Source organism: Rossellomorea vietnamensis, assembly GCF_001305855.1.
Lineage (GTDB): Bacteria > Bacillota > Bacilli > Bacillales > Bacillaceae_B > Rossellomorea > Rossellomorea vietnamensis_A.
Window position 1 is genome coordinate 1 of the sequence record NZ_LIXZ01000002.1, and the last position, 115,343, is coordinate 115,343.

A 115,343-nucleotide genomic window follows, 5' to 3' on the forward strand; every position below is an offset into this window, starting at 1 on the left:
ACGGAAAGCTACATGCGCAGACAACGCTGTAATGGAAAACTTTTTTGGTGTTTTGAAGCAGGAAATGTACTATGGAGAAAAATTAGTTACCTTTGAGGATTTAAGAAGCCGGATTGAAGAATATATCCACTGGTACAATCATGAACGTTCAAAAGAAAAATTGGATGGACTAAGTCCAGTCGAATACCGAACTCAGTCCATCCAATCAGCTGCATAACAAAACTCTAACTTTTGGGGTTAGCCACCGTTCCACGTGAACAGGGCCTCTTTTATGCCTTCATGCAGTAAGGGCTAACAGTTATTGCAGTACCACCAGCCACCAAATAGGAAAAGCAAGATTAGTAATACAACGACTAAAGCAAAGTAGAAACCCCCGCCGCCATAGCAACCTGGATAGACTGGTCCGTAACAAGGATATCCATAAGGCATGACCATACCTCCTCACTCACTTTTACTATCAGTATATGTACATAGGGAAGGAGCGTATAGGCATTTTGCATCTTTATTATAGAATTCAATTCTGAAAAAAGTGTTCCATTTCCCGATTACTTTTACCGGACATGCAAGGACATTCCCCTCTTATCATATGAATGAGTATAGGCTTAAGTCCTCATGGAGGTGTAAATATGTCTGGAGTTCTAACAGCACTGGGGTATTTCTTTAAGGAGTTAATTTTCCTCGTTTCTTACGTTAAGAATAATGCCTTTCCGCAACCACTGTCCGCCGCAGATGAACGAAAATATTTAAAGCTGATGGCAGAAGGGGACGAACACGCCCGCAACATGCTCATCGAACATAATCTCAGGTTGGTTGCCCACATCGTCAAGAAATTCGAAAACACAGGCGAAGATCCAGAAGATTTGATTTCCATCGGGACCATCGGATTGATCAAAGCGATTGAAAGTTACTCAGAAGGAAAAGGCACGAAGCTTGCCACCTATGCGGCTCGATGTATCGAGAATGAAATCCTCATGCACCTCCGCGCCCTTAAGAAAACCAAAAAAGATGTCTCACTCCACGATCCCATCGGCCAGGATAAAGAAGGAAATGAAATCAGCTTGATCGATATTTTGAAATCGGAAAGCGATGATGTCATCGATACGATCCAATTAAGCATGGAACTCGAAAAGGTCAGAAAATATATTTGCGTACTGGACGAAAGGGAAAAGGAAGTCATTGTCGGGAGGTTCGGGCTGGATTTGAAAGAAGAGAAGACTCAAAGGGAAATTGCAAAAGAACTGGGGATTTCGAGGAGCTACGTCTCACGTATTGAAAAAAGGGCCCTCATGAAAATGTTTCATGAATTTTATCGTGAGGAAAAAGAAAAAAGAAATAAATCCTAAAAAAGAAAAGCGGTCCAGGAACCGCTTTTCTTTTTTTCTACTCTACACTGACTTCAGCGGATATGATCAAGCCAATAACAGACGTCAGGATAAGACCCATGATCATTGAAAACATCGTCATCCCTCTCCCTCATTAAACTGCATTTCTTACTATTAATGTATCACGAAAAAACGGATATTCTCCTCCCATCCGTGAACAATTCTTTACTAAGTATTGACAGATATGTGACCGGAAGAACAAAAGGAGGGCCCCATAGATCGGGGACCCTCCTTTTCCTCTGTTAGTTCATTTCTCGCTTCTTCTTTCTATGGAAGAAAGCCGACCAAATGACAATATTTAAAAACATCTCTCCACCACCTTCTTGATTCGTTAGGCAGTATCCTTCTCTACCCATAGCGCATTCAGCATTTTCTCCTGTACATAAATCATTTTTCATTCTCCTCTCCATTTGTTGTTTTTCAGATTAAAATATTTGAGACATGTAGTGTTGCTTAATTTTCGTTTCTTCATAGCTTTTTGAAACCATCTCGTTGTGAGAAGCTTCTTCAAACGTTTCCTGTTTCTTATTGAAGGTTACCGTTATAAATAAAAGATTCAGTGTCATACAATATCACCCCTTTCAAAGTTCCTGCAGACTTGCAGGGCATACTAAAAAGCCACAAAGCGACCGACCCTTGTGGCACAAAAAAGCCACAGGGATCTACATTCTCCCTGTGGCTATTATTGAATGAAATTCAAATTAAGCAGAAAACATCCCACAAGCGGTCGAATGATAAAAACGATATGAAGTTGTGTCTTTTTTTTCAATAAGCACGAACATTTCCTTCGACCTCCCTCTTGTGATTTTTTTCTTACATTGGTTAGTATATCCAATTCCTGCAATAAAGTAAACTCTTTTCTTCACTATTTTTTCTACAAATTTCCACATAAAAAAACGGGTCCTCCATGAGAGCCCGCTTTTCTTTGTCCAGCTGCAAGGCTTAGAGGCTCGAGGTCATAAGTCAAACCATCCATAAAGGCAAAGTACGCCTTTCCGGATGATTCACCTTATTCTTGTCGCCTCTGGACAAAGCCCTTCCGCTTTTCTTTGTCCAGCTGCAGGGGCTAGCCCCTCGAGGTCACAACAGAAAAATCCCATAAGGCAAAAAACGCCTTTTGGGATTTTCCTGTTGTGGTCGGGGCTGATCGAGCCGCTTCCGCTTTTCTTATTTATTCATCCGCTGATTGCAGATCTTTTTTATATTTTATTGCTTTTGTGAAAAAGTATAGTGACAGCCCGAGTAAAACAACGGTCCCTGTCATGAGTGGCATCATTTTGCCAGGTGTGACCGTAACGGTCGGAATGATGACACCTAAATACATAAAGACACTCAGTGCAAGTAATGTAAAACCAAATCGTTTGAAATCGACGACCTTATGTTGAATGGTCTTTTTGCTTGTGTTCTTCATTAGATTCACCTACTTTAGAACTAGTAAACTCTCATTCTATGGTAACATATGATTCCATACAGCTTACCATGTAATTGATACCAGTTCTGCCAAGGGTTACTTGGAAAGAGCGTTGTCAATATCTTCAATCAGATCTTCCACATCTTCAAGGCCGACTGAGATCCTGACAAGTCCGTCCGTGATCCCAAGTTCGTTCCGACGCTCTGCAGGAATGGACGCATGCGTCATTCGGGCCGGAACGGAAATAAGGCTTTCTACAGCGCCAAGACTTTCAGCCAACGTGAAGTATTTCGTATTGGTTAGCAGACGGTCTGCATTTTCTTCGCTGCCTACATCAAAGGAGACCATCCCACCGAAGCCTGATGCCTGTTTCTTGGCGATGGCGTGATTCGGATGAGTTTCAAGTCCCGGATAGAAAACCTTCGATACTTTCGGATGAGCCGTCAGGAACTCAACGATTTTCCTTGTATTTTCTTCATGCTCTTCCATACGCAGTCCCAAAGTTTTGATCCCGCGAATCAATAACCATGAATCCTGCGGTCCAAGGACCCCGCCTGTGGAATTCTGAACGAAGAATAATTCTTCAGCCAGTTCTTCTGAATTCACTACCACGAGTCCTGCGACCACGTCGCTGTGTCCACCGATGTATTTCGTTGCACTGTGGAGGACAATGTCTGCACCCAGGCTAATCGGGTTTTGCCAGTATGGTGTACTGAACGTATTATCAACGATGGTCAGCAGATTGTGTTTACCCGCTAATGAAGCGGCTGCCTCGATATCCGTGATTTTCAATAATGGATTGGTAGGCGTTTCAATGTACACAGCCTTCGTATTCGGTTGTATCGCTTTTTCAATATTAGCGATATCGCTTGAATCAACGAATGTGGATTCGATACCGATACGATTCAATACCTTGGTCATGACACGGTACGTGCCGCCATACACATCATCTGTCATCACGATATGATCCCCGCTGTTGAACATCATCATGACTGCTGTGATCGCCGCCATTCCCGATCCGAATGCAAATCCTTTTTCCCCGCCTTCAAGATCTTTGATCAGCTCTTCAAGGGCATGTCGGGTAGGGTTTCCCGACCGTGAATATTCGAATCCCTTGTGCTTTCCTACTTCATCCTGCTTATACGTACTCACTTGATAAATAGGAGTGGAAACTGCACCTGTTTGAGGATCTGTCGGGATACCACCGTGGATTAATTGCGTCTTCTTTTTCATGATTAGATTCCTCCTTGATAAATTTTTTTACTTAAGTACCGCTCGCTTGAGTCCGGGAAAATGGTTACGATATGGCTTCCCGGGTCAGCCTGTTCCGCTTCAAGCAGTGCTGCATGGAGGGCTGCACCGGAGGAACTTCCCACCAGTAACCCTTCCATTGCTGCCAGTTCTTTTACTCTTCTGAATGCATCCTCGTCCGTGACGGTGTGGATGCTGTCAAAATACGCAGGATCCATATAATCCGGGAGAAATTCCATGCCGATTCCTTCTGTTTTATGCGGCCCGGATTCTCCCCCATTCAGGATGGATCCTTCAGGTTCAACGATCACCGTTTTAATGGTACCCTTCATTTCTTTGAGATAGCGGGCAGTCCCCATGAAGGTTCCCCCGGTGCCGGCACCGGCGATGAAGGTATGAATCTCTCCATCCATCTGCTTCCACAATTCAGGTCCCAATGTTTTGTAATACGTATCAGGGTTCGCCTCGTTCCCAAATTGCTGCGGGGAATACGAGTTAGGAATTTCGTTAACTAATTCCGCTGCTTTTGCGATCGCGCCCATCATTCCCTCTTCAGTGGGGGTATGGACGATTTCTGCTCCAAGTGCTTTCATCAGTTCCTGTTTCTCCATGCTGAATTTTTCAGGAATGCAGAATGTCACTTTATATCCTGAGTTCACAGCGGCTAAAGCCAGGCCGATTCCCGTATTGCCTGCAGTCGGTTCGATGAAGGTCCCCCCGGGCATGATCTTACCGTTCACAACTGCATCCTTTAACAGTTCAAGTCCCAATCGATCCTTCACACTGCCTCCGGGGTTAAAGAATTCAAGCTTCGCAAAGAGGCGGACGCCTTTCTTCAACGGGAAGTGTGTAAGTTCAACAATCGGTGTATTCCCTATCAGGTCATGTACACTCTTATACACGTCCATGTATTCAATCCCCTTTCAAACAAAAAAACTGACCCTTACACCAATCCGTCTTCAATACCGATGAATGGCCTGTTCGACCGAACAAGACTCGTTCACGTGATTTAGAGGGTGTGATGCCTGGGTCAGCTATACCTTTTTATATTAAACAGATTTCACGATACTCATGACCATTTTGGCCGAATGAAGTGCAGCCTTCTCCAGATATTGATCAAAGGAGACATCCGATTCCTTGCCGGCGATATCAGAAAGGGAGCGGATGATGACAAATGGTACGTTGAACTGATGTGCCACTTGGGCGATGGCGGCCGCTTCCATTTCCACTGCCTGCAAATCCGTGAATTTGTCACGGATCGCATCCACTCGCACTGGATCATTCATGAATGAGTCTCCAGTGGCAATCAATCCGGATACCACCTGTGCATCCCCAAGCTCCTTAACGCTTTCAATGGCGGTTTGCTTCAATTTCTCATCTGCAGTGAAGGCTGCCGGAAGCTGCGGGACCTGGCCGTATTCATATCCAAAAGCCGTTACATCTACATCGTGATGTCTTACTTCAGTGGAAATGACGACATCCCCAACGTTTAGAGAAGGATCGAATCCTCCTGCTGACCCTGTGTTGATGATGCAATCCGGTTTGAAATGCTGCAATAGAACCGCTGTTGACATCGCTGCATTCACTTTCCCGATTCCAGAACGAAGTAATATCACTTCTTTATCACTCATGGTACCGCTTGTATATTCACACCCTGCAATCGTTTCCACTGTCGGGTTTGATATATTTTCTCTCAGTAGGGCTACTTCTTCTTCCATTGCTCCGATGATGGCGATTTTCATTGCTAAAACCTCTTTCTACTGTTTAGTCGCCTCCATGATCCACACAAACGTATTCACTTGCTGAAACTGAACCGAAAACCCATTATCACGTAAAAGCTCTTTTAACACATCAAGAGTCGTGTAATATTCCCGTTTTAAATCTTCAGCCAGATTGAAATACTCTTTTTTTATTGCTTGGGATATGGCGGCTTGATAATGCTGACAAGTTTCAAACATCGTATCAGCAAATACTATTTTACCACCTTGTACTAGGAGCTTTCCATAGATGCCGAAAGCTTTTCCCTTTTCTTCATCGGTTAAATGGTGAAACGCATAGGAACTTACAATAGAATCGGCCTTTCCTTCTAAAGAAAAATCCAGAAAGTCACCGTCCCGGAATGTGACACGATCGCCAAGCTTCTGCATTCCAATCGCCCTCATTTCAGGAGAAGGTTCAAAAGGAATGACTTCGAGTCCTGCATCCAATAGCTTTTTTGTTAGATTCCCTGTACCGGGTCCAAACTCGACCACCCTCCCCTTTGATCGGAAAACCACTCCGTCAAGAATCGAATCATAGTGTTCGAATACCGCTTGATACTCCGCATCTTTTCCTGTCACTGTATCATCATAAGAATCTGCCCAGTCCTGGAACAAATCCAAAAATTCTCTACCCATGTTTCAGCACCTCAGCTGTATTAAGTTTATAATTCCTATAAACATACTATGAATTAATTTTAAAACTGTTATTAAATTATCATATTCTCCTGATGAATTCAACAATTATTCATTGTCAAAAGGGTGGGGGGACTCTAAAATAGAGGGAGAAAGCCTATCCAGATCATGCGTAATTAGGAGGTTCACCATGAATATTTCATTCGATTTAATAGAAGATAAAGTGGAATTTTTTGAAGCTGATAATCTCAGGACATTGGAGAAAAAGGTAGACGAACAAATCCAGCATAATAAAGCCATCATGCTCTCCGTCCATCACGTGGATCATTCCGTTTCCATCGATGAGAACGGCAGAAGATTGTACAGTGCCATGGTTCATTTTAAGGTGAAGAAGTAAACTATGTAAAAAGGCTCTTCCAAAGAATTGGAAGAGCCTTTTTTAAGTCAGTCTTTATCATTTTCCTTTAATTCCTGCACTTTGGTCGGCTGCCATCCTTTGCCGTCGACCCATTGGAGATATACCCTGTAAGGTGTCTTGGTATCCTTAGTCGTCACGGTCGCCATGGACTTCTGAGGACCGCCATTCCCTTCCATCCACCAGATGGTCATGTTCTCTTCAGGGATGCCTGTGGCATAAGAAGTCGCCTTGATTTTCTCCTGCCAGTCGACCGTTCCTTCGTCATAGACAGATACGTGTTCACCTGTCTGCTCGGTGCCGATCGGCTTCCAGTCGGGATGCACCATCGTTTTTACCACATTGGGTTCGGTACTTTCCTCGACTTTCATCTTACTTTGGTCTTCCCCGTCTAATGCGACAGAATCTTGATTCTCATCAGAGGACTCGTCTTTCTTTTTTTCATCCTCTTTTTTCTTATCTTCTTTTTTCTTATCTTCGTCTTTTTGTTCATCGTCCGCTTTGTCCTTGGAATCATCTTTCTCATCCATCGAAACGGAGTTTTCTTTTTCTTTCCCCTTATCGCTGTTGTTGGCATCCTTGGTTTCTGAATTTTTCGGAGCGTCTGTTGTTGCCTTTTCACCGCCGCCCCCTCCAAGTACGATGGTGCCTCCTACTACGACAATTAATAAAAGTACGATTGCAATCATTATGTTTAACAGTTTATTTGTATTCTTTTTAGATCGTTTGTCTAATCGAGATTGATATTTCGCCATTTTGTTCCCTCCCTATTATCCTAAACAGTTTAACATGATAAGAGGAAAAGAATAAAGCGAAACATTATCCATACCGGGATGATTCAGCTATAAAGGGAAAAAGGTCACAGAACTCACGGGACTTCCCTGCTACTCATGATCAAGCCGGTAGACAGCATCGACGCTGTCCTTGAAGATCGGGTAAATCCCACCTTCGCCTATGGTCACGTCCATGTTTACAGCTACGAGGGCGTATTTGGGGTCTTCGAAGGGAAAGTACCCTGCGAACCATTTATTATATAATTCGTTTGGCTTTACCCTTTCTCCCCGGTAATTCCCTGTTTGTGCCGTCCCGGTCTTTCCGGCGATGGTGTAGGCTGCGTTTTGCAAATATGGTGCCGTACCTTGGGGTGAGTTCACCACACCTCTCAAGTACTGCTGAAGCTTCATGGCCGTGAAAGGGGTGATCGTCTCCCCCTCTAACTTGTGTTTATGAAAGGAAAACATATTGGTCCCATTTTGATACTGCACGGAAGAGACGGCACTCACCTGAAATTTCTCTCCCCCCCTGGCAATCGTGGCCATCATATTGGCGATGCCGAGAGGGGTGACGCGGACTTCTCTTTGTCCAATTCCTGTTTGGGAAACGAAATTTGGATCTTTTCTTTCATCATCGGACGCGAAGATCCTCCCTTCACTCACTTGAAGCTGTGGAAAGCTTTCGTAATGAAAGACATTCCCCTTCCAGGCAATGTCACCAAGCAGTCCGATCTTCTCGGCGTACTCATCCAGGAGGTGTTCATCCTTCTCAGTCAGCTCTTTCGCAAGGTCCGCAAACGTACGGTTACAGCTGACGGCTATGCTCGTCTTTATATTAATGTTCCCGTGAGGCTTTTCGGCAGCCTCACCGCGGATGTTTTCATCACAAGGGAAAAGCCTTCGTTCATCCACGATCCCTTCATCCATGGCTGCAGCGGCGACGACGGTCTTAAATACAGAACCCGGGATCAGCGCTTTCAGCATGTAATTCGTCGCCCCTCCACTGAATGGGTCACGGCTCTTCATGGCTGGTCTTGAAACACTGGCGAGTATTTCACTACTTTCGATATCAAGTAGCAGCAGACCCCCTTTTTGAATGTTATACGTATCTGCCACTTCTTCGAGTGCTTGCTGCATCCTTCTATCGATGGTCGTTTTCATATTCAGCGGGTAAAAAGGGTTGGCCGGTGCCAGATACTTTACATCTACCCCGAATAATGGACCTCCCCTCGCATCGACATGATAAATCAATTTCGCTTCCTCTTCTGCGACCAGCCATTCATCAAAGCTTTCCTGAAGTCCCGACACCCCGATTTTCTGATTGGCTCCCTTTACTTTGTCAGGGTATCGTTCGTGGAATATGTTTGTATTTTCCCCCGTCACTCCGATCAGCTGGGATGCAGGCACCTCGTCGCTTTTGAACTTTTTCGTAAGGGCAAAGACTCCTTGAATTTCAAGAGAATTTATTTCCTTCATCTGTTTCTCTGAAAGCCTTAAGGGCTCTTTTCCCCCGAAAACGATCGGTCCATGTGCTTCCTCCACTTTTGTTCGGATCGTTTCTGGAGGAACATGAAGGATGTCCGCCAATTTTCCCACCGGCCAATCCAGTTGTTTAAGAAACGGAAAAAGGACGAGGACATTTTTCTCTGTAAACGTAAGGGGTTCACCGTTCCGATCGAGAAACTCCCCCCTGCCTTCATCGATCACCAATGCTTGAGTCCGCTGTGCGACGCTTTCTTCGAGAAGGTTTATTTTATGTTTGGAATAGGATTCAGTCTGAAATAATTGCAATTGCATCAATCTCCCTGAAAGTCCAGCGAGAGCAAGTAATAAGACGATACTGAACAACCTGATTCGTTTCCTTTTCATTTTGTCACCTCGTCCCCATTGTTGACGAGTTTTATGCGAATTAATCATAAAAAAAGAAGAGGCTCTAAATTGGAGCCCCTTCACGGGTGATCAGCTTACTTCTACAATCTTGACGCTCATTTCCCCACCTGGAGTCTGAACATTCACTTCCGCACCTACTTTATGTCCAAGAAGGCTTTTCGCAATCGGTGAATCATTTGAAATCTTCCCTTCAAATGGATCCGCTTCCGCACTACCAACGATTGTGTATGTTTCTTTGTCTCCGTCCGGAAGTTCAACGAACGTCACTTTTTTACCTAATTGAACTGTATCTGAATTCATATCATTTTCTTGAATGATCTTCGCATTGCGAATCATATTCTCTAAAGTGGAAATACGACCTTCAACGAATGCTTGTTCATCTTTCGCTGCATCGTACTCAGAGTTCTCGGATAAATCCCCGAAACTGCGGGCGATCTTGATGCGCTCAACGACTTCTTTACGTTTAACCGTTTTCAAATTCTCCAGTTCTTTTTCTAACTTCTCTTTACCTTCTGCTGTCATCGGAAATACTTTATCTGTACTCATGACCCTCTTCACTCCTTTTCTATCTCAGAGCTTCCCGAGCTCTATATGTAAATGTGCTGCGTATGTAAAGGGAGGGAATGAAGGGAGAATTTCTTCTCACTCCATTCCCTGCTTCTTTACATTTTGGGAAAATGCTAAATCTCGCCTATATGTCTTTATCTATGCTATCGTATTACAAAAATGACTTTTGTTCAAGAATTGTTTGAATTTTTGTTACCATTAAATCGATTGCCACATGGTTATGACCGCCTTCAGGGATGATGACGTCGGCATATCGCTTCGTCGGTTCGATGAATTGGTTATGCATCGGGCGAACGACCGTAATGTATTGATCGATGACGGAATCAATGGAACGTCCGCGCTCTTTAATGTCGCGAAGCATCCTTCTGATGATCCGAAGATCCGCATCTGTATCTACATAAAGCTTGATATCCATTAAGTTACGCAATCTTTCATCTTCTAATACTAAAATTCCCTCTAAAATAATCACATCTTTCGGTTCAACGAGGATCGTATCATCCGAACGGGTGTGCATTTTATAATCATACACCGGCTTATTCACGGGCTGATGATCCAATAATCCGTGCAAATGTTGAATTAACAAATCATTATCAAAGGCTAATGGGTGATCATAATTGGTTTTCAAACGTTCCTCAAAAGGTAGATTCGATTGATCTTTATAATAATAATCCTGTTGCAGCATTAAAATCGAATGACCTTGGAATTGCTCATAAATGGCTTTGGTGACACTCGTCTTACCTGAGCCGGATCCTCCTGCTACACCAATCACAACGGGTTTCTGCTTCATAAGTATTAGATGTTCTCCTTTCGCATCATGTTATCAGGATATACTCTCTGATGAACTTTGAATTTCACAATTTGTAATGGGTGGCGGGCTACTTCAAGTACATTTCCCCGTTCATCCCACATTTTTTCTATAACCTGCGTAAAATTGAAGATTTCAGGACCGAAAAACTCTACTTCCTGACCGGTCTTAAAATGGTTCCGTTGCTGCAAGGTGACGATTTGCGTTTCTTCGTCGTAGTCCAATACTAGTCCGACAAATTCATAATTTGTATTCTTTTTGTTGTGGACTCCGAACATCTGCTCCTTGAATCCGGGCACCCCTTCAAAAAATGCCGGGGCAGTTTCACGATTCGCGCATTTCTCAAGCTCCTCGAGCCATTCCTTTTGAATCTTGAAGTTATCCGGATCTTTACAGTATTCATCGATCACTTTGCGGTACACACTCACGACAGTGGCCACATAGTGAATGGACTTCATCCGCCCTTCGATTTTCAAACTGTCGATTCCTAATTCAATCATTCCAGGAATGGATTCGACAAGCTTCAAGTCTTTCGGACTCATGGCAAAAGGAGCATCTTCTTTATCATAAAGGGGATTTTCCCCGTCTTCATTCATTTCATATAAATCATAGTCCCAGCGGCATGACTGACAGCAGCCGCCGCGATTTGAATCTCTCGCCGTCATATGGTTACTTAATGTACAACGTCCGGAGTAGGCTATGCACATCGCTCCGTGAATGAAGGTCTCAATCTCTATATCCACTTTCTCTTTCATTTCCTCAATTTCTTTGCCGCTTGCTTCACGCGCAAGCACAACCCGGTCCAGTCCTTCTTCTTTCCAGAATTGGACGGCTTTCCAGTTTGTAAGGGACTGCTGTGTACTTAAGTGCACCTCTACATTCGGCGCCACCCTTCTGCATGTTTCAATGATAAGGGGGTCTGCGACAATGATCCCCGCTACTCCGGCTTCCTCCAGCCCTCGAAGATAATCTTCAAGACCATCCATGTTCTCATTATGGGCATAGATATTCGTGGTAACATAGATCTTTGCACCATATTTCCGAGCGAACTCCACGCCTTCTTTCATATCTTCAAAGGTGAAATTACCGGCATTTGAACGCAGTCCATATTCCTGCCCGCCGATATAGACGGCATCTGCACCATAATGGACAGCAATCTTCAATTTTTCCAGATTACCGGCAGGAGCCAGTAATTCAGGTTTCTTCACAATGACACGCTTCCCGTCCACAACCTTCGATATCGGTTTTTTCAAAACCGTGGTCATCATAACTCCTCCGTTCTGATCTGTCTGTTCTTAATATACGGTTTCTTTAAAGAAGAATCCTGTATCCAAAGGGCGATTATCCGGCTGGAGGCTTTTCGCTTCTTCCAGAAATTCGTCTTTCTGATCTTCATACCGCTCTTCGTCTTCTGCACATAGATCGATGGCTTTGCGATACAGTTTCGTCACTTCCAGGATGTAAGCCGAAGACTTCATCACTCCATCGATCTTGAAAGAATCGACCCCCGCTTCCATCATTTCACCAAGCTCATCGATGATGCACATATCATTCGGGCTCATGATGTGTGTGCCGTTCCAGTCCTCAAAGATAGGATACTTATTATGACGCTCCTCATCGTGAAGAAACATATTGCGCTGTTCCTTCCGGTTTTCAATTTCCATCACTTTGCCTTGATATTCAAAATAATTCCCGAGCAATGAGCGTTTGGATTGAAACATGCAGGTCATACCATGCACTTGGACCTCGATTTCCACCTCTGCATGTTCTTTCATTTCGACAATGCTATCCATGCTTAATTCGCGGGCGAGTACGGCGCGCTTTGCACCTTTTCTGCCCCAATAATTACAGGTGTACCAGTTGGTGGCTGTCGTTTCCGTATTCCAGTGAAGTTTCATCTCCGGTGCCACGTCACGTGCAGCCATCAATACTGCGGGATCACCGAAGACAATGGCATCCGCACCTCGATCTTTAAGAAATGCAATATAGTCATCAAGTTCGGCAATTTTATCGTTGTGAAAGAGGGCATTCATCGCCACATATACTTTCTTATTGTGTTTGTGGGCCACTTTGATGGCTTCCCCCACATCTTCCCTGGTGAACTCCCCGGCAAGCCTCAGGCCGTAACGCTCTTCACCGATCATGAAGGCATCGGCACCTGCAGATGCCAACGGTTCAATGTCTGCTACACAGGCAGGGGTTACAAGAAGTTCCGGCTTTTTCATCGTTGTTCACCTCTTTTTTTACTGATGGCGATTCCGTCACCGACAGGTAGAATACTCGTGTCGAACTCTTCATGATTCATTAGCCATGCGTTATAATTCTGCAGTTTCTTGACCATGTTCCGGATTCTTTTCTGTTCGACCTGTTCTTCTGCAACGAGTCCTTTGAATAAGACATTATCCGAGTAAACGACGCCATTTTCTGCTAGCATTCCGGAGTATAGTTCAAAGAATTTAAGGTACTGCCCTTTGGCAGCGTCTATGAAGATTGCATCGTATGGTCCGTGCTTTCCCACTTCTTCGGCAAGCTCCAGGGCATCACCGAACAGGGTGACGACCCTTTTGCCATCTTCAGAACGGGAGAGGAACCCCTGTGCTGCTTCGAATCTTTCTTCATCCCGCTCAAGGGTGACGACCGTCGCCTCAGGAAGTGCCCCAGCCATGCGGAGGGCCGAATATCCGATGGCCGTCCCGATTTCAAGGATCACTTTCGGCTGTTGGATCCGTAACATCCCGAGGAGTGCTTCGATTCCGACCAGTTCCATGATGGGAACGTTATGAACTACTGCATATTGCTCCATCTCAGAAATTAAGGCCGGACGTTCTTTCACGATTGATTCTATATAGCCAATCACTTGTTCGTTCATATATAAGCCTCACGATCATGATCATAAATGGTATCGGGTAACGCTTCTTTCTAAACATGAAAAGAAGAAAGCCACAATGAGCTTTCTACTTCACACGTTCATCAAGATAACGCCCGTATATAAAAATAACTTGTACTATTTTACCACACAGAGAAGAGGAAAGCGAATATTTCTTTCCTCTTCTCACGGGGCTATTCTTCTTTGTTCGTAATATATTTTGCTTTTTTCTCGTTATGTTCGTCCAGTGTTTCAGAATAATAAACCGAGCCGTTGGAAGCAGCCAGGAAATAATAATACTCTGTATCCTCAGGCTGAAGGGCAGCTTCAATCGAAGACAAGCCTGCATTCGCAATCGGACCAGGTGGCAATCCTTGCACTTTGTAAGTGTTATAAGGAGAATCCACTTCAAGATCTTTGTATACGGTTTTATCTTTATGCTTTCCTAATGCATATAGGACCGTCGGATCTGTCTGAAGGGGCATTCCTTCTTCCATACGATTATAGAACACACTTGAAATTTTCCCTCTGTCGGCTTTTTCCGTCGCTTCTTCCTCAATGAGGGAAGAAAGGGTGAGTAGCTCATGAGGCGTATAATCGTTTGCCGCCATGGCTTCCTGATATTGGACCAACACTTCATTCGTTTGCGCGATCATCTTTTTTAGGATTGTGTCTAAAGATGGCTTCTTTTCATAGAAAGGGTAAGTCGCAGGATAAAGATATCCTTCCAGCGGTCGTTTGATTTCTTTCTTGAAGATTTCATCTGTAATCAATTCCGGATATTCCTGTTTTAATTGCCCGAGCCATTTCTTATCGTTTAATTTCTTTTCAATCTCATCTTTTTTATATGGGGACTTTTCAGCGATGATTTCTGCGATCTGATCTAATTGAAGTCCCTCTGGAATGGTAATCTTAAATTCTGCTTTTCTCATGACCTTACCCGTCTTCAAGCTATTGACGATTTCATTCAGTGTCATGGAAGGCGTCAAATCATAGGAACCTGCCTGGAACCCTGCTTCGTTATTGAATTTAACATAATATTTAAAGACTGTTGAATTCTTAACGATCCCTTTGTCCTCGAGGATCTTTCCAATACTCGATACCCCGGAGCCAATAGGAATGTCCACTTTCACCGGCTTCGTATTATCGGGATCGACCGGTTTCAGGGCGGAATTCACATAAAGGTAGCCGCCAATGGCCGTTCCCCCTATGACAATGACAAGACAAAGAATGGCTAGTCCTACTATTTTTCTAATGACTTTGGCCTCCTCTTGCCTTTCAAGCAATTTCTTCATTAGTGTCTCTTTTATTTTTTTCTTTTCTTCCAACGCTTTCATTTCCCCCTTTCGAGCAAAAAAGCGGGCTATCCGTCATGCGTAATTCGACATCATCTCCACTATTATACAATATTTTGCACAAAGTGAAACAGGGACCTGCAAAAAGGGGGGATTTTTTGTCCCTTTTTGCGGTCCCTGTTTCATATAGTCCTATGACGACTGCTTATTCAGCGTCTTCTTCTTCATCAAGGAAAGTGTTTAACATTTCTTCAATCATGTCCCACTCTTCTTCTGTTTCAATCGGCTTCAATTCGCCTTCCTGTCCTTCATCCCCAGGGCTGAATGCAGATGCATGAATTTCGATTTCTTCTTCGTCGTTCTCATCTGCTCCAAGTGGATAATACAGGACATAAGATTTATTGAATTTATCTGATTCAAATGTGAAAAGGACCTCGCATAATTGCTCATTTCCTTGTTCGTCAACTACTGTAATTTGTTTTTCTCCGTGTTCCATGAACATTCACCTCATTATTTTTGGCTGTCAAGATATCCTTGAAGGATCATCATCGCAGCCATTTTGTCGATCACTTTCTTACGTTTCTTCCTGCTTACGTCGGCTTCTAAAAGCACTCGTTCAGCAGCCATTGTGGTCAGTCTTTCATCCCAGTATTTAATGGGAAGGGATAACTCCTGGTGAATCAATTCTCCATAAGCTTTAGACGCTTCCCCACGTGGACCAATTGTGTTATTCATGTTTTTAGGCATTCCAACCACAACGGTATCCACCTGGTATTCCTCAGCAAGTTCCTTTATTCGATCCATCCGGAACACACCTTGATCTTCGTCGATCTTAATCGTTTCAATTCCCTGAGCTGTCCAGCCAAGCTCATCGCTGATTGCGACTCCGACTGTTTTAGAGCCAACGTCTAAACCCATTACACGCATCTATTATCCCTCTTTGTGTTGTTTCAAATACGATTTGACTAATTCTTCGATGATTTCATCTCGTTCTAAACGGCGGATGATATTTCTGGCATCTTGATGTCTGGGAATGTAAGCCGGGTCTCCAGATAATAAGTATCCTACGATTTGATTGATCGGGTTATACCCTTTTTCCTGCAGAGCATCGTGAACCTGTAAGAGCACTTCCTTCACGTCATGTTCGAACGGCTCCTCTGAAAAATCAAACCGCATCGTTTTGTCAAAAGAACTCATTTTTAGCACCTCTCTTCAGGCTTGTCTTTTTGACAACCGAATTGTTAATCGTTACCTACATTGTACACCACTTTCACAAGGAGTTAAATGGATTTGACCCATTCTTCTACAAATTGAAGGGCTTCTTCGACTTTTTCCGGGTTTTTACCGCCGGCCTGGGCCATGTCCGGACGGCCGCCGCCGCCCCCGCCACAGCGTGAAGCGACTTCTTTCACCAATTTGCCGGCATGATATCCTTTTTCGACTAAGTCATCGGTAACTCCTGCAATAATGGTCACTTTGTCGTCACCAGTTGTTGCCAGTACGATCACCCCGGATGAAAGCTTCTGCTTAAGATCATCCATCATCGTGCGCAGTCCGTTGCTGTCACTGGCTGCCACTTTTGCCGACAGGACATTCACACCATCAATGACCTTCACTCGATCCGTTAAGCTGCCTGCTTCTATGTTAGACAACTTTGCAGATAATGATTCATTTTCCCTTTGAAGCTCTTTCATCTCACCTAATAATGAGTCTACTCGATTGACTACTTCTTTCGGATTCGATTTCAGTTTAGCTGCAACCTCTTTCAGTTGAGATACCTGATCATTCAATACTTTATACGCATTTTCTGCCGTAACGGCTTCGATCCTTCTAGTACCGGCACCGATCCCGCTTTCAGAGAGGATCTTGAATAGGCCGATCTCGGATGTATTGGATACGTGACACCCTCCGCAAAGCTCCAGGCTGTAGTCCCCAATTGATACAACACGTACTTCTGAACCATATTTCTCACCAAATAACGCCATGGCACCCATCTCTTTAGCCTCGGATAAAGATTTCAGGGCCGTGTTCACCGACATCGCCTTCCAAACTTTCTCATTGACGATGGTTTCAATCCGCTCCATTTCTTCTGGTGACACAGATCCGAAATGAGAGAAATCAAATCGCAGACGATCAGGTTCAACAAGGGAACCTGCCTGATTCACGTGATCTCCAAGGACATCTTTCAATGCTTGATGAAGAATGTGGGTCGCTGTATGGTTTTTCTCCACTTTTGTCCGGGATTCCCTGGAAACCTTCGCAAGGACCTCGGCACCCTTCTCCAATGTCCCTTCTTCTACAACTGCTGTGTGAAGGTTCTGTCCATTCGGTGCTTTTTTGACCGTTTTGACGAATACTTTTACGCCTTCTGCTTCGATATATCCCTTATCCCCGATCTGGCCACCGCTCTCTGCATAGAAAGGAGTCGCGTTTAGGATGAATTGGCATTCCTGACCTTTACCGACTTTAGGCTGACGTTCATTGTCCACCAATAATTCAAGGACCGTAGCTGTACTTTCGAGCGTGTCATATCCAACAAAGCGGCTTTCCACTGTTATATCACTCAGGATTCCACCTTGCACCTGCATGCTTCCTACATCTTGGCGGGCAGCTCTCGCTCTTTCACGCTGACCTTCCATCTCTCTTTCAAAACCTTCATGATCAACCGTCAATCCTTCTTCCTCAGCGTACTCTTCCGTCAGTTCGACAGGGAAACCATACGTGTCATAAAGGCGGAAGACATCTTCACCAGGGATCACGTTACTTCCAGAAGATTTTTGTACCTTGACGATGGATGAAAGGATAGCCAGGCCATCATTCAATGTCTCATGGAAACGATCCTCTTCATTTTTCACCACTTTTTGGATGAATTCAGCTTTTTGCTTCACTTCAGGATAGAAATCAACCATGATTTCAGAAACCACAGGAACCAGCTCATACATGAATGGGCGGTTGATTTCAATCTGTTTGGCAAAGCGGACAGCGCGGCGAAGAAGTCTTCTTAAGACATACCCGCGGCCTTCATTGGAAGGAAGTGCCCCGTCACCGATTGCAAAGGAAACCGTTCTGATATGATCGGCGATCACTTTGAATGCAACATCAATATCATCATTCTTGCCGTAAGGTTGGCTTGAGATTTTTTCCGTCTCCTTGATGATCGGCATAAATAAATCTGTGTCAAAGTTCGTTGGGACTTCCTGAACGACACATGCCATCCGCTCAAGGCCCATACCTGTATCAATGTTCTTCTTAGGAAGCGGTGTATACGTTCCGTCAGGATTGTGATTGAATTGTGAGAACACTAGATTCCACACTTCAAGGTAACGATCATTTTCCCCGCCTGGATATAATTCGGGATCTTCCGGATTGTCTCCATATTGAGGTCCGCGATCATAGAAGATTTCTGTATTCGGACCACTCGGGCCTTCCCCGATATCCCAGAAGTTCCCTTCGATACGGATGATACGCTCAGCAGGGACGCCCACTTTTTGGTTCCAGATGTCAAATGCTTCGTGATCTTCCGGGTGAATCGTGACAGATAGCTTTTCCGGATCGAATCCAACCCATTTGGCATCCGTCAGGAACTCCCAAGCCCATTCGATCGCTTCGACTTTGAAATAATCCCCGATGGAGAAGTTTCCGAGCATTTCGAAAAACGTATGATGACGGGCTGTTTTTCCTACATTCTCGATATCGTTCGTACGAATCGATTTCTGTGCATTCACGATTCTCGGATTTTGAGGGATCACACGCCCATCAAAATATTTCTTTAATGTAGCTACCCCACTATTGATCCATAATAGGGACGGATCTTCATGGGGAACCAATGATGCACTCGGTTCTACTCCGTGTCCTTTTTCCTGAAAGAAATCTAAAAACTTCTGACGAATCTCTGCGCCTGTTAATTTGTTCATATCAAGCTTCCTCCTTTATATGTATGGTTAAAAAAGAATACAAAAAAGCCCTCATCCCTAAAACAGGGACGAGAGCTGTGTCTCGCGGTACCACCCTGGTTATGAATAAACGCGATGGCGTTCATTCATCCCTCAATACACCTTAACGCGGCAGGACGGCAGGCTTTACCTGCACTCAGGATTAGCATTCGGTTATCCTTCATCTGAAACCCCTTGCAGCCTGGGAGATTTCTCTCTGGTAGATGGACTATAACGTACTCGGTCCTTCATAGCTTTTATTATTAGAATACTTGTATATGTTGGATTATAGAAATATTCACGGTATTTGTCAATGATCATTCCCATTTTTCAGTGTTATCATTCTTCATACTATGAAGAAAATGGGTCCGTCCGTGTAAAATCGCGACCTTAATGACGGCAACAAAGGGCACCGCCACGATCATTCCGATCACTCCTCCCACTTCGCCTCCGAGGATCAATGCCCCCATGATGAAGAGAGGATGCATATGCAGGCTTTTCCCGACGATGAGGGGTGATAGGATGTTCCCTTCCAGGAACTGCAGGATCACGACAAGGATGATTACATAGATCACCATATTCGTGGAAATGGTACTTGCCACGATGGCAGCGGGGACAGCCCCGATGATCGGGCCGAAATATGGGATCACATTCGTGACACCGATGATCAAGCCGAGAATGAGTGGGTATTTCATACCGATCATCCAAAGGGTGACGGCTGAAATACCACCGATGATCAAACAAACCAAGAGCTGTCCCCTGATGTATCCTCCAAGGGATTCATCCACATCATGTGAAAATGATATCGCACTCTGCCTCCATTTTTTCGGGGTGAGCTGCCACATGAACGCTTTGACTTTTGTAATATCCTTCAATAAATAAAAGGATACGAAGGGAATAATGGCAACGATCAGCAGACTGTTCATGAACTTCATGACCGTTGCGAGGACCAAAGCCACAAGCCCTGTCACCCACGCTTCGAGTCCGTCTATTCTCTTTTCCAGCTGTGACTGGATCCCGTCCGGCCATGTGGACGTCTCGCTTTGCACAACCTTCAGCCAGCCCTGGTACTGCTTTGTGAAAATCGGCGCGTTCTCCGATAAATCCTTCAGCTGATGAATGACGGCCGGGGTCCCTTTATAGATGGCATAGCCCAACCCTCCAAAGAAAAGGAAGTAGATGAGCAGGATGGCGATCCCCCTGTGAATGCCGGCTTCGTGCAGCTTCTCTACAACCGGATGTAGCAGGTAGGCAATGAAACCGCCTATGAAGAATGGAAGCAGGGAAAAGAATAAGACCTCTATTACAGGACCCCATACAGGCTTCAACAAATAGAGAACATATAGAAACAATGCAAGTATGAGTGCCATCGAAAGCCTGTATAACCATCTTGTATAGGATCTCCTTTCCATCATGCATACCTCCCTCTTTTCTCCTCTAGTGTTTGAAGATAAGAGGTGGTTTTATTCATTGGGGGTCCTGCAAACTTCATTCTTTCATACATAGAAGAAAAAAAGAGACTGACCCACAATGAGCCAGTCTCTTTCAGCTGTTAAAAAAGTTTCTTCACTTGTTTACGGATTCGTTTCATTTGTCTCTGACTCATCATATTGGATCTTTGAGAATAGATGGAAGCCGCGACTCCAGCTCCAAAACCAACGATGGATGCAAATGTTTTATTCAAGAAAGACACCTCTTCCTAGCTTAGTCGGCGTTCTTCCTCATCAAACAAGTCATCTAAGGAGCTGAGTGATCCATCCTCTTCCACTTGGTGAGTATGAATGACTCCCTTAGATAAGGAAAGTTCAATATAGCAGCCCCAACAATAGTATTGGTTGATGCCGATCTTTCCGATATCTTTGCTCTGACAATTTGGACACTTCATCGGTACGTTCACCTCAGGGCTTCACCGGTTAATGGTGATTATTCCCTACCATCATGTCCAATCAGTGCATGTTTTATACTTGTTTAATGAGTTTCAACGCACGAACATTGATGAAACATCAACGTTCTTATATAGTGTGGGATATTTTCCTGAATTCATAAGGAGTAACCTTTTCCATAGCACCCATCGAATTTTTATTGAGTGGTGACGGACTGCCCGGTTTCTTCTTTCACATAATCAACTTCAAATCCGAGATCTTCAAGCATTCGATGGTCCGCTGTCCCGTCCTGCCCGGCTGTCGTCAAGTAATCCCCGACAAAGATCGAGTTTGCAGGATATAGGCCTAATGGCTGCAGGCTTCTCAGATTCACTTCACGCCCACCGGATATCCTGATCTCTTTCGTCGGATTGATGAAGCGCATCAGGCAAAGGACCTTTAAGCAATACCTCGGGTTCAGTTCATCCGTTCCTTCAAGAGGTGTTCCGTCAATGGCATGGAGGAAATTGACCGGTATCGAATCCGCGTCGAGAATCTTCAGGCTGTGTGCCATATCCACAACATCCTGAAGCGTTTCTTTCATTCCGACGATGATACCCGAGCAAGGAGAGATGCCTTCTGCCTTTGCCTGCTCCACGGTATTCACCCTGTCTTCATATGTATGGGAAGTGGTGATATTTTCATGATGGTTAACGGATGTATTGATGTTATGGTTGTAGCGATCCACCCCTGCTTCCTTTAAACGTTTCGCCTGGTCACCCTTTAATAATCCGAGGCACGCGCATACCTTCAAATTATATTGTTCCTTGATTTCTTTAACCGCTGATACAACATGATCCACTTCCCGATTACTTGGGCCCCGGCCACTTGCCACGATGCAGTAAGTGCCGACATTTAGTTGATGAGCATTTTCTGCTCCCTTCATGATTGTTTCTTTATCCACCATGCGGTACTTCTCGATCGGTGCATCAGAGACGCTCGACTGGGAACAGTATCCGCAATTCTCAGGACACAGTCCCGATTTTGTATTGATGATCATATTTAATTTGACCTTATTCCCATAATAATGTTTCCGGATCAAATACGCGCTGTGCAATAATTCCAGAAGCTCATCATCAGGACTTTGCAGGAGAGATAACGCTTCTTCATTCGTTAGTTCTCTTCCCTCTATGACCTGTTCGGCAAGTTCTTTCCACGTTTTCATCTGTCTTCCTCCCCGTTAAGCTGCCCGCTTCAGATTTCTGAATGTACTTTTTGATAGTACCGATTTCTCTAAACGATGTGCCATGACACCTGCACAGACGGCTAAAATGATGTCTTTCGGCAATGGAACCACCATCCATGCCCATGCGAGCTTATAGGTGAATCCTTCCGGAGCTTGTGCCCAGAACTTGTAGGCAGCGTACATCCAGTTCGTTCCGACCACGTAATTGACCACCATCCCGACGAGTGCAGCGAAGATATAGACTTTGATTCCTTTATGTTTTTCAACGATTTTACCTGTGATGTAAGCTGTGAAAATAAACGAAACGACAAATCCGAATGTCGGACTGACAATCGAAGATAACCCTGCTCCAAATCGTGCAAAAACAGGGACACCCACGAGTCCAACCAGTGCATAAACGGTCATGGAAATCGCCCCGACCCTGCTTCCCAGGATCGCTCCTGCTAAAATGGCAAAGAACGTTTGTAACGTAATGGGGACTCCGCCCACTACCATAAAAGGTACAAATGTCGTGATGTTGGCACCGATCGCCATAAGTGCAACAAACATTCCTGCCAGTGTAAGATCGATCGTCCTTAATTTTCTGTTCATCTGTCTTCCCCCATCTGTCTATTTTTTCTACAAGATAAGGATATCGCTTACATTAAATATTTGTCAACTTAATTTTATAATAAGTTGACAATAAACTTAAAAAAAAGGTGATGAATGAGATCGTCATTCATCACCTTTATGCCTTCATGAAATCGTAAGGACTGATCCCTTCCATTCCAATCATCGGGTCTTCATTCAGGAGGACTTCTTCAATGGGTAAGTCCCCCTCTGATAAATCCTCTTTCAACCCACTATCATCATGAGCAAGTAAGCCCCTCAACTTCTCACTCAGTGTCGTTTTTCTAAGGAAATCATCTTCCCTCTCCACTCCAAGTTTGAAAGCATCGAGCTCCCCGCAGAGAATGAGGAACTGCTTGCTCCTTGTAATGGCTGTGTATAAGAGATTCCTTCGCAACATCCGGTAATAACTCTTCACGACAGGCAGTATGACAATGGGAAACTCGCTTCCCTGGGATTTATGGATCGAGCAGCAATATGCATGGGTGATTTGCATGAGGTCCTGCCGTGTATACGTGACCTCATTGCCTTCATATGAAACGATGATCATGTCTTGTTTCTCGGTGTTTTCCTTTGCATAAAAGATCGAGACGATTTCACCGATATCCCCGTTGAAAACATTGTTTTCGGGCTGATTGACAAGCTGTAGAACTTTATCCCCGATCCGGTATTTCACATCCCCGAAGGCGATTTCTTTCCGGGTCCCATCATTACTGTTGAATATCTCTTGAAGAAGTTCATTCAAGCGGTCAATTCCAGCAGGACCCCTGTACATAGGGGCAAGGACCTGTATATCTTTTGGTGAGTAGCCCTTCTTCTTGGCATTTTCCACCACTTTTTGAACGACCTCGGAAATCTGATTCGTCCTGCAGGGAAAGAACGAACGATCTTTTTGCTGTTTTGTCAAATCTGCGGGAACCTGGCCCCTTTTCATATAGTGAGCGAGTTCGATGATCGAGGAACCTTCTTCCTGCCTGTAAATATCCGTCAACCTGACAGTCGGCACGGCTTCCGAATTCAATAAATCCTTCAGTACCTGTCCCGGACCGACAGACGGCAATTGATCTTCATCCCCGACAAATATCACTTGAATATCCTCAGGCAGAGCCTTAAGCAATTGATGGGCAAGCCAAGTATCGACCATGGACACTTCGTCCACAATCAACAGCTTGCCCTCGATGGCCCGCTCTTCATCGCTCTGAAATCCTTCCTGACCATTCCATCCGAGGAGTCTGTGGATCGTCATGGCCGGCAGTCCCGTCGATTCAGTCATCCGCTTCGCTGCCCGTCCTGTAGGGGCCGTCAGCAATACGGGGAACGGTTCATCTTTGTAATCCTTGGGATCCAGCGAACACCCGTGAAGATCGGCGAACAGTTCGACGATCCCCTGGATGACGGTGGTCTTCCCTGTACCCGGTCCACCCGTCAACAGGAGCATGGGAGACATCAATGCCGTCTCGATGGCTTCCTTTTGAGATGGCGCATACTGCACCCCGAGTCTGTCCTCCAGGGCCCCAAGAGACAGAAGGAATTCCGACTGGGGGAATTGATCTTCATACTGTGTTTGGGACAGTATCTTTTCAATATTGGTCACAATCCCTTTTTCAGAAAAATAGAGGGAGGGAACATACACCTTCGTCCCTTCACCGATTACCTTACTTTCTTCTTCCAACGAAACCAATTGAGCGGAAATGTCGGTGAATTCGATTCTTTCAGGCTGACTTTTCTCAAGGAGCTCTTTCACCGTTACAATGAGTTCTTCCGCTTCAAGATACACATGACCCTGCTTGACGCACGTTTGTTCCAGGGTATATAAACAGCCGGCTTTGATCCGATCCGGATGACTGCCTGTCAAACCGACCTTGGACCCCAATTCATCCGCCCGGGTAAATCCGATTCCTTCAATATCTTCCACAAGCTTATAAGGATTCTTTTGAATGATTTCAAGTGCCTGTTCTTTATAAGCCTGATAGACCTTCATGGAAATCTGGGGACCAAATCCCAGCTCATTCAGCATGATCATGACCCGCTCGAGGCCCTGATGCTCCGATAGCGTATCATAGATACTCTTCGCCTTTTCTTTTGGAAGCTTCGGAATTTCATCTAAGAGACCCGGATTTTCGAGGATTTTGCTTATCGCATTTTCCCCGATATGCTCCACTATCTTCTCAGCTGTTTTTTTTCCGATTCCTTTGAATAGGTCACTTGATAAATAATGGACGACGCCCTGTGTGGTTTGGGGGATTTCTTTCTTGAAATGCTTGGCATGAAATTGCATGCCGAATCTCGGATGCTCTTGAAACCTTCCGTAAAATACATACGTCTCATCTTCATGTATCTTGGGGAAATTCCCGGTTACAACCGCTTCTTTATCCTCGTAAGAATCATTCGTTTCGTCCACTCGGATTCTCACAACACTATAGAGATTTTCCTCATTATGAAAAATGGTGACAAGATGCCTACCTTTTATGTAAATTTCTTCCTCACCAAACAGTTCTAAAGAGTCTTGCTGGCTCAAGGCAGTGAACCCCCTAACTATTCACTTTGTTCATTTTTAAGCTTTTCGATCATCTTGATGCCATAACCCGCCAGCATATGATCAGGTTGGACTTCAATCGCTTTGTTGAAATACTTTAGTGCCGTATCCGCATCATCCTTGTGTCCTGCATACGCCACCCCCAGGTTATAATAGGCATCCGCATGCTCGGGGTCCGCTTCCACGACTTGGGATAATTGAGTGATCGCTTCTTCATATGCTTCCACTTTAGCAAGACACAACCCTAATTGGAAACGGGCTTCGATGTCTTCTTCATTCAATTCGACACTTCGCTGAAAGTACGGTAGGGCAAATCTTGGCTGATCTAACTGGAACAGACTCATTCCAAGCATGAAGAATACGTCGCTATTCTCCATTCCTTTTGAAACTGCCTTTTCAAATTGATCTTTTGCTTCGTCAAACTTATTCTCATTGAAGAACAAATTACCAAGAGAGTAATACGCTGCTCCCGCGTTTTCATCGACGGAGATCGCCCGTTCAAAAAATTTCTTCGCTTTATCATTGTCACCAACCGACATCAATACATTTCCAAAATTGATATAGCCAACCGGTTCCTTTGGATTTTCTTCGATGGCTTCTGTAAAGAGTTTCACCGCTTCTTCTACTTTTCCTTCTTGCAATAACTCTATTCCTTTTAAATTCTTATCCAATGTAAACACCTCTATATGGTCTATTATTTATGTATGTACTTCCTTTTATCGTTACTAGTATAACATAAGGGACATCGGGAAATGGAATCCTTCTTTGATGAAAAAAAGGACTGAGAGAAAAGAGATTTCATCTCTCCTTTTCTCAGTCCTTTTGCTTTAACCGACATACGTCAGTTTTTTCTCATCTTTGAAGATGGTATCGATCGTTCCTCCACCAAGACACTCATCTCCGTTGTAGAAGACAACGGCCTGTCCCGGCGTCACCGCTCGAATGGGTTCATCAAAGATCACTTTCACCTTGCCGTTTTCCAAAGGAATGACCGTCACCTTATTATCATCCTGACGGTAACGGAATTTTGCCGTGCATGCGAATTCATACGTTTTCTCTTCATTCGATGTCCAGTGAACATCCGTCGCAAAGATGGAATCGGAATAAAGGGCAGGGTGCTCAAAGCTTTGGCCGACGTAAAGGACGTTTCTTTCCAGGTCCTTCCCGATGGCAAACCAAGGCTCACCTGCTCCACCGATGCCAAGGCCATGACGCTGACCGATCGTATAGTACATCAATCCATCATGTTTTCCCATCACTTTGCCATCCAGGGTCTCCATCTTTCCAGGCTGTGCCGGAAGATAGTTACTAAGAAACTCTTTGAAGTTGCGTTCACCGATGAAACAGATCCCGGTACTGTCTTTCTTTGTCGCAGTGGCAAGGCCCGCTTCCTTCGCAATTTCCCTTACCTCTTTCTTATCGATTCCTCCAAGGGGGAACATCACTTTCTCTAGCTGCTCCTGCCCCAGCTGATTGAGGAAATACGTTTGATCTTTATTGTTATCAACACCCCGGAGCATCTTATATTCTCCGTCACGATATTCGACCTGGGCATAATGACCGGTTGCGAGATAATCCGCGCCTAATTTCAGTGCATGATCAAGGAACGCCTTGAACTTGATTTCTTTATTGCACATCACATCCGGATTCGGCGTCCTGCCGGCTTTATATTCATCCAGGAAGTACGTAAACACTTTATCCCAGTATTGTTTCTCAAAATTCACAGCGTAGTAAGGAATCCCAATCTGGTTACATACCCGAATGACATCGTTGTAATCTTCGGTTGCTGTACATACTCCGTTTTCATCGGTATCGTCCCAGTTCTTCATGAAAATCCCGATCACTTCATAGCCTTGCTGTTTCAATAATAATGCGGCTACAGAAGAGTCCACTCCCCCGGACATCCCAACGACCACTCTCGTATCCTTTGGTTCTTTTTTCACTAACGCCACCTCCTTGTTTCCGTTCGATCGGCCTATTAAAGACGACCCTCTTATGTTGTTAATCTCTTCACGATGTTTGCGACTTCATGGGCCGTCCTCTTAATCTCTTCCTCCGTATTTCCAAGACCGAAGCTGAAACGGATGGAGTTCCTTGATTGCTCAGACTGTTTCCCATACATCGCCACGAGTACATGTGATGGTTCTATCGATCCAGCCGTACAAGCGGAACCGCTTGAAACGGCGATACCTGACATATCCAAATTCATCAACATGGATTCTACATCCGTGCCGGGAAAGCTTAAGTTTAGCACATGGGGTAATCCGTGCTCAAGGGATCCGTTCTCTTCGAATTTAATCCCCTCATCACCCAATGTTTGTCTAAGTAAATTCTTGAGACCTGAGAGCGACGCACGCTTCTCTTCAAGAGAATGCTGGGCCAGTTCCACTGCCTTGCCGAGACCCACGATTGCAGGGACATTTTCTGTTCCGGCACGACGTTTCCGTTCCTGCTCGCCGCCGTGTGATCCCGGCTGCAGGTCCACATCTTTATGGGAATAAAGAAAACCAATTCCCTTGGGACCGTTGATTTTATGACCTGAAACGGAAAGCAAATCGACCCCCAACTCCCGGACATCGATGGCGGTCAATCCGAAGGCCTGTACAGCATCCGTATGAAAAATGGCCTGATGATCCATTAATAATTCACCGATTTCTTTAATCGGCTGCAGGGTCCCCACTTCATTATTCCCGAACATGATCGTCACGAGGATGGTTTCTTCACGCAGTTCCTTTTCAAGGTCATGAAGCGATATTCTTCCTGAACGATCCACAGGCAGGTACGTGACCTCGAACCCTTTTGATTCGAGAAATTCACATGCATGCAACACTGCATGATGCTCGGCCTGTGTCGTAATGATGTGGTTACCCTTTTCCTTATTAGCTTCGGCCGTTCCGATGATCGCTAAATTATCCGCCTCTGTTCCACCACTGGTGAAAATGATTTCATTGTAATCGGCATGGATGCTTTCTGCAATGATGGTCCGTGCACGATCCACAAGATGACGTGATGCACGGCCAAATGAATGAATGCTCGATGGATTACCAAAGGTCTCCTTCATCACCGCTGTCATTTCATCAATCACTTCAGGATGCATGGGCGACGTTGCAGCATGATCCAAGTACACTCTTTCCATTGATTGTTACCTCCTAGATATAGAACATGTACGCATCTGATTCACCGTCATCAGAGTGGCTGGCCAAATCTTCTATTGTTGTATTATCGAGTACTTCTTTGACTGCATCACGGATCCTGATCCACAGTTCACGCTTTGCCGGTTCCTCGTCCTCGATTCCTTCTACAGGACTGATTGGACCTTCAAGGATCCGGATAATATCCCCCGCAGTAATCTCAGATGGCTCATGGCCCAATACATAACCACCGTACGCACCCCTGATACTTCTGACAAGACCGCCGTTCCGCAGTGGAGCGACAAGCTGTTCAAGATAATGTTCAGACAGTTCATGCTGCTGTGCGATCGTTTTCAGTGAAGTAGGCCCTTCACCATGGCGTTTTGCAAGTTCTATCATAATGGTTAAACCGTAGCGGCCTTTAGTTGATATCTTCATGTCAAGCACCTCTATTATATTTGATAACGTCACATTTTGAGCTGGGACGTTTTTCTCTTATTGACTTTTGTTATTATAGCATATTCGCACTCTCACTGTGAAAGGGGCGGTTTCATTCTCTCCATGCAACCACAATATTTCCTTAATGATACCTCCTGTGATAAAGTGAATGTTACTAGAACGTCAGTTTGGAGAGATGTTTCATGTCGATAAAACCACTTGCCTTTAAGATGAGACCAAGGACCATCGAGGAAATCATCGGGCAGCAGCATTTAGTCGGGGACGGAAAAATCATCGACCGGATGGTGAAGGCGAAGCAGCTATCATCCATGATCCTGTACGGCCCTCCCGGCATTGGAAAAACATCCATCGCAAGTGCCATAGCCGGAAGTACAAAGTACCGTTTCAAAACCCTGAACGCTGTGACGAATAATAAAAAAGATATCCAAATCGTAGCAGAAGAAGCGAAAATGTCAGGTAGTGTGATCCTCCTGTTGGATGAGGTCCACCGGCTGGATAAAGGAAAGCAGGATTTCCTCCTTCCCTATTTAGAGAACGGGATGATCACATTGATCGGGGCGACAACGAGCAATCCCTATCATGCCATCAATCCGGCCATTCGAAGCAGATGCCAGATTTTCGAATTAAAGCCTCTTTCAATAGAAGAAATGAAAATCGCACTGACCCGTGCCATTGAAGATGAAGAACGCGGCTTGGGCGGATATTCACTCGATGTAACAGACGAAGCGATTGAACATTTTGCAAGCTCCAGTTTCGGTGATGTAAGAAGTTCCCTGAATGCATTGGAATTGGCAGTACTGTCCACTTCACCAGGTGAGGACGGGGTCATTCATATTGATGTCTCCATTGCAGAAGAGTGCCTTCAAAAGAAAAGCTTTTCTCACGATAAAGATGGCGACGCTCATTATGATGTCGTCAGCGCATTTCAGAAATCGATTCGCGGAAGTGATGTGAATGCGGCCCTCCACTATCTCGGAAGGCTCGTTGAAGCAGGAGATCTGCCGAGCATTGCACGGAGGCTGCTCGTGATTGCCTATGAAGATATCGGCCTTGCCAATCCCCAGGCGGGACCCCGGACACTCGCGGCTGTGGAAACAGCTGAGAAAATCGGGTTTCCAGAAGCCAGGATTCCATTAGCTAACGCAATCATCGAGCTTTGTCTATCGCCTAAATCGAATTCGGCGATCACTGCCATCGACCTTGCCCTTGCAGACATCCGGAAAGGGAAAAGCGGCGTAGTGCCCGATCACCTGAAAGATGCACACTATCAAGGGGCGAAAGAATTGGGCAGAGGTGTGGAATATAAATATCCACACAGCTACGAATCGGGTTGGGTACCGCAAACCTACCTGCCCGATAAACTGAAAAAGGCTCAATACTACACCCCGAAATCCACAGGCAAATTTGAACAGGCCATCGCACAGGTGTATGAGAAGATAAATAAGCAGATGAAAACCTAAAGCGGAGGCGGCTCGTTCAGAGGCGACAAGCATAAGGCGAACCTGCCGGAAAGGCGTTCTTTGCCTTTTTGGCAGGTTTTACTTATGACCTCGAGCCTCTAGCCGCCGGAGCTGGATGATACAAAAGCGGAGGCGGCTCGTTCAGCCCCGACAAGCATAAGATGAATTGGTCGAGAAGGTGTTCTTTGCCTTCTTGGCCAATTTAGCTTATGACCTCGAGGGGCTAGTCGCCGGAGCTGGATGATACAAAAGCGGAGGCGGCTTGTCGCCTCTTTTTTTAATCCCATATCTCCACGCCCAATCATACATTAGTAAAAAGGCCTGGAGGTGTATGGCTTGATCATCATCGAAAATGAATCCACCCCTAAGGATTTACCGAACCTGAGCGCTGTTGAAGAAAACATATTTACTACCTTAAAAGAAAGTCCAACCGACTATCGGTATCGGAATCTTCCGGAGCTCAAATATGAGCTGAAAGTAAGGGAAAGAATCATTAGCAATGCGAAAAAAATGAATGAAAGTGACGCCACTTTTTCAGCCTTCGAACACTCAAAGTTCAACCCGGCATTTTGGACCAAGACCCCCTACGGATACCAGCTGAAGGAATCCAAGCTTCCATCGGACGCCATTGATGATATCTTCACCAACAGTTCTGCATACAGCTTTGAATGTGTCACAAGCATTGTCCTGATTTACTATAAATCCATCCTTGATACGATCCAACCTTCCTATTTCAATGAACTTTACGCACATCTCCTTGTATGGGGCCACAACTATGATGATGATCTTCCGATGGTCACATATAAAGGGCTGGATTATATCCCAGGGGATGTCTATTACTTCTTTAATCCCGATTTCGAAGATCCGATCTGGATGGGCGAAAACTCGGTCTTTATAAAAGAAGACCAGTATTTCGGCCACGGGGTGGGTCTCATGACACACGACGAAATGATTGAAGCACTGAATACACTTCGCAAAAAGGATGCAACGAAGTCCGCCTATCTCCTTGAACAAGTTACACGCCTGAAATTTTCCGATTTATATCGATACACATAAAAAGTGACGAACTCTTTTGAGTCCGTCACTTTTCCCTACCTTTATTTATGCCGCTACGTCCCTCTTGTTGAATACCAGGAAGGCAAGCAGCTGGAAGATGATGAAGTAAATGATCAGCATGGTGATAGAGAAGCCCATGGTCATGCCGTCGACCAGTGGCGGTGTAAAGCCTGTGTACTGAGTCAGGTCGGTGTTAGCGAACAGACTGTACTTTGCCCAGTCGAATTTAAGGGCAAGCAGGCTTGTGGCATTGCCCCCGACAAATAGGAGGAATAAAGAAATTCCGATTGCCAGCGAGCTGCTTCTAAACACAGCTGAAATCATAAAGGCCATGGTAGCCATCATCACGATATTGACGGTTTGTAATAAGTACGTCTTGATCAAATATCCGACGATACTCTGTTCAACCACTTTCCCATCAACAAAGGCCAGGTGAGTGGACTGATCTGTCCCTCCGAACAATATAAGCCCAAGAAGGAGTGATACGACGAATAATAATAACAACATACTCATGCCGTACAAGATAACGGTAAAGTATTTAGAAAGAAGGATCTTGGTACGTGAAATAGGGCGGATGAGCAATAGCTTGATGGTCCCCCAGCTAAATTCACTTGCGACGATACCTGCTGCCACAATGATGGTAAATAATCCGACAACCAGCACGATATTGGCATTCATTTCTACGAACGTCCAAGTCGTTTCTTTTACTTTTGGTTCGATATCGTTCTCAATGCGGTATTCGTTAATTGCCACTCTTCGTTCAGTGTCTTTTTTAATGAATTTATTCAAATTAGGAGTTTCAGACAACATTTGTTTATCCGATTCCACCTGGGCGGAAAGTTCCTGTTTCCAGTTATTCATTTCTTTCGCTTTCGAATCACTATACTTGGTGAAAGCACCTGTCACTCCAATTATGAGAATCAACAGCCCAAGCATCACAAACGTTCCGACCCGCTTGAAGATTTTGATCCATTCATTTCTAATAAGACTAAGCATGTATGACCTCTCCTTTATCATTTGTAATTTCCAGGAACCTGTCTTCCAATGTTTTGGCTACAGGCATGACGCTGAATATTTGAACATCGGCTTCTACAAGCGATCGAATGACTCCTGGTACTTGTTCTTTTGTCAGGGCCACCTGCACTTGAGACCCTTGGGATTCAAACTTGATTCCGGGATCGAAACTGTTAAGAACGGCTTTGATTTTTTCCACATCGTTGATTTCGAAGTGGTAGACCTGTTCAGACCCTTCTACAAAGTCCCTTACTTGTTGCACATCGACAAGCTTACCGGACTGGATGATCCCGATCCGGTCACACATCATCTCCATTTCAGATAATAAGTGACTCGATACGATGACCGCCATGCCCTCTTCCTCGGCAAGCTTTCTGATATACGCACGGATTTCGCGGATTCCCGCCGGATCAAGGCCATTTGTCGGCTCATCGAGAATGAGAAGTTTCGGTTTATGAAGCAGGCACTGGGCAAGTCCCAGGCGCTGTCTCATTCCAAGGGAGTACGTTTTCACCTTATCATTGATACGGTCCGTTAAACCGACCAGTTCGATGACTTCTTTCATTCGTTCATCGGAAATCCCTTTTTGCATGCGCGCAAAGTGCTGTAAGTTCTGATATCCCGACATGAACTTATAAAGCTCAGGATTTTCAACGATGGCCCCCACATCCTTAATGGCGCCTTCAAAGTCTTTCTTGATGCTTTTCCCTGAGATAAGGACATCTCCTTTTGTTATATTCATCAATCCAACGATCATACGGATCGTCGTCGTTTTCCCCGCTCCATTCGGTCCAAGGAAACCGAATACTTCCCCTTCATACACGTCGAACGTTAAATTATCAATGATGGTCTTCCCTTTAATGACTTTGGAAACACTTTGTAATTGCACAACCGTCTTCATCATTTCATCTTCCCTTCTGATTTTGTTGTCTTCTTCAACCACTGCAGGACAGATAAACCTTCTGATTCTCTCAATTCCTCCACCTGACAATGGCCTTTTATTTCTCCATCCGAGATGATATAGGCTTCATCGAGGATCGCTTCAATCTCATCGATTTCATGGGTCGCTATGATCACGGTCTGCTGTCCGAAATCAATATAGGATAGGAGGCCTTTCACGATCGTATCCCTCACCATGGGATCCAGCCCTGAGAATGGTTCATCGAGTAGCAGCACTTCCGTGTTGCGGGACAATGCCAATACTAGCTTCAGCCTGCCCCGATTCCCTTTCGATAAGTGCTTGATCTTCTTCCCGCTATCAAGCTCCATGAATTCGACGAGTTCATTCGCTCTCCCTGTATCAAAATCCGGGAATTGAGAGGCGTAAAACCGGATCATTCCCGCAACCGTGAATGCTTCATAAAACATATCCAATTCCGTCAAATAGGCGACTTCACTAGCACTTTTCCTGGTGACTGTTTTTCCGTTCATGGTGACCGTCCCTGCGTTTGGGAGTACCAGGCCGGCAATCATTTTTAATGTGGTGGATTTCCCGCTTCCGTTCGGACCGAGGAGACCATATATCTTCCCCTTTTGAAAATGAAAGGATGTCTGGTTCAGCGCTAGTTCGTTCCCGTACTTCTTGGTGACACCTTCAAATTTTACAACCATCTCTATTCCTCCCCTCTTCGATCCAGATATTTTTCAACACCCTGGATCATTTGATTCTTCGTCAGACCCAGTTCTTTCATGCTCCGGATGAAGGACTCGATCACTTCCCGCTGGACCTTTTCATTCAGCTCTGTCAGAACCTCTTCCTTTTCCGTCACAAATGTTCCCTGCCCTCTCCTCGTCTCCACGATGTCCATCCTTTCTAATTCACTGTACGTACGCTGAATGGTATTCGGATTCACTCCTGATTGAACGGCCATTTCCCGGACGGAAGGCAGTTTGTCACCAAGTGCTAACTCTTTCCGCACGATTTCACGGATGATGCGATCAGCTATCTGCAGGTAGATGGGTTTGGAAGCTGTATATTCCTCTGTCATAACCTACACCTCAACCTTGCGATCCAATAATCGGCAGGCAATGATAAAGACGATGATCATGATCATTCCTTCAAACAGGAAAGGCATGACCGGGAATGGGATCATTTCAGCATCGAAGCCTGCATTCGCCTCATTGGCACCAACAGAGAAGAAGAAGCCGGAACTCACCTTTACGGTAAAGGTTTCAAAGAAGAATCTTTCCACCCTGTCAATGCTCATCAGAAAAGCCACTGCACTTTGATAAACAATGATGAATCCCGCTATGACGATCCAGCGGATATTCTTGAGTGACGGATACTTTGAAAGTGAATGGTAGAGCGTCCACAGGAAAATCGTCCATCCTGAAAAGTAGAGTCCGACAATCGTCACACCAAGATTAAAGAGAATGCCTTCTTTGATTGGCCAGTAAGAGAAGAGAGAATCCTCCTGAAAAATGACCATGGTCAGAATACCCAATATATCTACTACTAACAGTGATAGAGTGGAATAAATAAAGGCAATGATAATTTTGGATGATAGGAGCTTAAGTCCGCTATGGGGACTATGAAGCCACAACTGGGTTTTCCCTTCCACCCTCAGCATGGAGCAGACAATTCCCGGAAGAAAGGCGAAATGGAATACTCCGATCATGATGAGGAATATTTGTGTCACGCTTGGCTCATGGACATAATGACCAATCACCAACCCAATGACAAAAATGAGAAAAATAATGGCTATCCAGCCATAAAACCAAATACTGGAGGTTTTGAAGTCTTTCCAGAGAAGACCTTTAAACGCATTCATTCTTACACTCCTCCGTAACGTGTTTTAGTGTTCTAGTTAGATAGTACACTATGACAGAATAGAACGTCAACCCTTTTTTTACCTATTTACTGGAATTTTTCCCAAACTAAAAAGGACTGAATCCACCTTGGGAATTCAGTCCTTTTGAAGAATTTTTATTTGTCTTTTACTCTTTTGATTTCGATATCCTTCAACAACTGGTTCATCACATGACTCGCTGCAATCAGCCCGGCCACGGAAGGAACGAAAGCGTTGGAAGACGGAGGAAGCTGTGCTTTACGGATCTTCGCATCATCCTTCCCGACTTCCTTTCTGATATCTTCACGGATGACGATTGGGCTCTCATCAGAGAAAACCACCGTCACGCCTTTTTTGATTCCTTCTTTTTTCAGGCGGGTACGGATCACCTTGGCGATTGGATCAGTATGCGTCTTGCTGATATCAGCAATTTTGAAGCGGGTCGGATCAGTTTTATTCGCCGCTCCCATGCTCGCGATCAATGGAATATTTCGTTTCAGACATTCTTTCATTAAATGGATTTTATAGGAGATCGTATCAGAGGCGTCAATGACATAATCGAGTCCCTGAGCAAAGAATTCCTCGTATGTTTCTTCCGTGTAGAACATTTTTAAAGCGATGACTTCACAGTCCGGATTGATGTCCATAATGCGGTCCCTCATCAGATCAACCTTTGGCTGACCAACAGTAGAGAGCAATGCATGGACTTGACGATTTACGTTGGTGATGTCCACATCATCTTTATCCACTAACACTAAACGGCCTACACCGGAACGGGCTAACGCCTCAGCTGCAAAGGATCCCACTCCCCCGATTCCGAGTACGGCCACCGTACTATTTTTAAGGGTTTCAAGTCCTTCTTTGCCGATCGCTAGTTCATTTCGAGAAAACTGGTGTAGCAAAATAATCAACTCCATTATAAGTATTCAACTAGGTTTATACTGAATTAGAATAAAGGATAGGGGACCGAAAATCAACATGAAATGTTGTCCTTCTCTTTCGTTTACCCTATTAAGAGAAGATTTAGTCCCGACAAAAAAGCCAGGCTGCTGTCAGCCTGGCTTTTTATTCTGTGACATCTTCATTATTATATTAGTTTGGACGAGTCCCAATCGTGCCGCCGCCATCATTTCCTTCGTTTTGAACCCGCTCTCGGCAGGTGGGTGCTTTATTCCACTATTTGTTAGTCCCCGGCACGGGGCATGAACGCCTAGCGGAAACATCAAGCTCCCGAAGTTTGAATTGTTCGGTCAAAACTGTTAGGTAAAAACGTCGTACACATCAGGACTCGTTTGTGATTGTCTAAATAATATCATACCGCCAGGATGATTTCAACGAGTGACCCCCGGTATTTACTTACATTATTCTACATCAAGTGACAAAGACAGCTCTTTTAATTGAGCTTCACTTACTCCACCCGGTGCGTCAGTCAATACACAGCTTGCACTTGCCGTTTTCGGGAACGCAATCGTATCCCGGAGGTTTGTGCGACCTGCAAGGAGCATGACTAAACGGTCCAGTCCAAGGGCGATCCCGCCATGTGGAGGAGTTCCGTATTCGAAGGCTTCCAATAAGAATCCGAACTGCTCTTCCGCTTCTTCTTTCGAGAATCCAAGCACCTTGAACATTTTTTCCTGGATGTCACGCTCGTATATGCGGAGTGATCCGCCTCCAAGTTCGTATCCGTTCAAGACAAGGTCGTACGCTTCCGCACGGACAGCTGCAGGATCCGTTTCGAACAGTTCAAGATCTTCTTTCACCGGCATCGTGAATGGATGATGGGCTGCATAGTAACGGTTCTCGCCTTCATCAAACTCAAGGAGCGGCCAGTCTGTCACCCACAGGAAGTTGAATACTGCTTCATCAATCAGCTTCAATTCCTTCCCTAATTTCAAACGAAGGGCACCAAGTGCATCTGCCACGACTGATTTTTTATCTGCTACAAATAGTAGAAGGTCTCCTGCTTCTGCATTGGCTGAAGTCGAAATCGCCGACGCATCATCTTCACTCACAAATTTGGAGATCGGCCCTTTTAAGCCTTCTTCTTCTACCTTCAACCAGGCCAACCCTTTTGCTCCGTATCGGGAAACAAACTCAGTCAACCCATCAATGTCTTTACGAGAATACTGGGATGCCCCGCCTTTTACATTGATCAGCTTCACTTGTCCGCCATTCGCGACTGCGCCGGCAAATACTTTGAAGCCTGAATCCTTGACGATTTCGGATACATCGATCAGTTCCATGCCGAAGCGTGTGTCCGGTTTGTCAGAACCATAACGGCTCATGGCATCGTCATATGTCATTCGCGGAATAGGTAATGAAACGTTTACGCCTTTCACATCATTCATGAGCTTCTTCATCATATCTTCGACAAGTGAAATGATTTGTTCTTTATCCATGAAGCTCATTTCCATATCGATCTGCGTGAATTCAGGTTGACGGTCTGCACGAAGATCTTCATCACGGAAGCAGCGGGCGATTTGATAATAACGATCGAATCCGGAAACCATCAACAGCTGTTTAAAGATTTGTGGTGACTGTGGCAAAGCATAGAATTCACCTTTATGAACACGGCTCGGAACGAGATAATCCCGTGCCCCCTCTGGCGTACTCTTCGTTAAAATCGGCGTTTCCACGTCCAGGAACCCGTTATCGTTCAAGAAATTGCGGAATGATGTCGTTACATTATGACGCATTTTGAAGGTTTCAATCATCGCGGGACGACGAAGGTCCACATAGCGATATTTCAAGCGCACATCTTCTGACACTTCCATCTGATCGTCTATCATAAAAGGCGGTGTCTTGGCTTCATTGATGATTTGAACCTCTTCGACGTGAATCTCGACTTTTCCGGTCTTCAGGTTGGGGTTCACCGTTCCTTCTCCCCTTGCAACAACCGTACCTGTCACGCTTAAAACGTACTCATTACGTATTTTCTCCGCAAGGGCAAGAGCCTCTTCAGATAAATCCGGGTTAAATACGACCTGCACGATTCCCTCTCTGTCACGAAGGTCGATGAAAATCAGTCCTCCCAGGTCCCTTCTCTTTTGCACCCAGCCTTTGATCGTGATTTTCTCACCGATGTATGTTTCCGTTATGTCTCCACAATATGCGGTTCTTTTTGTCATCATGTTCTCCTCCTTATCAAATCAAGCGCGTCCTATTTGCCAAGCTTGCTCTTCACATTTTCCACAAAGTCATCCAGGCTCACTTCTTCCTGTTCCCCAGTGGACATATCCTTTAGATTGATTTTATTATCCTGTAATTCATTATCACCGATAACCGCCACATATTTCGCTTCATACCGGTCGGCCGCTTTAAACTGGCCTTTCACCTTGCGATCAAGATAATCTTTCTCTGAAGAAATCCCTGCCGCTCTCAATTTGTGAAGAAGCTTTACAGCATAATCTTTCGCATCTTCACCCAATGATACGATGAAGCATTCGACCCCCTGATCGATCGGAAGTTCAACCCCTTCTGCTTCCAACGCCGAAAGCAGCCTTTCAATACTGAAGGCAAATCCGATCCCAGGCGTTTCTGGCCCACCGATCATTTCAACCAGTCCGTTGTAGCGTCCACCTCCGCAAAGAGTCGTAATGGCACCGAAGCCTTCTGCATCACTCATGATTTCAAAGGCCGTGTGGTTATAATAATCCAGGCCGCGTACGAGGGTGGGGTCGACGACGAATTCCACATCCATGTCTGAAAGGTGAGTTTGAACTTTTTCAAAATACTGCTTCGATTCGTCATTTAAATAGTCAAGAATCGATGGTGCAGTTGACATCAATTCATGATCGCGGTCTTTCTTACAATCAAGGATCCGCAGTGGATTCTTCTCCAGGCGATTCTGACAATCGCCGCAGAATTCATCGATCCTCGGTTTAAAGTGATTGATCAATGCCTCTCTGTGTGCATTCCTGCTTCCGGCATCACCAAGACTATTAATGACAAGCTTCAATTGAGTCAATCCTAATTTCTTATAAATTCCCATTGCGAGGGAAATCACTTCTGCATCAATGGCAGGATCTTCACTTCCGAGAGCTTCGACGCCAAATTGGACAAATTGACGGTACCGGCCTGCCTGTGGTCTCTCGTAACGGAACATCGGGCCCGAGTAGAAGAGCTTTGTCGGCTGATTCGGGTGACCGAACATTTTATTTCCTACAAAGGAGCGGACAACAGAAGCGGTCCCTTCAGGTCTGAGCGCCAGGCTTCTGCCTCCCCTGTCTTCGAACATATACATTTCTTTCTGGACGATATCCGTCGTATCCCCCACTCCACGGGTGAACAGTTCACTCGCCTCGAAAACCGGGGTGCGGATTTCTTTATACTGATAGTTGTGACAAAGGGTCTTAGCCACTTCCTCCACATACTGCCATTTTTCCACTTCACCTGGCAGGATGTCCTGTGTACCTCTTGGAATCTGAATGGACAAGTTGATTTCCTCCTTTTATCGTGCACGTTGATCTTTATGTAAATAAAAAAAGCCCTCAATCCCTTGTATATCATACAAGGGACGAGAGCTGTTATTCCCGTGGTGCCACCCTAATTGAAGTCTATGAAAGACCTCCACTTAGCCAGTTAACGCCTGGTACGTTCATCTCCTAGTAACAAATCGTTTTCAGAGAGAAACCTCCTGAGTGTTCATTCACTAAGTCACATTGTAGAAATGCTCTCAGCCAAGGCATTTCCTCTCTTTACACGGGGGGTTAGCTACTATGCTCGATCAACGGTTTTTGTAAATGTTATTTTATTTGTATAATGATACGGTTGCCGCAGGTCCATGTCAAGAGGTTAAAGAAAATTTCGTCACGATCTTTCCATTTTCTTTTTTAACAATTTCACTTCCCTTAACGACAATCCGAATTCGGAAGCAAGCTCTACGTTCAACGCATCTTTTTCACGTTCCAAAAACTGATGGAAATTCACTCCAAATAACTGGTTATCACCATTTGCGTTCATGAATTCTTTGTCACTCGACCTCAAGTCCACTCATCCTTTCAAAACATTCCTATTCTTATCATTTCCAATTACCTATTTTTCTTTCGTTTTAGAGGGATTTTATTTTTTTTATCGTATTAAAACCATAAGGATTTCTTAAGGAAGAACCCTGCTTCTAAAAAAATTCACAGTGGTGTTCAACACTTGAGCAGGAAAATCCGATATTACTATGGGTGTTTGTATTTCCAACAGGAGGTGACGAAGATTAAGAAAGTAATCGCATCAATATTGATGGTGCTCTTGATGTTACCGGTGCAGCCTTTCATGGATCAGGCACATGCTGAAACCGGAAAGGTCACAATCAGTGTTTCGACCCTTAATGTCCGTACAGGACCGGGACTAAGCTTCGCCGTTCTGACAAAGGTACACAGAGGGGAAGAGTACAAAATAGTAGAGACACAAAAGGATTGGTATAAAGTCGAAACAAGCAGTGGGGACGGCTGGGTGGCCGATTGGCTCGTCACAGTGGAAGAGTCTGTTTCCAGTGATTCACCCCTGCATGAGGGCCAGGTGAACACAGACGGTCTACGAGTCAGAAAAGGACCAAGCACTTCAGACGTGGTCGTGACGGTATTACAAAATGGAGATACGGTGACGGTTACAGAAGAAGATGGGGACTGGCTGCAGATTGAATCAGGAAGCACCACGGGCTGGGTTCACCGTGAATACATAACCGGCTCAAAATCCTCCCAAGGCAAACAAAGTTTGCACAAGCAGGGAATCATCACTGATGATGCTTTGAACGTCCGATCATCCCCCTCTCTGCAAAGTTCCGTCCTTGGGGTCCTGAATAAAGGAGACGAGGTGGAGGTGACCGGGAGTGTTTCCGGTTGGTACGAGATCATGTTCGGCGATGAGATCGCCTGGGTCAGTGATTCTTACGTAGAGTTCTCTACCGGTTCTCTTCAAAGGGAAACAAACCGATCAGAGGAAGAATCATCCTCCACGGGAGAGATGATCGGGATCATTTCAGTACATGGTCTCAATGTCCGTGATGAAACCTCACTGAACGGCCGAATTGTCGGTAAAGTATCAAAGGGCGAAAAATACACCTTGTTGAAAGAGAAAAATAACTGGTATCAAATCAAGCTTTCCAATGGGGAAAAAGGGTGGATCGCCGGGTGGTATGTTCAAAAAACGGTGACAGCCGCCGCCCATGAAAAGAACAGCCCGAATGAAAACGTCACGATTCTATACAACGGCACAAATATTCGCAGTGAAGCAAACACCCAGGCGAGTGTCGTCAAACGAGCCGCAAGTGGTGAGACCTATCAAGTAATGAGTAAGGACGGGGACTGGTATGAGGTGGAATTAGCCGATGGCAGTGCTGGTTTCGTAGCCGGCTGGGTCGTCTCGGTCCGTTCTGCAGCAGGTGAAAACACAACGCCCTCCCGCAAAAAAACCGGTGGTCTCGAAGACAAGGTGATCGTAATCGATCCCGGACATGGCGGAAGGGACAGTGGTACTACGGGAGCAAGTGGTACACTTGAGAAGCTCCTTACCATGAAAACCGGAGAACTCCTTGCGGAAAAATTGAAAAGCGCTGGGGCAAAGGTCAAATTAACAAGAAAAACTGATGAATATTTATCGTTACCGTCAAGGGTATCATTATCTCATTATAATCAGGCAGACGCCTTTATCAGCATTCACTTTGACAGCATTATGGATTCTTCCATAACAGGTCATACGACTTACTACTATCAAAACCAGCAAAAAGAGCTGGCAGAGGAGATCCACGGCAGCCTCTCGGATCGATTACCCACATCAGACCGTGGTGTCCGTATCGGGGATTATCATGTGATCCGTGAAAACAACCGGCTAGCCGTCCTTTTGGAATTAGGATTCCTCAGCAATCCGTCAGAAGAAGCCAATGTAAATACTCAGTATTTTCAAGATTTGGCTGCGACGGCCATCTATCATGGTTTAAGTGACTATTTCTCAGAGTGATGTCCATTCAAATAAAGAAGGCTGATTCCCGTAGTTGAATCAGCCTTCTTTATTAGGTTTTACTCTCGATTAAGAGTGTAACAGGACCATCATTCGTCAGATTGACATCCATCATTGCACCGAATACACCTGTTGCCACCCTCACTCCTTTTCCCTCGAGAATCTCATTGAAATAATCATAGATCACTTCGGCATGATCGGGTTTGGCCGCATTCATGAAATTCGGCCTTCTTCCCTTTCGGACATCTCCATACAGGGTGAATTGGGAAATGGAAAGAATCTCCCCTCCCAAATCAAGGAGGGAATGATTCATCTTTCCTTCATCATCTTCAAAAATGCGAAGGTTTACAACCTTTTCTGCTACGTAACGAGCATCTTCTTCTGTATCTTCATGGGTGATCCCCACAAGCAGTACAGCGCCTGACCGGATTTCTCCCTTTACTTCTCCATCAACAGTGACGGAGGCTTCTTTACTTCTCTGCAGAACAACCCTCATAAAGAAATCTCCTTTAGTTCATGATTCGTCTTACAGCATATACATCTGGTATCTGTTTGATTCTCTCTACCACTTTGTGCAAATGGGAAATGTTTTGAATCGAAATGGACATATTGATGGTGGCCACTTTGTTCCGGTCCGATTTTCCACTCACTGCCGATATATTCGTCTTTGTTTCATTTACCGCCTGAAGAACTTCATTCAGGAGTCCTCTGCGATCATAACCGGAGATTTCAATATCGACATTGTATTCTTTCCGGTCATTCCCGTCGCTTTCCCATGATACGGGAATGAGGCGCTGTTCCACTTCGTCTGCCATGACATTCGTACAATCCGCACGATGGACCGAAACGCCGCGCCCCTTTGTAATGAAGCCGACGATTTCATCCCCCGGAACCGGACTGCAGCAGCGTGAAAGTCGGATAAGGAGATTATCGATCCCCTCAACCTGTACACCTGCATCTTTTTTCCGCTTGACGGGTTGAGCATTCAGTTCCTTCATCGTTTCTTCCAGATTGTCTTCCTGTTCCCGCATCTTTCTGTGTTTTTCCGTTAAACGGTTGGCGATTTGAGCCGCTGTGATCCCGTTATATCCGACGGCTGCATACATATCCTCTTCGTTTGAGAAATTGAATTTCTCCGACACTCGCTTGATATTTTCGGGATTGAGGATTTCCTTCACATCGAAATCCTGATTTTTGATTTCTTTTTCGACCAGCTCACGGCCCTTTTCAATATTTTCTTCCCTGCGCTGTTTCTTGAAGAACTGTTTGATTTTATTCTTCGCCTGGGACGTCTGGGCGAGCTTCAGCCAATCCTGACTCGGACCATACGAATGTTTGGACGTAAGGATCTCGATGATATCCCCCGTTTTCAGCTTGTAATCAAGAGTGACCATTTTCCCGTTGACCTTTGCACCGATCGTTTTGTTGCCGATTTCCGAGTGGATCCGATAGGAAAAGTCGATGGGCACGGAGCCTGACGGCAATTCCAAGACGTCTCCTTTAGGCGTGAATACAAAGACCATATCGGAAAACAGGTCGATTTTAAGAGATTCCATGAATTCTTCAGCATTGGCCGATTCATTCTGGAACTCGAGTATTTCCCTGAACCAGGAAAGCTTCTTCTCAAATGAAACAGGTTCATTCGCTTCTTTTCCTTCTTTATACGCCCAGTGTGCCGCTACCCCGTATTCAGCAATCTGGTGCATCTCAAGGGTTCTGATCTGCACTTCCAGCGGGTCGCCTTTAGGACCGATCACCGTCGTATGAAGAGATTGGTACATATTCGGTTTCGGCATGGCAATATAATCCTTGAACCTTCCGGGCATCGGTTTCCAGCATGTATGAACGATTCCGAGTACAGCATAGCAATCCTTGATGCTGTCTACTACAACCCGAACCGCAAGCAAGTCGTAAATTTCATTGAACTGTTTGTTTTGCAGGGCCATCTTACGATAAATGCTGTAAATATGCTTAGGTCGCCCGGAAATTTCAGCCACGATTTTCACATCGCCCAGCTTATCTTTCACTTCATTGACGACTTCATCTAAGTACTGTTCACGCTCGGCACGCTTCTTCTTCATCAAATTGACAATACGATAATACTGTTGAGGATTTAAATATCGTAGCGACGTATCTTCCAATTCCCACTTGATCTTTGAAATCCCCAACCGATGGGCCAAAGGAGCGAAGATTTCAAGCGTCTCATTTGCTATTCTCCGCTGCTTCTCCTGTGGTAAATGTTTCAGGGTTCTCATATTATGGAGGCGGTCTGCCAATTTAATGAGGATGACCCGGATATCCTGAGCCATCGCCACAAACATTTTCCGGTGATTTTCAGCCTGTTGCTCTTCATGGGATTTGTATTTAATCTTCCCAAGCTTCGTGACCCCATCAACGAGCATAGCCACTTCGGCATTGAACGCTTCTGCAATTTCACCGAGGGAAATGCCAGTGTCCTCCACTACATCATGAAGAAACCCAGCAGCCACAGTTGCCGGATCCATCTCCAGGTCCGCCAGTATCCCTGCCACCTGGATGGGATGGATGATGTATGGTTCACCAGACTTTCGGTACTGCTCACTGTGGGCATCCCTTGCATACTCATATGCCTTCTGGACCATTTCAACATGCTCATCGTTTAAGTATGCTTTTGTTTTATCAATAACCTGTTCAGGGGTTAGTACTTGATCTTTAGCCATGATCAAAATCACCTTTGTATTTTAATATAGTTCACGATTGTTCCATTTTAATGATTGTTACTATTATCAAAAAAAAAAGAGCTTCTGTAAAGGGTTTAGCGGAAAATTCTCAGAATCCATCTGATTCTGTCGATAAATGTCGATTCTGTTATTCTTGAAATTAAAAAAATAAGGGCTGACACTTTAACCAGTTGTCAGTCCCTTATTTCAGTATATCACAAAGTCAGTTTTAATAATCGAATTTAGTATTGCATTAATGTCATGATATCATAGTTCTCAAGTTTGTCGCGCCCATCAAGGTACGTAAGTTCAATTAAGAACGCCGTTCCTGCAACGATTCCACCAAGTTCTTCTACAAGCTTGATCGTTGCTTCGATCGTTCCACCGGTTGCCAGTAAATCGTCCGTGATCAGCACGCGCTGACCTGGCTTGATAGCATCTTTATGGATCGTTAACGCATCTTTACCGTACTCAAGACCGTATTCCTTCTGGATCGTTTCACGTGGTAATTTACCAGGTTTACGGACAGGGGCAAAGCCTACACCGAGTGCATAAGCGACTGGGCATCCGATGATGAATCCACGGGCTTCGGGTCCTACAACCAGGTCGATCTGCTTTTCTTTTGCATATTCGACGATTTGGTCTGTAGCATATCTATAAGCATCACCATTATCCATAAGGGTTGTGATGTCTTTAAACTTGATCCCTTCTTTTGGCCAATTCTCAACGATTGTAACATATTGTTTTAAGTCCATGCTTCTACTTCCTCCTCAATTGTAACAGACTCTTCTATCCTTTCATTAAACCAAGTCTTCAACTCTTGATAGGAAGAATATAACAATTCGTTTTCAAGCTCGTATTGTTGTTTTTTCTTCTGATATGTTCGAGATTCAGAAAGATCTTTCTTGGTTTTCGCAGGATTAAGAGAAATAAATCCATTGTCTATTGTAACAAACTTCAAATCAAAAAACACCTGTGACATGAAATCGATTGTTTCTTTCGACCAGCCTTTATGTTTGGCCAGGTCATCACCATGCTTATTGACATCGAACGATCCCCGTTTGGTTAAAAATCCATAGTACCATTTGAAATGGTCCCGGGTCGGCATCGTACTGAAGAAATGATCTTCTTCCTGGAAGAAATGAGCATAAATCCGATGAGGACGCCCCTTCTTCAAAAGCTCTTCAAGTAATGGCTTTGAATCGGGGAGATCCAACAGCACAAGGCTCGCTTTCTCCGTTGATAATCCATCTAGAGTCGAGCTTTCCTCCAAGAGGATGACTTCATCTTTCGGCAGGTTCAGTTTATCCAGCGTGGAGGAATGGAAACACACCATTTTCTTATTTTCTTCAGGGATGAGTCCGTTCCATTTATGGACCTGCTTGATTCCCCGTACATCAAATAATTGCCAATGATCGATTTTTACATCATGTAAGAACACCTGGGGCTTCTTGCGGTTGTTCCACTCATTTATGGATAATTCACCTATGACTGACGCATTTGAAAAAGGCGTCATGTGGTCAGCCAGTTCCCCGAGTCCGAAGCCTACTCCGTCAAGTTGGACCCCTTTGTCTTCCAAAACGAGCTTCAGGTGATTCTGTGCAGATCCGATTTTTTTATAGTGTTCGATGCTTACATTGTCGATGATCCACTTCGGCTTCGGATTCTTCATCCCAAAAGGTGCCAAAAGCTGAAGCTTTTCAATCGACTCCACAGAGATTTCGTCCACTGTCACGGGAGCATCGAGTTGTGTGACGGGGATGAAGTCCTCTGCTGTCAGTTCCGTCCCGGCCAGTTCATTCAACCGGTTTCTCAACTGAGCTACATCGTCTAATTCAAGCGTCATACCCGCAGCCATAGGATGGCCACCGAAGTGGGGAAGGATATCCCGGCAGGTTGAAAGGTTTTTGAATAAATCAAATCCTGCGATGCTTCTCGCAGAACCTTTCGCTGTCCCTTTCTCGGAGTCGTAGCTGAGCACGATGGTCGGCCGGTAAAACTTGTCGACCAGACGTGAAGCCACAATGCCGACCACTCCGGGATTCCAGCCTTCCTTTCCGATGACAAGTACGTGGTTATCCTTCAGCGGGAAGTCTCTCTCCACCATCTCAACGGCTTCCTCGGTCATTTGGGCGACGATCGCCTGTCTCTCTTTATTCAAGCCGTCAATTTCTTCCGCCAGTGCCTTCGCCTCTTCGTCATCCTCCGTAAGCATGAGATCGACGGCAGGATCGGCATCACCTAAACGACCGACTGCATTAATCCGCGGTGCGATCATGAAGCCCACCGTCTCTTCGGTGATTTCATGCTGCTTCGCGTTGGCGATTTTGCATAAAGCTTTAATCCCCAATCGGTTTGAAGCCCGGAGCTCGGCAAGGCCCCGCTTAGCCAGAAGACGGTTCTCCCCTCTCAAAGGGACTAGATCCGCAATCGTTCCAATCGCCGCAAGATCCAGTAAATGACTTGGCAGCTCTCCATAAAGGGCATGGGCCAATTTAAAGGCCACCCCAACTCCCGCAAGTTCCCCGAATGGATATGCCACTTCTCCTACCTTTGGATGTAAAAGCGCATATGTTTCCGGTAATTCGGGTCCAGGTTCATGGTGATCTGTAATGATCAGGTCGATCCCGAGATCTTTCGCGAGTCTGGCTTCGTTCACGGCAGAAATTCCTGTATCGACCGTGATGATGAGCGAGAATTCCTCATCCTTAGCCCAGCGGAACGCCCCTTCATTCGGGCCGTATCCTTCACTGAACCGATTCGGGATATAGAATTCCACCATCGCACCAAGATCTCTCAGTACCGTCATCATGACCGACGTACTGCTGACTCCATCTGCATCATAGTCACCGTAAACGAGAATCCTTTCCCCGTTTTCAATGGCTTTATGGATTCGTTCCGTTGCTTTTTTCATATCTTCAAATAGGAATGGGTCGTGGAATGAGTCGCCTGAATCAAATAAAAAATTCCTGGCTTCTTCTACATCATCCAAGTCCCTGTTTATCAATAATTTCGCTACAAGCGAAGGTACCTTTAGTTCATTCGCCAATTCTGCTATTTTATGTTCATCTGATTCTGTCAATATCCAACGTGTTTTTGAGTTTAACATACGTTCACCCCTCAGCCTTACTCATTATACAAAAGTGAGGGGGTTGTTTCAATCTTAATGAAAGAGTGGAAGGTGGAATGAATGATCTTGCATGTGGTTTGGGCTACAATAAAAAAAGCCTGGTGACAAAAAGCCACCAGGCCAGTTTTATTCCCCTGCTTCCCCTACTGAATCCGGGGCACGTTTTTTCAACGGGATGTCTTCAGTCTTTTCCTTGTGCATTCCTTCTGCCTGTTCCCGCAAGAGCAGGTTTTCTTTTTCCAGGGATTTGACCCTGCGCTGGACGACGAATAATCGAAACAGCCCTACGGAACCGATGATGATACCACCCATCAGGACAGATCCGAGGATAACTAATATAAGAGGCCAGTCGGATTCACCGAACAGATAATTGACGGTGACCGGATCGACGTTGATGACGGCGAAAATCGATACGACCAACGCAAAGAAAATACCTAATAATAAAGTCCATTGAAACTTCATGAGACTTCCCTCCCTTTAAGTTAAGTCTATTTGATCATCACTTTCTTCAGAAGCAGGATTGAACGGATTGATATGAATGAACACATCATTCACATTCGATTCTTCCAAGAGCTTCTCTTTTACTCTCTTCCCGACACGATGACCTTCTTCTACCGTCATGTATGGATCGACACTGATTTTCAAATCAATGATGACGTAGTGACCATGTTCCCTTGCATGAAGCTCGTTGATTTCCTTCACGTCAGGGACGGACTCCACGATTTTTCGAAAAGGCAGGATATCTTCCTCATGCATGACGTGATCAAGTGTCGTATGTATGGATTCAGCTCCTAGATGCCAGGCCATCCTCAGGACAAGCAGGGAAACGAAAATTCCTGCAACCGGATCGGCATAAACAAGCCAGCCAATATCGAACTTCCCGCCAAGGATAGAAGCGGAAATCCCGACCAGTGCCGCGAGGGAAGAGAACACATCCGAACGATGCTCGTAAGCATTCACGATCAACGCATCACTCTTTATCCTTTTACCCAACCGATATTTGTATTGAAACATCGCTTCCTTCACGATGATGGAGAATATGACGGCATAAATCGCAAGGGCTGTCGGTGGGGTGAGGGGATGGAAGAAGGATTCAATCGAGGATTTCCCAATTTCGATCCCCACCAGGAACAACAGGACGGCCACGATGATTGCCGCAATGGACTCCGCCTTTCCGTGACCATAAGGATGATCCTGATCGGGGGGCTGCTTGGCCGCTCGTAAACCGATAAAGACGGCAAGGGAACCTGCTACATCCGATGCAGAGTGAACCGCATCAGCAATCAGCGCCCGACTATTCCCCATGATTCCGGCCGCCCACTTTATAACAGCCAGTACAATATTGCCCACCACACCGACCATGGCAGCAAATTCCGCTTTTTTAAAACGTTCCTCATGATTCATTCAGAGTCGCCTCCCTTATAACTTCTATTAGTGTAACCCAATGCCGTAAAAAAATAAAAAAGACAGGCCCGGGAAGAAATACTTCCCGGACCTCTTGATCTTCATTATACTTGCGGTTCATCCGACCACGTTTTCTTTTCTTTTACGGTCTTGATTGTTCCTTTTTTCTTCAGTTCTTTCTTCTTCATCACGAGCCATACTTGGGAAGCGATGAATACGGAAGAATACGTACCTGAGATTAACCCGACCAGTAAAGCGATGGAGAAGTTACGGATGGACTCACTACCGAAGATCATGAGTGCAATGACCGTGAACACGACAGTCAATACTGTATTGACCGAACGGCCCATCGTTTGTCTGATACTTTGGTTCACTACCTCTTCAATGTCCTTATCCGTCTTCAAACGGCGTTTCTTATGAAGATTTTCACGCAGCCTGTCGAAGGTGACGATCGTATCATTGATCGAATAACCGACTATCGTAAGGACGGCTGCGATGAAGGTGATATCGACTTCGAGCCTTGTCAGACTGAAGAATGCAATGATAAAGAATGCATCATGCAGGAGGGCAAGGATTGCACCTACTGCCATTCTCCATTCAAATCGGAGCGTGACGTAAATGATGATTCCGACAGAAGCAATTGCCACAGCAATCATGGCGTTTTGTGCAAGCTCTTTCCCAATGACGGGAGAAACAGTGCTGATACTTGGTTCAGCTCCATAAAGCTTGTTGAAGTGATCTTTCAGCTTTGCGATATCGTCCTTATTCAAGTCATCCGTATAGCGGACAACGGCAATATTATTTTTATCGCCGGAGATGACGACATCCTCAGAAGGCAGTTTAATCTCCTTCAGTTCATCCTGAACCTGTTCGGTCTTCAGGCTTTGATCAGCCAGGATTTCCATCCGTGATCCGCTGACAAAGTCAATTCCGAGATTCAATCTGAAAATGGCCAGGATGATGATACCTGCTGTAATGAGTACGGCTGACAGGGTAAAGAATTTCTTTCGCTGCGAAGCGAAATCAAAGCGGTCAAAACGGGTAGGGAGATCTAGGGTATCATAGTTCTCCGCCAGATCCTTGATTTCGGATTTTTTCACACCGAACCAGCCCGGCTTCTTATTAAAGATACGGCTGTTCACCCATAGGCCGAGTAACAGTCGTGAACCCCATACCGCCGTAATGAAGCTTGTCAGGATACTGACGATCAGCATCGTGGCGAATCCTTTGACCGAACTTGTCCCATAGAAGAAGAGTACGGCTGCTGCAAGGATTGTCGTCACGTTGGCATCCAGGATCGTCAAGAAGGATGATTTATTACCGGCCTGGAACGCCGAGCGTATCGGTTTCCCGACCCGCATCTCTTCCTTGATCCGTTCATACGTTATGATATTCGCGTCGACGGCCATACCCACACCAAGGATGAGGGCTGCGATCCCCGGCAGGGTCAGGACCCCGTTCATCAGATCGAAAATCAACAGAATCAAGTAAATGTAAACAGAAAGGGTGATCGTTGCAATCAGTCCCGGGAAACGGTAGTACGCAATCATGAATAAGAAAATGATGGCAATCCCGATGATCCCTGCAGTCACTGTCTTATCCAGGGCCTGCTGACCGAATTGCGCTCCCACTGAAGTCGAATACTTCTCGTCCAGTTTGACCGGAAGGGCCCCTGCATTTAACAGGGACGCAAGGTTCTGGGCGCGCTCGACTGTAAAGTTCCCTTCGATGATGACTTCATCGGAGTTGATAGGCTTTCTTACGGCCGGGTCGGAGATGAATTTCGGATCTTCCTTCCCTACTTCAGCTTTGTAAGAATCTTTTCCTTCTTCAAAATCCAGCCAGATCACAAGCTGGTTCTGTGGAGCCATAGCAGAAATGTCTTTCGTTAATTCATAGAATTTCGAGCGATCTTTCAATTTTAGTGAAACGATCGGATTATTTTTGTCATCAAACGTTTGCTTCGCAGAACCGGATGCAAGATCCGATCCGTCCAGACGGACTTTATCGTTCACGTCACGGAACGTCAGATTGGCTTGAGTGGAGAGGATTTCCCTTGCTTCATTCTGGTCCTCGACACCAGCCAGTTGAACACGGATGCGGTTCCCGTCTTCGATTTGGATATTCGGCTCACTGACACCCAATACGTTAATACGCCTGTCGAGTGCATCGGCTGTATTGGCGACGGTCTCTTTCGTGATTTCCTGGCCTTTTTTGATCGGCTGAACTTCATAAAGAACCTCAAATCCGCCCTGCAGGTCCAATCCCAGTTTAATGTTATCTACAATACTCTTCGTTGTGCCTCCCATAGTACCTGCAAGCAATACCACAAGTATAAAGAAGGCAATGATTCGGCCACGCTTTACCATTATGTATAGATCCTCCTTGCCGTTTTAAAAAACCATACGAACTATGTGCTTCAAAAAAGTAATATAATTCCTGAATTCCTCGGGCATTCTTATTATCTACGAGAAAGAAAAGAGTGTCAATTTCTTTTCGGGCTATTTACCATTCTTATTCGGGCGAAGAAGCTCGTTCAACTCATCTTCATTCACTTCAGCAAACCAATTGGGAGACCTGTACGCTTCAATTGTTTCAAAGCTCATATACTCTCCGGGCTTGACCGTCAATACATCACTCACTAATTGAAAGAGCTTCACATCCACTTCTGGTTTCTTCCATTTTTTCTTCGTTAAGTAGGCCCATAGGCGGTCAGCGTCGGCCTTTCCGTAACCAAGCACTTCTAATTCTTCCACCTTGCTTACTAGCGCTGGTACTAACGATTCATAAAAACGGTCATAAGGATGTTGATTATTCTTCATTCCCCGTCCACCCCATCTGGGCTATATCGAGCCCGAATTGTTCACTACTTGTCATGCTTTGTCCACCCTTGTGCATATACATCATTGTATACGATTATACCAATTTTGAGAAGGCAGGGAATTTTATGTCAAAATTTCTGAAAGGCACCATGATCCTAATGATGGCCGCCTTTATAACTAGAATATTAGGGTTTGTGAACCGTATCGTCGTTGCCAGATTCATTGGAGAAGAAGGCGTCGGCCTGTTTATGATGGCGTTCCCTACCCTCATACTCGTCATCACTATCACTCAGCTGGGGCTCCCTGTAGCAATCTCAAAAAATGTTGCCGAAGCAGAGTCAAAGGGAGATATCCGGAAAGTAAAAAAAATATTGGTGGTCTCCCTTTCCATCACCATGGGGCTATCCCTCATCTTCACCCCGGCGCTCATCCTGCTCGCCCCCTATTTAACAGACGTCCTGTTTACGGATGATCGAATTTACTATCCATTGGTGGCAATTGCCCCGATCATTCCGATCGTAGCGATTTCTTCCGTGATCCGCGGCTATTTCCAGGGAAGGCAGAACATGAAACCTTCCGCTTATTCACAGGTCATCGAACAGGTGGTCCGGATCACCCTGATTGCCGTATTGACCAAAACCTTCCTTCCTTACGGGATAGAATACGCAGCAGCCGCTGCCATGGTGGCGTCCGTTCTTGGGGAACTCGCTTCCCTACTATATTTGTTCGCAAGTTTTAAGTTAAAGAAAAAGTTCAAGATCAGACGCAACTTCTTCAGCTCGATCAAGAATGGCCGGGAAACCTTTAATGAACTCATGAGTGTGGCCCTGCCGGCGACAGGAAGCAGAATGATCGGATCGATCGCATGGTTTTTTGAACCGATCGTGGTGGCAAACAGCCTTGCCCTCGCCGGAGTGGCAGCCGGGATGGCCACGAAACAGTATGGTTCCTTGACAGGATACGCCCTTCCCCTCCTGTTCCTGCCATCATTCGTGACCCTTTCATTATCCCAATCTCTTGTCCCGGCCATCAGCGAAGCCAACTCGCAAAAAAATTTCACCTTAATCGAACACCGGCTTCAGCAGGCTCTCAGATTCTGTTTGATCACCGGCGGGATTTCCGTCGTCATCCTCTACGTATATGCAAAGCCGCTCATGCAGGTCATGTACGGAAATGAAAACGGGGCAGGTTTCTTGATGATCATGGCACCTTTCTTTTTATTTTATTACTATCAAGGGCCATTGCAGGCCGTGCTCCAGGCGTTGAATCTGGCAAGGGCCGCCATGATCAACAGTCTGATAGGTGCCGTCGTGAAGACCGGCGTCATCTTTGTTCTCGCTTCACAGCCGGCGTTTGGCATCAACGGTGCGGCCCTCGGAATCGTCACCGGATTCCTGCTCGTGACCCTGTTACATTTCATGACCATCCTGAAATATGTTCCGATGACAATTTATGCCCGGGATTACGTCAAGACGATCATAGTCCTGTTGATTACCGGCGTATGGGGACACTTTTCTTATCTCTATTTATTCGATGGTCAGTCCACCGTATTCCGATTGCTATTCGGAGTCATGACTTCGTCGGCTCTATACACCGTGCTCTCCATCAGTCTCAAGCTCATCGTCAAAACCGACCTTGCCAGAATCCCGTTCATCCGGCGATTCATCACTCCATAGTCTCCCCAATAAAAAATACTCCTTAACATCATGTTGAGGAGTATTTTTATTATTGATTTTTTTCATCAATGTAAAATTGCCCGTTTTGGAAGCTGCAGAAGGCGATTTCCTGGACGTTTTTGAATCCGCGTTCTCTCAGTTCTTTCCGTAACCAGAAGGATGTTTTTCCGATCATATCGAGATGGGTGGTTTGGACCTGTCCATCGAGGATCAGGGGCAGTGTCAGGGAATGGGGAGTCTTTTTATCTTTCTGTAGGACAGATAGTTTCCCGGATGGCTCTAAAATCGCAAATTCAACATCTGCCACATTAAAGATATCTTTTTCTCTTAATTGAAGAAGTAAATCATCATAATTATAACGCTGTTTCTTCATGGCTTTGTCGTCGATTTTCCCATTATGGATGATGACGGTGGGTTTTCCGTCCAATAATTCCCGGAATGACTTAGACCTGAGGGAAAACCAGGCAAACAGGATCTGGATGAGTACGATGACCCCCATGGGCAGTACTGTATGAATGATGGGATCTTCCGGTTCTTCGATGGCCATGACCGCCATCTCGGCAATCATCATGAATACGACCAGATCCAGTATACTCAGTTCCCCGATTTCCCTTTTCCCCATGATTCTGAAAATGAAAATGATCATAACATAAAGAAAAAGAGTGCGTAAAATGATGACGAAATATTCCTCCACTACTTTCCCCTCCCATACGCATGTCATTATGTAGTATCGACAGAATGAGAAAATAAATCGGAGGAATTTTTATCCACCCATAAATGGCCGGATGTATTTAAAGTATACGTAGAGTGTGGACACAGCAAGGGAGATGACGGTGACGGGAACACCAATCAGTAAGTACTGATGAAATTTGATCTGCACATTTTCCTTGGATGCAAGTCCGGCAATGACCAGATTGGAAGAAGAACCGAGAAGTGTACCATTCCCCCCAAGGCAGGCACCCAGAGCCAATGACCACCATAAGGGATCCATATTGACCATCCCGAATTCACCGAATTCCTGAATAACGGGAATCATGGCTGCCACAAACGGAATATTATCGACTACAGCAGACAATATGCCTGTTCCCCACAATATGACAAAGGCCGTTTTCTTCATATCCCCATCCGTTGCCCGCAAAATTTCTCGTGCGATCTCATCTATGAATCCTGCCTCTTCAATCCCTCCGACCAGGAGGAATAAGCCCATAAAGAAAAAGAGTGTCCCCCATTCCACCTCTCTCAAAATCTTTTCCGGTGGATGAATTTTCTCGAGGAGCAGCATAAGGAGAACCGCACCGGCAAGGGATACCGTCGTCACATCAAGATGGAACACCGGATACACGGAAAAGCCCACCAATACGAGGACAAGGACAAACAGGGACTGAAAGAGCCCATTGTCCCTCTTTAAATATTCATTTGGCTTGATCCCTTTCAGAAGCAGTTTCCTGTCTTCTTTCACGTGGAGAACTTCCTTATATACCAGACACATGATCAAAAGCGTCACTCCGTAAACCATCAGGACAACAGGTAACAGATTTTCAAGGAAGGCATTAAACGTAAAGTGCTTGACTGCCTGGCCGATCATCATGTTAGGAGGGTCCCCTATGAGGGTTGCCGTCCCGCCGATGTTACAAGCCAGGATCGTCATGATTAAGTAGGGGATGGGCGGAAGTTCAAGGAGCCTGGTCAATTTGAACAAAATCGGGACTAACAACATAGCGATCGTGACGTTCGCCAAAAACGCAGAACCCACCGCCGCCAGGGAGGAAAACAGGACCAGGAGCGAAAGCCCGTTCCCGTTCACCCATTGAGCGATCCGAATGGCAATGAACTCAAATATCCCCGTTTTGCTTGTAATGGTGACAATCAGCATCATGGAAAACAGAAGAGTGATGGTTTTCCAGTCGATATACGTAAATAGCGCCTTCTCGAGCGGGAATGCCCCGATCAGGAGCATAGCAACCCCACCGGCCATTGCAGCTAGGACTCGATTCCATTTCTCTGTCATCAATAGGATGTAAACCGAAACGAACACAATCAATACGATCATCGGAGACATGGTCACAGTCCTCCTTCTCCAGGAAGTTTCATACTAGTCTATGAGGCTTGACCACAGAAAATTTCTAGTCTTTTTTATCATTGAGATGAATATGCTTGTACTAATACGGAATAAAATTATCGAGTTAGAAGGGAGAGGACCGTCATCGAAGCGAAAAAAATGGGGGGTGCCGTCCTTTACGGGACGACCACCATATTTGTCATAGCGATTGCTGCAAGCCTATTATTTTCATTGCTGCTCCGGTTTACCGAACTTACTGAAAGCTCCATCACAATGTTTGTCACGATCATTTCATTTCTATCTTTGTTTGTTGGTGGATTTATGTCTGGTGGTAAAGGAAAGACAAAAGGCTGGGTGCTTGGAGGGTCGACAGGACTCATTTACACCCTCGTCATTTTCTTGTTTCAATACCTGGGATACGATAGCCTGTTTTCAATGGAACAGCTTATCTATCACGGCTGCTATATCCTGACGGCCATGATGGGGGGAATCCTTGGTGTAAACATGAGTGGCGGTCCTAGGGAGGGGTAGTCCATCCGCATAATAAAAAAGGGTCCCTCTTCCACGTGCCTGGCACATGGAGAGAACCCTTTTTTTATTATACCTGCTCTGTTTTGATGACTTCCCTGATCGCATTACGATCATATGTAAGACGGCTGCCGTCACCACACAGGATGACTACTTTACCTTCTTCGATGGCATCGATCGATCCGTGTAAACCGCCAATCGTGATGATTCTATCACCTTTTGCAAGCTCATTTTGCATTTTAGAGACTGCTTTTTGACGCTTTTGCTGAGGACGGATCAGTAAAAAGTAAAACAGAACGAACATTAATATCAAAGGTAGTATTGTTCCTAAACTTCCCATTCTTTTTCCCCTCCTTTCAATACATTATTTATTTTATGCTTTTTAGAAGTTTTTCGCATCAGGTCGGTTGAAGCCGTACTGCTCGAAAAATTCTTCCCTAAAGTCTCCTAGACGATCTTCACGAATCGCTTGTCTGACTTGCTCCATCAATTTTAACAGAAAATGAAGATTATGATAAGTCGTAAGGCGAATTCCGAACGTTTCGTCACATTTGATCAAGTGACGGATATAGGCACGGCTATAATTTTTACACGTATAGCAGTCGCAATTCTCATCGATCGGCCTGAAATCCCTTGCAAACTTAGCATTTTTCACGACCAGGCGGCCTTCACTTGTCATAAGCGTTCCGTTACGGGCGATACGGGTTGGAAGGACACAATCAAACATGTCGATTCCTCGCATCGAACCATCGATCAGTGAATCCGGCGATCCGACACCCATCAGGTAACGAGGCTTATCCGACGGAAGATGCGGCGTCGTGAAATCAAGCACGCGATTCATCACGTCCTTAGGCTCCCCGACAGAAAGTCCACCGACGGCATATCCAGGGAAATCCATGGATACCAGGTCACGGGCACTTTGCTTACGAAGCTCTTCGTATTCCCCACCTTGGACGATACCGAATAATCCTTGATCCTGCGGTCGCTGATGGGCTTCAAGACACCGTTCTGCCCATCGCGTGGTACGCTCCACTGAACTCTTCATATACTCATATTCGGCAGGATACGGTGGACATTCATCGAATGCCATCATGATATCAGAGCCCAGCGCATTCTGTATCTCCATCGCTTTCTCCGGGCTGAGGAAAAGTTTATCCCCGTTTAAGTGATGACGAAAATGGACTCCTTCTTCTTCGATCTGGCGCAGCTTACTCAGGCTGAACACTTGGAAGCCGCCTGAATCGGTCAGGATGGCGCGATCCCAGTTCATGAATTTATGAAGTCCGCCTGCTTCCCTTATGATCTCATGGCCGGGACGTAACCATAAATGATACGTATTACTGAGAATGATGCCGGATTCCATGGATTTCAGATCCTCCGGGGACATCGTTTTTACAGTAGCCATGGTGCCTACCGGCATGAAGGCAGGCGTTTCGAATGAACCGTGTGGCGTATGGACGCGGCCGAGTCTTGCACCGGTTTGTTTACATGTTTTAATCAATTCGTATGTTATTGCAGTCAACTTGGGAATTCTCCTTCCAATTTCCATTGGGTTTTACAATCATTCATTATTTAATCAACATCGCATCTCCAAAGCTGAAGAAGCGGTACTTCTCTTTAACGGCGGTTTCATAGGCATGCATCACGTTGTCTTGCCCTGCAAAGGCGCTGACCAGCATGATCAGGGTCGACTTCGGTAAATGGAAATTGGTGATCAGTCCATCAATCCCTTTAAACTCATAGCCTGGATAAATGAAGATATTCGTCCATCCATTTTCTTCAACAAATGTACCATGCTTGGATGCGATGGTTTCAAGGGTGCGGGTGGAGGTTGTTCCGACCGTTATGATCTTGCCGCCATTTGCTCTCACCTCATTTAAGAGGCGGGCGGTCCCTTCCGATACCTGATAGAACTCAGCATGCATGTCATGATCCTCAATCGTCTCTACGGAAACGGGCCTGAACGTTCCAAGTCCCACATGAAGGGTGATGAAAGCGATGTGTACACCTTTTTCTTTCAGCTCATCCAACAGTTCTTCCGTAAAATGGAGTCCTGCAGTCGGAGCAGCCGCTGAGCCCCTTTCCCTGGCAAACACCGTCTGGTAGCGGTCCTGTTCGTCCAATCGTTCTCGGATGTACGGAGGCAGCGGCATTTCACCCAATTCATCCAATACTTCGTAAAAAATCCCTTCATATTGAAATTCAAGGATTCTCCCACCGTGATCCTTCAAATCAACACAGGTTGCTCTTAATTTGCCGTCACCGAAAACGATTTCCGTTCCGACACGGATCCGTTTTGCCGGCTTCACAAGTGTTTCCCACTTGTCACCGTCTTCCTGTTTCAGAAGGAGCACTTCAATATTGGCACCTGTATCTTCTTTTTGTCCATAAAGACGTGCCGGCAGTACTCTTGTATCATTCAGCACGAGACAATCCCCTTCTTGGAGGTGCTCCGTGATCTGTTTGAAACGGATATGATCCATGGAACCATCTTCTTTATCCAACACCATCAGCCTGCTCTCGGAACGATTCTCAAGAGGAGTCTGGGCAATCAGTTCTTCCGGTAAATGAAAATCAAAATCTTCTACTTTCACAATTCGTCACCTGGCTTATGTAAATCTCACTCATGAATCCTATTTAAATTTCCCGATGAAATAAAAGACAACGGAAAGTATAACACTTATCAGAATAGAAGTCATAAGTGGAAAATAAAATGTCGCATTTTCTTTTTTGATGATGATGTCACCCGGCAGCTTCCCTATTTTGATGAATTGCATAAGAAAACCGATCACAAGGATGATCGCGCCGATGATCATGACTAATTTAGGCAGCCCTGTCAATGGTCCGGCACCTCCAGTTGGAAATGGTCATACACAAGATGAGTGACGACCCTCCCTCTCGGCGTCCGCTGGATGAATCCAATCTGCAAAAGGTATGGCTCGTACACATCTTCAATCGTATGGGACTCTTCCCCGATGCTTGCGGCGATCGTATCGAGTCCCACTGGTCCTCCCCTGAAGCGCTCGATGATCCCTTTAAGAAGCTTATGGTCGATATGATCAAGACCTAATTTATCGACCTGAAGAAGCTCAAGGGCTTCCCGTGAAAGGGTTGTGGTAATATCCCCATTCCCCTTCACCTGGGCAAAATCCCTTACCCTCCTGAGTAGCCGATTGGCGATACGAGGGGTCCCTCTCGACCTCCGCGCCAATTCTTCAGAAGCTGTCGCTTCGATCTTCGTGTTCAAAATCGCAGCGGTCCGCTGCACGATTTCATTCAACTGTTCTTCATTATAATATTCCAACCGGCATAAAACACCAAATCGATCTCGAAGGGGAGCCGATAAGGCACCGGCACGGGTCGTCGCCCCCACCAGAGTGAAAGGCGGAAGATCCAAACGGACAGACCGTGCACTGGGACCATTGCCGATGACAATATCCAAACAGAAATCTTCCATTGCCGGATAAAGAACCTCTTCGATCGCCCGGGGCAGCCGGTGGATTTCATCGATGAACAATACGTCACCGGGCTCGAGTGCCGTAAGGACGGCGGCCAGATCTCCCGGTCTCTCGATCGCCGGTCCTGAGGTCGTGCGTAAGTTCACACCCATCTCATTGGCAATGACGGCGGCAAGGGTCGTTTTCCCTAATCCCGGCGGTCCGTAAAGAAGGACATGATCCAGGGTCTCCTGTCTCATCTTTGCCGCTTCGATGAAAACCTCAAGATTATGCTTTACCTTATCTTGCCCAATATATTGTTTTATTGTCTGTGGACGCAAGGAATATTCAAAGGAATCTTCATTTAATTCTGATTCACCTGATACGATTCTGTCTTCCATTTAGACTTCCTCCTTTCATATTAGTCCTTATTTCAAGAGAAGTTGAAGGGCTTTCCTGATGATTTCGTCTGACGAATGCCCTTCCCCTTTCAGTTTAGGGGTGATTTTCTTAATTTCCCGTTCAGAGTAGCCCAGGGCTTTAAGGGCAAGGATGGCTTCATCAAATGCCTCATCCTTTCCAAGGGACACTTCCGCCTCCTCATGATCTGAGAACAGGCTAGGGAAATAATCAGGCACAACATCCTGGAGCTTCCCTTTTAAATCCAATATCATCTGACGGGCCGTCTTCTTCCCGACACCCGGGAACTTCGTCAGGAAACTTTCATTCTCTTCTTCAATGGCCGTGATCACCTGCTGCGGGGCACCTGATGCCAGAATCGCCAAGGCTCCCTTTGGCCCGATCCCCGAAACATTTAATAGTTTCATAAAGAGCAGCTTCTCTTCGATGGCAAGAAACCCGTAAAGGGCAATAAGGTCTTCCCTCACATGCTGATATGTAAAAATCTGAATCTCTTGATTTTGATATTTAGAATACACAAATGGATTCGCCGTATACAGCTGATACCCGATTCCATTATTCTCCACCACAACATACTCGGGACCCACTTGACTGACCGTCCCTTTAATATATTCATACATTCCATTCTCTCCCCATTTGGTACAACTTCCTGTTTTATTCTTTTGTCTCACATTCCTATTCAAAAAGACATATAAAATCTATTGTATCATATCACTATTTGATGGGATGGGAAAGGGAGACGAAAGAGAAACACCTGTTCTTATTTTATCAAAGAATGTGTAGAATGGGCAGAGGGTTCTATAAATAAAAAAACCAGTGGCATATGCACTGGTTTCCCGCTGTTATTTAGGAACGGAGTAGGGTTTATATTGTTCGAGTACCTCTTCGTACTCCTGCTTCGACTTAATGGGGATGCCTTTGACGAGGTCATCGTGACGCTTACTCTCAAGCTTCCCTACATCAATCTGGAAGAAGGATTGAATGATTTCCGCTTGTCCGGGTTTGCCGTTAAAGATGGACAGGACACCCTTATCCGATATGCCGAAGTAGCCATTGGTCTTGAGAAGAGGCGAAATATCATCCATCTTCTTCTGGAACACAATTTGTTCTTCCGTCATATCCATCAGCTGCCAATCGTCATACGCTGCCCAGAAGTCTTCCATGCTCCAAATCGTTTCCTGCACGATTTCCTCACTCACTTCCCCGTCCAGATATACGCGTTCCAATATAACCGTGACCGTATGGGCGGACGCAACCTCAGCAGGGGTTTCGTTCAGCATCTCCAGGGAACTGCCGTCTGCAGCCTGTTTCTCTTCTGTATAAAAAAACGTGAAATAAAACGCACCGATTAACAACATCACCATAAACACGATTCGAACCTTCATCGTCATCGTGATCACCTCGAACTTGATTTATGTAACGCTCTATCCACTAGTCTTACCAAAGCCTGTTAAGAATATCCAACCTCCCCCAAACTTTTTAGGGACGGACCTCAACCCAAAAAAAGACTACCCAAGAGTATTCACTCTTTAAGTAGTCCATCCTTGTTATCGGTTGATGCGGTCCTTTACTGACCGGAACATATCGTGCATGTCGAAGTTGATAGCGTCCCGCGGGCCACCGTCGCGTAAATCATTGTCAATGTTTCTTACCCGGCTGAAGGTTCCCTCATCTGTCACCACTGAAACCGTTCTTCCGTTCAGATAAGGCTGCACGGCTTCTTTCACACGTGCTTTCGTTTCTTCGATTTTGCTATGATCATCCAGCTCAATGGCTATGAGGACATCCGTTCCATAGGCGACGGCACGAACGTCACTGACGTTTTCCACCTTCCCTGTCACATCGCCTATCTTCTCGGCGAGATCCCCTTCATATGCTGTATAATAGGATCTTCTTGCAGAACGGGTATTATCATCAAGATGTCCGTGATAATTCGCATCCCCGTGGCTTGCACGGGCATCCCTTGCCAGGAAGTTCTTATCATAATCAGCAAGTGGCCGGGACGGGTTCTTCGGATTTCCATTCTCGTCCCTCACCTGAAGGAACTGGCGTTTCTTTTGACGGATATCCTGCCCTTCTTTTCCGGCAGAGTGATCATACATTTCAGTCAGAGGTCCGTCCCTCTCGTCCCGGTTGTCCCCGCCATGTCCCTCGTTGGAGTAGAAGCCAAGTGGCTCGTAGGAGTCTGAATAACGATCTTGAGCTTTTTCTTCTCCACTATTACATGCAGCGAGACCCAGGGTCATGACGGCTGTTAATGGTACCATGAATAATCGTTTATTCAAGTTACGTTTCCCCCTTCAACCCGATACTTGAGCATTTTTTCTGCTCACCATTAGGTTGTGAAAGGACATTCGCTTTCATTCGGGTCAATGTTTGGAGACATCCCCTACAATTGGGTATTGATCCTTTTCACTTCTCCATGCAGTTCCTGATTAAATTGCATCCGCTTGGAAAATTGCTGGATCGTCAAGTTCGTTAAATATCCCCATACCCGCTGTTTATACGATTGATCTTCCCTGATGAAGCGGTTCCACTCCCTGAATACATCGGATGGATACATCAATGCAATGTGAAAGATGAGATGATCACGATAAGTATGGAACGGTCCCATTTCTTTGATACCACCGAGGGACCAATTTAAATAGGGCAAGATCCGATTGCAATACTGGAGATCGTCCGTTATTTCCGTAGAGAGTGACATGAGATCGAAGTCAATCAAATAGACAGTCCCATTCTTTCCCCTTAAAAAATTATGATGCGCCACATCTCCATGTGTGATGCAGTCTCCATATTCATGAATGCCGACCGATTTTAATTCTTTTAATGCCCATTTCCCCCATTCTAAATACGTATACAAATAATAGGGCTGAATGAATGCCTGCAAATAGGGGAGATTATATTGAAACTGCATCAGCCGTTTTTTCCATTTTTTCAGCCAATGATAATGAGGGATCTCTTCTGTCCATGAACCATGGATCCTTTTCGAAACGGCATGAAACTTTTTCATTACGAGCAATGCATCTTCTCTGTCATCCGCCTGGTCGTATTGAATGGCCCTCGAAGTTTCCAGCCACATCGTAATACCGATAGGAGATCCTTCGAACAATAAAAGTTCCCGTTCATGAATGGGGTGAAACGGCAGGACATGATAAAACTTTTCACTTAATAGAGTTGATATCAACCGTTCCTGAAGCAGGAACTTCAACTGACTGGGAAATCGTTTGACGAACCATTTACTCCCATGGCTTTTCAGCACCCATTTCCCTTCTTTAATCACTTTCAGGGATGCCCCGGGATCATTTAATTTATATCGCAAAAAAGAAAGGAGACGATGTGAATAATCGTCCCCTCGTGCATGCATCTTATCCCTCAAAATCATCGTCATTGAAATTCGGCATGCTAAATGCTCTTGGACCGAACATTCCCGGTGATCCCATTTGCATTCCCTGGCCTTGAGGTCCCATTGGCATTCCTTGAGGGCCCATCGGCATTCCCATTCCCTGGCCTTGAGGTCCCATTGGCATCCCCTGAGGGCCCATCGGCATTCCCATTCCCTGACCTTGAGGTCCCATCGGCATTCCTTGACCAGGCATTCCCTGACCCATCATTCCCGGACCGAAGCCGTATGGCTGTTGCATTCCTTGAGGCATTTGCTGCGGCATCATCGGTTGATGCATCATTTGACCTGATTTCGGTCCACCACATCCGCAATCCCCCTGGTCACTTGCTCCCATCACATTCGATGGCTGACCCATTGGCGTTTGATACTGTGCTCCCATCACATTGGACGGTTGGCCCATCGGCATTTGATATCCGCCCATGGAAGGCGACTCTTCCGACATCGCTCCCTGAACCTGGCCTCCTGGTCCCATCGGATACCCGCCAGGCATTCCGCCGCCTTGGAATCCAGGACCCGGCATGACTGGGGAGACCGGATAGCAGTTCTGTGGATACGGCATGTATGGAGCCTGTTGCTGCGGCATTTGAGCCGTTGGGAAGTTCTCTTCGGATGCACCCATTACTCCTGACGGCTGACCCATCGGCTGCTGCATCGGCATTTGCATCGGTTGCTGCATATGCATCGGCATCTGCATAGGCTGCTGCATCGGCATTTGTCCTTGAGGCATATATGGCATAACAGAAGACGACTCTTCGTCATACCCCATTTGTGGCATCATCGGCATGTTCTGCATTCCAGGCATCGATTGAGCACCTTGAACCTGACTGCCAGGTCCCATAGGCATTCCTTGACCCATTGGCATCCCTTGACCCATCGGCATTCCATAACCTGCTCCTGGATGCATTCCTCCATGTGGCGGACAGAAACCTGATCCTGGCATGACCGGTGATACAGGTAAGCAATTATTCGGGTTATAATACATAGGCTGGGTGTTCCCTCCTTGTGGTTGTGATGGCATTTGTAAGCTTTCTTCTTCTTGAACACCTTTTACGGCTTCCTGCTTTGGTTTTGGCATCTGCTTTGGCTGTTCTTTTGCTTTAGGGAGTACGTTGGTAGGTTTAGGCGGTGATTTTGGTTTTGGCATTGGTTTGGCCTGTTGCTTTGGCTGCTGCACTTGCATGTTTGCCATATTCATCATGTAATAGTTGTTAATATCAATTTCCGGTACCACTGGTTTCGGCATTTTTGGTGCAAAAGGCTTTTGTACTTCTTTCGGCATTTCTTTCTTTGGTTCTTCGACCGGCATGGCCATAGGCTTCTGCTCTTTGAATGGATGCTCTGCTTTAGGCATCTCCTTCTTAGGCATCTCTTTGGACCCGTATTTGATTTGTGTCTCTTTCTTTACGGTTCCGCCTGTAGTCGGCACTTTTATTTTCATGCCGGGCATGATCATATCGGGATTTGAAAGCTGGGCATTCATCTGTTTTAATTCTTCGAAATTCACGCCATACTTCTTGGCGATCTTCCAAAGAGTATCCCCTTTTTGAACGATATGGATTTTCACTCTTTTTCCCTCCTCAGGCATAAGTCTATATATCCTATGACAAGATAGGCAAATTGCTAATCATCTACATAAAAACTTATGAGATATGCAAAAAAAATATACCGTTCCCAAGATGGGGACGGTATATTTCAGCTTGTTCATTTTTATAAAGAGAGGCATCAAGCACGTGTCAGCATGCGTTCTAAAGCGAAGACTGCATTTTTCGAGACATCTGCATCCACCTTGATGATATTTTCCGGATTTCCATCCATTATTTTTTTCAATGACCAAAGGAGATGTGGTAAATCGATCCGGTTCATCGTCAAGCAAGGGCACATATACGGATTCAGGGAAACGATCTGTTTATCCGGATGTTGATGGATCAGCCTTTTCACGAGATTCATCTCAGTACCGATGGCAAAGGCAGATCCGGGAGGTGATTGTTCAATCGTTTCAATAATGTATTTTGTGCTGCCATTCAAATCGGACTTCTCGACGACTTCCCGGCGGCATTCAGGATGAACGATGATTTTCATGTCAGGATGATTCTCACGGATATCCCCGATATTTTTCACAGTGAAATTTTCATGCACCGAGCAATGTCCTTTCCAGAGGATCACTTTCACTTCTTCCAAGTCGCCATCATAGACCAATTCGTTTTGAATGGGATCCCATACGGCCATTTCGCTTAAGGAAACACCAAGATCAGCCGCCGTATTACGTCCTAAATGCTGATCAGGCAGGAAAAGGATCCTTTGTTTCTCACCTAATGCCCACTCTACCATTTTATGGGCATTGGATGACGTAACCGTGGCTCCCCCATTTCTTCCGACAAAACTTTTGATGGCCGCAGTCGAATTCACATAGGTAAGGGGGATGATGCTGTCACCGAACATCTCCATGAGCTTCCCCCACGCCTTTTCCGTCTGATAAATGTCTGCCATATCCGCCATGGAACATCCGGCCCTCATATCCGGCAAGATGACCACTTGATTATCCTCCGTCAAGATGTCTGCTGTTTCAGCCATGAAATGAACACCGCAAAACACAATGAACTCCGCCTCTTTATTCTCAGCGGACAGTTGGGCAAGCTGAAGGGAATCACCAACGGCATCAGCAAATTGGATCACTTCGTCTTTTTGATAATGATGCCCGGGAATGAAAAGCTTCTTTCCTAACTGCAGCTTGATTTCCCTCACTCTGTTTTCCATCTCGACGGTCGAGAGGCTCGTGAATGATTCAGGCAGGACGTTCGTTTCTTTCGTTAATTCATCGAGTAACCCCATGTTCATACCCCTTCCCTATTCCTACTCTTGCACTGATATCGAGTGATTTCACAGAATGCGTCAAGTACCCGAGGGAGATATAATGCACCCCTGTCTCCGCATAAGCATGAAGACTCTCCCTGGTGATCCCGCCCGATGCTTCCGTCACGATATGAGACGGTACAAGCGGGATCCACTCCTTAATCGTCGACGGAGTACAGTTATCGAACATGATGACATCTGCCCCTGCCTCAATCGCTTCCAATAATTGTTCTTTCGTTTCAATTTCCACTTCCACCTTCACCATATGACCGATTTGCTTTTTCACCTGCTTCACAGCCTGAGTGATCGACCCGGTGAAAGAAATGTGATTATCCTTTAGCATGACAGCATCATATAGACCGTTTCTGTGGTTGAACCCGCCGCCGGTCCTTACAGCGTATTTCTCAAGCATCCGGAGTCCCGGCGTCGTTTTCCGTGTATCACAAAGCCGGACCCCGGTGCCCCTCACGTGTTCCACCGCCCGGTACGTTTCCGTTGCAATACCGCTCATACGCTGGATCAGATTGAGGATAACCCGTTCCCCCTGGAGGAGATTCCCCATAGGACCACGGATTTCAGCAATTGACCGACCCGCTTCCACCCATTCACCATCTTCAACGAACATCTCGATATCGACCGTGGGACCAAAAAGGGAGAAGCCGATCTCAATCACATCCCTCCCACAAAAAATGCCCTGTTCTTTCATGAATAGTGAAAAGGAGCCTTGATCGCTTTTTCTGAACAGGATTTCAGACGACAAATCTCCGTCACCAAGATCTTCCCGGTAAAATGTTTCAAGCATAGATTTTAGTTTCATTTTGTTCATGATCGTCCACCCTCAATCGCCCTTCATTTTTTTGTAGAACCATTTTCCGTTTCAACCATCCTGCATTATCTTCCATCGGGAAATCTGACCGGATGTGACCTCCCCTGCTTTCTGTCCTTAATAACGCAGACTCTGTAACAAGAAGGCTTACAACCCACATGAAATACAAGTGAATTTCTTCACGTGAATTAAAATCAATATGCTCATGAAAGGTAAGAGGCTGTTCGTTTAACCACTCCAAATGAGCGGATAAGCCTTCTTCCTTCCGTATGATTCCGACGTGATTCATCATTCCTTCTTTTAATTCGTCTGCATGAAAAGGAATCGATATGGGTTCCCCCTCGACGATCCGGTCGAATGGGGAATAGACAAGCGCAGAGGAACGAACTCCACTCTCTATCAAATATTCACCCAGACGCTCCCCGTACACCAACCCTTCCAACAATGAATTGCTCGCCAGGCGATTCGCCCCGTGAATACCGCTGCAAGCAACTTCCCCGATGGCATACAGTCCTGGGATATTGGTCCTTCCCACACGATCGGTCACGATTCCTCCCATCATAAAATGACATCCCGGAGAAACAGGGATCCTCCCTGCCTCAATGGAAATATGATGTTTTGAGCAGAGGGCGAAAATAGAAGGGAATTTCCCTTGAAAATCTTCTATTCTACTAATATCCAGATACACATTTCTTCCTTTTCTTCGTTCCTTATAAATACACTCGGCCACAATATGCCGGGGGGCAAGTTCCATGAGGGGATCAACGCCCTCCATGATCCGTTTCCCCGCATCATTGAGGAGTATGGCTCCCTCTCCTCTCACCGCTTCTGAAATCAGACCGCATGTTTTCCCATCCGACCAAAGGAGCGTCGGATGAAACTGAATGAACTCCATATCCGAAAGCTTTGCTCCTGCAAGAAAGGCAAGGGCCATCCCATCTCCCGTTACGGACGGATGATTGGATGTAGACGGATATAACCCACCGATCCCACCCGTTGCGAGAACAATATGAGGAGCATAGTAAAAGCGGATGGCGTCATCTTTATCCTTGGTCTTCACTCCGCAGCATTGCCCCCTGTCATTTTTGACAAGTTCGTACACCATTTCCCGTTCCACGAATTGAACCTTTTCCCGTGAAAGGGATTTCAATAAATGGTTCATTAAAAATTTCCCCGTCTGATCTCCCCCGCTATGAAGGATGCGATATTCACTATGTGCCCCCTCCATTCCGAGAGAAAGGCTCCCATCGTCTTCCCGATCGAAAGGTGCCCCCTCATTCACCAGGGATTCCACGATCCGTTTTCCATCTACTAGGAGTTCTTTCACACTGTCTTCAAGCTGGTGATAGCACCCTGCTTCCAATGTATCCTTTAAATGGGAATGGACGGAATCCTTCAGACCTATAGGTGCCGCGACCCCGCCTTGAGCGAGATACGAGTTACCACTTTCGATTTCATCCTTTGTGATAATCATCACATAAAAATGATCTTGAAGTCTGCGTGCCAATTGCAAAGCAGCAATGCCACTTCCTACGATGATAATATCGGTTTTTTCCATCAAAAACCCTCCTGATTATTTACAGGTGTCTTGACACATATATTTACACATAATTAAACTAATGACAAGAGTTTTTTACAAGAGTCATATATTCAGACAATTCCCATTAAAGGCAGGTTATATAATGAACTATTTTGATTATGCTGCTACAACCCCTGTAGATGCTGAGAGTTTACACGTGTTCCGGACCGTAAGTGAAGAGTTCTGGGGCAACCCGAGCAGTCTTCACGATATCGGAGGGAAAGCGGGGCTCCTCCTTACAAAATGCAGAGAAAAATTGGCTGCGCTCCTCGGTGTCCCTTCTAAAGGGATTCACTTTACTTCCGGTGGGACGGAAGGGAACCATATAGCCCTTGTCACACTGGCATTAAGCAGACAAAAAAAAGGAAAACACATCATCATCGGAGGAGCCGAGCATTCCTCCATTCATTCCTCAGCCGCTTTTCTCCAGGGGCTGGGCTTTACAGTCACGAAGATCCCTTTGACTTCTGATGGCCAGATCGAGCCTCAAATGATCAAAGAATCGCTTTCGGAACAGACGACCGTTGTGAGCATCGGACACGTCAATGGAGAAATCGGAACGATCCAGCCACTCCATGCCATTCATGATCTACTGAGAGATTGTGATATCCTCCTTCACAGCGATATGGTTCAATCATTCGGGAAAATGGACGTTACGGATGTCACTTCCAAGGTCGACAGCTTCACCCTTTCATCTCATAAGATTTACGGTCCAAAAGGAGTCGGCGCATTTTATATCAATCCAGCCCTGGACATCACTCCCATGATACCTGGACAGACTCATGAAGACGGATTCAGGGGGGGAACGGTGAACCTTCCGGGGATAGCGGGATTTGTGACAGCCGCTGACCTGTCCCACCATTCCTTTGCAACATCCCATTACATGGGGATGAGAACACATTTTTTAACGGGACTGGAAGAACTGCTGCCCGGCCGGTACACTCTTTATGAAGGACCCTCACATGCACAGCTGCCACATGTCATCGGCCTCGGCATCCACGGAATTGAGGGACAGTGGCTCATGCTTGAATGCAACAGGCGCGGCATGGGGATTTCCACCGGCAGTGCATGCGGTGCCGGTTCCGAGGACTTACCCAAGACCCTTAAGAGTATGGGTGTCAGTCAAAGAGCTGGAAAAGAATTCATCCGGATATCATTCGGAAGGGATACAAGGGAAGAACAAATAACAGAATTGATCCGCGCATTGTCTGACATCCATGCGTCTCTAAGCTCTCCCTTAACTTGAAGAGCCGGTTGTGATATGATTTCCTATATCGATTGGGGACGGAGGAGATAATGGTGGCAGGAAAAAAGATCCTGGGAGAAGAAAGAAGACAGTGGATCCTTGATAAACTAATGACAAAGCTCTCCCCGATTACAGGTGGGGAGCTCGCGAAGCAGACCAATGTCAGCCGGCAGGTGATCGTAAGTGACATCACCCTATTGAAAGCAAAAGGCGAACCCATCATCGCGACGAGCCAAGGCTACTTGTATATGCCCGCCTCGAATCAGGATACGATGATTGAACGGACGGTTGCTTGCAAGCATCAACCTCACCGGTCGGAAGAAGAACTCTTTTTGCTTGTCGATCACGGGGTCACAGTCAAGGATGTCAAGATCGAACACGGTGTGTATGGTGATCTGACCGCTTCAATCATGGTGTCGAACCGCAAAGAAGTGGAGCAATTCATGAAGAAGATTGATGAAACCGGGGCATCCTTTTTATCAGAATTGACCGACGGTGTCCATTTACATACATTAATGGCCCAAACGGAACAAACCCTGGATAATGCAGAAAATGCGCTCCGTGAAGCCGGCTTTTTGATTCAGAGTGATCTATAGGACTGACAGCCGCATATCCTTTCATGAGGGCAAGCCCACAAAAAAAAGGCAGAATCCACAAGGGATCTGCCTTTTTTCTTTAGTTATCCAATAAATAGGAAGAATACGTCCCGATCATTTTCACTGTGCATCCGAGGGCTTCCATTTCACTGATCGCTCCCGGAAGAAGGACATCATCCATTTCATGAGCCACATCAATTAAGAAGAAATAATCACCGAGTCCCGTTTTCAGCGGTCTTGATTCGATTTTACTCAAGTTCAGCTGTCTCCAGGCAAATGTGGACAATACCTGATGAAGGGCGCCCGATCGATCCTTTGGAAGAGTCACCATCAAGGTTGTCTTTTCCATGTTCTTTTCCTGGGGCAGAGTCAGTGGATCCGGTGTCTTATGTAAGACGATGAACCTGGTATGATTATAGGCAAAATCATGAATGTTCTCATGCAGGATGTTCAACCCGTATTTTTCTGCTGCCAGCTCGTTCCCAATCGCACCAAGGAATGAATCAGGATTCTCACTCACGAATTTAGCGGCGGCAGCCGTACTCGTCGTCTGTTCCAGGGGTACCCCGCGAAACTGTTTATGTAGAAATTTATGACACTGCGCGAGTGCGTGGGAATGGGAAAGGACTTTCCCGATCTCTTCTTCACTGTCACTCCACGCCGGATGTATCATTAAGTGCTGCTGAATGGCGGACGTCAATTCAGCGACAATCGCTAAGTTCGCTTCATGAAACAAATAATCCACCGTAATATGTACCGAGCCTTCCAGGGCATTTTCTAATGGCACAACCGCGTAATCCACTTCATTCTCGATCACCGCCTCGATGCAATCGGGTATCGTCACATACGAAACCGTTTCTTCATCAGGAAAAGCCTTCTTGACGGCTAAATCTGTAAAGGAAGCCTGTGGTCCTAAATATGCAATCTTCACTCTGATCTTCCTCTCGCTCACTTGAAATTTATTGAACATTCTAACACGTATATGAGCAAAGGGGAAGGTTTTCTATAAAAAAAGAAGTGTCAGGCTCCTGAACCCAACACTTCCACTTTCTCGACAAATTCCAAACGACGGAGCTTTGAGAGTAAGTCTTCCAATCCGATCGTGAGGTCCGTTACGTTCAAGGAAAGTGTGACATTCGCTCTTCCCTGCAGCGGAATCGTCTGATGGATCGTCAATATATTGCAACCATGCTTGGCTGTTTCACTTAATAGATGAGACAACGTCCCTGACCGGTCCTCCAAATGAAAGAACAGTGTAATGATCCGTTCCTTCACGATGGTGTGGAAAGGAAATACCGTATCCCGGTATTTGTAAAAGGCGCTCCGGCTCAAATCGACCCGGTGGACCGCTTCCCAGACCGAATCCGCCTTGCCCCTTTCAATTAATTCTTTTGCATCCAGGGTCTTCTTCATCGCTTCCGGCAGCACGTCTTCACGCACTAAATAAAACTTGCCTTCTTGAAATTTTTTCCCCAATGACTATTCCTCCAATTGTCTGACTGTAGAGGTTCGAGGCAGCTAGCCCCGTATAAAACCGCTTTCGCTTTCTATTGTAGAACAGGTGGCGGCAGATTTCAGCCGCCACCTGTCATTTCCTCTGAATAGATAAAGGATGAAACTTAATCTACAAATTCGAACTCATATTTTATCAAGCGGATCGTATCGCCATTTTTGGCACCACGTTCACGGAGGGCATCATCTACACCATACGAGCGAAGCTGTCTCGCGAAACGTCTTGCGGAATCTTCACGTGAGAAGTCCGTCATTTTGAACAAGCGTTCAATTTTCGCACCGCCGACGACGAATGTACCATCAGGATCACGCGTGATTTCGAATTCTTTTTCTTCCTCTTCATGCTTGTAAAGAACCCGGTGAATACCCGTCTCTTCTTCTTCATGGATCGGGAATTCAGCTGTTGTCTCCACTTTATCCGCAACGGCATACAACAACTCAGCGAGACCTTGTCGAGTAACTGCTGAAATCGGGAACACAGGATACTCTTCCTGAAGTTTCTCTTTGAAGACCTTCAGATTCTCTTCCGAATCCGGCATGTCCATTTTGTTGGCAACGATGATTTGCGGACGCTCGGTTAAACGAAGATTGTACTGCTTAAGCTCTTCATTGATCGTCAGGTAATCCTCGTATGGATCCCTTCCTTCCATACCGCTCATATCGATGACGTGCACAATGACGCGCGTACGTTCAATATGACGAAGGAATTGATGTCCGAGTCCTACGCCTTCATGGGCACCTTCAATCAATCCTGGAAGGTCGGCCATGACGAAGCTTCTTCCATCTCCCGTTTCCACCATTCCTAAATTAGGTACGATCGTAGTGAAATGGTAGGAAGCGATCTTTGGCTTCGCTGCCGATACAACGGAAAGGAGCGTTGATTTCCCGACACTCGGGAATCCTACCAATCCAACATCAGCGAGAAGCTTTAATTCCATCACGATATAACGCTCTTGACCCGGCTCACCCTTCTCAGAAAGCTCGGGTGCAGGATTCGCAGGCGTAGCAAAGCGGGAATTCCCTCTTCCTCCGCGTCCGCCTTTTGTGATCACTGCACGTTGACCATGCTGCACAAGGTCGGCAATCGTTTCACCTGTATCATCGTCCTTCACCACTGTCCCGGGTGGAACCTTGACAACCATATCCTCTGCATTGCGTCCATGCTGATTCTTACTCATCCCGTGCTCTCCACGAGGTGCCTTGAAGTGACGCTGATAGCGGAAATCCATTAACGTTCTTAAGCCTTCATCCACTTCGAAAATAACGTCTGCACCGTGACCGCCATCTCCACCGGCGGGACCACCTTTAGGTACATATTTCTCACGACGGAAGGCAACCATACCGTTTCCTCCGTCACCGCCCTTTGTATAAACCTTGACCTGATCTATAAACATACTTTCACTCCTAACTTATCACTGCAATCGCTTCAATTTATTCAGCGATTACATGAACGACAAGAACCTCTTCTTGCAGTTGTTCTATTTCTATATTTTCTCCGTTTGATCGTTGATTTTTGATCCAGTCTTCCACTAAGCTTGTACTCTTTAGTATACCTGTGAAATCAAATATAAAACGGGATTGTTCTTTAGTAATGTCAAGTATTATGGATAACTGATTTTCTACATTGTTCATTACATTTGATTCAAGGAATTCCAGAAACTCCTTGCACCAGTTGTAAAGTCTTTGATCTTCAAGCCGGTGGGGCTCGAGTCGAAGGACTTCAAAATCCAGCTTAATCAAATGTCTTGACCAATTATAGGTTAATATCCATTCTGCCAGCAATGGAAGCTTTACATTCGAAAGCTTAGATTCATTTTGTGCAACAAGGACCATTTCCTCGATGACCTGTTTCGCCCGCTCCACACGGCCAAGGTCCAGATTCCCTTTAATTAATTGCAAATCATTCATCCAGTCGTGGCGGGCATGCCTTAACGCCTCGACTACACCCCAATTTTCGCTCATAATCTAACTCCTATACTTAAGTGCTACCTGTAAGTATATCAAAGATGGGCGTCGTGCGTATATTGTTTCTGTGAAATTGGTGTATGTGAATGAAAATCGGACATATACCTTTGATAAAAATAAAACTCTAACCGAAAGTCGGTTAGAGTTTTCGTTAAAGATATGCGATTAAGCTTCATTCGCAACTGGGTATACGCTCACTTTTTTCTTGTCACGACCCATGCGTTCGAAACGAACAACACCGTCGGTTTTAGCGAAAAGTGTATCGTCGCCGCCACGGCCGACGTTTAGGCCTGGATAAATTTTCGTACCGCGTTGACGGTAAAGAATTGATCCACCAGAAACCATTTGACCGTCTGCACGCTTAGCACCAAGGCGCTTTGAGATAGAGTCACGACCATTCTTAGTCGAACCTACTCCTTTTTTGGACGCAAAAAACTGAAGGTCTAATCTTAACATCTGTTCCACCTCCTACTTTTTGAAGGTTATTTTAATAAAATCACTATAGTCTCTTTCAATCGTCTGGAGGCTGATAAGCATGCCGTCGAGCAGCAGCTGAATCTTGCTCTCCGTTTCTTCCGGAAGATCATCAGGGATGACGCAGCGAAGGGATCCACCATCAGAGGATTGCTCGATGGACGGTTCTACACCGGTTAACGCCATAATGGCATTAATACTGCCGAATGAAACAGCAGAAGCACCTGCACAGACAATGTCTTGCCCATTTTCGGCAAAATCAGCATGTCCATCCATGGAGAAAGAACGGATCCTTTTCCCGGAGGAACGCTCTACGTAAACGTTAATCATGTAACCACGCCTTACGCGTTGATTTCGTCAATGACAACTTTAGTGTAAGGTTGACGGTGACCTTGCTTACGACGGTAGTTCTTTTTCGCTTTGTATTTGAATACTACAAGCTTTTTCGCGCGGCCTTGTTTTTCAACTTTCGCTGTTACAGTAGCTCCATCCACTAAAGGACTTCCTACTTTCACATCGTCACCACCAACGAATAGAACTTTGTCAAAAGTTACCGTATCGCCTTGTTCTCCGTTAAGCTTTTCGATGTAGATTGCTTGACCAGCTTCTACACGGATTTGCTTACCACCTGTTTCGATAATTGCGTACATAATCGCACCTCCTTATAAACTCAGACTCGCCAATGACAGGTGTTGGATTGCTCCAAGCTTTTGTACCTGTAATGAGCGGTTGTAGCACGGGTGCTACAATCAATAACATTAGAATCCTATCACATAAATCGATATACTGTCAATAACATTCAAGAAATTCATACGATCTTCGTTATTCTGAAATAAGGATGATCGTGAGTGATTTCCTTAATGTTGATCACTTTATTCAATGCTTTCTGGAGTCTCTCGATGTGGCTGCCCTGTTTCCCTGCAAACATTTCCGCTACTTCCCGGGTCGCTTCCACATCAATTCGTGAGCCGTCCATCCCTTCACATTCCCACAGCTCCCGTTCAAGCTGGAAGGCCATCGTCTCAGGACTCATTTCCCTCCCCGTACCTTGACATACAGGGCACGGCCGGGTCAAGGATTTGGCAAGGGGCTGACGGGTCCTCTTCCGGGTCAATTCAAGGATCCCGAGTTTTGTGAACCCTACAATCGTTGTACGCTGCCGATCTGAAATGAGAGATTCTGAAAGAGCATCGATCACTTCCTGGCGGTGGCTGTCCTTTTTCATATCAATGAAATCGATGAGGATCATCCCGCTTAAATTGCGGATCGTAAGCTGTTTCGCCATTTCTGCTGCCGCGAGTTTATTCGTCTCCAGTATGGTTTGCTCCAAGTTGCCTTTCCCGGTGAATTTTCCGGAATTGACATCTACAACCGTCATGGCTTCCGTTGATTCGATGACAAGAGTGGCCCCGTTCGGAAGCCACACTATTTTTTTCAGGGCGTCTTCCCATGCCGAGTAAACGTCATAATGTTTAAAAATATTTTCATGACCCTGATAAAGCTCGAACGACCATTTTTCTTTGATCCCCGCCCCGCTCATTTCCTCGACCTGAAGAAGGCTGTCATACTCATCGAAGACGATCTTCCCACCCTCTCCTTTTTTCAAATACTCGTGGAGATCCTCATAGAAGGTATCCTGCCGGGACAGGAGGGACGGACACTTCGCCCTAATCGATACCCTCTCAAGCCTTTCATGGCGTGCACGCAGGGAGTTCACCTCTTCTTGTAACACTGCCTCTTTCACCCCTGAGGCGTTGGTGCGCATCACAATGCCTTCTCCCCCTTGTTTCCACTCATGTGCTAATCGCCTCAATACCTTACGATTTTCCTCATCCACTTTTTTCGATACCGCCACATAATAGCCCTTTGGCATATACACCAGATGTTCACCCTTCAGTTCAATGACCGAGGTCAATCTGGCACCCTTCGTCCCCATCTCATCCTTTAGAACCTGAACGATGATTTTTTCCCCTTCATGGACACAATTCCCGATCGGGGTCGGATCGCTCCCCTCATGATACGCTTTCACATTTTGCGGAAAGTCCTTTTCATGAAGGTAACCATTCTTTCCTTGCCCAAAATCGATAAACGCCGCACCGAGTCCCTTTTGGACCTTGACGACCCGTCCCAAGTAAATATTGCCCGTTAAGCTTTCTTCTCCAGGCGGATATGTATATAGACCGATAATTTCATTATGTGAACGGTGTACCCACCGTTTTTCCCTGCCCTTACTGTGTACAATCATTTCTTCCATACCTAAACCCCTTTCCCACGGAAAAACTCATAAGAAAAAAGGGTTGATTTCAACCCTTTTACCAGTATGCCCTTACTTTATACAGTTCGTATCCATTCGTCAATAAAGGTAAAGAAGATCCTTCGTCTTGGCTGATGTCATCTTTTCCGCAAAGAAGGCGTGGAGCAGCTCGTTCTCATCGAGTTTCCCCACTTCAACCCCCTTTTCAAATACAACCAGGGGATGCTTCACACCCCGCTGAAACCGTTCCACCACCGTCAAGATGGATTCATCACTTTCAATGGGGAGCGGCCTCAGCTGCACAAATTGATGGCTCTTCCCGTAATACCTCTCTAATAAAAACTTCATAAACGCATATCTCCTTTGCTTCCAGTCGACCCAAAGGGAGAAGTACAGGAAGGACAGGACGATCCACAAATTCAGGTGCAGTGGAGCGATGATGAGTACAACCAGGTGGAACAGTAATAATAATCCAAACGAAAAGAGGAGCGTGTATTCATACGCCCTCAAATAATTCAACTTCCTCGCAAGGAGCAGGGAAACCAGCTTCCCCCCGTCCAACGGCCAGATAGGCAGGAGATTAAACAGCAACACCATCATATTCAGCTGAAAAAAAAGCGAAAAGGTATCCTGACTGATCACGCCAAACTCCAACAGACCGAAGCCAAATGCAATAAGCCAGACGTGCTGCAGGGGGCCTGCCGCCACCACCCAGAACTCTTCCATTAAAGAACGGTTCCCGTGCTCATCCATCTCCGCGACACCCCCAAAGGGTAGCAGGGCTATTCTTTTCACCCTCCAGGAAAAGGATTGAGCCATGATCCCATGGCCCAGTTCATGGATCGTTATGATGATGAGGAGCAGGATCAGTTCAAAGAAGTGGGCCGTCATGATGGCAATCCCGATGACAAGCCACAGCAAGGGATGGACGTAAAACTTCTTCAGTAGTGAAATGAAATTAGTCAAATGACATCACCTGGATCGGGTCGATGAATTCATCACCCATTTTAATGGCGAAATAAAACTCACCCGTTGCTTCGTCTTGACTGCTCGATGAAACCTTACCTACAAGAGAGCCCTTCTTGATTGATTCATACTGCTTCACATCAATCGATTCCAAATTGCCGTACCACGATTCCGATTTGTCCGCATGTTGAATGACCACCGTATTCCCCAGCTCCTCCTTTTTCCCTGCAAATAGAACCAAACCTCCCTTCATAGCCGTTACATCCTCACCAAGGACCGTCTGCAGCATGATTCCCTGCCCATTGGTCTTGAAGTTTTCTACGACCTTCCCTGAAGCAGGCCTTGCATATTCAGCGCTTTGTTCGGACGCGGATTCTTTGCCGGAATCACTTGCAGGCAACAAAGCAAGTGGTTTTCCAAATTGATCTTCATACCAGGTGGAAATGGCGGCGAATTGGAACTCCGTATCCATCGTCTTCATGACAACGGCTCTTGCGTCAGTGAATGAGGGAGTTGGGCTTTTGAACATGATGGCCGTCACCAACACCATGATCCCTGCCCCGAGTATTTTCAGCATGAAGGTTTCTTTCTTAAAAAGAGGATGGACTCCTTCCGGTGGAGGGCCTCCTTCAAAGCTTGTCTGACGCTCCATTCCATAGCGTTCCTCATCACTTGGCAGAAAGTATGAGGGATTGTCGCCTGTGCCTGCCCCTGCCATTTTTTTTCGTTTTGCTATCCGCTTCCGTATTTCATCCGCTCGATTCCCCATGTACACCATTCCTTTTTATAAGGTATTGTTTCATAACCAGTGATTGGCTTGGTCCATTCCTGCTGATGGGCAAACGGGTGTCAGATCCATACCAAGATTCCATTACACATGTTTTGCTACAATGTATGACTTGTCCCGTCAGAATATTCATCCAGAACATAAAAAAGTCCCGGCAGGACGCATCATGCGACCTGCCGGGACCGAGGATATCTTTAGGCTTTTACACCAAATAACTTTTTAATTTTCATAAAGACGCCCGTTCTTTCTTCTTCCAGGGATTGCAGCGGGACCGATTCACCTAAGATCCGCCTCGCAATATTCCGGTAAGAAATCGACGCTTTACTTGTTGAATCAAGTGCGATCGGTTCACCTTTATTGGATGATCTAATCACATTGTCATCATCGGCGACGATTCCAAGAAGGTCGATGGAAAGATGGGATGTGATTTCATCCACATCCAGCATTTCACCGTTTTTCATCATATGATTCCGGATACGATTGATCACCAATTTTGGAGGCTCGATGTTCTCCTTCTCCAAAAGACCGATGATCCGGTCAGCATCACGGACTGCCGATATTTCCGGAGTGGTCACGACAATCGCGCGATCTGCTCCTGCAACGGCGTTCTTATACCCCTGCTCAATTCCTGCAGGACAGTCGATAATGATATAATCATAGTCTTGCTTTAAGTCCAGTACCAGCTTTTTCATCTGTTCAGGATTGACAGCGGATTTATCACTCGTCTGAGCAGCAGGCAGTAAGAATAATTTGTCTTCGAAGCGTTTGTCTTTCACAAGGGCCTGATGGATTTTACATCTGCCCTCCACTACGTCAACTAAATCATAAATGATCCGGTTTTCAAGGCCCATCACCACGTCCAGATTCCTGAGGCCGATATCCGTATCAATCAGACAAACCTTTTTGCCTTGTAGAGCTAATGCTGTACCAACATTGGCAGAAGTAGTCGTCTTTCCCACTCCACCCTTACCTGAAGTAACAACTATGGCTTCACCCACATTAGCTTCCTCCTTTAAAACTAGTAATATTTGGTCTAAGATGCTTCAAAACTTGTAATCGATCGACAACGATCTGCCCACTTTCATCCACATACGCACATTCCATTTCGCGGTCATCCTCTTCCTCCACCCGATCAGGTGCACGGTTCAGGGAATCTGCGATCCGGAGCTGGGATGGGAGCATTTTCGAAGCCACGATGACCGACTCATGATTTCCATTGCAGCCGGCATGGGCAATCCCTTTTAATGAACCCAATATGTAAATATTCCCCCCGGCGAGGACCTTCCCCCCGGGATTGACGTCTCCTACTACGAGGATATCGCCGGACACTTCCACGACCTGTCCCGAACGGACGACCCCGGTGAGGGTTTCGATATTTCGTTCATCTATGAGTTTCTCTGCATCATTTTTCGTTATGACATTACTCCATACTTCGTTTACAACTAAATTGCGTTTTTGTCTTACGATCTCCTTCAACTCTTCCACTTGATCTTCTGCCAGGTACCGATTGCCTGTTTGAATATTGACCGTCAAAAGAGGCGTCCCTTCTGTTTCCCTGTATTGGGCGGAAAGCTTATCGTCCAGTTCCTTTTTCAATTCATGAAACGAGCATTGATCGTTGAGATGAAGAGTCAGTCCTTCTTTTGTTCCTTTTATCATCACATTTGGCTTCTTATTCATGTCGCAATTTTTCACCTCAGTCGTCTATAAATTCGACATAAGCAGTGTCATTTCCTCTTTATATGAAAAAATTACTAATTGAATTTATTCATCCAACCACTCTTTCCGTTTTTTCAGAAGGTAGTTTCTAAATGGAAATGCAAGAATGATATAAAACAGGACATTCAGGACCAATGTCGGCCATAAACGCCAGTCCACAAACTGCATGAACGTCAAATCTGTCCTCTTGATAATATGGTTGATCTCGTAAACCAAAAATTCTAAAACAGAAATATTCACTAGGGTGATGATCCCTAACACAAAGAGGTTATTATGTAACACCTTCATCATCTGATGTGACAGAAAAATGACAAATGGGAATAACACCAGGTAGATCCCGTTGATTTCAGTGTAATAAATATCAAATAGGAAGCCAAAGATGAACCCATAGAGGAGTGCGGTCCGGTATTGATAAAACGCACAAATAAAGAACAGCACAATAATCAGGAAATGAGGAACGATCATTTTCTGATCGAACCACTCTTCACTTGGAAAAAGATGGACAAACAGACTTTCGCTGTAGAAGAAAAGCAAGGTCATGAACGGAAGGAGGAGTCGGCTGATCATTGCTCTTCCTCCTCAACCGCGTCCTTTTCCGTCACACCCTGAATTTCACGATCGATGACCATGACATGCTCTAAATGATAGAAATCAGCAGCAGGCTTTACATATGCCGTTTGCGTCAAACCATACTGATCCGGCTTGACTTCCTTCACTTCACCGATGACCAATCCTTTAGGGAAAACGCCGCCAAGGCCTGAGGTCATGACTTTTGATCCTTTTTCGACCTTCATATCGTTGGAAATCCGTTTCACCAAAATTTCTTCTTTCTTATTGTCGTATCCTTCAATCCACCCGTTAATATCCTGCTCTTTACTTTGGATGACAGTGGAAATCCGGTTTTTTGTATTATTTGTCGAAATTAATTCGACCGTAGATGAAAATTCATTGACACTTTTAATCTTTCCGATCAATCCGGCTGAAGAGATGACGGCCATATCCGATTGGATCCCGTTCACTTCACCTTTATCGATGGTGATGAGCTCCTGCCACTGATCGGGATTTCTTGCAATGACGGTTGCCTGAACCGTTTTATAAGCGCGAAGGTTCTCCTTCTTATCAAGGACCGCCCGTAGCTCATCGTTATCCTGTTTCAGGTCCTTCACTTTTGTTTCAAGCTTGATTAACTCATCCAAACGCGTTTTCAGTTTTTCGTTCTCTGTATATGTATTTTGAAGATCTTGAACGTTATCAACAACTCCGGCTACATAATTGACAGGTTTTGAAACCAATGACTGTCCGAATCCTACCATGTCTTTCACAAACTGCTCAGGCCAGCTGATGCTATCCCGGTCCCGCAAAGAAAATCCGATTAATCCCACCAGGACAATGACACTGACGAGCAGAATGATCAAACGTTTATTCAGGAAGAATTGTGGCATGATGTACACCTCAACCTTTTCTCATTCTAGTAAATACTATATCAAAAATCGTTTATTTTTGATATCATTCGTCAAAATATTCATGGTTCTCCGAAAAAAGATGGGGCCGGCCTTAAGGCTGCCCTTGCATCCTTAAGGAAACGTCCCCCATTTGATCAATTATTATTTTCCTCTTGTTTTGAATAAGTGAATGTGGTCAAGGGCTTTACCTGTCCCGATTGCCACGCAATCCAGTGGTTCTTCGGCAATAAGTACCGGCATCTTCGTTTCATCGCTGATCACCTTGTCCAAGTTGCGAAGAAGCGCTCCTCCTCCGGTCAGTACAATCCCTCTGTCCATGATGTCTGCTGCAAGTTCCGGCGGTGTTTTTTCAAGCGTACTTTTTACGGCGTCCACAATCGTGTATACGGTATCATGAAGGGCGGATGCAATTTCCACTGCCGTTACTTCAATCGTTTTCGGCAATCCTGTGAGAAGGTCGCGTCCGCGGATCTCCATCGCTTCGATGCCTTCAGAATCCCCTGCAGAGCCCACTTCCATCTTGATGGTTTCCGCCGTACGGTCCCCGATCATCAGGTTGTATGTCTTACGGATATAATTGATGATCGCGTCATCCATTTCATCCCCGGCAACGCGGATCGACTGACTTGTCACGATTCCACCTAAAGAGATGATCGCCACTTCCGTCGTTCCTCCACCGATATCCACGACCATGCTTCCTGTTGGTTCCCATACAGGTAGATTTGCTCCGATCGCTGCTGCGAAAGGTTCTTCAATCGTGTAGGCATCCCGTGCCCCTGCTTGCCTTGTTGCATCGATGACCGCTCTTTCCTCAACCCCTGTAATGCCTGAAGGTACACAAATCATGACATAAGGCTTTCGTGAAAAAGCCCCCTTATTACGTGTCGCCTGCTTTATGTAATACTTCATCATCGTGGCGGTCGTTTCATAGTCAGCGATGACTCCATCTTTCATCGGGCGGAGCGCCACGACATTCCCCGGTGTACGGCCGATCATGTTCTTTGCGTCATTACCTACAGCAACGATCTGCTTATTATCTGTTTGAAGTGCCACAACAGAAGGTTCGCGAACGACAATCCCCTTGCCTTTCACGTACACCAATGTGTTAGCAGTTCCTAAATCAATCCCTAAATCTTTCGTTCCAAACATGAATGGTATCTCCCTTTCTGATACAAATTGGCTGGTTTTTATAAAGGTTTATGTGTTTTCATAGGAGAGTTGTCCAATCACTCTCTACCTCTTAATTTTCGTCACAATAATGCTTCGTTCATGCATAACGAAAAGACTCATTCCTTGTAGAATGACTCTCTTATTTCAGTAAGCCCGCGTTATATTGAATCACGATATTGTTTGTAAAAATCATAAGCTTTATTATATCGTAACCAGGAAAAAAATCATAGTGTCATAAATACCCTTTTTCCTTTAAACTGATAAACTTCTTCTCCCCTATTATAAGATGATCGAGTATATCAATACCAATGATCCGACCGCATTCCACCAATCTTTTTGTCACTTCTATGTCTTCCCTGCTCGGAGTCGGATCTCCCGATGGATGGTTATGGATGCAAATGATGGATGCGGCGGAGCGGCGAAAGGCTTCTTTAAACACTTCCCTGGGGTGTACGATGGAGGCGTTGAGGCTTCCGATAAAGATGGTTTGCTTGTGGAGAACTTGATTCTTAGTGTTGAGGTATAAGCAGACAAAATGCTCCTGGGCCAAAAACCTCATGTCATTCATGACATAGTTGGCCCCGTCTTCAGGGGAACGGATCGAGTATCTGTCATCAAAGGCGAGATTGCTGATGCGCCGGCCGAATTCCACCGCGGCCATGATCTGGACCGCCTTGGCAAGACCGATCCCTTTCGTTTTTGTGATCTCTTCCAGGGACGCATCTTTTAATAGATTCAATCCGTCGAATTCATTTAAGAGTCTGTTGGATAATTGAAGAACGGACTCGGATTTTGTTCCTGTCCGGAGTAAAATTGCGAGCAGCTCCTGGTTGGACAGACTTGCTGCTCCGCTTTGAATCATCCTTTCCCTCGGTCTCTCATCCTGGGGAAAATCCCTGATCATCAGCCGATTCTCTTCCTGCTTTTGCATTGTTTTTACCATGGGTTCCTCCTATTCTTACGTGAAGGAGTCATTCTGATTGAAGATAGCCCATTTCGAGTAAAACACGATTCACCCGGGAGATCGGGAGGCCGACGACGGAGAAATAATCGCCCTTGATTTCCTTGACGAATTTCGCGCCAATTCCCTGGATCCCGTATGATCCTGCTTTATCAAAAGGTTCTTCTGTTGCGATATAGTCATCAATCTCTTTAGAGGTTAACTCCCAAAACGTAACATCTGTTTTTTCATAAAAGAGTTTCTCTTCCTCACCATGGAGGATCGCAACACCTGTGTAAACCTCATGGGAAGAACCGGAAAGCATACTGAGCATCTCTTTCGCTTCTTCACTTGATCCCGGCTTTCCAAGGATCTTCCCATCCTTGGTGACGACTGTGTCTGAACCGATCACATAGTGAGTGGGGTGTTGATTCGATATTACCATTGCTTTTTTCCTTGCGAGATACATGACGACTTCATGGGGCAATAAATCAGAAGAAAAGGTTTCATCAACGCTTGAGCCCATAATGGAAAAAGAGAGTTGGATTTGTTGGAGAAGCTCTTTTCGTCGGGGGGATTGTGAAGCAAGTATGAGGTTGGACACACCATACCATTCCTTTCAGGGTAATTGGGAGATACAAGAATATACTACCAAATCCCATCATAGTAAACAAGTGAAAATAGAGCTGCCTCAGGACGCGTCAAGGGAAGAATCCCGCGTACCGAGGGAGCTCTTAAACCATTATTTCCTAGAAAATAGTCTAATTCAGTCGAAATTATAACCCGCTATACAGTTGAAGATAAGATAATAGCTCCCCTTGAACTTTTTGTGCTTCTTCAGGCGTTTTCATCGCTGCTGCGAGATTGCCTGCCTCCACCAGGGATTGCTTCATGGATGCGATGGACTCCTGACCGACCTTGATTCCTTCCAGTTCCTTTACTCCGGATTGAATCGCTTTGATTGTAGCTTCATCCGAAGCCCCCCCGGCCATTCCACTGCTGCTTACCCGGGCTATGTTGCTGAAGAGGGCATTCCCTTTTTCCAGGAACGTTTTTTCTTCTTTCGATGCATTGATACCCTTCGATCCAATCACAAAATCCTTGGCGTATACGTCCGCCCCTTGATCTTTCAGTGTTCCCCCAAGGGCCTTTGCCGTTTCCAAATCCCCGGAAACCCCCAGTACTAAATAGAATTGCCCGTCTTTCTCTACACTTGCACTAGAAAGGCCTTTTGATTTCAAACCATCCTTCATGGCTTTTAATGGTTCCTCGGTCGAATACACGCCACCCTGAACGATGGAGGTGGAGAAGTCCTTTAATTCCACGGCGGAAACGGCCTGTTGACCATCCGTCTCTGCCGTTGTGGTATCCTGCAGCGTAGCGGCAGGTTTAGACGGTCCATCCGTCGTCGTGATCACCTTAAGGGTCCCGAAACCAAGGACCGCCCCCACAACAATCGCCCCAATCAAAGACATGATCAGGTTGACCGAGTCCTGAAACGGGTTAATGAACGTTTTTTTCTTCTTCTTACTTCCAGACACATAATGGATTTTTTTATATTCCTGTGGAGGCTCGGCTTCTTCATCGGGAAGGATCCAATCAAAACCATCATCCTTCGCCTCTTCCCCGGCAGCTGTTTCCGACTCCCCCAACTTCCAATCGTACACAAGAAGATCTTCATCGAACTTCGTTTTTTCCCCATTGATTTTAATAGAAATCTTTTTGTCGTTTTTCCCACGATCGCCCATCATCGCCACCCTCCTTCATCTATTTTTTTCCATCCTATCACATCCCATAAAAAAAAGAACAAGACTTTTGTCGTCTTGTCCTAATAGGTTTTCGTCAAATTTTTTAGTTTTTCTTCAGGGATTGGATCGATAGGGTGGAAAACCGGATTTCTTCCCTCTCTCCACTATCATTTGTACAAAGATTGTACTCGTCCCCTATTAAACAAATGGATAAGACATTTTCACCATCTGCTAAAACATAAGATTCATCATCCGGTGGCATGACCGTCTTGGAATGGGGATCGAGGATCGGTTCGATGAGGTTCGCTTCGACCAATTCTTTATAGGTTACCTTATTGACTTGCCGCTCCTGAAGCATGGCGTCTTTTGCATAATACTCAGCAGAACTTTTCATGGTAAGGGCATTTGCGACAAATGCCTGCTGCTTGGATTTTTCAATGATCGTATTTATCGCCAAGACAGCGATGACGGCGATGATTCCGAGTATGACAATCACAGCCAGTAATTCGACAAGGGTGTATCCTCTTTCATTTTCAGTCATCATTCATCAGACCTTACATTAGTATCTTGTACTTCTGATTTTTGTTCAGGGAACTGCTGAAAAGGGTTTTTCTTGTTTGATGGTACAGGAGCATCAAGCTTTGGCAGCTCTTTTTCTAACTCTACTAAACCGGGCAAATAAAAGGCGGAAACGACGATATTCAATTGAATGTTGTCGACTTCATCTTGATATTGCTGTATTTCCGGTGGTCCGCTGAAAGAAATTTGTTCAACCTCTACGATGCGGTGCAGTTCTTCCAGTTTCTTGATGAACTCTTCTATTTCAAAATAGCTCTTTGCTTCAACAGACATGGTGGCTGTCAACTTTTGCAGGCCTTGCGGAAGGGCATTTGCCCGTGCTTCGGGACTGTCTGTCGGTTCACCGGCATTGGTTTCAACCGGCTCTTCAATGGACGTGCCGGTTGTTTCACCGGTTACAGGCAGCGCCACCGCTCCATCAGTAAATTCGATGTTTGTAATGAAACTGTCAGAGACGATTTCCGCCTTCTGCAGGTCTATAAGCAGCTGCTGCGTCAGGGGTTTCACCGGAACTTTTTGTTGAAGGGAACTCGAGTTTTCAAATGAATCCTGTTTGATGGAGCCAATTTTGGAGTCCAATGCTTTTATCAACTGGGTTTCCGTTCGGATTTCATTTTGTAGACTTTCTTTTTGATTCTTCACCGGTAAGTAGAAAAACCAAACACCACCAAAGATAAGAAATAATACTAGAATGGTGGATGTTCCAATCAGAAACCACTCTTTTTTATCGAATTGAACGTTCATTCCGAATCGCCTCCCTGCTCATCGGATTCTGCTTCGATCTTTTTGATATTATCTCTATTTAATATGACTTCATATTGACCGATGTACCTTGGCAATACGGGTTCTGCATTAACAGCTGATTGTTCATTCTCCATGACGGATTCAGTGGCAAGAGATGATAGTTTTACATCTTGAATGTACTTGGAATCTTTCAAATGAGTTAAATAATAGGCCGCTTCACTGCTTGTATCGAATTGAATCGAAAGTTGGATACTCCCATCTTCAGCATAAGTGAACTCCTTTAAGAACCCGCGTTCCGGAAGCAGTTCCACAAGGTGATCCAGTACCGGTACAGTATCAATGGGATAGCTTTCGACCCACCTCACTGCACCCTCCAATTGAACCCACGCATCAGAAGATTCAAAGTTAGAGATGCTCTGTTCTTTTTCTGCCCTCAGCTGTTTTGTACTCTGAAGTTCCGCCGTCAGGGCATCCACATCTTTTCCGATATTCCCGGCAAGGATAAATACTATGGTAAGAGCAAGGATCCCTACAGACAGAACACCGATCACCACATACAGCCACTGGCGGCTGCGTTTCTCATTTTGAGGTAATAAATTGATGTCGACGAGCACTTATATCACCTCTTTTAATCCTAAACCAACGGCGAGGAGAAACTCACTCGATAGTTCTTCATTGGTGTAGGCGTCCCGTGCTACAGAAGGCACTTTAATGATGTCAATCTCAAACCGGTCTGCCAAAAGGGTGTGGATTTCCCCAACCATGGGGTGGTCACCGGCTACGTATACTTTATTGATCATTGCTTCATCGTTTGTCAGTGTGTACCGGTAGAAGCTGATCACTTTGTCTATTTCTTTCATCACGTCATCAAATTGAAGGGAATGAAACTCTTCTTGATAACTTCGTTCATCCATCACTTCCCGTTCCTCCCTTAAACTGATCGGTCTGAAAAAGACTGGCTGATGATTATGAAAGATGGATACGGTGACATTGGACGGATTAAAATAGAGGAGCATTTCATGGTTTTCACGATGAGTCAGATCCAATGAATGGATGTAGCGGTAAAAGGCAAGGGGACTGATATCCGCTACTACAGGCTTTAAGTGGGCATCGGACAGCATCTTTTGATACTCCATGACAATGTCTTCCGGCGCTGCCACAAGGATGATTTCTTTCTTATCCCCTTTATTTCCCACCACCACTACATCAAAGACCGGGTTCTCAAAAGGGAGATGAATACTCGTCCCGATTTCAAGGAACAAGTGACTCTTCACCTCATCGTCCTCGATATCAGAAGAAATCGTCATTTTCCTGATGATCATCTGAGTATTGGGAACGATGAATTGCACTTCCCGCTTTTTTAGATTCCAGTCTTGGACACACTCTTCCAAAAAGGCTTGAAACGCTTCTTTTTCGATGATTTTCCCATCGGAAATCATCCCGTCTGCTATACGCTTCTCTCCAAAATGATGGATATGTAAAGGAGAAACAGATTTCAATTCGACAAACCGAATCCATTGATCACTGATGACGATATTGATTTTATTTTTATTCTTATTGAAGAGACGTGATAACATCGTGAATGACCCCTTTTAGCTATATAAAGAAAAATACCAATCCAGGATTGGCTGATGATAGAAATATGCCGCGAGAGTTCCCTGTACGATATATGGACCGAACGCGATGGGCTGTCCTTTTTTGAAAACACCGAGAATCAGGCCGCTAATACCGGCTATCGCCCCAAAAAGCGTTGCGAGGAAAAAGGAAAACAGCATCACCTTGACTCCCACGACAAAGCCGATGACAGCAAACAACTTGATATCGCCGCCTCCCATTCCGCCCTTGCTGATGATGGCAATCAGGAGGAGCAGGCAAAAGCCTGTGAGTGCGCCAGCTATGCTGTCCCACCAGGGGTTTAACGGGATGAAGATGCGTTCAATGATAAACAGGACCGAAAAAAACAACAGCACTTTATCGGGGATGACCATATATTTCAGGTCACTGACCGAAATGATCATGAACAGGGAAACAAGGGTTAGAGCGACAATCAGCTCAGGCTGAAAGCCAAACACTGTATAAGATAGTAAAAATAGTAGTCCAGTTGATAATTCCATTAACGGATAAAGAGGAGAAATGCGCCCTTTACACTGAGCGCATTTTCCTCCTTGAATGATATAGGATACTACCGGGATCAGTTCCCAGGCTGTGAGCGTATGCTGGCAGTACGGGCAGGCTGATCTTGGTTTGACGATTGATTTTTTGAGCGGTATCCGCAGGCCTACTACGTTGTAGAAGGAGCCTAGGAGGAGACCGTAGGCTGAAATTAGAATCTCCATACTAATTACCTGTTTTTACTCAGGATCTGCTTTGGCTTCTGCTGGTTTTAAATTAACGGCATCCCTCTTAATTTTGTCAGGATCGCCATTCAAGTGTTCACCACCATTTTTAGCTACTAATGTTACTGCATAAGTATAGTTTCCTGAAGTCCCATTCTTGGTAATTGTAACAACACTTTTAGTTTTATCATAACCAGCACTATCAGAAGGGTTATCAAACTCTTCAATATAACCATTTTTTATTAAATCATCCATGCTAACTTCCCCTGTTGTGCTAGCATCAGCTGTTACAGCCAATCTAGCCCCACTCACCATCTGCTGAGCATTCGCAATATGAGCATCCTTCTTCGAGTTATTAATCAACCCACCAATACTGGGGATCGCAATCGCCGCAATAATCCCTAAAATGACAACAACTGCAAGTAACTCGATAAGCGTCAATCCGCGCTCATTTTTCAATCTTTGACCGATTTTCTTTAACATGGTAATTCCTCCTGTTTAATGATCTTTTTGCAAAAACTAGTAATCTAGTACTAGTATACAACAATCAATCGACAAAAAAATCATATATTTTGTAAAATACTAGGTATTTTCTAATAGTTCTGAACACTGTTGAAGATTTCGAACATCGGAACTAGTATTGAAGTCACGATGGTTCCGACCAGCCCGGCAAGCATGACGATCATAAGGGGCTCGATCAATGATTTCAGACGGTCCGTTGCACTTTCCACTTCCTTTTCATAGAAGTCCGCAACCTTTGCAAGCATCGAATCCAGGGAACCTGTTTCTTCCCCTATGGCGATCATCTGGGTCACCAGTGGAGGGAAAGCCCAATGCCGTTTCATTGGGTCCGTCAGGGATGTCCCTTTCTCCAATGATCTCCGCGATTCGCCGATCACCCGTGCCACCACTTCGTTCTCCACCACTTTTTCCACTATGGACAATGCCTGCAAGATGGGGACAGAGCTTGAAAACAAGGAACTTAACGTTCTCGTCATTCTCGCGAGCACCGCTTTCTGCAGCATCTTCCCGAAAATCGGTAACCTGAGAATGGCGTAGTCGAGATAATATTTCGATCGCTTGTCTTTTCTTAATATGGACAGGGTGACCGCAATGAATACAAAGAACAAAATGATGAGGTACCAAAATTTCTGCATAAATTCACTTGATGCAATGACAAACTGGGTGATGGCAGGAAGTTCGCCACCGAAATCATTCAACATATTCACGAATGTCGGCACAACGGCCGCCAATAAGAAGATGACTACCCCAATGGCGATGACCCCGACCACCATCGGATAAGCGAGTGCCGATACGATTTTCTGTCTGGTGGTATGCTGCTTTTCATAATGAGTGGCGAGTCCTTCCAGCGTCTCATCCAGGCTCCCTGATGCTTCTCCTGCCTTCATCATATTGATCAGGAGCGGCTCAAAGATTTTCTTGTGCCGGGAAAAGGCTTCCGATAAAGGATTTCCGTCCCTGAGTTCATCCTCGATTTCCTTTAAGGCTTTGCCGAGTGCCTTGCTCTCTGTCTGCTCGGATAGAATATGTGTGGCATCAACGACCGTGACTCCGGCTTGAAGAAGGGTAGCAAACTGCCGCAGGAAGATGACAAGATGCTGTAATTTCACAGGATTACCTATCGTGATGTCTTTCGTCATGAGGGTTTCAGGCATCTCAAGGATGTCTATGACCCTTATTTCCTGCTTTTTCAATTGAATTAGTGCATCCTTCTTGGATGAAGCCGTGATGATTCCCGATTTCTTCCCTTTTTGGTCCCTGCCTGTGTACTTATAACGTGCCATCTATTGAGGAATCTCCTCTCTGCTGTAAGGAAACGCCATTTCCTTTGATATGATGCCACTTACATAAAGCTTCATCACACTGTCGCTCATGATGTGCATGCCTGAGTTTTTCGACGTCTGCATGACATTTTGAATTTGATGGACTTTTTCTGAACGAATCAGATTGGCGATTGCCGCATTATTCATCAGGAGCTCCGTCGCGGCCCTTCTCCCTTTTTTATCAACCGTGGCAAACAGCCTTTGGGAAAGAATTCCGACAAGGACCGATGCCAACTGCACTCGGATTTGCGACTGTTGCTCAGGAGGGAAGACATCTACAATCCGCTCGATGGTGGCAGGAGCACTGGATGTATGAAGGGTGGCGAGTACAAGGTGACCGGTTTCCGCTGCCGTGATGGCTGTATGGATGGTCTCCAGGTCCCGCATCTCCCCTACAAGAATGATATCCGGATCCTGCCTCAGAGCACTTCTCAGCCCTTTTGAAAATGATCTGGTATCAAACCCTACTTCCCGCTGATCAATGATGGACGCTCCATGTTTGTGCAGGTACTCGATTGGATCTTCGAGGGTGATGATATGCTTCCTCATTTTCCGGTTCATATAATCGACGATGGATGCGAGTGTGGTCGACTTTCCGCTCCCCGTGGGTCCTGTTACGAGGAAAAGTCCCTGTGGTTTTTCCGCAATGGTCTTCAATGCATGTGGAAGGAACAAGTCTTCCATTGTTGGGATGGAAGTCGGTATGACACGTATCGCCAACGATACACATGACCGCTGTTTAAATGCATTTATCCTGAACCTTGACACACCGGGTATTCCATAAGAAAAATCCAGCTCACCCATTTCTTCAAAAGAAGGATACATCGTCTCGGAAATGATGGCCTTCGCCATTAGTTCCGTATGGTCCGGCAGGAGATTCTCTTTACCGTATCTTTTCAAATCCCCATGAATGCGGAAGATGGGGGGCGACCCCACTGTCAGGTGGATATCGGACGCTCCCAGCTCGTAAGCAGACTTAAGGAGATAATCAACTTTTTCCTTCAATTCATTCACCTACTCTGATATTGCTACTCGTAATACTTCTTCGGTCGTGGTCAATCCCTGTTTTACTTTCAGCAAACCGTCATCAACGAGGAAGATGGTTTTATTTCGGACAGCATGCTCCCTGAGCTTCGAAAAAGGTTCATTGTTCAGGATGACCTTCTTCATTTCATCATTCATGACCAGGACTTCATGAATGGCAATCCGCCCTTTGTATCCAGTCATATTGCAGGAAGAGCAGCCTCTCCCCCTCGTGATCGTTTCGATCTTCATCCCTCTTTTGGCGAATATCTCCACTTCCCGCTTGGTAGCGGGCATTTCCTGCTTACAGTCCCGGCACACCTTCCTGATCAACCGTTGAGCCACCACTCCACTCAGTGAAGAAGCCACTAAAAACGGCTCGACTCCCATATCAAGTAGCCTCGTCACTGTACTTATGGAGTCATTGGTATGGATGGTGCTCAGGACGAGGTGGCCGGTCAAGGAAGCCCGGATGGACACTTCCACCGTTTCCCTATCACGAATTTCCCCGACCATGATGATGTTCGGGTCTTGACGTAAAATGGCCCGGAGTCCCTTCGAAAAGGTCAATCCGACATTTTGATTCACACCGATCTGGTTGATCCCTTCCAGCTGATACTCAACGGGATCTTCAATTGTAATGATGTTCACTTCTTCACTATTAAGGTGATTCAAAGCGGCATATAAAGTAGAAGACTTCCCTGAACCGGTTGGTCCTGTTATGAGGACAATCCCTGTCGGCTGCTGGATCATTTTCATGAACCTCTGCTGATTCACCTTGTTAAACCCCAGTTTTGCGAGGTCATTCAAGCTGGAACCTAAATCAAGGATCCTCAGGACAATTTTTTCCCCGTAAACCGTCGGTAAAGTCGACACACGCAGATCGATCGGATGAAAGTCGATATTCACCTTGATCCGTCCATCCTGAGGCACCCTGAATTCGGTGATGTCGAGGTTTGCCATGATTTTAAGGCGTGCAATCAACATGCTTTGCATATGCTTCGGAAGATTTCTTTCGGTTCTTAAGATACCGTCCACCCTGTAACGGATGGCCACTTTCGTTTCCTGGGGGTCGATATGTATGTCACTTGCTTTTTGTGTAACAGCATTCGAAAGAATCCCGTTCACTAAGCGAACGATGGGTGAATCGGAATCCACCACCGTATCTTCTTCCACATTATTTTGATTCCTATTCTCTTGAAAGAGATCTTCAAATCCATCTTCCAGGTCATAGAATTTATTGATGACCTTCAGGATATCATCCTTCGTCGCAATCGCTGTTTCAATCTGAAAGCCCGTAGCAAGACGGAGGTCTTCGATGGCATAAAAATCTAAAGGATCACTCATCGCGACAAATAGCTTGTCCCCTTCTTTTTTAAGAGGGATCATCAGGTTCCTTTTCGCGGACTCTTTGGGGATGAGATGGAATAAATTCGTTTCAAAGGGATACCGATATAAGCTGACATGTGGAATCCCCAATTGAAATTCCAACACTTCTATCAACTGCTGTTCCGTAATATATCCTCTTTGAAGCAGTGCATCACCTAACTTTTGCCCCTTGGCTTTATCTTTCAGGGTATCCTGCAACTGGGATTCAGATATGATCCCTGCATTTACCAGCAGGTCTCCCAGCCTTTTTCTAATGGTGGTCACCTTATCACCCGCTTTTAAGCCTTATTTAAAATCTTTTTTCTGCTGTTTTGATTTTTCGTCAGACGGTGTCTTTGAAGAATCTTGTTTGGAAGGGTCCCCACTTTCCTGCTCAGTAGAAGTTTTCGTATTAGCTTCTTCACTCTGGGAGGACGTACCTTCCACTTCAGTATCATTCGAATCATCCTGCGTTGTTACTTCCCCGTCTACCTCGTCCGCTCCATTCGACACATTATCAAATGTTTCACTCGGTGCTGCTTCCTGTACTTCCTGCAACGGATATACCTCAACTTTATTCTGAGGTGCGTAAAAATCTTCATTGATCAGTTCTTCTGAAAGGATTTCTCCTGAAGTGCTCAGTTTTTGTTTGTAGACCCGGATCAAGACCCCGTCTTTCCCTGCTTGCTGAACATCGACGCTCCCTTTTTCAACAAAAGGACTAAATTGCTTTATCACACGGGGAGGAAATGTTTCTTTTTCAGATAATCGGACATTATAAGAGTTTGGAAATGGAATTCCCTGGAGCTGAGCCTTGATTCTATTATTTTGAATGGCAAGCTTCAGCTCATAACCCGTTGAATTCGGATTCGTGATGACAAAGTCCTGATTATTCATCGGATTGAATTTCGCTTCAAAGCCCAGGGTCACATAATCCGGAAGCTCTTTACTTAGATTCCGTTCTATGATGGAAAAGTTGGAATGCAAAGTGATCTGATAGAGTAATGATGCAACCGGACTTAAGTCCGCCTGTGATTCAACTACAAACCCTTCCGTTTCCAGAAAGTCCGAAAAAGAAAACTGAGAATTGGGTGCAATGAGAATGGAGGGAAAGTTTTCTATGAAGCTCTTGATCGTCGGTGTGACTTTTAATTCATTGGATACAGCTTCAAATAAAATCTTTGTCGATGCATTTTTATCGATATAATCGTATACGTCAATGGTCTCGCCTTTGTTGAGATTTCCCGCCAAAGAAAGGATATACTCCTTTAAAGAAGCCGGGTTTATGTCACCAGAGCTGTAGTCAGGGAAATGATCTGATAGGAATGTATCCAACGCTTGATCATCCAAGGTAACCACTAGACTCGTATTTTCATTTTCATCTAGTTTTTCAATACTTTCTTCCAAATGGAATTGAAAGAGTGCTGAATCGATCCTTGCACTCTCCCCATTGAATTCAAGCATGATGTTTTGATTCCCTTGCCACTCCACTATTTTCCCTTCCAGTATCTTCGCGGCTTCTTCTTTGTTTGCTCCACCCAGATTAACAGATGCAAGAGCTGCATGTTTTGATAGATTGAGTGACTGAACGAAGAGCGATTCATAAGCATAAACGCCTAAATGAGAAGATCCATACAGAAAAAACGTAGAAAAGAATAAAACGGCCATCAACTTTACAAGCAGACCTTTTTTCACATCAGGCGCTCCTTCCTGCTAATTCCTACTTAATATTCATCGTTAAATCAACAAATACAGAAGGACCCGCTTCTTGAGCGGCTTTAATGTCAGATTCCGATAAAGAGGAACCTTTGGCAATCAACAAATCCCCTTCTAAATTATAAATATCTTCCGTCACACTTTTACCAGCCAATAATTCTGTCTGTTTCGATTTGATTGTTTCAAGACCATGCTGTTGAGGTAATGATTCGACCTCTTCTTCGAACACAGGTTCAGGATCGCTCAGTTGATCGAATGAATCTTTAAAATATTCCACAGCATCTTCGTTCACGATGAGGATATCTTTCCCGAAAGTGAGTACATGTTCTGTTGCAAGGAAATAAGTATTGTCCTTCGACTGTAACTCCAATGAAACGATGGCCCCTGTTTCATCATCCACATAAAACTCCTGGATATTACCGATCATCTGACCTTTACGGGTCATAACACGGGTATCATTGATCTTAATCTTCTTGTTCACGAGCTGATTTGCGATAGGAATTTCATTCAAGTCAATGACTGCATTCTCATTTTCCACTGTCACAGCATATTCCCCGATCCCAACTACCTTTTTAAAAGGGATCGCTTTCACACTCACCTGCCAATCTTCATGTTCAATGGTCAAGAAGTCGACTGAGCCTTTCTCCGGATTTATTACAAGGGATTTCACTCTCCCTATTTCACTTCCATCGTAAATACTGATAATCGGTAAAGCTTTCATTTCTGAACTTTTCTTCATGTCATCTCACCTGTTCCATCAATTTAGTTTCGTGCCATTTCCCACGCATATTCCTTTGTCTGATCCAAGTCCATTGTGATATAAGGGTACTCCCTGAATCTCTCTTGAATCCCTTTAATGAACATATCCAAATCTTCATATTGCTCTGTTGAAATGTAATGATCCATTAATATTCTTGCAAATGTATAGTAATCTTGATCGTGTAGACTTGGATGTAAATAATGCTTGATCATATTTTCCATCTGGTCAGTTGTTAACAGACTCTGGGAAAGTGTAATCTGTTCAATCATGGTCTTCATTACTTCTCTCATGATTCTGGTTCGCTTTGGAAGTTCGTCTATAGAGTCTGCACCAGCTAATAACTCTTCTTTCTCCTCGACCGTACCTTCAAGATCAGCGTCTTCCCCTGCAATTACAGGTTCCTCTAACTCTTCAGCAACTGATCCAGCACTCTCATCGATTATTTCAGCTATATCTTCCATGCATATCTCTGGTTCTTCCGCTTCTTCTACTGCTGTTTCATCCGGTTCATTGATCATACTTTCGATTTCACTCAAATCACCCTCAAACAACCCGATGTCTTCTTCAGTCGCATCCGGTACTTCATTCAATTCGTTTGCATTCTCGATAAACCATTCACTTTCGTCTTGCTGAACCTGTGTTGATTCTATTTCTGTATCAACTTGTCCGAGCAATATCTCATCATGTTCCAGTAAAGGCTCTATGTCCTCCAAGGTTGCCGTTGCTTCTTCACTATGCACCGTATCCTCTTCTTTAGAATCCCTTGGTTCCACTTCGTCTACGAGTTCTTCAACCGAAACCATTTCATCTTCATCTTTCACTTTAGAAGCTTCATTCGCCACTTCTATGTCATTATGTAAGTCAGCCTTAAATACACCTTGTTCATGAATCTCATGCCATTGTGAGTCATTCCCATCCGGATCAGGTCCTGCAGCCACTGCCAACAGACCGCCAAAACGTTGTTCCATCATAAAGGAAAGGATAGTCAGCAAAGCCAGTAACATCAGACCAATTGCCCACATCGGATATAGGGTTGATGCGACTAATCCCAAGAGCGTCAGACCAAACGATACGCCAGCAATCAATAGTTTCCCCTTATTGGAGATCCCGATTGGAATGAAATATAAAATAGGTAATAGTAGAATAAGTGCCAGTAATGAAAATAGGTAAATCATCTTACATTCAGCTCCTTCCTATGATATATTTCTTATAAATTAGACTTTTTTTAACAAGTTTCGACTACTAGATATTGTATAATAAAGTTAGGTAGATTGAAAGCAGGTGTTGGGTTGAAACACATAAAAATAGTAAAAAACAATAGAGGCTTCACATTAATAGAAATATTGGTTTCCATTACGATACTCGGAATCGTCTTGCTGAGCTTCATGAACTTCTTTCTTCAATCCAGTACATATACGAATGCTAATCAAAAGAAGACGGTAGGAGTCAATGTAGCCAGGAATGTTCTTATGTTCATGGAGAAACAGAACTTCCTCGAGGTCAGAAACTATTTTCATAATGTAAACACCGGGGACAAGTCCTCAGAAGCTGATTACCTCACATTACTCTTCTGTGATGAGAAATATAAATTATTCTCTAATTCCTCTACTGAATCTGAAATACATAATACCTGTCCCGAAAAGAAAAATATTACGATTAATGGATTAGAGTATGAAGCTGCCATCTTTTCCGAGGAAGTATCGACTCCTGAAGAAATGGATTACTATATTCCCATTACAGTCAAAGTGAGGTGGAATATAAATGATAGAGAATACAGCACGACGGTTGATGGGAAAATTAAAAGTGAAGATATTCGATAATAAAGGGATCACCTTGATTGAGTTATTGGTCACTCTTACTATATCGGCAATTCTTTTGCCAGTTACATACGGTGCCTTGATAACCGGATATAAAGTTTATGAAAAAGTGTCGATAGATGCCCAACTTCGGGAAGATGCGGATTATGTATCATCCATGGTAATGAAACATTTATATTCGTACCCTTTTGACAGCATTGAAGAATGTGCCCCTGATCAATCAAGCTGCATTAAATTCGTTAATGACTCCGAAAAAAATGTCTCTTCTTACTCGGGAAAATCTTTTTATGATGTGAAAAATGAAGACGTTTTACATGATGAACAGACGTTGGAACTGGTACACATTGACGGAAAAGAGCAATGGAGCTTTAACGGGGAGATACTCGCTACTCCATCCGACTTTTCAGGATCCACCATTACGACGAGTTGTACGTCAAATCCGTGCAAGGATGCGATGATTCAAATGACATACAAGGTGAGTCATCCAAAATTCAATAAAACACTTGAATTAGATAGCCGCTTCGGATTCTAGGAGGGAGGGAATAGCTTGTTAACAAATCAAAGAGGAAATGCGTTGCTGACTGTACTAATCACTTCCCTCGTCATGGTGACGATCGGCATGGCCATCATGAGTTCAACAATAGGAGGTGCAAAACGGACAGAAGTCAGGGAAACAGATATCGATATTACATATGAAGGCTTAAAAGCAGTCGAAGAGATCTCAGCTAAGCTCGTATTCCAATTGCAGCCCGCCAAGCAGTTGGAGATCAGTCAATTAACCCCTGTAAATATTAACTCAAAAGTGAGGGACTTCATCCAGACGGATATCATCCCAGCCTACCAATCTTCTGATACGATCAAATGTATTACGATTGTCGATGTCAGCGGAAATCAAGCCTCCAACCTGTTGGGGAATCATTGTGGGAAAGCCAATAACCTTCAATATCACACATTCGGCCTCGATTTTCTCGACACGAACCTTACAAGGGTATATGAGATTATCGTCAATACGAAAAATCCTGATTCGGAAGAAGGAAAGGTTGAAAAAATGGTCCGGAAGAGAGTCATTTTGTCTCCAATCCCAAGCTTCCTGAAATATACGTTAGGCTCCCGTGAACAGCTGCAGTTGAACGGTTCACCCCATCTGGTGGGAAATGTATATGCTAACTCACTCGGTATCAGTGAGGATGCCGAATATCAGTTGTCCAATTTCGAGGATAAAAGAGTGAGCGCTCCCTTTCCATCCATCATCGGTGATTTGTACACCAGTTATGACCAAGTCAATTATGCCCATATGAAATCCCTGGTGGACACCCGGCAATTTTACCCGCATATCCCAACACCGGACATAATGCAGGACAGCCAATTCACAGACATCTCCTTTGATCAAACATACGGGGAGGAAGTTGGGGAAGTGTTGAACTCTCTCGGTCTTTCACTTGATCAGGCTTTGACTAAAGTAAATCTAAGAAATACGATTACAACCAACTTTCTATCCAACAGTCCCCTTTTCTTTCCTCTGGAAAATGGACTATTAAGTGAAAATGTGCAGGGGACCGTAAAAGCGGATCAAAGTATCACCATAAAAGGGCTGCAAAATCCCGGGGTGAACCTGATTGTTCAAGGAGATGTGAATATTCTTGCTACTTCCACAATGGATATTGGAAATATCATCTCTACCGGAAATGTAACCATCTCGAACGGAAAAGAGAATATGTCGATCGGAAATATTGTCGCGGCTGGTAAGGTATCCATCGAAGCAAATGCACCAGTAAGATTGAAAGAGAATATCGTCAGCTTTGAAGATGTTTTGTTCCAGTCCCAAAACTCTACATCTTCTATTGATGGGAACATTTTTTCCGGCCGTAACCTAACGATACAAGGGGATGCAAATGATCCTGATGGTGAGAACGATGAAATTGAATTTGATTCTGTCATTTACTCAATAGGAAAAACAAGCATATCGAATTTGAACATAACCGGCAAACATAGTCCTGGGGATTCAAATCAAACCGGTCAATTGATTTTACTTTCAAAAGGAGAACTGTTGGTCACAAGGATGAATGAATTTCAATATTACACGGATGAAGAAGAAAAGAGAGAGGCTGATCTTTTGCCTGATGCATCAGAAAACATTAAACCTCTTCAGGCTTTTTTATACACCGACAGCAACGCAACACTATATGGCGTCGGCTCCCTCTTTTATGTGAATGGCGGCGTCTTTTCGAAAGGAAACCTGACAGTAAACGCCGTCCGCGGGGATGTCGACAGCATGGATGATATACAAAGGGATCTTTATTCGAACCAGGAAAAGAAATTATCACGATTCATCGTTCATTATAATAAAGATGTACTCCTATCCAAATTGGATGCTCTTCCCCGGGTGGACTCCCTCTCCCTCATTAGTGACGAAATAATAGTGGAGTAAAAAAGCGAAGCTATGACTGATCATAGCTTCGCTTTTTATTTTACCACCTGCCATCTATGCTACCCTCTTCTGTATCCGAATTTCCATCTTCTTCAGAAACAACCTCAAAAATCGCGATAGCTTTAATATCGGGGTCTTCATCGGATGTGACAGTGATCGTCGTCACACCTTTACTCTTCGGAACTATTTTCCACATATCATTTTCCCTTGTTATCTCGACTATGCCATTTCCTGTATCAGTGACAGTCTTAATATTTTTATTGGTCGCATCCGCAGGATTAAAGATCAAGTTAGAATGAATGTCGAAATCGTTCCCCTCTAGGAGCAGTGTATATTTCGATTTGGTAAAATCCATGCTTTCAAGGTTAACGAACCTGGACTTCACGATAACACGGATATTCTTTTTATACTTTCCATTTTTCGTTTCTACTTCAACAATATCCTCCCCTGGAGATAAACCGGTCATTCTATTGTCCTTGCTAGAATTGACTCTGGAATATTCAGAGTTAATCACCCCGTCATCACCTTCGATTACCTTGACATTATAATTATTATTCGGCTTCCCAAAAGGAAAGATATCAATATCGAATGACTTCGTTTCACCGACATATAATTCAATGACGGAAGGAACACGTATTAAGTCATCCCCTTCTATCGAAACGGTTTTCCCGATAATATAGTCCTCGATGGCAAATCCTCCGCTTGCTCTCACCTGGATTTCATTTTCCCCGAACATGTCGAGGGTTTTCATTTCCTGGAATTCGATGCCAGCCCATTCTTCTATCGGTTCATCCTCATTTAAAATTCGATATTGATACTTCACATCTTCTCCCGGAACCCCGGTAGATAGATAAAATTCAGCCTGATTCGATATGGTAGCCCCGTCTTCTAATACTTTCCTGGTAACGGCATCCTTTACCGTCAATTCAGGAATAAATGATAGGACAGAGGTTGATCCATCTTTATACGTGATCGTTAATTTAGTGGAATCAGCAGTTAATTCCTTTACGGCTTTATTCGGGTACCTGTTATTAGCGGCCGGCTCAAGAACAGCGACAGTTGCTTCTCCCTGTTCTAAGACTCTTACTTTTTTAATAGTCCCGTTAGAAAAGCCATCATAAGCATATTCTTTTTGATCATAGTACTTCCTCGTTCTTACTTTTGCACTCAGTTCACTTTGATCAGGATTCAAATTACTGACCACTTTCGTACCATATCTCGAATCAATGTAAGAAACCTTCGGCTGAGGCATTTTTACATTATTGATGGCCCATAAAGCCTTTATCTTCATGCTGGCAGAAAGAGAGGATTGAGAAAACGATCCATTCTCAAAATTAACCCTTTGGGTCAATCTCATGACAGCCGTTCGTTGACCATCCACATTTTCAACTGAAATCCCATTGCCGGCTTCCACTTCTACCCCTTCAGGTAAGGGCTGGTAAATGGTGATACCGCTCAAATTCCCCTTGGCATTTGGATTGACCAGGCCACCGAATTCCAGCTGATACACTCCTGAAAATGAATTTGTATCTTTTCCCTGCTCAATAATTAAATTGAACAATTCTTGATTGATTTTATTCAGTTCAAGCTTTCCTGTAACGGATGCAGGTGCATCATCCTTCACCTGGATCGTCACCGATTTATTAACAGTATTTCTCCAGGCAGATTCTTCTGCTGTTTTGTATCGTATTTTTACATTATTAAATGTGTACGTACCTTTTGCCGTAAATTCCGCAGGTAACGATAGAGTAATAGGCGACGGTGCTCCCTGACCAGCTTCATAAACAGTGGAAAACGGTAAGTACACCGTATTATTGACCACTTTATACTGATTGCGGTCAACTGTTACATTTGCCGGCAATGGCACCACGACTTCCCCATCCAATTTAACGGAATTTATCTTATTCGCAAGCTTTTCAAATGCACCCGCAACACTCCCCTCACCTGCTTTGATGAAGCTGCCGGAAGTTTGTGCAGCCAGCATTTGAAGGTAGCGGTCGTCAAGGTCACCTTCCCCGTATCCAAGGGTGTGCATGGTGATTTTGGAGTTGTATAATTCTTTGGAAACTTCAAGCCCTTTTTGTTTAATCAGTGCCTGCATCTGCTGACTGTTCGTTTCCAACTCCCCTGGATTGTACCACCCGAAATTAAAAGAGGTACCGTCCATTGAAAAAGAGGAAGGAATGTACAATGATTTCAACTTACTATTATCCGGTGAATATATTTTATGCAGCCATCTGTTGTAATTATATCTATTTTGAAAATCGTATATCACTTGTTGATCACTCTCGACAATATCTGTTTCACCACAAAAAAACCAAAATGACCTGGTACATTCTTCTTTTTTCACTTTTTCAACGGCCGTTGCAATCATCGGCTGTCCATCGGTCAGGAAGACAATATACTTTTCATTGTTGGAATCTCTCAGCATGTTTTTTGCAGCACGCAGAGGATCTGTATAATTTGTGCCTCCATAAGCGTTGGTATGTAACATAGACGTTTTAATAGAATCGAGGTCATTGCTTAATGGAAGGATGGTTTCAATCTCGGAAGAAAAGGTGATGAGAGAAAAGCGGTCGTTTGGTTGTTTGTTTTTCTCAAAGAATTGGACGGCACTGGTCAGTCCGTCTTTTGCATTTTGCAATTTATCCCTCGTGCTACTCATCGAGCCAGATTTATCAAAGATAAAGACGACATCGATTGGAGGACGCTTTGCCTCCTTCACTTCCCCTGCAGGAATTATATTGAAGTCTATAGATGCTTTTGCATTCCCATCTGCCGGCTTCACGATCACCTCTTGTGACGGTGTTACATTAAAATCTACATGTAAATTTGAATTTCCTTCAGCATATGTTAGGGTCGAATTCACTAGCAGTGTAAGAAACAGGATGAATAGTAATGGAATTTTTGGCTGTATTCTCATAATATCCCTCTTTTGGTTATCCTATAATGCATTTATTATATCAATCTTCAAACTTTTTTAATAGGACTTAATACTCAGTCAATGATATTTTCAATAAAAAAGGATGTCCATGAGTACGATAGACATCCTTTTCCTTATTTCACATACTGCGCCACCCGGTTCCTCCCCGCCTGCTTCGCTCCCGTATACAGGGCACGGTCGGCATGACGGATGAGGGCCATCGTATCGTCTGCATCCTGGGGTGCGGTGGATACGCCGATGCTCGCCGTGACCCTTACCATCATCTGTTTGTTGGATTCGTCCAGGCTGTCATGGAGCGTGAACGGCTGATTGGCAATCGCTCCCCTGACATATTCTGCGATGCGGAGTGCCTCTTTCCGTTCGGTGTCCGGAAGGAGGATCACAAACTCCTCCCCGCCGTATCTTGCCACGGTTCCTTTCGTAGATATCAGTGCCCGGAGGCGTTCGGCGAGCTGTATGAGGATTTCGTTACCGCTCTGGTGACCGTAGTTATCATTGATCACTTTGAAGTGGTCAAGATCGAGCATGATGAGGGACAGGTTCTTTCTCTTTCCTGCCTCGAGATGGTTATATTCCATGGAAAGCAGGTCCTCGAAGTAGCGGTAATTGTAGAGACCTGTAAGAGCGCATCGTTCACTGTTCTGTTTCGTCCGTTCATGGTGCCTTGCATTGGCAATGGCAATGCCGAAATAGGAGCATAGGATATCAACGATCATCAATTGGAATTTCTCATACGCTTTCTTCTTGGAGGAAGCGAGCAGGAGAATCCCTCTCACCTTCTGGCTTCTGACGATGGGCACGCATAACACGCTTTCCACATCCTCGGGCATATAGCCCTCGGCGATGTCGGTCCATTCCGACCGGGAAGTATACAGGACGGACTTCCCTGTTTCCCAAACCACGCCGCTGATTCCCTGATTTTTCTTGAGGGGTCGGAGATTATTCGATTTCATTTCCCCATTTTCAAAACGTCTGAGCAGCACCAGCCCGTCCTCATGGCAGTCGAGGATATACGCATATTCGACAGGGAGGGTCTCGATGATCTTCTCGATGAAAATATCCAGGACTTCTTTGACCTTGAGACTCTCTGTTAACTGATGCCCGATTTCCCCTGCTTTTTGGAGGTATTCATTGATATTCTCGGATGAATTATAGAGCTTTAAGATGATGGAGAGACTGACGAACGGGACTCCAATCAGCAACGAGGCAAACGCCCCCAGTTCAAATGTCAAATAATAGAGTGAGAGAGAAAGAGGGAACATAATCATATTGGCGGTAAAATCCCATACAAAATCCTTACTGTAAAAACGCACATCATTGTTAGCCACATAATGATGATAGAGAAGGAGGAGGATCTGATTGATCATAATGGATACAATCTGGTAACAAAGGATCGGTAAAATCAGCTGACTGAGTTCCCTTTCGGCTATTTCCCCACCGACCATAAAATAGATCAATCCGCTGATGCATGAAACCAAAAAGAACATCAATGAATTCAATGGGATCCTGTGCCAGTCGTTCTTCGTCACCCGGAGCCTTATCAGTAAGGGGATGATCGAGAACTGCATCAGTACGATCTCAATAAACAGACCATACTTGATGAAACCGACGAGTGTCACCCACTGGATGAAGAAGATGGTCGCCCCGTTGATCACGATGGGCATTAGGGGGATAAACGTGGCAAATGCCACTAATGTAATAAACTCTAGCTCATAACCCGCAATATTTTCAGGGGGATAGTATTGATATGTGAAATACAAACCTGCCGGTACAACCGCAAGCCATGCCAGCAATATGTACAGCTTTTTCTTCAATGGTAACGTCATATCTATCCCCCATCGGTTTTCAATGAATTTAATATAGTCTGATCATACTATACTAGTTAAATAGTCACAAGTTTAAGAATATTTTATCAAAGCACCAGAATAAAGTCACTTACTTTTTTCTGTAATTTTCCAATAAAGGAAGTAAATATGGTTTTACTTCTGACAAAAAGTAGAGGGAGCCTGTTATGAGCAGGACATCGTCTTCTTGCATGACCTCTATTTTCTCTTCAAGATACGTCTTCCAATCATGGACTTCCACCTTATTGGGATGCGTGGAAGCTTCGTAAAGTTCTTCCACCGATGCTACCCTTGGGAAATCAAAGGTCGTAAATCCGATGTCATCCACTGCTTCTTCCAATCGGGAGATCATCGGCCTCAACTCTTTATCATGAAGTGCCGAGAAAAGGACGGTCACTTTTTTATGAAGGAAGCGTTCCTTGATTGTCTTCACAAGGGCTGCCACTCCTTCTGGATTATGGGCACCATCAATGTAAATCTCTTGTGTATCGGATAATGCCTCCATTCTCCCTGGCCATGATGCCTTCTTTAATCCACTCCTGATGTGCTCCGGTTCTATTTTCATCTCCTGATTTTCCACAAGGAGCTCGACGACTTTGATGGCAAGGGCTGCATTATTGATTTGATGGGTTCCGAGCATGGAAAGCTCGAACACCTCATGTTGGATGGGAGATCTGTATTCGAATCGTTCCCCCTTTTCCAATAAGGCGAGACGCTCGGCAGTAAAATCCTTCCCAAGTTGAAATACTTCACATTCCCTTTCAAGGGCTGTTTCTTCGATTACGTTCCTTGCTTCTGGTTGGTGGACACCTGAAATGACAGGTACATTAGGTTTGATGATACCCGCTTTCTCAAACGCGATATCTTCCAATCTGCTCCCAAGAAACTGCATATGGTCCATTCCGATGCTCGTGATCACGGAAACCATGGGGGTGATGACATTCGTCGAATCCAGTCTTCCCCCGAGCCCAACCTCATAAATGACCAGGTCGACGGGTTTCAATTCGGCAAAATAATAAAAACTCATGGCCGTAATGACTTCAAATTCAGAGGGAGCACCCCATTCCGATTGTTCCATCGTTTCCGCAACAGGCTTAACCTTTTCGACAAGCCGTGTCAAATCCTCATCGCTGACGGGATCTCCATTCATGCTTATCCGTTCATTGAACCGTTCAAAATAAGGGGAAGTAAAGGTTCCAACGGTGTACCCTGCTTCCTGAAGCACATTCCTCAAGTAAGTAACGGTGGACCCTTTTCCATTGGTTCCGCCGATATGGACGGTTTTAAGCTTTTGATGGGGGTTCCCGAGTTCCTCCAACAGGTGATTCATCCGCATCAATCCAGGCTTGATTCCAAGTCTAAGTCTTGAGTGTATCCACGCAACCGCTTGTTCATAATTCAAAAATTTTTCACTCCCACATTGGTTTTATTAGAAAAAGGGCCTCAATCAAGCCTGAATGATGCGGAGATTCCCACGTATCATTCAGACCTGATTCTAAAGCCCTCTTCCTTACCTTCTATTTATTGATTCAGTCACATTAAACCGATTTAAGCTCTTCGATTCTCGCTTTCACAGTCGCTTGTTTCTCTAAATAATCTTTTTCTTTCTCTTTTTCCTCGTCCACTACTTTCTGAGGGGCTTTGCTTACAAATTTCTCATTGTTAAGCTTGCCTTGGACACGGGATACTTCCTTCGTCCATTTATCCAGTTCTTTTTGAAGACGTGCGATTTCTTCTTCGATATTGATCAGTCCTTCTAATGGAAGGTACAGATCCACGCCTGTCACGACTGCCGTCATCGCTTTTTCCGGTGCTTCTAAATCCGTTCCCATCTCAAGCTTTTCCGGATTACAGAATTTCTCGATATATGATTGATTCTTTTCGATGATCGTCAGGGTGTGTGCATCTTTGGCTTTCAGCATCAGGTTGATTTGTTTACTCATCGGCGTGTTCACCTCGGCACGAACATTCCGTACGGCACGGATGATATCAACCAGAAGCTTCATCTCTTCCGCTGCCGCTTGATCTGTCAGCTTATCGTCAACCGTCGGCCATGTTGCTACAGTGATCGATTCGCCTTGATGCGGCAAGTTCTGCCATATTTCCTCGGTAATAAACGGCATGAACGGGTGCAGTAGTCTCATGGTGTTGTCGAGAACATATGCAAGGATCGAACGGGTCGTTTTCTTCGCAGCTTCGTCTTCACCGTATAGAGGCAGTTTCGCCATTTCAATGTACCAATCACAGAAATCATCCCAGATAAAGTTGTATAGTAAGCGTCCAACTTCACCGAATTCATAACGATCTGCCAGGCGCGTCACCGTTTCAATCGTTTCATTTAATCGGGTGAGGATCCATTTATCCGCTACGGATTTTTCACCTGATAAATCGATTTCATCATATGTCATGCCATCCATGTTCATCAGTGCGAAACGGGATGCGTTCCAGATCTTGTTCGCAAAGTTCCAAACCGACTCAACCTTTTCAAATGAGAAGCGAAGATCCTGCCCTGGTGAGCTTCCTGTTGTCAGGAAGTAACGAAGGGAATCGGAACCGTATTTTTCGATGACATCCATCGGGTCTACACCGTTTCCTAGTGATTTACTCATCTTACGTCCATCTGCATCACGAACCAAACCATGAATAAGTACGTCTTTAAATGGTCTTTCACCAGTAAACTCCAACCCTTGGAATATCATTCTGGATACCCAGAATCCGATAATATCGTAACCTGTCACAAGCGTATTGGTTGGGTAGTAACGCTTAAAGTCCTCTGCGTTCACATCAGGCCAGCCCATCGTTGAGAATGGCCATAGCGCTGAACTAAACCAAGTATCTAGTACGTCTTCTTCTTGTGTCCAGTTTTCAATGTCTTCAGGTGCTTCCTTCCCTACGTAAGTCTCACCAGTTTCATTGTGATACCATGCGGGGATTCTATGACCCCACCATAGCTGACGTGAAATACACCAATCACGCGTGTTTTCCATCCAGCGCAAGTAAGAAGTTTCGAAACGATCAGGAACAAAGTTAATTTTGTTTTCACCTTCCTGAAGTTTAACCGCTTCTTCAGCCAATGTATCCATCTTAACGAACCATTGAGTGGAAAGATAAGGCTCAACCACTGCCCCGCTACGCTCCGAATGCCCCACCGAATGCATATGCTCTTCAATCTTGAACAACACACCGGAGTCCTGAAGATCCTTCACAATTTGCTTACGGCAGTCAAAACGGTCCATGCCGTTATATTTATCAGCTTTCTCGTTCATCGTACCATCTTCATTCATCACGAGGATGCGTTCAAGATTATGACGGTTCCCGATTTCAAAGTCATTCGGGTCATGGGCAGGTGTGATTTTCACCGCTCCGGAACCGAACTCCATATCCACATAATCGTCACCGACGATCGGGATCTCACGCCCTACGATTGGGAGGATGACTTTCTTCCCGATCAGGTGCTTGTATCGGTCGTCTTCCGGATGTACCGCAACCGCTGTATCTCCCAACATCGTTTCCGGACGGGTTGTCGCGATTTCAATGTGGCCGCTTCCATCAGCAAGTGGATATCTCATATGATAAAATGCACCCTGTACATCTTTATGAATAACCTCGATATCGGATAGTGCCGTCTTCGTCGCAGGATCCCAGTTGATGATATATTCCCCGCGGTAGATCAAGCCTTTATTGTAAAGATCGATGAATACCTTCTGAACAGCATCGGACAGGCCTTCATCAAGTGTGAAGCGTTCACGGCTGTAATCCAGTCCCAGTCCTACTTTCGCCCATTGCTGGCGGATGTGCTCGGCATATTCTTCTTTCCATTTCCATGTTTCTTCTACGAATTTCTCACGACCGAGGTCATAGCGTGAAATTCCCTGGCTGCGAAGTTTTTCGTCTACTTTCGCCTGAGTGGCAATTCCGGCATGGTCCATACCAGGCAGCCAAAGTACGTCGTACCCTTGCATGCGTTTCATTCTTGTCAGGATGTCCTGTAGCGCTGTGTCCCAGGCATGGCCAAGATGAAGTTTCCCCGTTACGTTCGGCGGCGGGATGACGATGGTGTACGGTTCCTTCTCCTTATCGTTTGTCGCTTCGAAGAATTTTCCTTCAAGCCACCATTTGTAACGGCCCTGTTCAATGGCATTCGGATCATATTTTGTCGGCATTGATAATTGTTGATCTTGAGTTTCCATGTGATTTCCTCCTATATCGTTCTAAAAAAAAATAAAAAAATCCCCCGTCCTGTGAAAAGGACGAAGGATTCCATTCGCGGTACCACCTTTTTTCTCAGGAGTAAGAAACCTCCTGAACTCTCGACGATTATAACGGCTTTTAACCGGCTTCTACTACTGACATTCATAGAAGCAGCTCTTCAGGCGACCTTCCATTGTCTTAACGTAGAAAATCTCTCAGCAAACGATTTTCCTCTCTGAAAGTAAGGACCAATGTACTCTTCCTGTTCATTGCTTTTCATGATTATTTATTTACTCATTATAGTATAGGATAAGATAAACTTTCGTCAATCATTATTGGCATTTTCATTGAAAAATATTCATTTTGCCCATATATAGGCACCTTTCCATCCCCGATTCATAAGATAAAGTAGTGAATATACCCAGGAAAGTGAGTGGATGATGATGAAAAAAATCAACCAGTACACCTTACAGAAATGGATGGGCAACGCCCGATTAATATGTAAGCAATTCATCATACCTTTTACCATCTTTCAAGGCATCCGCACGATTCTCTTACCAACCACTTTTGATGTTCTTCTGTTAACCCTGTTTATCGGGATCGGCCTTGCCATTTACTTCGATTGGATTTAATGGACTGACGAAAGGTGGATTCGTCAGTCCTTTTTTTATTCAGCCTGCTCGGCCTGCTCTTTCTTCTGCTTTTCCATTTCATCCAGTCGCATGACCACATATTCGGTATTTTTCAGTAACCAGTAGTGACGCTGCAGCTTCTTTAGTGACTTCCGTTCATTCCGCTTATCCTTCGGGGTATGGAAGTATTTTTCCACAACGGAAATGACGGAGCTCGGATAAGCAAGGTAGCTCATGAACAGGAGCCTCTCTTCATTGCGGACGGTAAAATGCTGAAAATAGGTGGTGAGCCATTCAATACATTCCTCGTAGTATTTAGGATAGGTCTTCAATGTTCTCGACAAGAACGGGAGGAGATCATGAAATGGGGACGCCATCTTTGAGTTCTCAAAGTTATGAAAATACCCCAAACCCCTTTCATCGAATAAAAAATGCTCCGTCGAAACCTTTCCATGGGTGATCACGGTCCTTACCTTTTCAAGCTCCTTCGTGTCCTCATACCATTCATCCAGCGTTTTACGGGAAAACTTCAACGCTTGTGAAGCGTCCTTGTAATACATGCAATAATGAAACTGAAAAGGGGACATGTAGGTGGTCTTTTCACATGTTTCCACGTATTCATCGAGGAAAGCCTGCTCTTTATCCCATCTCGATGTCAGCTGCTCATAATGGGATTCTCTCTCTTCCTTATCGATCTTCACTTCATGTGAGGAAAGAGTATGAAGCCTCGCCAATTCCCTGAACATCTTTTGGTGCTTTTCAAATTGATCTTCTCTTTCCTGGTTCAAGAGCCAGGGCATTACATAATATAAGGATCCCTGATTCCACACAGCATAGCGGCCATCCAGGGTGGGATAAATCGGTACGATCCGATTATAGCCCCGCTGAAACAGCATTTGTACATTCCGGACGAAGTCCACTCCATTTTGGGCTGGAAGCTGTTTGACGGCCAGAGTACCTTTATTTGAGAATACTTTCGAAATCTTTCCGTAGCTTTCAACAAAATGAGGATCGACCCCATAAGGTTGCAAGACAGGCTTCAATCCCTCCAGCGTTTCTGCCATTCCTCTCACCTTCTAAGATTACTTTTCTAAAAAAAACGGACCAACTCCAAAGAATTTGGTGTCAGCCCCGTCGTTCATCTATAATACATTGACTCATTTCTTTGGTCCTCTGATGGGAGTGACCTTGCTATTTTCCTTTATCCCTTGAAAACGAACTCACTGTTCGGGATATAAAGAACCTGCCCGGCATAAACGTCCTGATTTGCTTCGAGTTGATTCACCCTTAATAGCTGCGGAATGGTCAAATCATATTTTTCAGCTATATAATCCAGGTTTTCTCCCTCCTGGACGATGCATACCCGGAGAGTCGCTCCTCTTTCCTCTTCTTTCCGGGCAAAGAAATCAGTTAATGAAATGGATTCATACTTCTTTTTGCTCTTCGTCTTTTTCTTTTCTTCCTGTTCTTCCTCTTCCATCTCTGCTTCTACGGCTGATGAGGAAGAAGATTCTTCCTCATCTATCTCCTGCTCCTTGTATTTCGGTGCAGGAGGCGGCGTATAAGCGGCCTTCGGTTCAGCATGCTGCTCCTCGGACGACTCACTCAGCTCATGCTGGGGAAGCTGGAATACATTTTCTTTCCGGTAGTCGACTTCCTCATAGGAGGGAGCCGGCTGTGTATCGTATTGAATCTGGACAGGAATTTCATCTTCCTGTTCAGCCGGTGGAGTCCTTCCCTCCAGATTAAACGGCTGATACTCGTCATCCGCATCCTCTTCTTCCTGGGCTTCTTCAACATAACTCGTGATTTCTTCTTCCTCATAGTTTTCGTATTCGTACACTTCTTCTCTTTCTTCCTCTTCTTCGGTTTCCACCTCTTCTTCCGCCTCTTCCACTTCTTCAGCTACGGCACTTGAACGATAAAGGGGCTCAAATTCTTCTTCTCTCTCATATTCTGCTTCAAGAGGAGTGTGAGCCTGCTGTTCACCGTAGATGCCGGTGATGGTCAAATCTGCGTTCAGCTTTAAACAGGCATTTTCAGGTACGATGTAGTCAAAGGACTCAACATACACATCAATGTCGCCTAAATTCGCGATTCGATTTTTAGGGATCGTGACATCAACCGGGAATCGATGGACAAATTCATATTCACCCTTCTCCCTCTTTTCCACTGTCTGCACGAACTTCCCACCTGCTTCGAACTCATCTTCCTCTTCTTCTCTAAATGAAGTCGGTAAATACTCACCCGTCAAATCGAGGCTTCCCCTGATAAGTACATACTGCTCTTGTTCTTGTATCGTTATATGAGGATCTAAGGAGATAGATAGCAATTCTTCAACTTCCTGTCCTTTTTTGAACCAAATTGATTCTTCCAAAGAAAATCGTAAACACGATTGTTGTTCTTGTGACAAAGAAAATTCCTCCTTTCAAGTTCCAAACAAAGAAATAGTAAACAATGCCATTATCACTTTATGAAACGGAAAGGAGGAATATGATAGGAAAACGAATATAAATAGCCGATCCTAAAAAAAGGATCGGCTATCATTATTACTTTTTGCTGATTTTCTCAAACGCTTTTTCAGCTGCCTGAAGGGTCTTTTCGATATCGTCATCCGTATGGGCTGTCGATAAGAATAGTCCTTCAAATTGAGAAGGTGGCAGGAATACCCCTTCATGAGCCATTTCCCGGTAGTAGTCGGCAAACATCTCAAGATCCGATGACTTGGCACCTTCGTAGTTCGATACTTCTTCGTTTGTGAAGAAGATCCCGATCATGGAGCCTGCACGGTTGATTCTGTGAGGAATGTTGTATTTTTCCGCGGCTTTCTTTAAGCCTTCCTCCAGTAGATCTGCTTTACGTGTAAACTCGGTATATGTTTCAGGAGTCAGCTGGCTCAGTGTTTCGTATCCAGCCGTCATGGCTAACGGGTTACCCGAAAGAGTTCCGGCTTGATAGATCGGACCGCTTGGCGCGATCCTTTCCATGATTTCCGCTTTCCCGCCGTATGCCCCGACAGGAAGTCCCCCGCCGATGACTTTCCCTAAACATGTTAAGTCAGGCGTCACGTTGTAGAAGCCTTGGGCACAGCCGTAACCGACACGGAAGCCTGTCATGACTTCATCAAAAATCAGAAGGGCACCGTGGTTTTCCGTTACTTCACGCAAACCTTCCAGGAATCCGGGTTGAGGAGGTACAACGCCCATATTCCCTGCAACAGGTTCGACGATCACACCGGCTATGTCATCACCGTATTGTTCGAAGGCATAACGGATGCTTTCCAGATCATTGTAAGGCACTGTGATCGTATTCTTTGCCACTCCTTCAGGAACACCGGGACTGTCCGGTAAACCGAGGGTCGCGACACCGGAGCCCGCTTTAATTAATAAAGAGTCTCCATGACCGTGGTAACAGCCTTCGAACTTGATGATCTTATTGCGGCCTGTGTATCCACGGGCTAAACGTAGTGCACTCATCGTCGCTTCTGTACCTGAAGACACCATGCGGACGATCTCGATGCTTGGCACCCGGTCAATCACCAGTTGGGCCAGTTTGTTTTCAATTTCTGTAGGAGCACCGAAGCTCGTCCCGTTTTCAGCCACTTTTTTAATGGTTTCCACGACCCGGTCATTGCTGTGACCTAGAATAAGCGGACCCCATGACAGGACATAGTCGATGTACTCATTCCCATCGATATCATAGATTTTCGATCCTTTTCCTCTTTCCATGAAAATCGGATCCATGTTGACTGATTTGAAAGCACGGACGGGACTGTTCACTCCGCCGGGCATCAGCTTTACTGCTTCCTTGAATGCTTGTTTCGATTTCTCATATGAACGCAATTTCGGTTCCTCCTTTAGTGATCTTTCAGTCATCCTGACAGGAATTCTTCACCAATTAGGATAACCAGTTTGCTACGTCTTTTGCAAAATACGTAATGATGAGGTCTGCCCCTGCACGTTTCATGCTGGTCAGTTTCTCCATCACGATTTCCTGTTCGTTTACCCATCCGTTTTGAGCCGCTGCTTTCACCATGCTGTACTCTCCACTTACGTTATAAGCGACAACCGGTGCATTGAAACGGTCTTTCACTTCACGCATGATATCAAGATACGAAAGGGCAGGTTTCACGATAAGGAAGTCGGCACCCTCTTCCATATCAGACTGGGCTTCCCTTAATGCTTCCAAGCGATTCGCAGGATCCATTTGATACGTTCTGCGATCTCCGAATTGAGGTGTTGAATGAGCCGCATCACGGAAAGGACCATAGAAGCTTGATGAATATTTCACAGCGTATGACATAATCGGCACATCATGGTAGCCCGCTTCGTCAAGACCGTGGCGAATCGCTGCGACGAACCCATCCATCATGTTGGAAGGGGCGATGATGTCCGCTCCCGCTTCAGCCTGGCTGACCGCTGTTTTGGCTAACAAATCAAGGGTTTCGTCATTCAGGACTTTCCCATCTTTGACGATTCCACAGTGACCGTGACTTGTATACTGACAAAGACATGTATCGGCAACGACAACGAGGTCCGGATAACGTTCCTTCACAAAACGTGTAGCCTCCTGGACGATCCCGTGGTTATGATAAGCCTGTTTCCCCAACTCGTCTTTTTCAGCTGGAACACCGAATAAAATGATGGACTTGATCCCAAGTGAAACCACTTCATCCATTTCAGCTTGTAAATTATCCATTGAAATATGATAAACACCCGGCATGGACGGAACGACATTCTTGATGTTTTCCCCTTCCACGACAAATAATGGGTAAATGAGATCTTCTTTTCTTAGATGTGTCTCCCGCACGAGCGCACGCATCGTTTCCGATTGACGTAAGCGGCGGTGACGATTGAATTGCAGGTCTTTCATAGTAAAAGCCTCCTAATGTTTGATAGCTAACAGGCAGAGATGAAATCTTTCATCTCCTTCACCATTTCATTTACAGTATAAACCCTTGGACAGATATTTACATGTAATCCGTATTGTTCTGCAATGTTTTTTGTGATCGGTCCGATGCAGGCAATGGGAATGTCCCTGATGTGATCATGCAGAGAATAGTGACGGATGACCTTCATAAAGTGATGGACCGTCGATGAACTCGTGAATGTAATGATATCCACTTGTTCTTTTTCAATGATTGTTTTCAACTGCACGATGCTTTCCTCTGGAAGTACCGTTTCATAGACGACCCATTCCTGACAGGTGACTCCTGCTGAGATTAATTCCTTTGCAATCACATTCCTTGCAAGATTCCCTTTTGGGATCAGGACGGGGCCATCAGGCTTCACTTTAGATATGAACTCCTCGGCGAAGTCATCGCCTGTGAAATTTTCCGGAACAAATGAAATCGG

At 45.1% G+C, this 115,343-nt stretch carries 114 protein-coding genes, 1 other RNA gene and 3 other annotated features (1 of these 118 running past the window's edge); of the genes, 14 read left to right on the top strand and 101 right to left on the bottom strand.

Translation table 11 applies throughout. From position 1 onward, the window contains the following. Together AM506_RS03040 and sigK are read left to right on the top strand one after the other, a co-directional pair. Positions 1-217: IS3 family transposase (locus tag AM506_RS03040; protein WP_152968518.1), on the top strand; the 217-nt coding region annotated here is incomplete at its 5' end. 409 nt (positions 218-626) lie between these two features. Continuing rightward, positions 627-1,343 carry an RNA polymerase sporulation sigma factor SigK gene (sigK, locus tag AM506_RS03045; RefSeq protein WP_034757411.1) on the top strand — a complete coding sequence of 239 codons (717 nt, stop codon included), beginning with the start codon at positions 627-629 and terminating at the stop codon, positions 1,341-1,343. 281 nt (positions 1,344-1,624) lie between these two features. Here sigK and AM506_RS22645 read toward each other — a convergent pair whose 3' ends face one another. The 7 genes from AM506_RS22645 to AM506_RS03075 form a co-directional block, all read right to left on the bottom strand. After that, positions 1,625-1,780 (bottom strand): hypothetical protein, encoded by a 156-nt coding sequence (locus AM506_RS22645; protein WP_160316841.1) that lies wholly within the window; start codon positions 1,778-1,780, stop codon positions 1,625-1,627. A 27-nt stretch (positions 1,781-1,807) separates the two neighbouring features. Continuing rightward, positions 1,808-1,948: a YrzI family small protein gene (locus AM506_RS21995; protein WP_082386216.1), complete on the bottom strand. Its 141-nt coding sequence runs from the start codon at positions 1,946-1,948 to the stop codon at positions 1,808-1,810. Positions 1,949-2,553: 605 nt separating this feature from the next. Continuing rightward, entirely contained in the window at positions 2,554-2,793 is a 240-nt protein-coding gene (locus tag AM506_RS03055; protein WP_034757405.1) for a YrhC family protein, read from the bottom strand. A 96-nt stretch (positions 2,794-2,889) separates the two neighbouring features. Next, the gene (locus tag AM506_RS03060) at positions 2,890-4,026 is read right to left on the bottom strand and encodes a bifunctional cystathionine gamma-lyase/homocysteine desulfhydrase (protein WP_060670721.1); all 1,137 of its coding nucleotides are present in this window, start codon (positions 4,024-4,026) and stop codon (positions 2,890-2,892) included. A gap of 2 nt (positions 4,027-4,028) precedes the next feature. Continuing rightward, positions 4,029-4,952 carry a PLP-dependent cysteine synthase family protein gene (locus tag AM506_RS03065; protein ID WP_060670723.1) on the bottom strand — a complete coding sequence of 308 codons (924 nt, stop codon included), beginning with the start codon at positions 4,950-4,952 and terminating at the stop codon, positions 4,029-4,031. A 141-nt stretch (positions 4,953-5,093) separates the two neighbouring features. Further along, positions 5,094-5,786: a 5'-methylthioadenosine/S-adenosylhomocysteine nucleosidase gene (mtnN, locus tag AM506_RS03070; RefSeq protein ID WP_060670725.1), complete on the bottom strand. Its 693-nt coding sequence runs from the start codon at positions 5,784-5,786 to the stop codon at positions 5,094-5,096. Between the two features lie 15 nt (positions 5,787-5,801). Continuing rightward, positions 5,802-6,440 carry a class I SAM-dependent DNA methyltransferase gene (locus tag AM506_RS03075; RefSeq protein ID WP_060670727.1) on the bottom strand — a complete coding sequence of 213 codons (639 nt, stop codon included), beginning with the start codon at positions 6,438-6,440 and terminating at the stop codon, positions 5,802-5,804. A 187-nt stretch (positions 6,441-6,627) separates the two neighbouring features. On the opposite strand from AM506_RS03075, the gene AM506_RS03080 reads away from it, so the two are divergent. Beyond that, on the top strand, positions 6,628-6,834 hold the full coding sequence (locus tag AM506_RS03080; protein WP_060670729.1) for a DUF2536 family protein: 207 nt from the start codon (positions 6,628-6,630) through the stop codon (positions 6,832-6,834). 47 nt (positions 6,835-6,881) lie between these two features. Here AM506_RS03080 and AM506_RS03085 read toward each other — a convergent pair whose 3' ends face one another. The 22 genes from AM506_RS03085 to cymR form a co-directional block, all read right to left on the bottom strand. After that, positions 6,882-7,607: a YrrS family protein gene (locus AM506_RS03085; protein ID WP_060670731.1), complete on the bottom strand. Its 726-nt coding sequence runs from the start codon at positions 7,605-7,607 to the stop codon at positions 6,882-6,884. A 129-nt stretch (positions 7,608-7,736) separates the two neighbouring features. Then, positions 7,737-9,494, bottom strand: a complete 1,758-nt coding sequence (locus AM506_RS03090; RefSeq protein WP_060670734.1) for a peptidoglycan D,D-transpeptidase FtsI family protein — start codon at positions 9,492-9,494, stop codon at positions 7,737-7,739. A 90-nt stretch (positions 9,495-9,584) separates the two neighbouring features. Further along, positions 9,585-10,061: a transcription elongation factor GreA gene (gene greA, locus AM506_RS03095; protein WP_060670735.1), complete on the bottom strand. Its 477-nt coding sequence runs from the start codon at positions 10,059-10,061 to the stop codon at positions 9,585-9,587. A gap of 172 nt (positions 10,062-10,233) precedes the next feature. After that, positions 10,234-10,869 carry a uridine kinase gene (gene udk, locus AM506_RS03100; RefSeq protein ID WP_060670737.1) on the bottom strand — a complete coding sequence of 212 codons (636 nt, stop codon included), beginning with the start codon at positions 10,867-10,869 and terminating at the stop codon, positions 10,234-10,236. A gap of 5 nt (positions 10,870-10,874) precedes the next feature. Beyond that, positions 10,875-12,152, bottom strand: a complete 1,278-nt coding sequence (locus AM506_RS03105; RefSeq protein WP_060670739.1) for a peptidase U32 family protein — start codon at positions 12,150-12,152, stop codon at positions 10,875-10,877. A gap of 30 nt (positions 12,153-12,182) precedes the next feature. Next, on the bottom strand, positions 12,183-13,112 hold the full coding sequence (locus AM506_RS03110; protein ID WP_060670741.1) for a peptidase U32 family protein: 930 nt from the start codon (positions 13,110-13,112) through the stop codon (positions 12,183-12,185). Then, the gene (locus tag AM506_RS03115; RefSeq protein WP_060670743.1) at positions 13,109-13,756 is read right to left on the bottom strand and encodes an O-methyltransferase; all 648 of its coding nucleotides are present in this window, start codon (positions 13,754-13,756) and stop codon (positions 13,109-13,111) included. Before AM506_RS03115 ends, AM506_RS03110 begins: the two co-directional genes overlap by 4 nt. 191 nt (positions 13,757-13,947) lie before the next feature. Further along, entirely contained in the window at positions 13,948-15,090 is a 1,143-nt protein-coding gene (gene mltG / locus AM506_RS03120) for an endolytic transglycosylase MltG (RefSeq protein ID WP_060670745.1), read from the bottom strand. Between the two features lie 163 nt (positions 15,091-15,253). Next, entirely contained in the window at positions 15,254-15,544 is a 291-nt protein-coding gene (locus tag AM506_RS03125) for a DUF1292 domain-containing protein (RefSeq protein WP_060670747.1), read from the bottom strand. Between the two features lie 14 nt (positions 15,545-15,558). After that, a complete protein-coding gene (gene ruvX, locus AM506_RS03130) occupies positions 15,559-15,975 on the bottom strand; it encodes a Holliday junction resolvase RuvX (RefSeq protein WP_060670749.1) in 417 nt (138 codons plus the stop codon). Positions 15,976-15,978: 3 nt separating this feature from the next. Next, positions 15,979-16,245 (bottom strand): IreB family regulatory phosphoprotein, encoded by a 267-nt coding sequence (locus AM506_RS03135; protein WP_034757362.1) that lies wholly within the window; start codon positions 16,243-16,245, stop codon positions 15,979-15,981. Positions 16,246-16,328: 83 nt separating this feature from the next. After that, entirely contained in the window at positions 16,329-18,962 is a 2,634-nt protein-coding gene (alaS, locus tag AM506_RS03140; protein WP_060670751.1) for an alanine--tRNA ligase, read from the bottom strand. Positions 18,963-19,297: 335 nt separating this feature from the next. Beyond that, entirely contained in the window at positions 19,298-20,392 is a 1,095-nt protein-coding gene (locus tag AM506_RS03145; RefSeq protein WP_060670753.1) for an AI-2E family transporter, read from the bottom strand. A gap of 140 nt (positions 20,393-20,532) precedes the next feature. Continuing rightward, the gene (locus tag AM506_RS22000) at positions 20,533-20,664 is read right to left on the bottom strand and encodes a YrzQ family protein (protein ID WP_079531766.1); all 132 of its coding nucleotides are present in this window, start codon (positions 20,662-20,664) and stop codon (positions 20,533-20,535) included. A gap of 15 nt (positions 20,665-20,679) precedes the next feature. Beyond that, positions 20,680-20,865: a hypothetical protein gene (locus AM506_RS03150; RefSeq protein WP_034757353.1), complete on the bottom strand. Its 186-nt coding sequence runs from the start codon at positions 20,863-20,865 to the stop codon at positions 20,680-20,682. A gap of 194 nt (positions 20,866-21,059) precedes the next feature. Then, positions 21,060-22,067 (bottom strand): biotin synthase BioB, encoded by a 1,008-nt coding sequence (gene bioB, locus AM506_RS03155; protein ID WP_060670754.1) that lies wholly within the window; start codon positions 22,065-22,067, stop codon positions 21,060-21,062. Positions 22,068-22,082: 15 nt separating this feature from the next. Continuing rightward, positions 22,083-22,679: a biotin transporter BioY gene (locus AM506_RS03160; protein ID WP_060670756.1), complete on the bottom strand. Its 597-nt coding sequence runs from the start codon at positions 22,677-22,679 to the stop codon at positions 22,083-22,085. Positions 22,680-22,815: 136 nt separating this feature from the next. Beyond that, a complete protein-coding gene (gene recD2 / locus AM506_RS03165) occupies positions 22,816-25,215 on the bottom strand; it encodes an SF1B family DNA helicase RecD2 (RefSeq protein ID WP_060670758.1) in 2,400 nt (799 codons plus the stop codon). A 17-nt stretch (positions 25,216-25,232) separates the two neighbouring features. Beyond that, positions 25,233-25,904, bottom strand: coding sequence for a tetratricopeptide repeat protein (locus tag AM506_RS03170; protein WP_060670760.1), 672 nt, complete (start codon positions 25,902-25,904; stop codon positions 25,233-25,235). A gap of 156 nt (positions 25,905-26,060) precedes the next feature. Next, complete coding sequence (mnmA, locus tag AM506_RS03175; RefSeq protein ID WP_060670762.1) at positions 26,061-27,176, bottom strand: tRNA 2-thiouridine(34) synthase MnmA; 1,116 nt, start codon at positions 27,174-27,176, stop codon at positions 26,061-26,063. Positions 27,177-27,226: 50 nt separating this feature from the next. Continuing rightward, positions 27,227-28,369 (bottom strand): cysteine desulfurase family protein, encoded by a 1,143-nt coding sequence (locus AM506_RS03180; protein WP_060670764.1) that lies wholly within the window; start codon positions 28,367-28,369, stop codon positions 27,227-27,229. Positions 28,370-28,382: 13 nt separating this feature from the next. Further along, a complete protein-coding gene (gene cymR, locus AM506_RS03185; RefSeq protein ID WP_044339554.1) occupies positions 28,383-28,802 on the bottom strand; it encodes a cysteine metabolism transcriptional regulator CymR in 420 nt (139 codons plus the stop codon). Positions 28,803-29,005: 203 nt separating this feature from the next. On the opposite strand from cymR, the gene AM506_RS03190 reads away from it, so the two are divergent. Both AM506_RS03190 and AM506_RS03195 read left to right on the top strand, forming a co-directional pair. Continuing rightward, positions 29,006-30,283, top strand: coding sequence for a replication-associated recombination protein A (locus tag AM506_RS03190; RefSeq protein WP_060670766.1), 1,278 nt, complete (start codon positions 29,006-29,008; stop codon positions 30,281-30,283). A gap of 336 nt (positions 30,284-30,619) precedes the next feature. Next, a complete protein-coding gene (locus tag AM506_RS03195; protein ID WP_060670768.1) occupies positions 30,620-31,339 on the top strand; it encodes a hypothetical protein in 720 nt (239 codons plus the stop codon). A gap of 45 nt (positions 31,340-31,384) precedes the next feature. On the opposite strand, the gene AM506_RS03200 is transcribed toward AM506_RS03195, so the two are convergent. The 10 genes from AM506_RS03200 to AM506_RS03245 all read right to left on the bottom strand — a co-directional run bounded on the left by AM506_RS03200 (position 31,385) and on the right by AM506_RS03245 (position 40,128). After that, positions 31,385-32,335, bottom strand: coding sequence for an ABC transporter permease (locus AM506_RS03200; RefSeq protein ID WP_060670770.1), 951 nt, complete (start codon positions 32,333-32,335; stop codon positions 31,385-31,387). Continuing rightward, on the bottom strand, positions 32,328-33,254 hold the full coding sequence (locus AM506_RS03205) for an ABC transporter ATP-binding protein (protein WP_060671320.1): 927 nt from the start codon (positions 33,252-33,254) through the stop codon (positions 32,328-32,330). The genes AM506_RS03200 and AM506_RS03205 overlap by 8 nt, the downstream gene beginning before the upstream one ends. After that, a complete protein-coding gene (locus AM506_RS03210) occupies positions 33,254-33,964 on the bottom strand; it encodes an ABC transporter ATP-binding protein (RefSeq protein WP_060670772.1) in 711 nt (236 codons plus the stop codon). Before AM506_RS03210 ends, AM506_RS03205 begins: the two co-directional genes overlap by 1 nt. A gap of 2 nt (positions 33,965-33,966) precedes the next feature. Further along, a complete protein-coding gene (locus AM506_RS03215) occupies positions 33,967-34,341 on the bottom strand; it encodes a GntR family transcriptional regulator (RefSeq protein ID WP_060670774.1) in 375 nt (124 codons plus the stop codon). Positions 34,342-34,344: 3 nt separating this feature from the next. Continuing rightward, positions 34,345-35,124 carry a hypothetical protein gene (locus tag AM506_RS03220; protein WP_060670776.1) on the bottom strand — a complete coding sequence of 260 codons (780 nt, stop codon included), beginning with the start codon at positions 35,122-35,124 and terminating at the stop codon, positions 34,345-34,347. 155 nt (positions 35,125-35,279) lie between these two features. Beyond that, on the bottom strand, positions 35,280-36,044 hold the full coding sequence (locus AM506_RS03225; protein ID WP_060670779.1) for a tRNA threonylcarbamoyladenosine dehydratase: 765 nt from the start codon (positions 36,042-36,044) through the stop codon (positions 35,280-35,282). A gap of 199 nt (positions 36,045-36,243) precedes the next feature. Continuing rightward, positions 36,244-36,433, bottom strand: a non-coding RNA gene (ssrS, locus tag AM506_RS03230) — 6S RNA. A 70-nt stretch (positions 36,434-36,503) separates the two neighbouring features. Beyond that, entirely contained in the window at positions 36,504-38,270 is a 1,767-nt protein-coding gene (gene aspS, locus AM506_RS03235; RefSeq protein WP_060670781.1) for an aspartate--tRNA ligase, read from the bottom strand. A gap of 32 nt (positions 38,271-38,302) precedes the next feature. Continuing rightward, on the bottom strand, positions 38,303-39,577 hold the full coding sequence (gene hisS / locus AM506_RS03240) for a histidine--tRNA ligase (protein WP_060670783.1): 1,275 nt from the start codon (positions 39,575-39,577) through the stop codon (positions 38,303-38,305). A gap of 74 nt (positions 39,578-39,651) precedes the next feature. Continuing rightward, positions 39,652-39,881 (bottom strand) — a binding site (T-box leader). A gap of 70 nt (positions 39,882-39,951) precedes the next feature. Beyond that, the gene (locus AM506_RS03245) at positions 39,952-40,128 is read right to left on the bottom strand and encodes a hypothetical protein (protein ID WP_060670785.1); all 177 of its coding nucleotides are present in this window, start codon (positions 40,126-40,128) and stop codon (positions 39,952-39,954) included. A gap of 159 nt (positions 40,129-40,287) precedes the next feature. On the opposite strand from AM506_RS03245, the gene AM506_RS03250 reads away from it, so the two are divergent. After that, a complete protein-coding gene (locus AM506_RS03250) occupies positions 40,288-42,090 on the top strand; it encodes an SH3 domain-containing protein (protein ID WP_152968519.1) in 1,803 nt (600 codons plus the stop codon). A 52-nt stretch (positions 42,091-42,142) separates the two neighbouring features. Here the strand turns inward: AM506_RS03250 and dtd are convergent, their stop codons facing one another. From dtd to AM506_RS03290, 8 genes are all read right to left on the bottom strand, one after another. After that, positions 42,143-42,586: a D-aminoacyl-tRNA deacylase gene (gene dtd, locus AM506_RS03255; protein WP_060670789.1), complete on the bottom strand. Its 444-nt coding sequence runs from the start codon at positions 42,584-42,586 to the stop codon at positions 42,143-42,145. A 13-nt stretch (positions 42,587-42,599) separates the two neighbouring features. Next, a complete protein-coding gene (locus AM506_RS03260; protein WP_060670791.1) occupies positions 42,600-44,789 on the bottom strand; it encodes a RelA/SpoT family protein in 2,190 nt (729 codons plus the stop codon). Positions 44,790-45,031: 242 nt separating this feature from the next. After that, positions 45,032-45,544 carry an adenine phosphoribosyltransferase gene (locus tag AM506_RS03265; protein WP_060670793.1) on the bottom strand — a complete coding sequence of 171 codons (513 nt, stop codon included), beginning with the start codon at positions 45,542-45,544 and terminating at the stop codon, positions 45,032-45,034. Next, complete coding sequence (gene recJ, locus AM506_RS03270; protein WP_060670795.1) at positions 45,535-47,898, bottom strand: single-stranded-DNA-specific exonuclease RecJ; 2,364 nt, start codon at positions 47,896-47,898, stop codon at positions 45,535-45,537. Before recJ ends, AM506_RS03265 begins: the two co-directional genes overlap by 10 nt. A 147-nt stretch (positions 47,899-48,045) precedes the next feature. Further along, a complete protein-coding gene (locus tag AM506_RS03275) occupies positions 48,046-48,381 on the bottom strand; it encodes a LapA family protein (protein ID WP_060670796.1) in 336 nt (111 codons plus the stop codon). Positions 48,382-48,396: 15 nt separating this feature from the next. Beyond that, positions 48,397-49,323 (bottom strand): cation diffusion facilitator family transporter, encoded by a 927-nt coding sequence (locus tag AM506_RS03280; RefSeq protein WP_060670799.1) that lies wholly within the window; start codon positions 49,321-49,323, stop codon positions 48,397-48,399. Between the two features lie 104 nt (positions 49,324-49,427). Next, positions 49,428-51,692, bottom strand: a complete 2,265-nt coding sequence (gene secDF, locus AM506_RS03285; protein ID WP_060670801.1) for a protein translocase subunit SecDF — start codon at positions 51,690-51,692, stop codon at positions 49,428-49,430. Between the two features lie 132 nt (positions 51,693-51,824). After that, the gene (locus AM506_RS03290; RefSeq protein WP_060670803.1) at positions 51,825-52,145 is read right to left on the bottom strand and encodes a post-transcriptional regulator; all 321 of its coding nucleotides are present in this window, start codon (positions 52,143-52,145) and stop codon (positions 51,825-51,827) included. Between the two features lie 125 nt (positions 52,146-52,270). On the opposite strand from AM506_RS03290, the gene spoVB reads away from it, so the two are divergent. Next, complete coding sequence (spoVB, locus tag AM506_RS03295) at positions 52,271-53,821, top strand: stage V sporulation protein B (protein WP_060670806.1); 1,551 nt, start codon at positions 52,271-52,273, stop codon at positions 53,819-53,821. A gap of 49 nt (positions 53,822-53,870) precedes the next feature. On the opposite strand, the gene AM506_RS03300 is transcribed toward spoVB, so the two are convergent. Then, positions 53,871-54,542, bottom strand: a complete 672-nt coding sequence (locus tag AM506_RS03300) for a DUF421 domain-containing protein (protein ID WP_060670808.1) — start codon at positions 54,540-54,542, stop codon at positions 53,871-53,873. A 42-nt stretch (positions 54,543-54,584) separates the two neighbouring features. Continuing rightward, positions 54,585-55,880, bottom strand: a complete 1,296-nt coding sequence (locus tag AM506_RS03305) for an SLC13 family permease (protein WP_060670810.1) — start codon at positions 55,878-55,880, stop codon at positions 54,585-54,587. Positions 55,881-56,039: 159 nt separating this feature from the next. Here AM506_RS03305 and AM506_RS03310 point away from each other — a divergent pair, with 159 nt between their 5' ends. Next, positions 56,040-56,411 carry a TIGR04086 family membrane protein gene (locus AM506_RS03310; RefSeq protein WP_060670811.1) on the top strand — a complete coding sequence of 124 codons (372 nt, stop codon included), beginning with the start codon at positions 56,040-56,042 and terminating at the stop codon, positions 56,409-56,411. A 67-nt stretch (positions 56,412-56,478) separates the two neighbouring features. Here the strand turns inward: AM506_RS03310 and yajC are convergent, their stop codons facing one another. From yajC to nadB, 13 genes are all read right to left on the bottom strand, one after another. Continuing rightward, entirely contained in the window at positions 56,479-56,748 is a 270-nt protein-coding gene (gene yajC / locus AM506_RS03315) for a preprotein translocase subunit YajC (RefSeq protein WP_060670813.1), read from the bottom strand. 42 nt (positions 56,749-56,790) lie between these two features. Next, positions 56,791-57,930 (bottom strand): tRNA guanosine(34) transglycosylase Tgt, encoded by a 1,140-nt coding sequence (gene tgt, locus AM506_RS03320; RefSeq protein ID WP_060670815.1) that lies wholly within the window; start codon positions 57,928-57,930, stop codon positions 56,791-56,793. Between the two features lie 46 nt (positions 57,931-57,976). Further along, positions 57,977-59,002 carry a tRNA preQ1(34) S-adenosylmethionine ribosyltransferase-isomerase QueA gene (gene queA / locus AM506_RS03325; protein ID WP_060670818.1) on the bottom strand — a complete coding sequence of 342 codons (1,026 nt, stop codon included), beginning with the start codon at positions 59,000-59,002 and terminating at the stop codon, positions 57,977-57,979. 39 nt (positions 59,003-59,041) lie between these two features. Then, the gene (locus AM506_RS03330) at positions 59,042-59,248 is read right to left on the bottom strand and encodes a DUF2905 domain-containing protein (RefSeq protein ID WP_060670819.1); all 207 of its coding nucleotides are present in this window, start codon (positions 59,246-59,248) and stop codon (positions 59,042-59,044) included. Further along, complete coding sequence (gene ruvB / locus AM506_RS03335) at positions 59,245-60,246, bottom strand: Holliday junction branch migration DNA helicase RuvB (protein ID WP_060670821.1); 1,002 nt, start codon at positions 60,244-60,246, stop codon at positions 59,245-59,247. Before ruvB ends, AM506_RS03330 begins: the two co-directional genes overlap by 4 nt. Positions 60,247-60,273: 27 nt before the next feature. Then, on the bottom strand, positions 60,274-60,885 hold the full coding sequence (ruvA, locus tag AM506_RS03340; protein ID WP_060670823.1) for a Holliday junction branch migration protein RuvA: 612 nt from the start codon (positions 60,883-60,885) through the stop codon (positions 60,274-60,276). Positions 60,886-61,107: 222 nt separating this feature from the next. Then, positions 61,108-61,656, bottom strand: coding sequence for an intercompartmental signaling factor BofC (locus AM506_RS03345; RefSeq protein WP_152968520.1), 549 nt, complete (start codon positions 61,654-61,656; stop codon positions 61,108-61,110). Between the two features lie 156 nt (positions 61,657-61,812). Beyond that, a complete protein-coding gene (locus AM506_RS03350) occupies positions 61,813-62,550 on the bottom strand; it encodes a YhcN/YlaJ family sporulation lipoprotein (protein WP_060670825.1) in 738 nt (245 codons plus the stop codon). A gap of 104 nt (positions 62,551-62,654) precedes the next feature. Next, positions 62,655-63,653, bottom strand: a complete 999-nt coding sequence (locus AM506_RS03355; protein ID WP_152968521.1) for a phosphotransferase — start codon at positions 63,651-63,653, stop codon at positions 62,655-62,657. Next, positions 63,631-65,232, bottom strand: a complete 1,602-nt coding sequence (gene safA, locus AM506_RS03360) for a SafA/ExsA family spore coat assembly protein (protein WP_060670829.1) — start codon at positions 65,230-65,232, stop codon at positions 63,631-63,633. The genes AM506_RS03355 and safA overlap by 23 nt, the downstream gene beginning before the upstream one ends. Before the next feature lie 158 nt (positions 65,233-65,390). After that, on the bottom strand, positions 65,391-66,497 hold the full coding sequence (nadA, locus tag AM506_RS03365; RefSeq protein WP_060670831.1) for a quinolinate synthase NadA: 1,107 nt from the start codon (positions 66,495-66,497) through the stop codon (positions 65,391-65,393). Further along, positions 66,481-67,344 (bottom strand): carboxylating nicotinate-nucleotide diphosphorylase, encoded by an 864-nt coding sequence (gene nadC / locus AM506_RS03370; RefSeq protein WP_060670833.1) that lies wholly within the window; start codon positions 67,342-67,344, stop codon positions 66,481-66,483. Before nadC ends, nadA begins: the two co-directional genes overlap by 17 nt. Beyond that, positions 67,313-68,902, bottom strand: coding sequence for an L-aspartate oxidase (nadB, locus tag AM506_RS03375; RefSeq protein ID WP_060670835.1), 1,590 nt, complete (start codon positions 68,900-68,902; stop codon positions 67,313-67,315). Before nadB ends, nadC begins: the two co-directional genes overlap by 32 nt. 124 nt (positions 68,903-69,026) lie before the next feature. On the opposite strand from nadB, the gene AM506_RS03380 reads away from it, so the two are divergent. Then, complete coding sequence (locus AM506_RS03380) at positions 69,027-70,169, top strand: IscS subfamily cysteine desulfurase (RefSeq protein ID WP_060670837.1); 1,143 nt, start codon at positions 69,027-69,029, stop codon at positions 70,167-70,169. A 50-nt stretch (positions 70,170-70,219) separates the two neighbouring features. After that, positions 70,220-70,765 carry a transcription repressor NadR gene (locus AM506_RS03385; RefSeq protein WP_060670839.1) on the top strand — a complete coding sequence of 182 codons (546 nt, stop codon included), beginning with the start codon at positions 70,220-70,222 and terminating at the stop codon, positions 70,763-70,765. 79 nt (positions 70,766-70,844) lie between these two features. On the opposite strand, the gene pheA is transcribed toward AM506_RS03385, so the two are convergent. The 30 genes from pheA to AM506_RS03540 all read right to left on the bottom strand — a co-directional run bounded on the left by pheA (position 70,845) and on the right by AM506_RS03540 (position 97,308). Continuing rightward, positions 70,845-71,696, bottom strand: a complete 852-nt coding sequence (gene pheA / locus AM506_RS03390) for a prephenate dehydratase (protein ID WP_060670841.1) — start codon at positions 71,694-71,696, stop codon at positions 70,845-70,847. Positions 71,697-71,785: 89 nt separating this feature from the next. Next, positions 71,786-72,241, bottom strand: a complete 456-nt coding sequence (locus AM506_RS03395) for an ACT domain-containing protein (protein WP_034757235.1) — start codon at positions 72,239-72,241, stop codon at positions 71,786-71,788. Between the two features lie 143 nt (positions 72,242-72,384). Beyond that, positions 72,385-73,671, bottom strand: coding sequence for a GTPase ObgE (gene obgE, locus AM506_RS03400; protein ID WP_060670843.1), 1,287 nt, complete (start codon positions 73,669-73,671; stop codon positions 72,385-72,387). Positions 73,672-73,708: 37 nt separating this feature from the next. Continuing rightward, positions 73,709-74,239, bottom strand: coding sequence for a Spo0B C-terminal domain-containing protein (locus AM506_RS03405; RefSeq protein ID WP_060670845.1), 531 nt, complete (start codon positions 74,237-74,239; stop codon positions 73,709-73,711). Between the two features lie 168 nt (positions 74,240-74,407). Next, the gene (gene rpmA, locus AM506_RS03410) at positions 74,408-74,698 is read right to left on the bottom strand and encodes a 50S ribosomal protein L27 (RefSeq protein ID WP_034757227.1); all 291 of its coding nucleotides are present in this window, start codon (positions 74,696-74,698) and stop codon (positions 74,408-74,410) included. 12 nt (positions 74,699-74,710) lie between these two features. Continuing rightward, positions 74,711-75,046 carry a ribosomal-processing cysteine protease Prp gene (locus tag AM506_RS03415; RefSeq protein WP_060670847.1) on the bottom strand — a complete coding sequence of 112 codons (336 nt, stop codon included), beginning with the start codon at positions 75,044-75,046 and terminating at the stop codon, positions 74,711-74,713. Positions 75,047-75,057: 11 nt separating this feature from the next. Continuing rightward, positions 75,058-75,366 carry a 50S ribosomal protein L21 gene (rplU, locus tag AM506_RS03420; RefSeq protein ID WP_060670849.1) on the bottom strand — a complete coding sequence of 103 codons (309 nt, stop codon included), beginning with the start codon at positions 75,364-75,366 and terminating at the stop codon, positions 75,058-75,060. Positions 75,367-75,378: 12 nt separating this feature from the next. Further along, positions 75,379-75,457: a sequence feature (ribosomal protein L21 leader region), on the bottom strand. A 67-nt stretch (positions 75,458-75,524) separates the two neighbouring features. After that, positions 75,525-76,970: an Rne/Rng family ribonuclease gene (locus AM506_RS03425; RefSeq protein ID WP_060670851.1), complete on the bottom strand. Its 1,446-nt coding sequence runs from the start codon at positions 76,968-76,970 to the stop codon at positions 75,525-75,527. Positions 76,971-77,069: 99 nt separating this feature from the next. Beyond that, entirely contained in the window at positions 77,070-77,936 is an 867-nt protein-coding gene (locus AM506_RS03430) for a M50 family metallopeptidase (RefSeq protein ID WP_060670853.1), read from the bottom strand. Then, positions 77,929-78,705 (bottom strand): M23 family metallopeptidase, encoded by a 777-nt coding sequence (locus AM506_RS03435; RefSeq protein ID WP_060670855.1) that lies wholly within the window; start codon positions 78,703-78,705, stop codon positions 77,929-77,931. The genes AM506_RS03430 and AM506_RS03435 overlap by 8 nt, the downstream gene beginning before the upstream one ends. A gap of 212 nt (positions 78,706-78,917) precedes the next feature. Next, a complete protein-coding gene (gene minD, locus AM506_RS03440) occupies positions 78,918-79,721 on the bottom strand; it encodes a septum site-determining protein MinD (protein ID WP_060670857.1) in 804 nt (267 codons plus the stop codon). A gap of 1 nt (position 79,722) precedes the next feature. After that, a complete protein-coding gene (minC, locus tag AM506_RS03445) occupies positions 79,723-80,403 on the bottom strand; it encodes a septum site-determining protein MinC (protein WP_060670859.1) in 681 nt (226 codons plus the stop codon). Between the two features lie 84 nt (positions 80,404-80,487). Beyond that, positions 80,488-81,009: a rod shape-determining protein MreD gene (gene mreD / locus AM506_RS03450; RefSeq protein ID WP_060670861.1), complete on the bottom strand. Its 522-nt coding sequence runs from the start codon at positions 81,007-81,009 to the stop codon at positions 80,488-80,490. Continuing rightward, entirely contained in the window at positions 81,006-81,884 is an 879-nt protein-coding gene (gene mreC, locus AM506_RS03455; protein WP_060670863.1) for a rod shape-determining protein MreC, read from the bottom strand. Before mreC ends, mreD begins: the two co-directional genes overlap by 4 nt. 162 nt (positions 81,885-82,046) lie before the next feature. Further along, the gene (locus AM506_RS03460; protein ID WP_060670864.1) at positions 82,047-83,054 is read right to left on the bottom strand and encodes a rod shape-determining protein; all 1,008 of its coding nucleotides are present in this window, start codon (positions 83,052-83,054) and stop codon (positions 82,047-82,049) included. A 253-nt stretch (positions 83,055-83,307) separates the two neighbouring features. Continuing rightward, positions 83,308-84,018, bottom strand: coding sequence for a RadC family protein (radC, locus tag AM506_RS03465; protein WP_327205514.1), 711 nt, complete (start codon positions 84,016-84,018; stop codon positions 83,308-83,310). Positions 84,019-84,046: 28 nt separating this feature from the next. After that, positions 84,047-84,619, bottom strand: a complete 573-nt coding sequence (locus AM506_RS03470; RefSeq protein ID WP_060670865.1) for a Maf family protein — start codon at positions 84,617-84,619, stop codon at positions 84,047-84,049. Between the two features lie 172 nt (positions 84,620-84,791). After that, entirely contained in the window at positions 84,792-85,766 is a 975-nt protein-coding gene (locus tag AM506_RS03480) for an SPOR domain-containing protein (RefSeq protein ID WP_060670869.1), read from the bottom strand. Between the two features lie 100 nt (positions 85,767-85,866). After that, on the bottom strand, positions 85,867-86,304 hold the full coding sequence (locus AM506_RS03485; protein WP_160316842.1) for a type II secretion system protein: 438 nt from the start codon (positions 86,302-86,304) through the stop codon (positions 85,867-85,869). Beyond that, entirely contained in the window at positions 86,304-87,086 is a 783-nt protein-coding gene (locus tag AM506_RS03490; RefSeq protein ID WP_060670872.1) for a hypothetical protein, read from the bottom strand. Before AM506_RS03490 ends, AM506_RS03485 begins: the two co-directional genes overlap by 1 nt. After that, a complete protein-coding gene (locus AM506_RS03495; RefSeq protein WP_060670874.1) occupies positions 87,083-87,700 on the bottom strand; it encodes a PilN domain-containing protein in 618 nt (205 codons plus the stop codon). The genes AM506_RS03490 and AM506_RS03495 overlap by 4 nt, the downstream gene beginning before the upstream one ends. Continuing rightward, on the bottom strand, positions 87,701-88,663 hold the full coding sequence (gene pilM, locus AM506_RS03500) for a type IV pilus biogenesis protein PilM (protein WP_060670876.1): 963 nt from the start codon (positions 88,661-88,663) through the stop codon (positions 87,701-87,703). It abuts the gene before it with no gap. Between the two features lie 15 nt (positions 88,664-88,678). Next, the gene (locus AM506_RS03505; RefSeq protein WP_060670878.1) at positions 88,679-89,422 is read right to left on the bottom strand and encodes a prepilin peptidase; all 744 of its coding nucleotides are present in this window, start codon (positions 89,420-89,422) and stop codon (positions 88,679-88,681) included. Between the two features lie 15 nt (positions 89,423-89,437). Next, positions 89,438-89,905: a type II secretion system protein gene (locus tag AM506_RS03510; RefSeq protein ID WP_060670880.1), complete on the bottom strand. Its 468-nt coding sequence runs from the start codon at positions 89,903-89,905 to the stop codon at positions 89,438-89,440. A gap of 110 nt (positions 89,906-90,015) precedes the next feature. Beyond that, positions 90,016-91,227 carry a type II secretion system F family protein gene (locus AM506_RS03515; RefSeq protein WP_060670882.1) on the bottom strand — a complete coding sequence of 404 codons (1,212 nt, stop codon included), beginning with the start codon at positions 91,225-91,227 and terminating at the stop codon, positions 90,016-90,018. Beyond that, a complete protein-coding gene (locus AM506_RS03520; RefSeq protein WP_060670884.1) occupies positions 91,228-92,271 on the bottom strand; it encodes a type IV pilus twitching motility protein PilT in 1,044 nt (347 codons plus the stop codon). A gap of 9 nt (positions 92,272-92,280) precedes the next feature. Then, positions 92,281-93,942 (bottom strand): GspE/PulE family protein, encoded by a 1,662-nt coding sequence (locus tag AM506_RS03525; protein WP_060670885.1) that lies wholly within the window; start codon positions 93,940-93,942, stop codon positions 92,281-92,283. Positions 93,943-93,963: 21 nt separating this feature from the next. Beyond that, positions 93,964-95,352, bottom strand: a complete 1,389-nt coding sequence (locus AM506_RS03530; RefSeq protein WP_060670887.1) for a G5 domain-containing protein — start codon at positions 95,350-95,352, stop codon at positions 93,964-93,966. Between the two features lie 25 nt (positions 95,353-95,377). After that, positions 95,378-96,112, bottom strand: a complete 735-nt coding sequence (locus AM506_RS03535; RefSeq protein ID WP_060670889.1) for a PRC-barrel domain-containing protein — start codon at positions 96,110-96,112, stop codon at positions 95,378-95,380. Positions 96,113-96,135: 23 nt separating this feature from the next. Further along, positions 96,136-97,308: a hypothetical protein gene (locus AM506_RS03540; RefSeq protein WP_060670891.1), complete on the bottom strand. Its 1,173-nt coding sequence runs from the start codon at positions 97,306-97,308 to the stop codon at positions 96,136-96,138. A gap of 114 nt (positions 97,309-97,422) precedes the next feature. Here AM506_RS03540 and AM506_RS03545 point away from each other — a divergent pair, with 114 nt between their 5' ends. From AM506_RS03545 to AM506_RS03555, 3 genes are read left to right on the top strand one after another with little or no spacing between them, the layout of a single operon-like run. Further along, positions 97,423-97,953: a type II secretion system protein gene (locus AM506_RS03545; RefSeq protein WP_160316843.1), complete on the top strand. Its 531-nt coding sequence runs from the start codon at positions 97,423-97,425 to the stop codon at positions 97,951-97,953. Further along, complete coding sequence (locus tag AM506_RS03550; protein ID WP_082386220.1) at positions 97,895-98,482, top strand: PilW family protein; 588 nt, start codon at positions 97,895-97,897, stop codon at positions 98,480-98,482. The genes AM506_RS03545 and AM506_RS03550 overlap by 59 nt, the downstream gene beginning before the upstream one ends. Positions 98,483-98,497: 15 nt before the next feature. After that, a complete protein-coding gene (locus AM506_RS03555; protein ID WP_060670897.1) occupies positions 98,498-100,378 on the top strand; it encodes a hypothetical protein in 1,881 nt (626 codons plus the stop codon). Between the two features lie 40 nt (positions 100,379-100,418). Here AM506_RS03555 and AM506_RS03560 read toward each other — a convergent pair whose 3' ends face one another. From AM506_RS03560 to AM506_RS03575, 4 genes are all read right to left on the bottom strand, one after another. Then, positions 100,419-103,301 carry a vWA domain-containing protein gene (locus AM506_RS03560; RefSeq protein WP_060670899.1) on the bottom strand — a complete coding sequence of 961 codons (2,883 nt, stop codon included), beginning with the start codon at positions 103,299-103,301 and terminating at the stop codon, positions 100,419-100,421. Positions 103,302-103,435: 134 nt separating this feature from the next. Beyond that, positions 103,436-105,148: a sensor domain-containing diguanylate cyclase gene (locus tag AM506_RS03565; RefSeq protein ID WP_082386221.1), complete on the bottom strand. Its 1,713-nt coding sequence runs from the start codon at positions 105,146-105,148 to the stop codon at positions 103,436-103,438. A 109-nt stretch (positions 105,149-105,257) separates the two neighbouring features. Further along, positions 105,258-106,568: a bifunctional folylpolyglutamate synthase/dihydrofolate synthase gene (locus tag AM506_RS03570; protein WP_060670903.1), complete on the bottom strand. Its 1,311-nt coding sequence runs from the start codon at positions 106,566-106,568 to the stop codon at positions 105,258-105,260. Between the two features lie 136 nt (positions 106,569-106,704). Then, a complete protein-coding gene (locus tag AM506_RS03575; protein WP_060670905.1) occupies positions 106,705-109,356 on the bottom strand; it encodes a valine--tRNA ligase in 2,652 nt (883 codons plus the stop codon). Between the two features lie 53 nt (positions 109,357-109,409). After that, positions 109,410-109,636: a binding site (T-box leader), on the bottom strand. Between the two features lie 164 nt (positions 109,637-109,800). Between AM506_RS03575 and AM506_RS03580 the strand changes: the two genes are divergently transcribed. Beyond that, complete coding sequence (locus tag AM506_RS03580) at positions 109,801-109,989, top strand: hypothetical protein (RefSeq protein ID WP_034760497.1); 189 nt, start codon at positions 109,801-109,803, stop codon at positions 109,987-109,989. A 35-nt stretch (positions 109,990-110,024) separates the two neighbouring features. Here the strand turns inward: AM506_RS03580 and ysxE are convergent, their stop codons facing one another. The 5 genes from ysxE to AM506_RS03605 form a co-directional block, all read right to left on the bottom strand. Further along, positions 110,025-111,053, bottom strand: a complete 1,029-nt coding sequence (gene ysxE, locus AM506_RS03585) for a spore coat protein YsxE (RefSeq protein ID WP_060670907.1) — start codon at positions 111,051-111,053, stop codon at positions 110,025-110,027. A gap of 137 nt (positions 111,054-111,190) precedes the next feature. After that, positions 111,191-112,402 carry a stage VI sporulation protein D gene (gene spoVID / locus AM506_RS03590; protein WP_060670909.1) on the bottom strand — a complete coding sequence of 404 codons (1,212 nt, stop codon included), beginning with the start codon at positions 112,400-112,402 and terminating at the stop codon, positions 111,191-111,193. 136 nt (positions 112,403-112,538) lie between these two features. Beyond that, the gene (hemL, locus tag AM506_RS03595; protein ID WP_060670911.1) at positions 112,539-113,831 is read right to left on the bottom strand and encodes a glutamate-1-semialdehyde 2,1-aminomutase; all 1,293 of its coding nucleotides are present in this window, start codon (positions 113,829-113,831) and stop codon (positions 112,539-112,541) included. 55 nt (positions 113,832-113,886) lie between these two features. Then, positions 113,887-114,861 carry a porphobilinogen synthase gene (gene hemB, locus AM506_RS03600; RefSeq protein ID WP_060670913.1) on the bottom strand — a complete coding sequence of 325 codons (975 nt, stop codon included), beginning with the start codon at positions 114,859-114,861 and terminating at the stop codon, positions 113,887-113,889. 26 nt (positions 114,862-114,887) lie between these two features. Continuing rightward, positions 114,888-115,343 carry the 3' portion of a uroporphyrinogen-III synthase gene (locus AM506_RS03605; protein WP_060670915.1) on the bottom strand. It continues 327 nt past the right edge of the window, so only the last 456 of its 783 coding nucleotides appear in the window; its start codon lies beyond the right edge, outside the window; its stop codon occupies positions 114,888-114,890.

Bases quoted from the DNA above. Each gene is read 5' to 3' on its own strand.
- sigK (WP_034757411.1), top strand. From the start codon at position 627: ATGTCTGGAGTTCTAACAGCACTGGGGTATTTCTTTAAGGAGTTAATT.
- AM506_RS22645 (WP_160316841.1), bottom strand. From the start codon at position 1,780: ATGAAAAATGATTTATGTACAGGAGAAAATGCTGAATGCGCTATGGGT.
- AM506_RS21995 (WP_082386216.1), bottom strand. From the start codon at position 1,948: ATGACACTGAATCTTTTATTTATAACGGTAACCTTCAATAAGAAACAG.
- AM506_RS03055 (WP_034757405.1), bottom strand. From the start codon at position 2,793: ATGAAGAACACAAGCAAAAAGACCATTCAACATAAGGTCGTCGATTTC.
- AM506_RS03060 (WP_060670721.1), bottom strand. From the start codon at position 4,026: ATGAAAAAGAAGACGCAATTAATCCACGGTGGTATCCCGACAGATCCT.
- AM506_RS03065 (WP_060670723.1), bottom strand. From the start codon at position 4,952: ATGGACGTGTATAAGAGTGTACATGACCTGATAGGGAATACACCGATT.
- mtnN (WP_060670725.1), bottom strand. From the start codon at position 5,786: ATGAAAATCGCCATCATCGGAGCAATGGAAGAAGAAGTAGCCCTACTG.
- AM506_RS03075 (WP_060670727.1), bottom strand. From the start codon at position 6,440: ATGGGTAGAGAATTTTTGGATTTGTTCCAGGACTGGGCAGATTCTTAT.
- AM506_RS03080 (WP_060670729.1), top strand. From the start codon at position 6,628: ATGAATATTTCATTCGATTTAATAGAAGATAAAGTGGAATTTTTTGAA.
- AM506_RS03085 (WP_060670731.1), bottom strand. From the start codon at position 7,607: ATGGCGAAATATCAATCTCGATTAGACAAACGATCTAAAAAGAATACA.
- AM506_RS03090 (WP_060670734.1), bottom strand. From the start codon at position 9,494: ATGAAAAGGAAACGAATCAGGTTGTTCAGTATCGTCTTATTACTTGCT.
- greA (WP_060670735.1), bottom strand. From the start codon at position 10,061: ATGAGTACAGATAAAGTATTTCCGATGACAGCAGAAGGTAAAGAGAAG.
- udk (WP_060670737.1), bottom strand. From the start codon at position 10,869: ATGAAGCAGAAACCCGTTGTGATTGGTGTAGCAGGAGGATCCGGCTCA.
- AM506_RS03105 (WP_060670739.1), bottom strand. From the start codon at position 12,152: ATGACCACGGTTTTGAAAAAACCGATATCGAAGGTTGTGGACGGGAAG.
- AM506_RS03110 (WP_060670741.1), bottom strand. From the start codon at position 13,112: ATGAAAAAGCCGGAACTTCTTGTAACCCCTGCCTGTGTAGCAGACATT.
- AM506_RS03115 (WP_060670743.1), bottom strand. From the start codon at position 13,756: ATGAACGAACAAGTGATTGGCTATATAGAATCAATCGTGAAAGAACGT.
- mltG (WP_060670745.1), bottom strand. From the start codon at position 15,090: ATGAAAGCGTTGGAAGAAAAGAAAAAAATAAAAGAGACACTAATGAAG.
- AM506_RS03125 (WP_060670747.1), bottom strand. From the start codon at position 15,544: ATGGAACACGGAGAAAAACAAATTACAGTAGTTGACGAACAAGGAAAT.
- ruvX (WP_060670749.1), bottom strand. From the start codon at position 15,975: ATGCGTGTAATGGGTTTAGACGTTGGCTCTAAAACAGTCGGAGTCGCA.
- AM506_RS03135 (WP_034757362.1), bottom strand. From the start codon at position 16,245: ATGAGTTCTTTTGACAAAACGATGCGGTTTGATTTTTCAGAGGAGCCG.
- alaS (WP_060670751.1), bottom strand. From the start codon at position 18,962: ATGAACAAATTAACAGGCGCAGAGATTCGTCAGAAGTTTTTAGATTTC.
- AM506_RS03145 (WP_060670753.1), bottom strand. From the start codon at position 20,392: ATGGAAAGGAGATCCTATACAAGATGGTTATACAGGCTTTCGATGGCA.
- AM506_RS03150 (WP_034757353.1), bottom strand. From the start codon at position 20,865: ATGAAGTGTCCAAATTGTCAGAGCAAAGATATCGGAAAGATCGGCATC.
- bioB (WP_060670754.1), bottom strand. From the start codon at position 22,067: ATGAAAACGTGGAAAGAACTTGCCGAACAGGTCATAGAGGGAAGAGAA.
- AM506_RS03160 (WP_060670756.1), bottom strand. From the start codon at position 22,679: ATGAACAGAAAATTAAGGACGATCGATCTTACACTGGCAGGAATGTTT.
- AM506_RS03180 (WP_060670764.1), bottom strand. From the start codon at position 28,369: ATGGAAAGAGTGTACTTGGATCATGCTGCAACGTCGCCCATGCATCCT.
- cymR (WP_044339554.1), bottom strand. From the start codon at position 28,802: ATGAAGATATCAACTAAAGGCCGCTACGGTTTAACCATTATGATAGAA.
- AM506_RS03190 (WP_060670766.1), top strand. From the start codon at position 29,006: ATGTCGATAAAACCACTTGCCTTTAAGATGAGACCAAGGACCATCGAG.
- AM506_RS03200 (WP_060670770.1), bottom strand. From the start codon at position 32,335: ATGCTTAGTCTTATTAGAAATGAATGGATCAAAATCTTCAAGCGGGTC.
- AM506_RS03205 (WP_060671320.1), bottom strand. From the start codon at position 33,254: ATGAAGACGGTTGTGCAATTACAAAGTGTTTCCAAAGTCATTAAAGGG.
- AM506_RS03210 (WP_060670772.1), bottom strand. From the start codon at position 33,964: ATGGTTGTAAAATTTGAAGGTGTCACCAAGAAGTACGGGAACGAACTA.
- AM506_RS03215 (WP_060670774.1), bottom strand. From the start codon at position 34,341: ATGACAGAGGAATATACAGCTTCCAAACCCATCTACCTGCAGATAGCT.
- AM506_RS03220 (WP_060670776.1), bottom strand. From the start codon at position 35,124: ATGAATGCGTTTAAAGGTCTTCTCTGGAAAGACTTCAAAACCTCCAGT.
- aspS (WP_060670781.1), bottom strand. From the start codon at position 38,270: ATGACAAAAAGAACCGCATATTGTGGAGACATAACGGAAACATACATC.
- dtd (WP_060670789.1), bottom strand. From the start codon at position 42,586: ATGAGGGTTGTTCTGCAGAGAAGTAAAGAAGCCTCCGTCACTGTTGAT.
- AM506_RS03260 (WP_060670791.1), bottom strand. From the start codon at position 44,789: ATGGCTAAAGATCAAGTACTAACCCCTGAACAGGTTATTGATAAAACA.
- AM506_RS03265 (WP_060670793.1), bottom strand. From the start codon at position 45,544: ATGGACTTAAAACAATATGTTACAATCGTTGAGAATTGGCCAAAAGAA.
- recJ (WP_060670795.1), bottom strand. From the start codon at position 47,898: ATGTTAAACTCAAAAACACGTTGGATATTGACAGAATCAGATGAACAT.
- AM506_RS03275 (WP_060670796.1), bottom strand. From the start codon at position 48,381: ATGAAGTTTCAATGGACTTTATTATTAGGTATTTTCTTTGCGTTGGTC.
- AM506_RS03280 (WP_060670799.1), bottom strand. From the start codon at position 49,323: ATGAATCATGAGGAACGTTTTAAAAAAGCGGAATTTGCTGCCATGGTC.
- secDF (WP_060670801.1), bottom strand. From the start codon at position 51,692: ATGGTAAAGCGTGGCCGAATCATTGCCTTCTTTATACTTGTGGTATTG.
- AM506_RS03290 (WP_060670803.1), bottom strand. From the start codon at position 52,145: ATGAAGAATAATCAACATCCTTATGACCGTTTTTATGAATCGTTAGTA.
- spoVB (WP_060670806.1), top strand. From the start codon at position 52,271: ATGTCAAAATTTCTGAAAGGCACCATGATCCTAATGATGGCCGCCTTT.
- AM506_RS03300 (WP_060670808.1), bottom strand. From the start codon at position 54,542: ATGACATGCGTATGGGAGGGGAAAGTAGTGGAGGAATATTTCGTCATC.
- AM506_RS03305 (WP_060670810.1), bottom strand. From the start codon at position 55,880: ATGTCTCCGATGATCGTATTGATTGTGTTCGTTTCGGTTTACATCCTA.
- AM506_RS03310 (WP_060670811.1), top strand. From the start codon at position 56,040: ATGGGGGGTGCCGTCCTTTACGGGACGACCACCATATTTGTCATAGCG.
- yajC (WP_060670813.1), bottom strand. From the start codon at position 56,748: ATGGGAAGTTTAGGAACAATACTACCTTTGATATTAATGTTCGTTCTG.
- ruvB (WP_060670821.1), bottom strand. From the start codon at position 60,246: ATGGAAGACAGAATCGTATCAGGTGAATCAGAATTAAATGAAGATTCC.
- ruvA (WP_060670823.1), bottom strand. From the start codon at position 60,885: ATGTATGAATATATTAAAGGGACGGTCAGTCAAGTGGGTCCCGAGTAT.
- AM506_RS03345 (WP_152968520.1), bottom strand. From the start codon at position 61,656: ATGACGATGAAGGTTCGAATCGTGTTTATGGTGATGTTGTTAATCGGT.
- AM506_RS03355 (WP_152968521.1), bottom strand. From the start codon at position 63,653: ATGACGATGATTTTGAGGGATAAGATGCATGCACGAGGGGACGATTAT.
- nadA (WP_060670831.1), bottom strand. From the start codon at position 66,497: ATGGGGTTACTCGATGAATTAACGAAAGAAACGAACGTCCTGCCTGAA.
- nadC (WP_060670833.1), bottom strand. From the start codon at position 67,344: ATGAACAAAATGAAACTAAAATCTATGCTTGAAACATTTTACCGGGAA.
- nadB (WP_060670835.1), bottom strand. From the start codon at position 68,902: ATGGAAAAAACCGATATTATCATCGTAGGAAGTGGCATTGCTGCTTTG.
- AM506_RS03380 (WP_060670837.1), top strand. From the start codon at position 69,027: ATGAACTATTTTGATTATGCTGCTACAACCCCTGTAGATGCTGAGAGT.
- AM506_RS03385 (WP_060670839.1), top strand. From the start codon at position 70,220: ATGGTGGCAGGAAAAAAGATCCTGGGAGAAGAAAGAAGACAGTGGATC.
- obgE (WP_060670843.1), bottom strand. From the start codon at position 73,671: ATGTTTATAGATCAGGTCAAGGTTTATACAAAGGGCGGTGACGGAGGA.
- AM506_RS03405 (WP_060670845.1), bottom strand. From the start codon at position 74,239: ATGAGCGAAAATTGGGGTGTAGTCGAGGCGTTAAGGCATGCCCGCCAC.
- rpmA (WP_034757227.1), bottom strand. From the start codon at position 74,698: ATGTTAAGATTAGACCTTCAGTTTTTTGCGTCCAAAAAAGGAGTAGGT.
- AM506_RS03415 (WP_060670847.1), bottom strand. From the start codon at position 75,046: ATGATTAACGTTTACGTAGAGCGTTCCTCCGGGAAAAGGATCCGTTCT.
- rplU (WP_060670849.1), bottom strand. From the start codon at position 75,366: ATGTACGCAATTATCGAAACAGGTGGTAAGCAAATCCGTGTAGAAGCT.
- AM506_RS03425 (WP_060670851.1), bottom strand. From the start codon at position 76,970: ATGGAAGAAATGATTGTACACAGTAAGGGCAGGGAAAAACGGTGGGTA.
- AM506_RS03435 (WP_060670855.1), bottom strand. From the start codon at position 78,705: ATGGGGAATCGAGCGGATGAAATACGGAAGCGGATAGCAAAACGAAAA.
- minC (WP_060670859.1), bottom strand. From the start codon at position 80,403: ATGAATAAGAAGCCAAATGTGATGATAAAAGGAACAAAAGAAGGACTG.
- mreD (WP_060670861.1), bottom strand. From the start codon at position 81,009: ATGATCAGCCGACTCCTCCTTCCGTTCATGACCTTGCTTTTCTTCTAC.
- mreC (WP_060670863.1), bottom strand. From the start codon at position 81,884: ATGCCACAATTCTTCCTGAATAAACGTTTGATCATTCTGCTCGTCAGT.
- AM506_RS03460 (WP_060670864.1), bottom strand. From the start codon at position 83,054: ATGTTTGGAACGAAAGATTTAGGGATTGATTTAGGAACTGCTAACACA.
- radC (WP_327205514.1), bottom strand. From the start codon at position 84,018: ATGGTAAAAACAATGCAAAAGCAGGAAGAGAATCGGCTGATGATCAGG.
- AM506_RS03480 (WP_060670869.1), bottom strand. From the start codon at position 85,766: ATGATGGGCGATCGTGGGAAAAACGACAAAAAGATTTCTATTAAAATC.
- AM506_RS03485 (WP_160316842.1), bottom strand. From the start codon at position 86,304: ATGACTGAAAATGAAAGAGGATACACCCTTGTCGAATTACTGGCTGTG.
- AM506_RS03490 (WP_060670872.1), bottom strand. From the start codon at position 87,086: ATGAACGTTCAATTCGATAAAAAAGAGTGGTTTCTGATTGGAACATCC.
- pilM (WP_060670876.1), bottom strand. From the start codon at position 88,663: ATGTTATCACGTCTCTTCAATAAGAATAAAAATAAAATCAATATCGTC.
- AM506_RS03505 (WP_060670878.1), bottom strand. From the start codon at position 89,422: ATGGAGATTCTAATTTCAGCCTACGGTCTCCTCCTAGGCTCCTTCTAC.
- AM506_RS03510 (WP_060670880.1), bottom strand. From the start codon at position 89,905: ATGTTAAAGAAAATCGGTCAAAGATTGAAAAATGAGCGCGGATTGACG.
- AM506_RS03515 (WP_060670882.1), bottom strand. From the start codon at position 91,227: ATGGCACGTTATAAGTACACAGGCAGGGACCAAAAAGGGAAGAAATCG.
- AM506_RS03535 (WP_060670889.1), bottom strand. From the start codon at position 96,112: ATGAAGAAAAGTTCAGAAATGAAAGCTTTACCGATTATCAGTATTTAC.
- AM506_RS03540 (WP_060670891.1), bottom strand. From the start codon at position 97,308: ATGATTTACCTATTTTCATTACTGGCACTTATTCTACTATTACCTATT.
- AM506_RS03550 (WP_082386220.1), top strand. From the start codon at position 97,895: ATGATAGAGAATACAGCACGACGGTTGATGGGAAAATTAAAAGTGAAG.
- AM506_RS03560 (WP_060670899.1), bottom strand. From the start codon at position 103,301: ATGAGAATACAGCCAAAAATTCCATTACTATTCATCCTGTTTCTTACA.
- AM506_RS03565 (WP_082386221.1), bottom strand. From the start codon at position 105,148: ATGACGTTACCATTGAAGAAAAAGCTGTACATATTGCTGGCATGGCTT.
- AM506_RS03575 (WP_060670905.1), bottom strand. From the start codon at position 109,356: ATGGAAACTCAAGATCAACAATTATCAATGCCGACAAAATATGATCCG.
- AM506_RS03580 (WP_034760497.1), top strand. From the start codon at position 109,801: ATGAAAAAAATCAACCAGTACACCTTACAGAAATGGATGGGCAACGCC.
- ysxE (WP_060670907.1), bottom strand. From the start codon at position 111,053: ATGGCAGAAACGCTGGAGGGATTGAAGCCTGTCTTGCAACCTTATGGG.
- hemB (WP_060670913.1), bottom strand. From the start codon at position 114,861: ATGAAAGACCTGCAATTCAATCGTCACCGCCGCTTACGTCAATCGGAA.